Origin of the sequence: Puniceibacterium antarcticum (assembly GCF_002760615.1) — a bacterium.
In the GTDB taxonomy this organism is placed as follows: domain Bacteria; phylum Pseudomonadota; class Alphaproteobacteria; order Rhodobacterales; family Rhodobacteraceae; genus Puniceibacterium; species Puniceibacterium antarcticum.
The window spans coordinates 1-114,317 of the sequence record NZ_AWWI01000021.1 but is presented as its reverse complement, the minus strand read 5'-3'; the positions used below and the strand labels follow the sequence as shown (position 1 = coordinate 114,317).

Below are 114,317 nucleotides of genomic sequence, written 5' to 3'. Positions count from 1 at the left end.
CGGAAGCGGTCAATCAGGCCATCCGCATTATGAAATCCGAAGGGAAATCGGTGTTGATCATGGCCCACCGCCCGGCTGCGATCAAGGAATGCGACCTGCTCCTGGTGCTCGAAGGCGGCAGCAGCGTGGCATTCGGCCCAAAGGATGAGGTCCTGAAACAGAAAGTGCAGAACCATCAGAACATCACCGGCGCCGTCGGCCCGGGAGGGATGAGATGAGCGCCGCTACCGACAAGGATTTTCCGCTGCGCAGGCCGCTTCTAATCGGCGTGTTTGCACTGATCGTACTGATCGGCGGCTTTGGTGTCTGGGCGGGCACAACCAATATATCCGGGGCAATCATCGCCACTGGTCAGATCGAGGTTGATCAGAACCGGCAGGTGATCCAGCATCCGGACGGCGGTGTCGTTGCCGAAATCCTTGTCGATGAAGGGGATGCGGTCGAGATCGGCGCCCCGCTGATCCGGCTGGATGCCAACCAGATCCAATCTGAACTGACCATTGTCGAAGGACAGTATTTCGAACTGGTGGCCCGCCGCGCACGCCTGCATGCGGAACGCGACGGACGCGACGACGTCACCTTTGATGCCGATCTTCTGGCCCGCGCCGTCATCGACGCCGATGTTGCCGAGCTTGTCGAAGGCCAGCGGAACCTGTTTGCCGCACGGCGCAATTCGATCAACCGCGAGATCGAACAACTTTCAAAACGCCGGGACCAGATCGGCGATCAGATCGTCGGGATCGACGCACAGCAAGTCGCGCTGCTGCGTCAGCTTGAGCTGATCGAGAAAGAGCTGAGTGATCAGCAGTCCCTTCTTGACAAGGGGCTGGCCCAGGCCAGCCGCGTGCTGAGCCTGCAGCGCGAAGAGGCAAGCCTCTCTGGCAGTGTTGGTGACCTGAAGGCGCAGAAGGCGCAGGCCGAAGGGCGCAGCACGGAAATCGACATCCAGATCCTCCAGTTAGACACTCAGCGCCGCGAAGAGGCGATCACGACCCTGCGCGATTCGCAATCGAGCGAACGCGAACTGGCCGAGCGGCGCCACGCCCTGCGCGAAAGGCTGGGCCATATGGAGATCACCGCGCCGGTCGCTGGGGTCGTCTATGGCCTGCGCGTCTTTGCGCCTAGGTCCGTGATCCGTGCGGCAGATGCGCTGATGTATCTGGTACCACAGGACCGCCCCCTGATCATTACAGCCCAGGTGCTGCCGATCGACATCGACCAGCTGTTTCTCAACCAAGAGGTTGCGCTGAAATTTCCAGCTCTGAACCAGCGCCAGACACCGGAACTGTTCGGGAGTGTGTTCAAGATATCAGCGGATGCCTTTCAGAACGAAAACTCGAATGTGAGCTATTACCGCGCCGAAATTGTGCTGTCGGAGGGCGAGATCGACCGGTTGCCGAAGGGCAGTACACTGATCCCCGGCATGCCGGTCCAGGCGTATATCCGCACCACGGACCGCACGGCGCTGGCCTATCTGCTGAAACCCTTCATGGATTATTTCGCCAAGGCTTTTCGCGAAACCTGAATGCGGCGCAAAGCTGTCCGCAGGCTTTTGCAGGCGCGTTCGTCAAAACCGTCACAGAAACGACCCTTTGTTGGCCTTTTCAATTCCCGCGACCTCGCCTAGCCTGCGCGCGAAACAGACATCTGAAAGGCCGCACATGACCAATCCCATCGACGCCCGCCTGGCCGAACTTGGCCTGACACTCCCCTCCGCCCCGGCACCCGCCGCCAATTACGTGCCCTTCGTGCTGAGCGGCAAGATGCTCTACGTCTCGGGCCAGATCTCGAACGGACCAGGCGGGCTGATCATGGGCAAACTCGGTGATGGCATGGCGGTCGAAGACGGCGCGGCGGCCGCCAAGGCATGCGCGCTCAGCCTGCTGGCACAGGTCAAGGAGGCGCTGGACGGGGATCTGAGCCGCCTCAAGCGGGTAGTGAAACTGACCGGCTTCGTTAATTCCACCTCCTCTTTCACTGACCAGCCCAAGGTGATCAACGGCGCCTCGGACACCTTTGTCGAAATCCTCGGCGATGCCGGCCGTCACGCACGCTCTGCCGTGTCCGCAGCCAGCCTCCCGCTGGGCGTGGCTGTCGAAATCGAAGGCATTTTCGAAATCGAATGACTGCACTTCTAGATGCCTTCCTGTCACGGCCCATTGCGCACCGCGCCCTTCACGGGGCGGGTGCGCCCGAAAATTCACGCTCTGCCGTAAGGCGCGCTGTCACGGCGGGCTACGGGATCGAGATTGACCTGCAGCTGTCTGCAGATGGTACGGCCATGGTGTTTCACGACTACGATCTCGGGCGGCTGACAGCAGAGACCGGCCCGCTCCAGCGGCGCACAGCACAGGCGCTGTCGCAAATCCCGCTGAAAGGTGACCAAGAGGGCATTCCGACACTGCGCGACATCCTCGCCCTTGTCGCCGGGAAGGTGCCGCTGCTGATCGAGATCAAGGATCAGGATGGCGCGCTTGGCCCCATGGTCGGGGCACTGGAAAAGGTGGCCGCCCAGGATCTGGCCGCGTACTCGGGTCCCGTCGCCGTGATGTCCTTTAACCCGCACAGCGTGGCTAAAATGGCAGAGCTTGCACCGGATGTGCCGCGCGGCCTGATCACCTGTGATTATACCGATGACGACTGGCCGACCATTCCCGCCGCAATCCGCGCTGCGCTGCGCGACATCCCGGATTATGACCGTGTCGGCGCCAGTTTCATCAGTCACGAGGCCAAAGATCTGGCCAGCCCGCGTGTGGCGGTGCTGAAAAAACTGGGGGCTGTGATTCTGTGCTGGACCATACGGTCGATTGAGGCAGAAGCCGCAGCGCGCAAAGTCGCTGATAATGTGACCTTCGAGGGCTACACAGCTTGAACCCTCGACGCAAAGGCACAGATAGAGGGACAAGAAGGGGACGCCCATGATCGAGCAGAGCCCAAGCCAGACCATCGCCATCAACGTTCTGACATCGTTGCGCCAGATTGACGCCGCAGACTGGGATGCCTGCGCCTGCCCCGAAGCTGCGGATGGGGGACGGCCGAATGATCCGTTCACCACACATCGGTTTCTGCTGGCGCTCGAAGAATCGGGATCCGTCGGCCCCGGCACGGGCTGGGATCCGCGCTATCTGCTCGCCGAAATGGACGGCAAGACAATTGCAGCCGCGCCGCTTTACGCCAAGAGCCACAGTCAGGGCGAATACATCTTTGACCACAACTGGGCTGACGCCTTTCAGCGTGCGGGCGGGCAATATTACCCCAAGCTGCAGATCGCCGTGCCCTTTACGCCTGCCAGCGGTCGGCGGTTCCTGACCAAGCCGGGATACGAGGCCGTCGGCATGTCCGCCCTTGTCCAGGGAGCAGTTCAGTTCGCCGCTGAGAACGAACTGTCGTCGCTCCACGCGACATTTTGCACAGAGGCCGAAGCGATTGCGGGCGGCAAGATGGGCCTGATGTCGCGCACAACGCAGCAATTCCACTGGGTCAACGAAGGTTATGACACCTTTGCCGATTTCCTGACCTCGCTCAGTTCGCGCAAGCGCAAGACGATCCGAAAGGAACGTGAGCGGGCGCAGGCCTTTGGTGGCGACATTGAAATCCTGACCGGCGATCAGATCCAGCCCGAACATTGGGATGCCTTCTGGATCTTCTATCAGGACACCGGCGCGCGCAAATGGGGCAGTCCCTATCTGACCCGCGCCTTCTTTGACGTGGCCCAAGAAACCCTGCGCGATGATATCCTGCTGGTGATGGCGTCGCGCGATGGCGAATATGTTGCCGGCGCGCTGAACTTCATCGGGCGCGAGACGCTGTATGGTCGCTACTGGGGCTGTGTCGAAGATCACCCCTGCCTGCATTTCGAGGCGTGTTATTATCAGGCCATCGACTTTGCCATTGCCCACGGGCTTGCCCGGGTCGAGGCCGGGGCGCAAGGCGAACACAAGCTGGCGCGCGGATATCTGCCCGTGCCGACTCATTCGCTGCACTGGATTGGGAACTCCGGCTTTGCCAAGGCCGTTTCAGAGTACCTGAAGGCCGAGTCCGCCGCCGTCAGCGAAGATATCGAAATTCTGACGGCCTACGGGCCGTTCAGAAAGGACCAAAGAGAGGAACGCCAATGACCGAACTTCTGTCAGACACAGCCCGAGAGACTGTCCTGCAACCGCTGTTCGACAGCGGCTGGGCCATGGTCGAGGGACGCGATGCGATCCACAAGACCTATGAATTCAGCAATTTTGTCGAGGCCTTCAGCTGGATGACCAGTGCTGCGCTTTGGGCGGAAAAATGGGATCACCACCCGGAATGGTCCAACGTCTATAAGACTGTAGAGGTGACGCTGACCACCCATGATGTGGGCGGCGTCTCGTCCCTGGATGCCAAGATGGCCCGCAAGCTCGATACCTTGTGAGCCGCGACGAGGAGGCCTTTCAAGGCCTCCTCGCATATCAGATCAGAGCGCTGCCAGCAGCGATTCACCGCCAGAGATTTCGCAGGTACCGGGGCTTTCCTCGGGCATGAACTGCGTCACAACACCGTCTTCGACCAGCATCGCATAGCGCTTGGAGCGCTTGATCAGACCGGCGGGCGGCGCATCAAAGGCCATGTCGATGGCGTCGGTGAACTCGCTCGCCGCGTCGGACAGCATGGTGATTCCGGCTGCGGTGGCACCGGTCGCCTCGCCCCAGGCCTTCATCACGAAGGGATCGTTGACCGAGATGCAGATGATTTCATCCACACCCTTGGCAGCGAACTCGTCCTTGGTGCGGATAAAGCTTGGCACATGTGCCGAATGGCAGGTCGGGGTGAAGGCCCCCGGTACCGCAAAGATGACAATCTTGCGGCCTGCGAGCTTGGCGGCCAGATCAACCGCTTCGGGCCCGGAATCTCCCATCTGCACCAGCGTCGCGGCGGGCAGTTTATCCCCTGTCGAAATTGTCATGTCATGAATCCCCTGAATTGCGTTTCGTCACCCTGCGCATATAGGGTGCGCCCAGCAATGACCAATCAGCAAAACGCAGACCAAAAGGGGACACAGATGAGCAAAGTCGTGGTGATCGGCGCCGGGCAGGCCGGATCGGCATTGGTGGCCCGTCTGCGCAAGCAGGGCTTTGACGGTCAGATCACTTTGGTTGGCGACGAACCCGTGCCCCCCTATCAGCGCCCGCCTCTGTCCAAGGCCTATCTGCTGGGCGAGATGGAGCAGGAACGGCTCTACCTGCGCCCGGCCAGCTATTACAGCGATCAGAACATCGATCTGCGCACAGGTGCGCGGGCGGCCTGCATCGACACCGCAGCCAGGACCGTCACGCTGCCCGACGGAGCGGTCTTGAATTACGATCATCTGGCCCTGACCACCGGATCGACCCCGCGCCACTTGCCTGCGGCCATCGGCGGCAAGCTTGACGGCGTGTTCACTGTGCGCACCCTTGCGGATGTCGACAGCATGGCGCCGCGCTTTACCAAGGGTGCAAGGGTCCTGATCGTCGGGGGCGGATATATTGGGCTCGAGGCTTCGGCGGTCGCGCGCAAGCTGGGGCTTGACGTCACGCTGATCGAGATGGGGGACCGCATCTTGCAGCGCGTCGCCTCGGCCGAAACCTCAGAATACTTCCGTGCCCTGCACCGCAAGCATGGCGTCAACCTGCGCGAAGGCGTCGGCCTTAAACGGCTTTTGGGCGAGGGGCATGTGAGCGGCGCAGAGCTGACCAACGGAGATCAGCTTCAGGCCGATTTTGTGATCGTTGGGGTGGGTATCACGCCAGAGACCGACCTTGCCGAAAAGGCAGGCATCACGTTGGAAAACGGCATCAAGACCGATAATTTTGGACGTACCTCTGACCCGGCGATCTGGGCGGCGGGCGACTGTGCCTCTTTCCCGTGGAAGGGCACGCGCATCCGGCTGGAAAGCGTCGGTAATGCCATTGATCAGGCGGAATGTGTGGCAGACAACATCATGGGTGCGAACACCCCTTACAAAGCAAAACCGTGGTTCTGGTCAGATCAGTTCGATGTCAAGCTGCAAATCGCCGGACTGAATAGCGGCTATGACACCATCGTCACCCGAAGGGCCGCCGACGGCGCAAGCGGTTCTCATGCCGGCGGAGTGGTATCGTTTTGGTACTACCGTGGCGAAACACTTCTCGCGCTCGACGCGATGAACGATCCTCGCGCCTATATGGTGGGAAAGCGGCTGATTGAGGCGGGCAAATCCCCTGCGCCGTCGGCCATCACCGACTCGGACGCTGACCTAAAGGATCTTCTAAAGATATGAGAATCATCGCCGGAACGCTTCGTGGGCGCGCCCTTGCGGCTGTGGGAAAGGGGGATCCAAGTGCGCATCTGCGCCCGACCACCGATCGCGTCCGCGAAAGCCTGTTCAACATGCTGGCGGGCGGGCGGTTCGGAGATCCGTTCGAGGATGCCGTGGTGCTTGACCTCTTTGCCGGAACCGGGGCGCTGGGGTTCGAGGCACTGTCACGCGGAGCAGCCCGCGCAATCTTTGTCGACGACGGGCGCACGGCGAATACGCTGCTGCGAGAGAACATACGCCTTCTGGGGGTCGCCGAACACTGTCGCATTTTCAATCGCGACGCCAGCCGCCTGCCTCAATCAGACGACAGCCCGGCGACACTTGTCTTTCTTGACCCGCCCTATGGTAAGGACCTTGGGGCACGCGCACTGGATACCGCCGCTGCCGCAGGATGGATCGCCCCCGAAGCACTGATAGTCTGGGAGGAGAACGCCCCCCAAAACCCGCTGCCCGGGTTTAACCTGCTCGAAAACAAGCGGTATGGCGACACGCATGTCACCCTGATGACCGCCCCCCCCGATAGTCGAGGCAGATGATTTGGAAGCGGTACGACATTCATCTCGCTTTCAAAAGGGTGGTCTCAGCAGAAGCAGTTTCTGCAGGTCGCAAAGATATTGCGCAAAAAATGCAAAATATTTCGGCAAAAATCCGAATGGACTACAAAACTTCATGGTTCACTTGTCGTAGGTAAACCGTCGTGTTAATGATTCCTGAACGGCCTCGTATCCGCAGTACGATCCGTTGGACAATGCAAAAGATTTGGTGGATTAGCAAAAAAGATAATTTTGCAGTCTTTTTGACTGCCGTTGGTTTACTTATTTGATGCCCCGCGTTTTGCGTGGAGCGTGATAGAATGCTTTTATCCAGAGGCGTCCTTTTTGGTTTGGACGTTCTCATTTGGGGTGAGCCTGCATCTTTTTCTGAAAATGCCCTCACGTCTATGCACGTCAAACTGCCTCTGCGGACAAAGTTTCGGAGATGTTAGAAGATCATGAACGAACATTCACACAAAAGTCAGTCCAGCGTTAGAATATTCCACTGCAACTACTGCGACCATAATCTGCGGTTTGGCCGCAGAATTTGCGGCGATTGTTATCAGCCGACTCCTTTCTATAATCGATTTTGGTTTTCCGGTCTGGCTTTAATCGCCCTAGTGATCGCCGCCCTCATCGTAGTGGGCAGCACGCTCATGTAACGGCCTGATCTCTACACGGCTGTAAACACTGGCGCAGGGCTGGAATGGGTCCTAACCTTACATTTGAACGGGTGAATGATGTGAGGGCACATGCGACTATTCCAGCCAAACCGCCGTGATTTCATAAAAATTTCTGCAGCGCTTCCAGCCTTGCATTTACCAGCCCGCGCTGCGGCATCCTCGGATTTCGGACCTGTAGGTTTTTCCAACCCCAGCCACGTAAATTTCTCCTTGGGCCAGATCGGCCTGACCATTCTGTCCGACGGTTTTTTCCGCCGCCCGACCGAGACCATTGCCATCAACGCCGATCCAGACCTGCGGGTTAGGTTTATGTACGAACATTTCCTGCCGCAGGACGGCGGCTATTCCCATACCAACCACGTGGTGATCGACAGCGGCGACGCGCGCATCCTGATAGACGTCGGCTCTGGCGATCGTTTCCTTCCAACCACTGGGCGGCTGATGGCAAACATGGCAGAGGCTGGCATTGATCCTGCGTCGATCACGCATGTGATCATCACACATGCGCATCCAGATCACATCTGGGGCATTCGTGACGGCTTTGACGAAGCAATACTGCCGGATATTCCCTACTTCATCGGAGCGACCGAACGTGCCTTCTGGATGCAGGACGATCTGGTCACGCGGGTCCCGCCCGAACTGCAGCAATTTGTCCTGGGGGCGCAGAACTCGATTACGGTGTCAGGTGCCGACTGGACACTTCTAAACCCGGATCAAGAGGTCGCTCCCGGCATTCGCGTGATCCCGACGCCGGGCCATACACCCGGGCACATGTCTGTGGTGGTAGAAAGCGACGGCGAACAGCTGATCGTGCTGGGCGATGCGATGACAAACCCTTACCTTGATTTTGCCCATCCGGACTGGGTCAATGAAGCGGATATGGATGCTGCTCAGACCGTTACCACGCGCCGCCGCCTTCTGGACATGGCCGCCACAGACCGCATCGCGGTTCTGGGATATCACTTTCCGTTTCCGGGAATTGGCAATGTGATGAGGGACGGGCAAAGCTATCGCTTTATCCCGGCGCTCTGGCGTTTTGACTGACAGCTGAAACGGATGATCCGGGGCAGAGCGCCGGATCACCGTGCGCGCGGTTCAGTAGGTCGGGTGAAAGCTCCCGCCGGGTGAGTGGGTGAATATCTCGACCCCGTCTGAGGTCACGCCGACCGAATGTTCAAACTGCGCCGACAGGGATTTGTCGCGGGTCACGGCGGTCCAGTCATCGGCCAGAACCTTGGTTTCCGGACGACCCAGATTCACCATAGGCTCGATTGTAAACAGCATGCCTTCTTCCAGCACCGGCCCGGTCCCAGCGCGACCATAGTGCAGCACGTTCGGCGGGGCGTGGAACACCCGCCCCAGCCCGTGACCGCAGAAATCACGCACGACGGACATGCGGTTGACTTCGACAAAGGACTGGATTGCGTGGCCGATATCCCCGAAGGTGTTGCCCGGCTTTACGGCCTCAATGCCCTTCATCAGGCTGTCATAGGTGATCTGGATCAGCCGTTCGGCCTTGCGGGCCAGCTTGCCTGCCACGTACATCCGGCTTGTATCGCCGAACCAGCCATCCACTATCACCGTGACGTCGATGTTCAGAATGTCCCCATCCTTGAGCTTTTTCTCACTCGGGATGCCGTGGCAGACGACATGGTTTATGCTGATGCAGCTGGCGTGCTTGTAGCCCTTGTAGCCGATCGTGGCCGATATGGCACTGGCATCCTCGACCTGCTTCTGGATAAAGGCGTCGATATCGCCAGTGCTTACACCAACGTCGATCATAGGTGCCACGTCATCCAGAATGCGCGCAGCCAGTGCGCCGGCTTTGTGCATGCCGGCGAAATCGGATCGATCATAAATGCGTATACCGTCTCGGGTCAGACGCCCTCGCGTGTCTTCATTCACGGCCTGCGGCTCCGTCTCTTGTGTTTTATGCTACTTAGTCCAGCTTTCGGGGAAGTTCCAGTGCCCCCAATCCGTCGCGGCATTCACGACTTAGGCCGCGCTATAAAATGGCTTTGGACTTGGTCGGCAAAAGCCTCCCTAAAGGCCCGCTGTTTCATAGGGCAGTGCCCTGTCGACCGTAATGGATTCGGCAGAAATGGCGCAGGACAGGCAGAGTATTTCGACACCGGCAGCCTGCGCCGTGAGGAACGCCGCGGCATAGGTCGGGTCGATATCAGCAGCCACCGCAACGCGTGTACAATCGGTGCGCTGCACCAGATAGATAAGAACCGCGCGATGCCCCTGTGCCACCATCCTGGCCAGTTCGCCAAGGTGCTTGGTGCCGCGTGCTGTCACGCTGTCGGGGAATTCGGCCAGCCCCGGATGTCGGGACAGGGTCACCGATTTCACCTCGACATAGGTGTCGCGACGCCCGCCCCCCTGCAAAAGGAAATCAATCCGGCTGCCGGTGCCGTATTTCTGTTCGGGAAACACCCGATCATAACCCTGAAGCCCCGCGACCTTGCCCGTCTCAAGTGCAGCGCGCAACACGCGGTTGGCAGCCCCGGTATCAACGCTGATCAGCACGCCGTTGACCTCGACCAGCCGCAGACCATATTTCAGCTTTTTCTTCGGATCGTCATTGGGTTCCAGCCAGACGCGCAAACCCGGCGCGGCCATGCCCATCATGGAGCCTGGATTGGGGCAATGGGCTGTCACATCCTGGCCGTCGGGCAGACGCACATCGGCCAGAAAGCGTTTGTAGCGGCGGATCAGCACTGCCGGAATGAGAGGGGTTTGAAACCGCATGGGCCGGGCCTATACCTGAGCCAACGACAAAGGCAAGGAGTCCGAGATGCCCAACCCCACCGCCGCTATGCTGGTGATCGGAGACGAGATCCTCTCGGGCCGCACCCGCGATGCAAACATGCATTTCCTTTCCGGAGAGCTGACCAAGACAGGCATAGATCTGCAAGAGGTCCGAATCGTGTCGGACAAAACCTCTGCAATTGTCGATGCGGTGAACGCCCTGCGCGCGGATTATGACACGGTGATCACCTCGGGCGGGATCGGCCCGACCCATGACGATATCACCGCCGATGCCATCGCAGCGGCCTTTGGCGTGTCTATCGACGTGCGCGACGATGCACGCGCCCTGCTTCAGGCGCATTATGACCGGCAGGGATCCGAGCTGAACACCGCTCGCCTGCGCATGGCTCGCATCCCTGATGGGGCCACGCTGATCGACAATCCGGTTTCGGTAGCGCCGGGCTTCACCCTTGGCAATGTGCATGTGATGGCTGGAGTGCCATCAGTGTTTCAGGCGATGGTCGCCAGCGTCCTGCCCGCCCTGACCGGCGGCGCGCCGCTGCTGTCGCAAACCCTGCGCATCCAGCGCGGCGAAGGTGATATTGCAGGACCGCTTGGGGAACTGGCGCAGGAATTCGATGATTTGCAGATAGGCTCCTATCCCTATCAAAAGGACGGCGTGTACGGCGCAAACATCGTCATCCGCGGGAGCGACAGCGCCCGCCTGAATGCTGCCATGACCAAACTCTCTGGGCTGTTCCCCGCATGATGCCGACGCTGCAGGATCTTTATGCAGTGACCGAGGCCACCTGGCCGCCCGCTGGCCGCACCGAACAGGGCAGCGTGATCCTGCGCGACGGCGCAGGGGGCGGCAAACGGGTTTCGGCCGCAACTGTGGCAGAAGGCTGGACCGACGCGGACCTTGCCGCAGCAGAAGAGGCCATGACCCTGCGGGGCAAGACGCCGCTGTTCATGATTCACCCAGGCGAAGATGCTCTGGACACCGCTCTTGCCGCGCGGGGGTATAAGGTCATCGATCCGGTCAATATCTGGCTTTGCCCACTCTCGCAGCTGACAGAGACACCCATCCCGCGCGTGACCGCCTTTGCCATCTGGGAACCGCTGGCGATCATGCGCGAGATCTGGGCGCGGGGCGGCATTGGTCCCGAACGCATTGCAGTGATGGAGCGCGCGCAAGGCCTAAAGACCGGGCTTTTTGGGCGGACCGATGACAAATCTGCCGGCACGGGATATTGCGCGCTGCACACTGGAATCGCGATGGTTCACGCGCTTGAGATCCTGAAAGAACACCGCAGCAAGGGTCTGGGAAAGTGGATGATGCGCTGCGCTGCATTCTGGGCGCAAGAACAGGGCGGCACACATATGGCCGTCCTCTGCACGCAGGCGAATACTGGCGCGAACGGCCTCTACGCTTCCCTTGGGATGGGGGTTGTGGGACAGTATCATTACCGTATCAAAGCGGAGGATATGCAAAAGTGACTTTGAAACAACCGACAGCACTCGACCTGCCGATGATCGACCCGCTGCCCGAAGCGACCCAGAAGTACTTCAAGGTCTGCATGGAAAAGCTTGGGATGATCCCCAACGTGCTGCAGGCCTATGCGTCGGATATCGACAAACTGAATGCCTTCATCGCAATGTACAACGATCTCATGCTGTCCGAATCGGTCCTCAGCAAGCTTGAGCGCGAGATGATTGCTGTTGTCGTGTCTTCCGTGAATAAGTGTTTCTACTGCCTGACCGCTCATGGGGCCGCCGTGCGCCAGCTGTCAGGAAATCCGAAACTGGGCGAAATGCTGGTGATGAACTGGCGGGCCGCACAGCTGGAACCCAGTCAGCTCGCCATGCTGACCTTTGCCGAAAAGATGACCCGCGCCAGCGCCGAAATCACCGAGGCAGACCGGCAGGCTCTGCGCGACGTTGGATTCAACGACCGGGGAATCTGGGACATTGCCAATGTGGCGGCGTTCTTCAACATGACCAACCGCGTGGCTTCTGCCACGGATATGCGGCCGAATGACGAATACCACGCACAGGCGCGCTAAAGCCATTCGTTCGGCGGCTGTGATGCTGCTGTGCCTCATCACAGGGCCGGCGCTGGCGATTGACCTGTCGCTGCCGCTGGGGGCTCGCATGGTCGCCGAAACCACAACCGATGCCGGCAGCTACCGCCTTCCTCTTGGCCCTTGGACGGCAGAAGGTCTGCCGAGCCTGCGCATCGAAGGCCCAATCACACGGCAGGCATGGCGTGTCGATGGACAGGGCGCGACGACACAGCAAGTCATGGCTGGACTGCGCGATCAGATCACCGAAGCAGGATACAAGATCGCGCTCGACTGCGGCGCACAGGGCTGTGGCAGTTTCGATTTCCGCTTCAATACCGAGGTGCTGCCTGGCCCAGAGATGTATGTCGATCTGACCGATTTTCGCTTTCTGTCGGCCCGCGCGCCGGATGGGGACGCTGTCAGCCTGCTGGTCAGCCGAAGTTCTGCCGCCGGTTTCATCCAGATCATCCGCGCAGGAACGGCTGCAGCTCCGCTGGAACGCGCCCCCACGGCGCTGCCAGTGCCGGATGGCCCCTCAGATGCGCTGTCCAAGCAACTAGAATCCGTCGGTCATGTCGTATTGCGCGATCTGCAGTTTTCCAGCGGTGTGTCAGATCTGAGCGATGGTGACATTGCCTCACTCGACACGCTTGCGGCCTATCTGCAGGCAAAACCCGCAGCGCGGATCATCTTTGTCGGGCATACGGACGCCACAGGATCGCTTGAAACCAACATTGCCCTGTCGCGCCAGCGTGCCTTGGCTGCAGTGAGTTATCTGCGCAAACGCTACGACATCGCGGCCAGTCGCCTTTCCGCAGAGGGGGTTGGCTATCTTTCCCCGATCTCCACGAATCTTACCCAGGAAGGGCGGCTGGAAAACCGGCGGATCGAGGCTGTGTTGCTTCCCGACGCCTGAAAGTCGTCGCGCTCAACCGCGCAGATCCGCGAGATAGATCCTGACGGACTCTTGCACGTGGCGGAACCTGTCGCCGCCCAGATGCTTGCCGCCGTACCAGCGCGTCACGATCAAAAGGTGATCCTGCAGCTGTTCACGTTCCAGCATCCGCAGGATCACCATGCCGGCGCCGCTTTCGCCATCATCATTCTTGATTGGCACCCCATCGGCGATCAGCCCCCAGGAATGATGTGTCGCCTTGGCAAATTTCTTGCGGTGCATCAGTTCCTTGATCAGCGCCTTTGCCTCATCCTCGGATCCGCAGGGCGCGCCCGAAACGGCGTATTTAGACCCCCGGTCGCTGATGATATTTTCGATCACACGCATCGTGGGAGTTTAGGCCTGCAGCCCGCCCAAGGCAATCCAACGATACCAGAAGGCAGCACGGGGCCTATCCGTCGACAGGGACTTTCCCTGAAAAGGTCTGGACAAGAAAATCTACAAAGGCGCGCACCTTGGGTTGGGTGAAACGCCCCTGCGGAGAAACGGCATAGATGGCTTGCGTATTAGCGGGCAGATCGGGAATCGCATCCTCTACCAACCCCTGTTCCATGGCTTCAGCATAAAGAAAGGACGGCAGATAGGCGATCCCAAGGCCCGCAATGCAGGCGTTCAACAGAGAATGCCCGTCGTTTACCGAAAGCCATCCCGACGTGCGCACCTGCCGCCGTTCCCCCGATGGCGCCGTCACGTTCCAGACGGCATCGCTGGCCTGACCGGAATAGTGCAGCAGCTTGTGCGTATTCAGATCATCGATCTTTTGCGGGCGTCCGAATTTCTGAAAGTAAGCCGGCGATGCGATCATCCGCTTTGTCGTTTCAGTCAGCTTGCGGGACCGAAGCGACGTGTCATGCGTCTCTCCGATCCGCACGGCCAGATCGAACCCCTCAGAGATCAGTTCGACATAGCGATTGCTCAGCTCCATATTCACGCTGACATCAGGAAATTGCATCAGGAAGTCGTTCAGCACAGGGCCCAGATGGTTCACCCCGAAATCAGTTGCCACCGATATCCGCAACAGACCCGATGGCCCCGACTGCATTGCGGTGACAAGCGCATCCGCCTCTCCGGCATCATTCAGCACCCTGCGTGCCCGGTCATAATAGGCCAAGCCAATCTCGGTGGGGCTCACACGACGTGTCGTTCGGTTGATCAACCGCGCCCCCAGACGGGCCTCAAGCGAAGACACATGTTTGGACACGGCAGATTTAGAGATACCCATCCTTTTGGCCGCATCCGTGAAGCCGCCCTGGTCGATGACCATGGCAAAGGCCTCCATCTCTGTCAGGCGATCCATACCCACCTCCCTTGCTACTCTTTGACCTTGAGGCTTATTGCCGGAAATTCAGGCGCAAAAACGGCGCAGCGTGGACAATACAGGGATCACTCGTGGTTTTTGCAGGGACGCGAAACAGCCGTCACAGGCCCCAAGCGCTGCGGGGGGCTGGTCGGCGGCGATGGGACGAAGCCGCTGCAAGCTGTGTCGTTCTCTTGGCAGCATCCCTGCGTGCACTAGGTTTAGAGTGTCGGTCGCAAAGCTGCGGAACCGGCCAAGAGTTCGAAAGGACGATACCATGATAAAAGCAACAGCACTTGCGCTGGCATTTGGCGCCACTCTGGCAGCCCCCCTCTGGGCCGCAGATCAGACTGCGTCGGCCCCCGATGCCCAAGTATATTTCATCAGCCCGGCGGAAGGTGATACCGTCAGCTCTCCACTCAAGGTGGTGTTCGGGCTTTCCGGCATGGGCATTGCCCCCGCGGGCACCGAAAAGGAAATGACCGGCCACCATCATCTGTTCATCGACGTCCCGCCCTTTGGCGAAGGGGACGCCGCTCGCGACGCGGCCATTCCGTCGGATGACAACCACAAGCACTTTGGCGGTGGCCAGACCGAAACCATGCTAGATCTCGCCCCCGGCGAACACACGCTGCAACTGGTCCTTGGCGACTGGAGCCATGTGCCCTTTGATCCGCCCGTCACCTCGGATGTGATCACCATCACTGTCGAATGACATGACAAGGGCCGCATCCCTGAAAGGATGCGGCCCTTTTACCTATCGAACCCCTATACAGGTCTGGAACGAACGACCTGCGACTTATGCCGCCTTGCGGTCGTGTCTGCCTTCTTCAATTTCTTCGATGATCTTCGCAACAAAGGCTTTCAGATCGTTCGGATTGCGGCTTGTGACAATGCCCTTATCCGCCACAACTTCGACGTCGCGCCAGTTGGCACCGGCGTTGATCACATCTGTCTTGACTGAATGGTAAGAGGTCATGTCGCGGCCTTTCACGATACCCGCTTCGACCAGCACCCAAGGCGCGTGGCAGACAGCGGCGATGACCTTTCCGTGGTCATGGAACTGGCGCACAAGTGTGATCACATCCTCTTCGACCCGCAACAGGTCCGGATTGATCTGCCCGCCCGGCAGGACAAGAGCGTCATACTGCGAAATGTCGACATCCTTGAGCGCGAGGTCGACCTCGACCTCTCCGTCCCAGTCAGGGCCGCTCCAAGCGCGGATCTTTTTCCCGTCGAGCGAGGCGACATGGACGATTGCCCCCGCCGTGCGCAGGTCGTCCCGGGGGACTTCCAGTTCGGATTTCTCAAAGCCATGTGTGGCGAGAACAAGGATTTTTGCGTCTTTTATGAGTGGCATGGTCTGCTCCTTTCACTTCGGTTGCAGCGCGGGACTTTGCCCGCTGCCTTCATCCAACAAACGCCCGCCCAGCCTGACTGTTCCATAATTCTTGAGTAAAGACTGCGCAGAGAGGGCCTAAAGCCCGGCGGCCAGGCGCATGCCCTGATCGATGGCCCGCTTGGCGTCCAGCTCCGCAGCGACATCGGCGCCGCCGATTACATGAAAGATTAGCCCTCTTGCCTGCAGGGCCTCCGCAAGGCTGCGCTCGGGCAGCTGCCCAGCGCAAAGCACAACGGTGTCGCAGGCAATCAGCTCTGGCCGTTCACGCGCCTCTCCAAAAGAAATGTGCAGCCCGTCGGCGTCAATCGCTTCGTAATTCACCCCGGCGATCATCTTCACACCCTTCATGCTCAGCGCCGCACGGTGGATCCAGCCTGTGGTTTTACCAAGGCGTTTGCCGGGGCGTTCCGCCTTGCGCTGCAAAAGGGTGACCTCGCGCGCGGGGGCTGTCGGTAGCGGGCCTTCGGTGGCAAGGCCGGAGCGGGTGATCGCGGGGTCCACAACCCCCCATTCCCGCATCCAGTCGGGCAGGTTTTCCGTCGGGCTCTCACCGTCCTGCACCAGATACTCGGCCACATCAAAGCCGATACCGCCTGCGCCAACGATGGCCACCCGCTTACCGACGGGGGCCTTTCCGCGCAGCACGTCGATATAATTCAGCACATGCGGCGCATCCTGACCGGGAATGCCCGGATCACGCGGAACAACGCCGGTTGCGATGATCACCTCGTCAAAGCCCACCAGATCAGCGGCTTTCACATCGCAGCTCAACCTCAACACGATCCCGCCTTCTGCCACCATCGTCTGATACCAGTCGACCAGCCCGCGGAACTCCTCTTTTCCCGGCACCTGCTTGGCCATATTCAGCTGACCGCCGATCTGATCCGCCCGGTCAAACAGGGTCACCTGATGCCCGCGCTCTGCCGCCGTCAGCGCCGCCGAAAGTCCGGCAGGCCCCGCGCCAACAACCGCGATGGATTTGACCTGCTCAGCGCGCGCGATCACCAGCTCTGTCTCATGACAGGCGCGCGGATTTACCAGACAGGACGAAGTCTTGCCGCTGAACGTATGGTCGAGACAGGCCTGATTACAGGCAATGCAGGGCGCAATCTGCGCCGAACGCCCGCTGGCCGCCTTGCTGACGAACTCCGGATCGGCAAGAAAGGGCCGCGCCATGCTGATCATATCGGCGCAGCCATCGGCCAGCACCTGTTCGGCCACCTCGGCCGTGTTGATACGGTTCGAGGTGATGATAGGAATCCCCACCTTTCCCATCAGTTTCCGCGTGACCCAGGCAAAAGCCGCCCGTGGTACGCTGGTGGCAATGGTCGGCACACGTGCCTCATGCCATCCGATGCCGGTGTTCAGAATGGTGGCCCCCGCCGCCTCCACCGCCTGGGCCAATTGCACGACCTCGGCGTGGTTTGATCCGTTGGGGACAAGGTCGATCATCGACAAACGATAGATCAGGATAAAATCCGTGCCCACCGCCTCTCGGACACGGGCCACCACCTCAACCGGCAGGCGCATCCGGTTTTCATAGGACCCACCCCAGCAATCGGAGCGCTTGTTGGTATGGGTCACCAGGAACTGATTGAGGAAATAGCCCTCAGATCCCATCACCTCGACCCCGTCATAGCCCGCCTCACGGGCACGGGCAGCTGAGGTTACGATATCGCTGATCTGCTTTTCGATTCCCGCTTCGTCCAATTCTTTTGGGGGAAAAGGCGAAATCGGGGATTTAACCGCCGAGGCGCTGACACATTCAGGACTGTAGGCATATCGCCCCGCATGCAGGATCTGCATCGCGATCTTACCGCCGCCATCATGCACCCGGTCCGTGACAATGCGATGATTGGCAATATCCTCAGCCGTGAACAGGCCCGCCGCACCGGGAAATACGCCGCCCTCGCGGTTGGGTGCCATGCCGCCAGTGACCATAAGGGCAACGTCAGCCCTTGCACGCGTGGCGTAAAATTCTGCCACGCGGTTCCAATCCTTCGCCTCTTCCAGATTGGTGTGCATCGAGCCCATCAGCACGCGGTTTTTCAGCCTGGTAAAGCCAAGATCCAGCGGTGCCAGAAGATGTGGATACTGTGTCATGCGAAAGCCTCCCCTTTGGCGGCACCTCACAGCATCGCGTCACGTCTGTCACCGACAAACGTGGCGTCACAGGTCGCGCGAGTGCAGACCCCAAGCCTTGCTCGGGCCGGACTTTGCGTATTTTAAGATATACGAAGCAAAGAAGGACGCCGCTTCTTCTCTTTTCAAATACGCAAAAGAACGCCCGCCGCAATATGCGCGGCGGGTCCGAATACTATAACAGATATTAGGCTTCCAACCTCAGTTGCTGGCGAATTGCAGGCCCGTGTTCTCGGCTGTGACATGCAGCGCATCACCGCTGCGTTCAAAGCTGTAGAGCACGTCCCGCGCGCCCGGCATGCCAAAGGCCACCGAATCGCCGTCCTGCATCAGCATCCGGATGCGGGCCGGAGCATAGGCGCCGACGCGGGACACATAGGTGCCGATGACATCATAGCCGTTTTCCGCTTCGACGAAGTAGACGTTCATGTCCAGACCGCCTTCGTGCAGGGTCGCAGAGGACATCGGCGCTGTCAGGGTCATCTCGTCGGCCAGAACCGGGGCTGCTGTCAGGGCCAGTGCCGCAAGGGTAAATGCAAATTTCATGGTGCGTCTCGCTTTCAGGGTATCGTTCAATGTCTGTGAAGGGCGAAGCCCGTCTTTTCTGCAGTGCAGCATATATGATTTCTGCACTGCAGCGCTATGGCCCACAGGACATAGCCGCCATGAACTGAGCGCGGGTAGCTGGACCCACCCGGTCCGGTATTCGATTGCACACGAGTGATTTCGTTAACGAACACTTAGACCGCGCTTGAACCTGCCCTATCGGCGCAGATAAAGCTCCAGTCCCAACAGATAGGGCAGATAAAACGCAAAGTTCTGCACCAGATCGAAGGCGCCTGAAAAGTTCGCGTTCGACGCAGCCCCATCTGTGGCGAGGTACCACAAACCATAATGAAACCGATAGAGCCAGGATCCGATCGCCAGCCAGAAGGTACGTAAGGCCCATCTGCGGTGCCTGTCCATCTGCCCCGCCCGGGCGAATCGCAGCGTCTGCACGCAAGACACAATCAGGCAAAGACCGTAAATACCAAAGCCCAGGTCCATCGGCCAGCCGCCCACGCTGCCGCGCTGCAGGATATACAACAACCCCGCAGCGCCGGTCATCAACCCCAGTCCCGTGATGATGCGGCCCGCCCAGCGGTGCCACCACGGCAACAGCCTCCGGACCCAGGGGATCAACTGGACCGGCACCAGAAGCGTGACCACCGCCCCGCAAAGCATATGCCCAAAAATGGCTGGGTTGCTCAGCCCGCCACCATCCCGAAACAGATAGCTGTCGCGCAGTTCGCCTAAACCCAGTCCTTCCGCGCCAAAGACAAAGGCGTAACGGACAAAGGGCAACATCAGCAACACAAGGCCCGATATCAGCAAGACAAATCCAACCGGACGCCAGTATCGCGCGACTTTGAACACAGCTCAGCCGCCACAGAGAAAAACGCCCTGCCGATCTGGCAGGGCGTCCGGCATCAGTTCATTCCGCTGCATCACGCTTGGGCAGGACCCAGTCGGGGCGTGGGAAATGACAGGTGTAGCCGTTGGGAAACTTCTCCAGATAATCCTGGTGCGATTCTTCCGCGAGCCAGAAATCGCCCACCGGTTCTACCTCGGTCACGACCTTGCCGGGCCACAGCCCAGAAGCCTCGACATCTGCAATCGTGTCCAGCGCGACGGCTTTCTGATCCTCATCCACATAGTAGATCGCGGACCGATAACTCAGACCGATGTCATTGCCCTGACGGTTCAGCGTGGTCGGATCATGGATCTGAAAGAACACCTCAAGGATGCTGCGATAGGAAATGCGTTCAGGATCAAAGGTGATCTCGATTCCCTCGGCATGGGTGCCGTGATTGCGATAGGTCGCATTGGGGATATCTCCGCCAGTATAGCCCACACGCGTGCCAAGCACGCCGTGCAGGCGCCGGATCAGATCCTGCATGCCCCAGAAACACCCGCCTGCCAGAACCGCGCGTTCGCTCATGCCACATCCTCCACCTGATTGATATAGTCGCCGTAGCCTTCGGCCTCCATGTCGGCGCGCGCGATGAACCGCAGGGAGGCGCCGTTGATGCAGTAGCGCAGCCCGCCGCGATCCTTGGGTCCATCGGGAAAGACGTGCCCCAAATGGCTGTCACCATGGGTCGAACGCACCTCGGTGCGGAGCATGCCATGGGTCATGTCGCGCAATTCGTTCACATAGGCAGGCTCGATCGGCTTGGTAAAGCTTGGCCAGCCGCACCCGGATTCGAACTTGTCTGAGCTGGCAAACAGCGGCTCACCGCTGACGATATCCACGTAGATGCCGGTTTCCTTGTTATCAAGGTAGGCACCCGTGCCGGGGCGTTCGGTGCCGCTCTGCTGGGTCACGCGGTACTGTTCGGGCGTGAGTGTCGCGATGACGTCCGGGTCTTTGGTGTATCGGGTCATGAAATCCCCCTTTTTGTGTGACAATTTATTAGATGGGGTTTGAGCGCGCAAAAGCAAAGGTCTGTTCCCGGCGCTTCAGAACACTAAGAAGGACTGAAAGACAGATCATCCCGCAATCCGTGGTCTGCACGACGTTTCTGCGGTGATCATCGCCTCGATGAACACACCTCACGTGCCTCGATCTCGACCCTCTTAACTTCTCAACGCAAGAAAACTGCGACATCGACCGCCCCTGCCCCCCCCTTGCCCCAACCCGTACCTCTGCGCTCAGCGCGGTTTCCAGACAGGCCATCGCCTCTTGCGTCGCGGCAAAATCCTGCGGGCCATCCGCTCACCCAAGCCAACCGGCCACCGCCGCGCTATCCCAAACCGACGCGAGCCAAGGATCAAACTGCCAGCCAATCCCTCGGCCACCTGAACCTCAGAATCCCCGCCCAGACCATGGGCACGCATCGCAACAGCTTCGACCATCGTGCGAAACCGGCCGACCTGTGCGCCCGCTGGATCGATCAGCGGCACCCCGTCACGCAACAGCGCGATATCGGTGGTGTTCCCACCGATATCGGCAACCAGCGCATCCCGCACCCCGGTCAGCCACCGCGCCCCCACAAGGCTCGCCGCCGTGCCACTCAGGATCGTCTCGATGGGCCGTTGCTGCGCCTGCGCCGCAGACATCAGCGCGCCATCCCCGCGCACCACCATCATCGGTGCGCGCACGCCAAAGGCGCACAATGTCTCCTCGGCCCGCGCGATCAACCGATGCGTCAACCCGATCAGCCGCGCATTCAGCGCCCGCTTCGGGTCGCCCAGCCGCGCCGAAAGCTCGTGGGAGCACGTGACAGGCCGCCCCGTCACTTCTGCCACAAGATCCCGCGCGGCCTACCTCATGTTCGAGATTGCGCGCGGCCAATTGCGCTGCAACAGCAACGGCTGAAACCTCCTGCGCGCGGGCCCAGACCTGAAGCACAGCTAGGTCCAGATAGGCCACAGCGCCCCCGGCATGGATGTGCCCGCCCCCAAGAACCAGCACCGGATCACCGCCAAGCGCCTCGAACAAACCGTGCGTCTCAAGATCGCGATCGCCAATCCCGAGATAGACCAGCCCAACACGCCTGCCCTGCCCCTCTACCAGCGCGTTGGTGGCAAGGGTGGTAGACAGAGATGCCATCGAAATCTCGCCCGCCTGCACCCCTGCCTGCGACAGCACTGCAGATACTGCCGCCCCGATCCCTACAGCCAGATCACTGTCGGTTGTCAGCGCCTTGGCCTTAGCGATGACCAAAGATTCATCCCGAATTAGCACGGCATCCGTATAGGTTCCGCCAATATCCACGCCCAGAACGACGCTCATCCCAACCGTTCCACCGCCCAGCGCGCGGCGTCTGCCACAACAGGATCTTCATCCTTGCACAGCCCCTGCGCCACGGGCCGCAACCGTGCCTCACCCGAGTTGCCGATGGCATAAAGCACATTGCGCGTGAACCGCCCCCGCCCAATCCTCTTTATTGGCGAACCTGAGAAATGCGCACGGAACCCCGCGTCATCGAACTGCGCCAGATCCGCGAGCCGGGGCGCCACGAGTTCGGCGCGTGCGTGATACTTCACCTCCTGCGCCGCGACGGCAAACTTGTTCCAAGGGCAGACGGCAAGACAATCGTCGCAGCCATAGATCCGGTTGCCCATCAAGGCGCGCAGATCCTCATCCACCGGCCCGTGATGTTCAATCGTCAGATAGGAAATACACCGACGCGCATCCAGCTGATAGGGTGCGGGAAAGGCACTGGTCGGGCAGATGTCCAGACAGGCCCGACAGGATCCGCAATGATCGACCTCAGCCTGATCCGCAGGCAGATCGAGCGTGCTGAACACCGAGCCCAGAAAGAACCACGACCCCAGATCGCGTGACACCAGATTGGTGTGCTTGCCCTGCCAGCCCAGCCCCGCCGCTTGCCCCAGCGGCTTTTCCGGTACAGGTGCGGTGTCGACAAAGACCTTCACTGCACCACCGCCTTCGGCGATGAGCCAGCGCGCCAGCCGTTTCAGCCGTTTTTTGACGACATCGTGGTAATCGCGATTCTGCGCATAGACCGACACGGCACCCTGTTCGGGATGACCCAGCACTTCCAGCGGATCATGCCCGGGCGTATAACTCTCGCCCAGCATGATCACCGAACGCGCCTCGGGCCAGAGCACCTGTGGCGCACCGCGCCAATGACTGCGCTCTGCGAGCCAGGACATCTGCCCGTGATAACCCCGTTCCAGAAAGGCGGCCAGCCGCCCCGGCACCTGCGGCACGTCCCAGGGGCGGCACACACGGCACAGATCGAAACCGGCAGCCAGAGCCTCTTGCACAAGTCGGTCTTTTAGGAGGAGCATGTTTCATCTGCCCGAAAATATCCTCGGGGGGAGTCCCGCAGGGACGGGGGGCAGATAGCCCCCCTGCAACGATCCGGTTCAGAAATCCAGATCGGCATAATGCGCCGGCGGCGGAAACCCCCCGATCTGATCGGCAAGGATGGACCGAAATGCCGGGCGTGACTTGATCTTGGCATACCAGTCCTTCACCGTCGCTGACCGGTTCCAGTCAACATCAGAGATATAATCCAGCGCTGACAAATGCGCCGCCGCCGCGAAATCGGCCAAGGTCATCGAATCCCCCGCGAGCCAGCGGCGATGATCCAGCAGCCAGGCCATGTAATCCAAGTGGTACTTGATCGCCTTGGCACCCGATTTCACGTTGGAACTGTCGGGATAACCCTTCCCCATGACCTTCTTGTTGACCCGCTCATAAAGCAGCTTCGACGTCACCTCATGATGGAACTTATCATCGAACCAGCCCACCAGCCGCCGCACTTCATAGCGGTTTTCGGCACTGCGTGGCATCAGCGGCGGTTCGGGATGGATCTCTTCCAGATATTCGCAGATGGCGGCGGATTCAGCCATTATCTTGCCGTCTATCCTCAGCACCGGCACCTTGGCAGCTGGGTTGCGGCGCAGGAAATCAGCATCCTTTTCCCAGTAGCGCTCTTCGATAAGCTCGCATTCGATCTTTTTCTCAGCAAGGCTCAGCCGTACTTTGCGGCAGAACGGGGAAAGCGGCACGTGATAGAGTTTTGCCATGATGGGATGCGCATCCGATATTTGTGGATATCCCTCCTACTTGGCGCGAAAACGGGCTTAGTTCAACTGCTGATCGCCACCCCAAGATTGCATGCTCTCTTTACGCGGGCGGTATTTTGCGTATTTGGAAAGAGACGAACGAAGGGAGGAAACCCTTTTTGACGGACCAAAACAACAGCGCCCACAGTCAATAGCCGCAGTTTCAGCCCCTCTCGAAACAGGCGGCGCGCCCGTCACGGGCAATGGTTGCGGCACCGTCCCGGATACTGTCTGCACGGCGGCGCACATAATTGGACGGTTTGGACGCCGAGCGGTCCTTGGGGTCTGGAAGGATAGCTGCCAGACGCGCCGACTGTGTGCTGCTCAGCGCCTCCGGCGCTATCCCAAAGTAATGCTGTGAAGCAGCGCCGATCCCGAACACCCCTTCGTCGAATTCCGCGACATTCAGATAGACCTCAAGGATCCGCCTCTTGCTCCAGAGCGCCTCCATCACCGGGGTGATCAGTGCCTCCAGTGCCTTGCGGATATAGTTTCGCCCGTGCCAGAGAAAGGTGTTCTTGACCACCTGCTGGCTGATGGTCGAGGCGCCCCGGTTGCCGCCCTCTTCGATGGCAGTGCGGATCGCGGCCATGTCGAACCCCCAGTGATTGCAGAAATTCGCATCCTCCGCCGCCACAACAGAGCGAAGCATCACCGGCGCAATATTGTCGGCACTCACCCAGCTGTATTCCACCCCTGCCCCAAGGCGTCGCCCTTCGCTGAGCATATAGATCGTCGTCGGCGGGTTCACGACCTTGTAAAGGAGCACCACCAGCAGGATCACGGATGCAAGCACAAAGGCCAGCCGCCAGAGCCAGCGCAGCAGCAGCGGCCGAGGCCGCAACTGTAGCCGCGACAACCAAGCAGGCCTGGTTGCCCCTTGCGAGGTCTTTTTAGAAGCGGTCTTGCGTCTTGTCGCCATGGCGCCATCCTTACGCAGAGCGGGCCTGCAGGAAAAGCCTTTGCAAGCACCAGCCTGTCAAACCGTGGCCCCTTGGACCCGCAAAAGAATAAGGGCCACGCAATGGCGCAGCCCTTATTCACATTTTTCAGTCTCTGAATATCAGGCAGTCACCGCAGCGGTGCCTTCCGTAAGCGGATAGGCGATCTTGTCCAGCATCTCTTTCGGGCAAACCTGAAGAAACTTTGGCAGTTCTTCAGACCAGTGTTGCAGGATGTCCAGCGCCTTGCGACTGTCGGTTTCCCGCGCATGGCGTTCTACCAGCGCGAAAAGTTCGTCTTGCCATGGTTTCACCGTGACCGGGCAGGTCACGATGCTTTCCATATTCATCAGCTCGGTCGCGATGCCGTCGGGATCATAGAGATAGGCCATCCCCCCGGTCATGCCCGCGCCAAAGTTGGCCCCGACACTACCGAGAATGACCGCGATCCCACCGGTCATGTATTCGCAACCGTTCGATCCGCAGCCTTCGACCACAACCGACGCGCCCGAGTTGCGCACCGCGAACCGTTCGCCCGCGCGCCCGGCGGCAAAAAGGAAGCCTTCGGTCGCACCGTAAAGCACCGTGTTGCCGATGATCGTATTTTCGGAGGCAACAAGCGGCGAATGCATCGGCGGTCGCACCACGATCGTGCCCCCCGACAGCCCCTTGCCGACATAGTCGTTAGCATCGCCGGAAACCTCAAGCTTCAGTCCCGGCGCCGCAAATGCCCCAAGCGACTGCCCGGCAGAACCGGTCAGCTTCACCGTCAGGTGATCGGGCTGCAGACTGTTGCGCATACCGAACTTGCGCACGATATGCGACGAGGTCCGCGTGCCGACGGTGCGATGCGTGTTCTGCACCGCATAGGACAGCTGCATCTTCTCGCCGTCCTCAAGGAAGCGCGCGGCGTCGCGCACGATTTCGGCGTCCAGCGTATCGGGCACAGCGTTGCGCGGACGATCCCGGTTGTAGACGATGTCGTCCGAGCCATCGACACGGATCAGCAGAGGGTTGAGGTCGAGGTCATCGAGATGATCCGACCCACGACTGACCTGCCGCAGCAAATCGGCTCGTCCGATAACATCATCCAGCGACCGTGCGCCGATGGAGGCGAGAATTTCGCGCACCTCTGTGGCATAGAAGGTGATCAGGTTCACCACCTTGTCCGCGGTGCCGGTGAACTTCTTGCGAAGGTCCTCGTCCTGCGTGCAGACGCCCACCGGGCAGGTGTTGGACTGGCACTGACGCACCATGATGCAACCCATCGCGATCAAAGCAGCGGTGCCGATGCCGTATTCCTCGGCCCCGAGCATGGCCGCCATGACGATGTCACGACCCGTGCGCAGACCTCCGTCGGTGCGCAGGGTCACCCGCTCGCGCAGGTTGTTCATCGACAGCACCTGGTGCGCCTCGGTCAGGCCCATCTCCCACGGCAGGCCGGCGTATTTGATGGAGGTCGCCGGAGACGCCCCCGTGCCGCCGTTGTGGCCCGAGATCAGGATCACGTCGGCCTTAGCCTTCGCGACACCGGCGGCAATCGTACCGACGCCGCTGGATGCCACCAGCTTCACCGTCACCTTGCAGCGCGGGTTGATCTGCTTGAGGTCATAGATCAGCTGGGCCAGATCTTCGATCGAGTAGATGTCGTGGTGCGGTGGCGGTGAAATCAGCATCACGCCGGGTGTCGAGTGCCGCAAACGAGCGATGAGCTTCGTCACCTTCATGCCGGGCAGCTGGCCGCCCTCGCCCGGCTTCGCGCCCTGCGCGACCTTGATTTCAAGCTCTTCACACTGGTTCAGATACTCGGCAGTGACGCCAAAGCGCCCCGACGCCACCTGCTTGATCTTGGCAGACGGGTTGTCGCCGTTGGATTCGGGCACGAAATGCGCCGGATCTTCGCCGCCCTCACCAGAGTCAGACTTGGCCCCGATGCGGTTCATAGCGATGTTCAGCGTCTTGTGTGCCTCTGGCCCAAGCGCTCCAAGGGACATGCCCGGAGTCACGAACCGCTTGCGGATCGAGGTGATGGATTCCACCTGCTCAAGCGGGATCGCCGGGCCGATGGGTTTCATCGCCAGAAGGTCGCGCAGATGGATCGGCGGGTTGGCCTGCATTGCCTTGGAATAGGTCTTCCACAGCTCATAGCTCGCCTTGTTGCAGGCTGCCTGCAGCAGATGCATGTTCTGCGCGCCCCAAGCATGCGTTTCACCCGATTTGCGCGACTTGTAGAAGCCGCCGATGGGCAGAACGTCCTGACCGCCAAGAAAGCCAAGCCGGTGGATCTGTTCAGCCTTGGTCTGGATGCCGCTGACACCGATACCACTGATCCGGCTGACCATACCCGGGAAGAATTCAGCGCACATGGCGCGGGACAGGCCGACCGCCTCAAAGTTCAGGCCGCCGCGATAGGAGGATACAACCGAGATTCCCATTTTCGACATGATCTTGAGCAGACCCTGATCAATCGCCTCGCGGTATTTGCGCACGGCTTGAGTCAAGGTCGTGTCCAGCAGACCGCGGTCAATACGGTCGGACAGGCTGTCTTCGGCAAGGTAGGGGTTCACCACCGTGGCGCCGGCCCCGATCAGCACCGCAAAGTAATGCGGATCAATACATTCGGCAGACCGGACGTTGATCGAACAGAAGGTGCGCAGACCCTTGCGTGTCAGATGGCTGTGCACCGCGCTGGTCGCCAGGATCATCGGCATGCCGACCTTGTCCTCGCTGGCAAGATGATCGGTCAGCGTCAGGTGTCCGGCGCCAGAACGCACGGCATCCTCGGCCTCAGCGCGAATCCGGTCCAGCCCCTTGCGCAGCGCGTCCTTGCTGGCCCCAACCGGGAAGGTGCAGTCGATTTCGACGCTTGGAGCGTTGAAATGACGCTTCAGATCGTCGAACTGCGCATTGCCCACAAAGGGGCTGTCCAAAACGAGGATCTCGGTCTGGGCGCTGGATTCATCCAACACGTTCTTTAGATTTCCGAACCGTGTCTTGAGGCTCATCACCCGGAATTCGCGCAAGGAATCGATCGGCGGGTTGGTCACCTGGCTGAAGTTCTGCCGGAAGAAATGGCTCAGCGGGCGGTATTTTTTCGACAGGACCGCGCTGGGGGTGTCATCGCCCATGCTGACGACGGTTTCCTTGCCGTCCTCGGCCATGGGAGCGAGGATCTGCTCAAGTTCTTCGATGGTGAAACCGGCCGCGATCTGGCGGCGGCGCAGTTCCGCACCAGAGAACATGGCCTTTTCACTGACCTTGCCCAACTCTTCGTCCAGCTCGTTGATCTTGCCGACCCATTCACCAAAGGGCTGGCTGGCGGCCAGTTTGTTCTTGATCTCGACATCCCGGTAGAGCTTGCCGTCTTTCATGTCGACGGCGATCATCTGACCCGGCCCCAGCGCGCCTTTTTCGCGCACGGATCCTTCGTCGATCGGCACCATCCCGGCTTCGGATCCAGCGATCAGCAACCCGTCCCCAGTCACCACATAGCGCATCGGCCGCAGGCCATTGCGGTCCAGACCGCCACAGACCCAGCGGCCATCGGTCATGGCAAGGGCGGCGGGGCCGTCCCAGGGTTCCATCACCGAGTTGCAGTAGGAATACATGTCACGCCATGCTTCAGGCAATTCCAGCGCCTGCTTGGACCAGGATTCCGGCACCAGCATGGTCTTTGCCATGGGCGCGTTGCGGCCTGCGCGCACCAGCACCTCGAACACCGCATCCAAGGCAGCCGAGTCGGAGGCACCGTTTGCGATGATCGGCTTGATGTCTTCCGCCATGTCCCCAAATGTGGCGCTCGCCATGCGGATTTCATGGCTCTTCATCCAGTTGGTGTTGCCCTTGAGCGTGTTGATCTCGCCATTGTGCGCAAGCATGCGGAAGGGTTGTGCCAACCACCACTGCGGGAAAGTGTTGGTGGAATAGCGCTGGTGATAGATCGCGAAGGCCGATTCAAACCGCTCATCCATCAGGTCGGGATAGAATTCGGCCACATCCTGCGCCAGCATCATCCCCTTGTAGATGATCGAACGGCAGGAAAGCGACGCTATATAAAGCTGGCCGACACCCTGCGCGGCCGCTGCCTTTTCGATGCGGCGGCGGATCACGTAAAGTTCGCGTTCGAACGTCTCTTCGTCCACACCCTTGGCATTGGAAATCAGGATCTGCTCGATCTCGGGGCGGGTCGCGTTTGCCTTTTCACCCAGGCAATCGACATTCACCGGAACGTGACGCCAGCCATAGATGTAATGGCCCATGCGCAGCACTTCGGTTTCGACGATTGTGCGACAGGTTTCCTGCGCGCCGAAATCGGTACGGGGCAGAAACACCTGACCCACCGCCATGAGTTCATCCTTACGCGGCGTGTGGCCGGTGCGGTCGATCTGGTCGTAAAAGAACGCAACCGGGATCTGCACATGGATGCCCGCACCATCGCCGGTCTTGCCATCCGCATCGACAGCGCCCCGGTGCCAGATCGCCTTGAGCGCGGAAATGCCGGCATCCACAACCCGGCGGCTGGCTTTGCCATCAATCGACACCACAAGACCCACGCCGCAGGAGGAATGTTCCTCGTCTGCCGAATACAGGCCATTTTCGGCCATCCACTTACGTTTGGTTTCTTCGGCCTTCACCCAGTTTGCATCATACTTGGTCATGTCTGCGCTCCTTCCAGAAATGCCGCGAAGCCCGCTTCGATCTCGGCCTTGGTTTTTCTCTCGTGATCCCCGGCAAAGGCATAGCCGCCCGGTTTCACATCAATATAGATCTCGGTCTTGAGGGTCAGACCCCCGGCATCCTCGACCAGACCGGCCGAAATGCTGTAATAATCATGCTCCGGCAGCGTCAGGTGATACCACAGCGTCGTGCCGCAGGTGTCACACCAGGCGCGCTCGGCCCAGTCGGAGGAGCCATAGGATTTAACCGGCCCTTCATATCTGACCGACCCCGGTTTCGCGTCGATCTCAAGCAGTGCGGACCCGGTCCAGCGGCGACACATCTCACAATGGCAGGCACCCAGCTTGTCAGCAGCGGGTTCAAAATGCACCGTTACGGCGCCGCACAGGCAGTTTCCGTTCATGGTCATTCCTCCGTGATTCCCAAACGTGAAAGGGTTTCTGCATCGCTCAGTCTTTCGTGGTCACCCGCAAGTGCAAAGGCGTCCGGCTTGCGATCAATGAATATTTCATGCGCAATCACCAGCCCGTTTGCATCGTCGAACAGACCGATGGGAATTTCATATCCGCCAAAATGCTGCCCCTTCTCGGTCACCTTGTACCACAGTGACGATCCGCAGGTCCCACACCAAGCCCGTTCTGCCCAACCAGACGATTGGAAACGCTGGATCGCGTGTATACCGCTAAAGGTGATATCTACTTCGGGGATCGTGATGGCAAAGAGGGCGGAGCCGGCCCAGCGCTGACACATCGTGCAGTGGCAAATGCCGTAAGAGGTGCCCGGCATCACCGCCGAGAACCGCACCTCTCCACACAAGCATTGACCTGTCCGCACTGTCAAAGTCCGCCCCCTGCATCAACCGTAAAGCCCCGTCATCCCTGAAGGTGGCAACTGGCCTGTTTCTCCCGGTGAACCCGGGGCGCCTCAGACGCCCCCTTTCATTGCCTCTTACTCCGCCGCGATCACGGCAGCACCGTTCATCTGCTCCAGGATCGCATTGGCACAATCGCGCCCGTCGCGGATCGCCCATACTACCAGCGAGGCACCGCGCACGATATCACCCACCGCATAGACGCCAGGCATGTCCGTGGCACCGGTGGTGAACTCTGCCTTGACCGTACCCCAGCGGGTCACACCCAATTCGGGCTGATCCCACAGAGTGGGCAGATCCTCGGGTTCGAACCCCAACGCCTTGATGACGATATCGGCCTCTTCGAAGTAATCCGACCCTTCGATCACCTCTGGGCTTTGACGCCCCGTGGCGTCCGGCATACCAAGACGCATGCGTTCAGCGATGACACCGGTTACTCTGTCACCCTTGAATCCCTTGGGCGCAGTCAGCCATTCAAAGATGACGCCTTCTTCCTCGGCATTCTGCACTTCGCGCTGGCTGCCCGGCATATTGGACCGGTCACGACGGTAAAGGCACTTGACCGAGGTCGCGCCCTGACGGATTGCCGTACGGACACAATCCATGGCCGTGTCGCCGCCGCCAATCACGACAATTTTCTTGCCGCTGGCGTTCAGCTCTCCACTGTCGAACTCCGGCACGGCGTCGCCAAAGCTCTTGCGATTGCTTGCGGTAAGAAAGTCGATGGCGCGCACGATTCCCTTGGCGCCAGACCCCGGCCCCTGCAGATCGCGTGTCTTGTAGACTCCAGTTGCGATTATGACCGCATCATGTGTGTCGCGGATTTCCTGAAACGATATATCAACGCCCACAGTGCAGTTCAGTCTGAACGTCACACCGCCGGCGGCAAGCTGTTCATTTCGGCGCATGACGATGGGCTTTTCCAGCTTGAAGCCCGGAATACCATAAGTCAGCAGTCCGCCGGCGCGATCATAGCGGTCGTAAACAGTGACCTGAATGCCCTGACGGCGCAGCACATCCGCAGCTGCAAGACCCCCGGGGCCCGCACCAATGATGCCAACGCTTTCAGGACGCTCGACATGCGGCTTGATCGCCTCGACCCAGCCTTCCTCCCAGGCTCTGTCGGTGATGTATTTTTCGACCGCCCCGATCGTGACCGTGCCGTGGCCGGATTGTTCGATCACGCAATTGCCTTCGCACAGGCGATCCTGCGGGCAGATGCGACCACATATCTCTGGGAAGGTGTTCGTGGCTTGGCTGACCTCATACGCTTCTTTCAACCGCCCTTCGGCGGTCAGGCGCAGCCAATCCGGAATGTTATTGTGCAGTGGGCAATGCGATTGACAATAAGGCACGCCGCACTGAGAGCAGCGCGAAGACTGCTCTTGCGCCTTTGCCTTTGCGTATTCCGAATAAATCTCTTGAAAGTCCTCTTTGCGCGCGCTTGCATCGCGCTTGTCGGGCATGGCCCGCTCAACCTTCACGAATTTCAACATCGGCTGCTTCGCCATGAAACGCTCCCATTCCGCCTGGATTTCTTGTTTACTCAACGGCAAAACGAAAGAAAAGGCAGAGTAGCTGACCTATATGCTGATTAATTTTCATCGCTCAAGCTCTTTGCCTGTACTCAAACGGATTTTTAGGTAACAAAGCGGACTTACTTTCCAGCTTTCCTCCTGATCCTATAGGCTTATACGAAGACGTATCTTCATACATGAGGGCAACCATGCCACTGACCCATCTCATCATTCTCGCTCTGATTCAGGGCATTACCGAATTTTTGCCTATCTCCTCCTCTGGCCACCTGATTCTTTTGCCCAAACTTGCCGGCATTCCAGACCAGGGCCAGGTGATCGACGTCGCTGTGCATATGGGCACCCTGCTGGCCGTGATCATCTTTTTCTGGGCAGACGTTCGAATCGCTGCGGTCGGTACAATGCGCCTGTTGCGCGGCAAGGTTGACACTCCTGGTGCTTTCCTCGCTCTTTGCCTGGCCATCGCAACCGTTCCGGTCGTGCTGGTCGGCCTGGTGCTTCAGCTCACAGGACTTGAGGACATGATGCGGTCTGTCGCAGTCATCGGCTGGACCATGCTGATCTTCGGCATCGTACTCTATTGGGCAGACCAAAAAGGCGAAGAGGTCAAAACCGACAAGGACTGGACCCTGCGTGATGCGTTCAAGATGGGTCTTTGGCAGGCCATTGCATTGATCCCCGGAACGTCGCGGTCTGGTATCACCATCACCGCTGCGCGCCAGATGGGATATGCGCGCACAGATGCTGCCAAACTGTCGATGCTTATGTCGATCCCGACCATCGCGGCCTCGGGTCTCTTGCTAGGCGTCAAGGTCGTGCACGATGCCGACATGGCAGCACTGCGCGACGGCAGCATCGCCGCCGCGCTGACTTTTGTATCGGCTATGCTTGCATTGACCCTGATGATGCGCCTGCTGCGCTCCGTCAGCTTTACACCCTACGTGATCTACCGGGTCATTCTGGGGATTGCGCTTCTGGTCTACGCCTACAGCTGATCAGAAAGAACCTTGGGAAAAGGGATCCGGGCGGAAATTGCCCGGATCAAAATCAGACGCGCGAAACACTTTAGATCCGATGATAAGGACTGCCAGCGAGGATAGAGGCTGCCCGGTATAATTGCTCTGCCAGCATCACGCGGACCAGCATGTGGGGCCAAACCATTTTCCCGAAAGACAGCGTCGCATTTGCCTGATCACGCAGAGTTGGATCAATGCCGTCCGCCCCGCCAATCACAAATGCCAGATCACAGGTGCCCGCATCCCGCCATCCGGACAGCCTGTCGGAGAACTCGGGCGAAGAAATGATCGGCCCGCGCTCATCCAGCGCACAGATCAGCGCCCCGGACGGAACCGACTTTTGCAGCAGCACGGCTTCTGTCGCCATGCCGCCGCCCTTGCGATCCTCGACCTCATGCACTGTAACCGGACCAAGGCTGAGCGCCCGCCCGCCGCGGTCAAACCGCTGCAGGTAGTCGTCTATCATTTCGCGTTCGGGGCCAGTCCGCAGACGGCCCACCACGCACAGATGTACCCGCATTTACTGGGTTGTGGCCTTTGCAGAAGCGCCCGCAGGCAGCCACATCTTTTCCAGCTGGTAGAATTCGCGCACTTCCGGGCGAAAGACATGCACGATCACGTCGCCTGTGTCGATCAGGACCCAGTCGCCGGTTTCCTTGCCTTCGATTTTGGACAGCACACCAAACTGCTGCTTGAGATCGTCCACAACATTTTCCGCCAGCGCGCCGACTTGACGGGACGAACGCCCCGAGCAGATGACCATATAGTCGCCAATGGCGGTCTTACCGCGCAGATCAATCTGCACGACATCTTCGCCCTTGTTGTCATCGAGGCTTGCAAGGATAGCCGCGAGGATCTTTTCGCTGGTCACATCCAGATGGGTTACGCCCGACATGGGCATTCCCGGGTGAGCGGCACGGGCCGCTTCAGTGTTGAATGACAGGACATTGTCCTCCTGGTTTTGCTGCGCCGACCACATCCCCGACGCTGAGGTAGTTTCAATATAGCACTGCGGATGTAAAATCTCAATGTCCGGTGACACTGCAGAGCGTAAGAGGGTGCCCATAGGCTGATTCGAGCCAAAGCGCCAGTGCCGTCATGCCGACAGTTCAGATCCTGTCGGCGCCAGCTGGCAGCATTGCAGGTCAGACGCCATAAGGCACCCAGACCGTCTTTACCTCGGTTGAAGCCTCAAGAAACGCCCGCCCCTCTCCTTCGGCGCCCAACCAGTCGCGCGCGAGGCCATTGTTCACCCAGCTCCGCTTGAGCACTCCCGCCGCGCCGGCTTCGATAACACCCGACACATCTGCCGAAGAAAAGCTCCAGACAGCCTCCATATCCATATGGGTGGCCAGTGTCGCTGCAAGTTCGACGTGGCTTCCGGTCAGGATATTGACCACCCCACCCGGCACATCGGATGTGTCGAGCACCTGATAGAAATCAGCCGCGATCAGCGGAAACGCCTCTGACGCGATCAGCACAACCCGGTTGCCCATCGCAATCGCCGGCGCCATCAGCGACACCAGCCCCAACAAAGGCCTGTCGTCTGGACACAGCGCGCCGATCACACCGCAGGGTTCGCGCAGGGCCATGGCGACGCCGCGCATTGGCACCTGCGTCACGCGCCCCTCGAACTTGTCGGCCCAGGCGGCATAGGTGAACAGGCGGTTCACCGACAACTCGACCTCTTTTGCCCCGTCGCGACCGCCGGTCAGCTGATCGATCCTTTTGGCGAATTCGTCAGAACGCGCCGACAGGTTTTCTGCCACATAATACAGGACCTGTGCCCGCAGATGGGCCGTTGTACCAGCCCAGGCTTTGGCGCCGTGCGCCGCCTCGACCGCGTTGCGGATATCCTTGCGACTGGCCAGCGGCGCCTGACCGATCAGCTCGCCCGCCGCGTCATAGACAGTGCGCGCATAGCCCCCGTCAGGCCGCGTCTGTTTGCCACCGATGTACAACTTTGCTGTCCGGTCAACCGCTTGCGGTTCAACCTCGGCGCCTCTGAAGGCCTTGATCTGTGTCAGCGGCTTTTGCGCCCCAATTTCGCGGGTGTAGGCCAGAAGCCCGTCCCACCCGCCTTCGCGCCCGAAGCCGCTCTCGCGCACGCCGCCAAAGGGCGCCGAGGCGTCGAACAAGTTGGCACCGTTGATCCAGACCACACCTGCGGCCAGTTTTGGTGCGATATCCAGCGCGACATTGATATTCTCGCTCCAGACGCTCGCCGCCAGACCGTAGCGCGTGTTGTTGGCAATCTCGACCGCCTCGGACGGTGTGCGGAAGGTGGTCGCCACCAGTACCGGGCCAAAGATCTCTTCCTGCATCAAGGGGGACACCGGGCTGAGACCGGTGATCAGCGTCGGCGGATAGAAGCATCCTTCGGGACAGGGCGTCGCCGGTTGATAAACCTCACCATCGCTGGAATCGACAAGTGCCCGGATCCGCGCCAGTTGCACCGGGTCGACAATGGCACCCAGATCGATGCACTTGTCGAGCGGGTCACCGATCCGCAGCCCGTCCATGCGGGCGCGCAGTTTCGCGTAAAACCGCGCGGCAATACCTTCCTGCACCAGCAGGCGCGATCCGGCACAGCAGACCTGCCCCTGATTGAACCAGATCGCATCCACCAGCCCCTCGACCGCCGAATCCAGATCCGCATCCTCGAACACGATGTAGGGGCTTTTGCCGCCCAGCTCCAACGTCAGCGCTTTGCCTGAACCGGCGGTCGCGACGCGGATCTTGCGCCCCACCTCGGTCGAGCCGGTAAAGGCGATCTTGTCGACATCTGCGCCCACGATCATCTCACCCACCGTGCCGTCGCCGGTCACAATGTTCACAACGCCCTTGGGCAGACCCGCCTGTTGGCAGATATCCGCAAACAGCAGCGCCGTGAGCGAAGTATATTCGGCCGGTTTCAGGACCACGGTGTTGCCCATGGCAAGGGCCGGTGCGACCTTCCAGGCCAGCATCAGCAGCGGAAAGTTCCACGGGATGATCTGCCCGCAGACGCCCAGAGGCACGCGCCCGGGCAGCTCGGACTCCATCAGCTGCGCCATCCCGGCGTGATAGTAGAAATGCCGCTGCGCAAGGGGCACATCAATGTCCCGGCTCTCGCGGATCGGCTTGCCATTGTCGAGCGTTTCGAGCACCGCGAACAGCCGCGCATGTTTCTGCAACAGCCTTGCAAGGGTATAGAGGTATCGCGCCCGTGCGGGACCGCCAAGATCCGCCCAATCCCCTTGGGCACGCCGTGCCGACGCAACGGCCGCATCCAAATCTGCTTGGGTTGCCTGCGTGATAAGGGCCAGCACCGCGCCCGTCGCGGGATTGCGGCTTTCGAATCCACGGCCCGGCTGGGTCATGGCGCCGTCGATGAAATGCCCGAACCGGCCGTCCCGCTCGGCCAGCCAGGCCTGTGCCTCCGCCGCACTTTCGGGCGCGGGACCATACTCCATCGTTTCGAATATCTCGCTCACGCCCATCTTTTCTTCTCTTTCCAAATACGCACATTGCGACGCTGCAACGGGTGCTTCAGCTTATCGCATGCCGCCAGCCCGCCGAATAGGCGCCGCTCACATGGTGTTCGAGCTGTCGTTCGATATCACCCAGCAGGGATGATGCGCCAAAGCGGAACAGATCGGGGCGCAGCCAGCGCCCCCCCAACTCGTCCTTGATCAACGCGAGGTAAGTCACCGCATCCTTTGCCTTGGAAATCCCGCCGGCGGGTTTGTAGCCGACCCGGACGCCCGTTGCGTCGTGATAATCCCGGATCGCCCGCAGCATCACCAGCGTCACTGGCAGGGTGGCGTTAACCGGTTCCTTGCCGGTCGAGGTCTTGATGAAATCCGCCCCCGCCATCATGCAGATCAGCGAGGCCCGGGCCACATTCTGCAGGGTCCCAAGCTCGCCCGTTGCCAGGATCGCCTTCACATGCGCGTTGCCACAGGCCGCCCTAAAGGCCTGCATTTCCTCATACAAAGCCTGCCAGTTCCCGGTCAGAACATGGCGGCGTGAGATCACGATGTCGATCTCGGCTGCGCCCGCTGCGACACTCTCGCCAATTTCTGCGAGGCGTAGATGGAAGGGTGACAGACCGGCAGGAAACCCCGTAGACACCGCAGCCACCGGAATCCCCGACCCCGCCAGCGCCGTCACCGCAGGGGCAATCATGTCGTGATAGACACAAACCGCGCCGACGGTCAGCCCCGGCAGGCCCAGCGTTTTGAGCAGATCCGCCCGCACCGGCTGACGTGCTTTGGCGCAGAGGCGCTGTACCCGGCCCGGCGTGTCATCCCCGGCCAGCGTGGTGAGGTCGATGCAGGAGATCGCTCGCGCAAGCCAGGCCGCCTGATGATCCTTCTTGAGCGATCGACGCCCGGGCAAAGAGGCCGCACGCCGTTCGATTGCGGATCGGTTCGCCGTTGCCCGCATCACCCAATCCAGATCCAGCGGGATCCCGGGATTGCGCTGTTCGACCGTCTGCGGCAGGTTTTTGGCATCAGGCTGAGCTTCGCCCTGCCCGGTTTGCCTGTGTTGCGGCCCGTGTTCCGGCATGGTTTCCTCCGTCGTCGCGCCGTTTACACAATTGTGGCGGCGGTTTCGCCCGACTTCAAGCGCAACGCAACGCCATCCCATGCGCATTTTAGCGGCACGGCTGTGACTCATCCCTGGTTTATTGAGAATCATTCGCAAAAATGTTGACTATTTGCGAATGACTCTCATATTCAAGCCAAGCAACAGGATGATTTGACCATGCCCCTTGATCGCCGCTCTCTTCTTCTTGGCATTGCCGGAACGGCCCTGATGCCCGCAATGGGGCTTGCCCAAGGCAAGCTGTCCATCACCGCCACAACCGGCATGATCGCCGATGCCGCGCGCCGAATCGGGGGGGACGCGGTAGAAGTGAGCGCACTGATGGGGGCCGGCGTTGACCCACACAGTTACCGGCAAACCCGTACAGATATTGTTGCCCTAACGCGCGCTGATCTGGTGTTGTGGAATGGCCTGTATCTTGAGGCGCAGATGCAGGAGTTTCTGCTGCGCCTTGGCGACCGCACTCAGGTCGTCGCCATCGGCGAGGCGGTTGGAAAGGACCAGCTGCTTCACCACGCGGAGTACGAAGGCCGCCCGGACCCGCATATCTGGATGGTTCCCGATATCTGGCGCGCCGCCGTGCTGGCCGCGCGGGACGCGATGATCGCAGCGCGCCCCGACCTTTCCGCGACGTTCGAGGCAAATGCCACGGCCCATGTCAGCGAAATCGACGCCCTGTCCACCTATGCCACCGAAGCCCTGTCCAAGGTGCCCGAGGGCAAGCGTGTGCTTGTCACGGCCCATGATGCGTTCAGCTATTTCGGACGACAGTACGGGTTCGAGGTTCTTGGCATCCAGGGAATCTCGACCGACTCCGAGGCCGGATTGCAGCGCATCGGCACGTTGGTGGATACACTGGTGCGCCGCCGGATCGGGTCGGTCTTTGTCGAAACCTCTGTTTCGGACCGCAACATCCGCGCCCTGATCGAGGGTGCCGCCGCACAGGGGCACACCGTTCAGATCGGCGGAGAGCTGTATTCCGACGCCATGGGCGAGCCGGGCACCTATGAGGGCACATATCTTGGCATGATCGACCACAACGTGACCGTGATCGCCCGCGCCCTGGGCGCCGAGATCCCCGCAACGGGCATGGCCGGCCAACTGCGGGGTGCAACATGACCCTTGCCCTGCCCCGGAGCGATCCGGATCAAAGCCCTCTGTGCATTCGCGGCCTCACCGTGTCCTATGGTGAACAGCCGGTGGTGTTTTCTGTGGATATGACCGTGCAGGACGGCGCGATGACCGCGATCATCGGCCCCAATGGAGCGGGCAAATCCACCCTGCTGAAGGCCGCGCTGAACATCGTGCGACCGCTGTCAGGCCGGATCACCGTCTATGGTCAGCCGCTTGCAGAACAGGCCCAGCGCATCGCCTATGTGCCCCAGCGCGCCAGTGTCGACTGGGATTTCCCGACCGAGGTTCTGGATGTTGTCCTGATGGGGCTTTACCGCGACCTTGGCCTGCTGGGCCGTGTCCGAGGGCACCATATCCGGCATGCCAAGGACTGTCTGGACCGCGTGGGGATGGAGGATTTTGCCGCGCGGCAGATCGGCCAGCTGTCCGGCGGGCAGCAGCAACGCGTCTTTCTGGCCCGTGCTCTGGCCCAGCGCGCAGACCTTTATTTGCTGGACGAACCCTTTGCCGGGGTCGATGCCGCGACGGAACGCGCCATCATTGATGTGCTGAAAAGCCTGCGGGCCGAGGGCAAGACTGTGGTTGCCGTGCACCACGACCTGTCCACAGTGCGCGCCTATTTCGACAATGTTTTCCTGATCAACCGCCGCAAGATGGGCGAGGGGCCCATCAGCACAGCCTTTACCCCCGAAACCGTGCAGGCAACCTATGGCGGGCGCCTTGCCGACGGGCAGATCACGCAACTGACGCAGGACGCCTGATGCTGATTGACGCGCTGTTCCTGCAGATCGGCTATAATGCCACGCTGGTCACGCTGGGATCAGCCACACTTGGCCTTGCCGCCGGGGCGACGGGCACGTTTCTTTTCCTGCGCAAACGCGCGCTTGTGGCCGATGCGGTCAGTCATGCCACCCTGCCCGGGCTCGCGCTGGCCTTTATGCTGATGGTGGCCATGGGAGGGGATGGGCGCAACCTTGCCGGGCTCATGGCTGGTTCGGCGCTGTCGGCCTGGGCCGGACTTTTGTGCCTGTCCTGGCTGACACGGCACACGCGGCTGGCCGAGGATGCGGCCATCGGGGCGGTGCTGTCGGTGTTCTTTGGCTTTGGCATCGTGCTGCTGACGGTGGTGCAGACCCTGTCCGCCGGGCGTCAGGCGGGGCTGGAGAGCTTTCTGCTGGGGTCCACCGCCGGAATGCTGTTCAGCGACGCGCTGCTGATTGCCGCCGGGGGGCTATGCGTGCTGGCCTGTGCGCTTGCCCTGCGCCGCCCGCTGCTGCTGGTGGCGTTTGATCCTGGATATGCGCAAACGCAGGGAATAAACGTGCAGCGCATGGACCTTGCCATCATGACACTGGTCATGGCGATCACGGTAGTGGGGCTGAAGGTCGTCGGGCTGATCCTGATCGTAGCCCTGCTGATCATACCCGCTGCCACCGCGCGATTTTGGTCCAACCGGGCGGATCGCGTGGTGTTGCTGGCCGGGCTGTTCGGGGGGCTGTCGGGCTATATCGGCGCGGCGGTGTCGGCCACGGCGCCGGGGCTTCCGACGGGGCCGATCATCGTGCTGGTGGGCTTTGGATTTTTCGTGGGCTCACTGCTGCTGTCGCCGGGGCGTGGTGTTCTGTCGTCTGCCCTGCGTCACCGCGCCTATCAGCGGCAGGTGCATCTGCGGCAGGGTCTGCTGGCCCTTGCCCGGCAACAGCCAGTGTACGAGGCGATGACCCGGCGCCTGCTGCGCCGCGCCGGGCTGGTCCGTGCCGATGGTGTGCCCACACCCGAGGGGCACAGCCGTGCCGCAGCTGCCCTGCGGGACGAGACCCGCTGGCAGGCGCTGCGGTCGAGCATGCATCTGTCCGAGCTTTCGACCCGCGACGACGGGCTGACCCTGATCCTGGATGTGCTGACCCAGGACCAGATCGCGGAACTGGACCGGCGCATCAACGCAAGCCCGAGGGTGGTCTGATGGGGGCTGAATTTGTCATGCTGTCGCTCGCGCCGCTGCTGATCGGCATCTTTGCCGCCGTGGCCTGCGCCCTGCCCGGCAATTTCCTGCTGCTGCGTCGTCAGTCGCTGATCGGGGATGCGATCAGCCATGTGGTGCTGCCGGGGATCATCGTCGCCTTTCTGCTGACCGGGCGCATTGCGGCCTGGCCGATGATGCTGGGGGCTGCCGGGGCGGCGCTGGTCGCCGTCGTGCTGATCGAGACGATCCGACGTCTGGGCCGGGTCGACAGTGGCGCCGCGATGGGGGTGATCTTTACGGCGATGTTCGCCGCAGGGGTGCTGCTGCTGGAACAATCCGACACGGCGTCGGTCCATCTGGATGTCGAACATGCGCTGTACGGCAATCTGGAAAGCCTGATCTGGCTGGACGGCATGGGCTGGGCGTCGCTGCTGGATCCGGTTGCGCTGCGGGGTCTGCCGCCCGAACTGCCGCGCATGGCGCTGACGCTGGGAGTGGTGGCGCTGTGCACCTGGATCTTCTGGCGGCCGCTGAAGATGGCCACCTTTGACGAAGGGTTTGCGCGGACAATGGGGATTCCGGTACAACTGCTCAGCCTTGGTCTTGTCATCACCGCCGCCATTGCCGCTGTCGCCGCCTTTGATGCGGTGGGGTCGATCATCGTGATCGCGATGTTCATCTGCCCGCCCGCCACGGCGCGGATGATGACCAACCGACTGGCTGCGCAGATCTGGTGGAGCGTGGCGTTTGCCGTGCTGTCGGCGATCCTGGGCTATGTGCTGGCTGGCTATGGGCCGCTTTGGTTTGGCGGCAGCAATGCGGTGTCTGCCGCCGGAATGATCGCCACCGTGTCAGGCCTGATGCTTTCCGCGGCCGCACTGATCGGGCCGCATCGAAAGGGCTGAGGCCAAATTTCCTTGTGAAACGGGCGCGCCGACGGACAAAAGAAACCCCGCACAGCGCTGAGGCTGGCGGGGTGGCACTGGTTACAAGAAGACAGGATCAGGCCAGTTCGGGCGTGATGGTCAGACCCTTGGTGATCGCGTTGGAATAGGGGCAGACGTGGTGGCCGCCGTCGATCAGATCCTGTGCCACCTCGGGGTCGAGGCCGGGCAGATCAACCTTGATCTGGATGTCGAGGCCAAAGCCGGAATCGTCGCGCGGGCCGATGCCGACGGTGACATGCACCTTGGCGTCATCGGGCACGGTCACCTTTTTCTGGCCCGCATAAAAGCGCATCGCCCCCATGAAACAGGCCGCATAACCCGCCGCGAACAGCTTTTCCGGGTTGGCGCCCGTGCCATCGGCGCCGCCCATTTCCTTGGGCACCGTCAGGTCAAACGACAGCGTGCCATCGTCGGTCTGGGTGTGGCCGTTGCGGCCACCGCCGCTTGAGGTTGCGCTGGTCGAATACAGGATCTTGGTCGGCATGGGGTTCCACCTTTTGTATCGTGTACGTTTAAATCGTGTGCGATACTTATAGCGCTCATATGATCACGTCAAGGCTTGCGATTAAATCGCGCACGATATAATTTCACCGAATGAACAAAGCTGATCAGTCCCCCACCGGTCTGGAGCACATGCTGTGCTATGACCTATATGCCGCGAACCATGCGTTCGGACGGATCTACAAGCCCTTGCTTGCGCCGCTGGGTCTGACCTATCCGCAATATCTGGCGATGCTGACCCTTTGGGCGGCGGCACCACTGAGCGTCGGGGAAATCGGGCGGCGGCTGGGGCTGGATTCAAACACGCTGACGCCGATGCTGAAGCGGCTTGAGGGCATGGGGCTGGTGCAACGCCGCCGCGATGGCGCGGATGAACGCCGGGTTTCGGTGGACCTGACCGAGGCCGGGCGCGCGCAAGAGGCGCAGGCCGCCCATGTGCCCGGCTGCGCCGCTGCGGCGACGGGGCTGAGCATGGCAGAGCTGCTGGCGCTGCAACTGCAGCTGCGCAAACTACGCGGCGCACTGAAACCCGACTGAGCGCGGCGGTGATCTGCCGATCAGAGGGTTCACCGTGGCGGCAGCGGTTTTTCGGCCTGACTGAGATGTAAATCAACATTTCACCTCCCACATCCCGTATGATCCGACAGAGGCGGTCGCACAGGCCCTGCGTGAAACTCACATCACAAGGGATACTGTGAGCCGACTGTCAGAGAGATGAACCGAGCGCACGCTGCGCCGTTCCGGGCCATGTGAAGGAGACCAGCAGATGATCGCCTTTCTGGAACTGCTGATCGGCGGTTTTGGTGTGCTCACGCTGGTCTATATCGCCCTGTCGCTTTATTCCCGCTCTGTCAGACGCGGCAAGCTGATGGCGGAATGGGATGCGGTTGGCAGCGGCGACAGAGATGTCTTTGTTCAGCAGGGGCTGGAGGAATATGACGGATCGCTGCGGCGCAAGCTGATCCTGGGGGTCTATGTGGTGCCAATCTTACTGATGGGGATGATCATCTACCTCGTCAATTTCTACTGAGAGGAGACCGCAATGGTCTACGTCAAATGGGTCTTTATCCTGCTGTTCTGGGGCTTTGTGGGGTCTGTTCTGCATTACACGCTGCCGCAGCATGACATTGTGCGCGTCTCCGACACCTATGGAAAGCGTGTCGACCCCGGTGCAAACAGCTGGTTCTGGGCGCAGGCGGATGCGGGCACTGATGTGACGATGGGCAGCCGCGATGTGTTCTTTATCCAGACTCGGCGCGCCGGGGATGACGTGATGGTCTACCGCAACGAGGATACCGGCTGGGGCTGGCCACCCTATTTCAAATTCGACACCGCAAACCTGCAGGCCGAGGCGTCTGATCTGCGTTCGACCGCCGCAGATCCGCAATGGGCCATGCTGACCCATTACGGCTGGCGCAACGAGTTCTTTTCGATCTACCCGAATGCAATCGCGATCCGGGCCGTGGACGGACCGGACGTCACCATTATTCCCTGGGTCAACATCATCATCCTGACGCTTCTGGCGGCGTTCTTCTGGGCAATCTGGTCACGCTGGCGCCGGTTCAAACGCAACCGCATCAACCCTGTGCTGGCGGATATGAGCGAAGGGCTGGAGGCTGCGGGCGATTCCCTTGCCGAGAAACGCGGCCGGTTCGGGCGCTGGCTGAATGGTCGCTAATCCTGACCGGTGCATGGCCGACGCTGAAATAACGATTGATTTCAGCGTTGGGCCTAGCGTTTTCCATAGTACAGGCCGACCACATGCTCTGCCTCGGCAAAGAACAACCAGCGGGCGGTGAGCACGCCCGTGACATGGCTGAGCAGGGCGAGAAGTGCCGTGATGTGGTGAAACGGGGCCAGCAGCAGCAGGATCGGCAGCACCATCATCAGGATCAGCGCGATCCCCCGCAATTTGCGCGCATGGCGGCGTGCGACGACATAGACCATTTCACGCAGCAGATAGTTGGTGCCGGTGTGCGGCGGCTCGAACGCGCGCACGCGGCCCCCATCCCCCAGCCCCGTGGCGGTACCCAGGGTTGTGCCCGAGGCCTGCAGCGCCTTGTCACCGATCCGCCACCAGACGACCTGCAGCGCGCCGACAATCAGGATTAGCGCCAAAGACAGGGTCACCCGCCCGGAGAGAAGCGCGCCGCCGGCAAGCGACAGGCTGAGAAACAGCAAAGGAGTCAAACGGTTGTGCCAGCGCGGGACGGTTTTCAGCTGCGTGTAGATCATCGAGGTGGTGAAGACGGTGCCCAATGAGAGTGCCGCGCCGAGCCAGCCCAGCGGCGGGATTTTGACATCCGCAAAGACGAGCCCTGCCGCGTAGAGGCCCATTGTGACAAGGGCCGCGACGGCACAGCACGCCTCACGCGAGAGCCAGCTGCTGCGCCATTGCGAGAAGGCCTTGAGCGCGCGTTCGGGGCGGCCAAGGTGTTGGGCCGAGGCGGCAAGCCCGCCAAGCGCCAGTGCAAACCCTATGAAAAAGAACACAAAAGCCACCCAACCCCGGGGCGGTGTCGGATCCATGCCGAGCCAGAACAAGAGGCCGAAGCCGAGGCCCGAGAAGGTTGTGAAGGCGATGATCGAGGGGGCGGGATTCATGTCAGATCTTGTCCAGAGCCTTATCCAGCCAGCCGAGGAAACCGCGCGGTTCGTCAGCCACCGGAGTCAGGAACGGGGCAAGAACGGAGCTATCCGCCCAGTCATCCTTGGGCCGAGGCGGCAGGTATTTATTGACCGGCAGCGTGCCCTGTTCGGGCATGAGATCCATGCCGCCGCGGTCCCTAACCAGTTGAGAAACGTGGCTTTCCGGGTCAGAGAAATCCCCGAAATGGCGCGCGTTCGAGGGGCAGGTGCGCACGCAGGCGGGGGTGCGATCTTCTTCGGGCAGGTTTTCGTTGTAGATGCGGTCGACGCAGAGGGTGCATTTCTTCATCACGCCTGCGGCGGCGTCCAGTTCGCGTGCGCCGTAGGGGCAGGCCCAGGCGCAGAGACCACAGCCGATGCAGTCCTTTTCGTTGACCAGAACGATGCCATCCTCGACACGCTTGTAGCTGGCCCCCGTGGGACAGACCGTGACGCAGGGGGCATTTTCGCAATGCAAACAAGACTTTGGAAAGTGGACAAGCTGGGCCGGACCTGTGTCTGGCTGGACCTCGTAGGAATGCACACGATTGAGGAATGTGCCGGATGGGTCTGCGCCATAAGGGTCCTGATCCGACAGGGGCGCGCCGTCATTTTCTGTGTTCCAACCCTTGCAGGAAATGACGCAGGCATGACAGCCGACACAGGTATCGAGGTCGATCACGAGGCCGAGCTTGCGGGTGGTGGATTTGGGCAGATCGGTCATTTCGGGCTGTCTGGAAAGCGTATGGAAAGGGTATGGTTTTCGTATGGCAGCGGTGTGGACCCGGGCGGCGGGCCCCAAAAGTCTTGGAAAGACTTTTGGCAAAACTTTTTAGAAAAGTTTTGGGTGCTCATAGGCCGACCTTCCAGCGCAGGGATTTGGGTGCTGCCGGGACCGGCGAGGCCTGCGGGGAGGTGACCGGCTGGGATTCGTCCGGCGCCACGGATTTCTCGATCTTCACGCGCAGGTCGAACCAGGCGGCCTGACCGGTGATCGGGTCCGAATTGGCCCATCGCAACCCGTCGCCCTTGGGGGGCAACAGCTCGTGAATCAGGTGGTTCAGAAGAAAGCCCTTGGTAGCCTCGGGCGCGTCCTTGTCCAGCGCCCAGGCGCCCTTGCGTTTGCCGATCGCGTTCCAGGTCCAGACTGTGTTTTCGTTCAGCGCCGCCATATGGGCGCAGGGCACGGTGATTTCGCCGTGGCTGGAGGTGACGCGGACCCAATCGCCGTCTTTCAGTCTGTGCCGGACCATCAGCTTCGTTGGCAGATAGAGCGGATTGTGGCCGTGAATCTGACGCAGCCAGGCGTTTTGCGATCCCCAGGAATGGTACATCGCCATGGGGCGCTGCGTCAGCGCGTGGACCGGGAATTCCACGGGATCCTCGTGACCATCCGACAACGGCGGATACCAGATCGGCAGGGGATCGAAGGTCAGCTGGATGCGCCCGCGCAGGTGGTCGGGCGGCTGGCGGTCGCCGTGCCCCAGTGCCGCGAGTTGGAATTTGCGCAGCGGTTCGACGTAGAGCTGAAAGAGGTAGGGTTCCGGTTTGTCGTAGAAGCCCATGGACACCGCCCAGTCCTGATAGGCAGTGTTCCAGGGTTTGAAATAACTGGCCTCTTCGGGGACGTGCATGGTGAAAAAGCCGCCGTTTGCGATATAGCTGTCGATCTGCGCGGCGTTCGGCTCTCCCCGGCCATTTTTCAGGCCGGTATCGCCCATGCGAAAGCCGACCAGCGGGCCGATGCCGGGTTTGCGCATGTGGTTGATGATGTAGTCAGCGTAATCTGCATAGGTCGCTGTGCCATCCGCATTGGTGAAGCCCGGCAGGGCCAGACGGTGACCCAGATCGCAGAGCACCGACTGAAAGCCGCGCACATCGCGGTCGGGCTCTACCACCGGCCAGCGGATGGCATCTGCGGCGGCGTCCGGTTCCGATATGGGCCGGTCGAGCAGCGAGATGCAGTCGTGCCGTTCAAGGTAGGTCGTGTCAGGCAGGATCAGATCAGCATAGGCCACCATTTCCGAACTGTAGGCGTCGGAATAGAGGATGTGGGGGATCTTGTAGGTTCCATCCTCTTGCGTGTCGGTCAGCATCTCCATCACGCCGCGCGTGTTCATCGACGAATTCCACGCCATGTTTGCCATGTAGAGGAACAGCGTGTCGATCCGGTAGGGATCGCCGGCATGGGCGTTCGAGATGACCATGTGCATCAGCCCATGGGAGGACATCGGGTTTTCCCACGTGAACGCCTTGTCGATGCGAGCCGGGGTGCCGTCTTCCTTCAGCGCCAGATCCTCGGGGCCTTGCACGAACCCCAGATGCGGGCCGTCAAGCGGGGCATTGGCGGTGGTCTTGCAATGGGGCTTTGGATGCGCCGTGGCCGGTTTGGGATAGGGTGGTTTGAAGCGGAAACCGCCGGGGGTTTCGACCGATCCGAGCAGGATCTGCAGCACATGCAGGGCGCGGGCGGTCTGGAACCCGTTGGAATGGGCGGAAACCCCGCGCATGGCGTGAAAGCTGACAGGGCGGCCGATCATCTGAGCGTGGTGTTCGCCGCGGAAATCGGTCCAGGGGCGGTCGAGGATTACCGGTTCGCCAAAGGCGGTCTGCGCCAGTTCAGCGGCGATGCGGCGGATGCGGGCGGCGGGGATGCCGCAGCGGGTCTCGACAGCGTCGGGGCTGTAGGACGGGTCGAGGTAACGTTCCGCGATCAGGTGCATGACCGGGCGGTGGGTCACGCCGGCATGGCGGTGCCGGCCGGCAAGGTCGGGGCGGATGCCGGGTTGATCAAAGGCGGCAGGCTTGCCGGTGTTGCGGTCAATGACCAGCGGCGTGCCGTCTTCATCCCGCAGGAACAGGCCAAAATCGGGGGATTTCGCGTCAGAGTTCAGCAAGACCGGCGCGTTGGTGTAGCGCGACAGGTAATCGAGGTCGATCTGCCCGGCCTTGAGCAGTTCATGCACCAGCGCGAGGATGAACAGCCCGTCGGTGCCCGGCGTGATGCCGACCCATTCATCGGCGATGGCGTTATAACCGGTGCGGATGGGGTTGACGCCGATCACCTTGGCGCCGCGTTCCTTGAGCCGGCCCAGCCCCATCTTGATCGGGTTGCTGTCGTGATCCTCGGCCACGCCGAAGAGCATGAAAAGTTTGGTATGGTCCCAGTCGGCCGCGCCGAATTCCCAGAAGGCGCCGCCCATGGTGTAGATGCCGGCGGTGGCCATGTTGACCGAGCAGAACCCGCCGTGCGCCGCGTAGTTGGGGGTGCCGAACTGCTGCGCCCAGAAGCTGGTAAAGCTTTGCGACTGGTCGCGCCCGGTGAAAAAGGCGAGCTTTTCCGGCGCGGTTTCGCGGATGGGTTTGAGCCAGCTGACAGCTGTTTTCAGCGCCTCGTCCCAGGAGATTTCCTCGAACTCACCCGAGCCGCGCGGGCCGGTGCGGCGCAGGGGCGCGCGCAGGCGGGAGGGCGCGTTGTGCTGCAGGATGCCGGCAGAGCCCTTGGCACAGAGCACGCCCTTGTTGATGGGATGATCGCGGTTGCCTTCGATATAGGCGACCTTGCCAGCCTTCAGGTGGACGTCAATGCCGCAGCGGCAGGCGCACATGTAACAGGTGGTCTTGCGGACCTGGTCCGAAACCTTTGGTGATGTGTCGATCTGTGGCTGTGTCCGGGCCATGCGGCGCCTTCGTGATACCTGTGCCGTGACGCTAGGGGATCACGGCGAAAGGGGCCAGAATTTTCTGCGAAAACAGGATGTCCCGGCAAAGCCGCGCCCAGGCGACCGGCCAGAGGTCAGGACCTTGTCGGCAACTCTGGATCGTCAATGGCTTCGTCCAGCGGGTTGAGGGTGGACCAGGTCTGATCATTGGGCGGTGACGGCGGCGGCACGTCCTGACCGCGGTGGATCGCCACCTTGGCAATGAAATTGGCCGAAATGGGGGCTGTTACGAAAAGGAAGGCCATGATCAGCACTTCTTTCAGCGAGCCGCTGCCAAAGGCGAAGGAATGGATCATCGAGGCCATGAGAAGCGCGCCGATGCCCAGTGTTGCCGCCTTGGTCGGGGCGTGCATGCGTTTCATTGCGGTGTCGAGTTTCATCAGGCCGACAGAGCCGATAAGGGTGAAGACCGCGCCGATGACCAGCGCGACGGCAATGACGATTTCGATCAGATCGGTGAGTGTCATTCGATGATGTCCCCCCGCAGGATGAAGCGCGCATAGGCGACGGTGGAGACAAAGCCGAGCATGGCAAAGATCAGCGCGGCCTCGAAATAGATCTCTGTCCCCTGGGCGATGCCCAGCAGCACGATCAGGCCGATGGCATCGACAACCATCGTGTCGAGCGCAAGGATGCGGTCGGTGACATCCGGGCCGATCACCAGCCGGACCATGGCCAGAAGCTGTGCCAGCGACACGGCGCAAAAGGCGAAGACAAGGGCGAGATCATAGAGCCTGTCAGGGGCGATCATTCGAAAATCTCCTTGAGCCGACGTTCGTAACGGTTCTTGATGTCATCCCGCACGGCGTCTGCGTCATCAGCGTTCAGCGCGTGAATCAGCAGGCAGTGACCTTCGTCGGACATGTCTGCCGTCACGGTGCCGGGGGTCAGGGTGATGGTGCCTGCAAGGATGGCAATCGCCTCGGGCGTGCGCAGCTCGAGCGGGATGGTCACCCAGATCGAGCGCATGTCGCGATTTTTCTTGGTCAACACGATCCAAGCCACCTCGATATTCGCGATGAGGATGTCCCAGAGCACAAGCAGCACATAGAGCGTGATCTTGACCGGGTGCACGCGTCTGGGGGCGTCGGGCCAGTAGGCCGCCGTCACCTGCGGGATCAACAGGCCCAAAATGGTGCCAAAGACGACCGTGCCCAGGGAAATGCCGCCCGCCAGCAGGCACCAGACCACGATCAGCACAAAGGTCAGGAAGGGATGCGGGAGTATGGAGCGTCTCGCCCGTTGCATGGTCAGTTTCCTCCCTCTGATGTGGCGGTGCCTTCGGCAGCACCGTCCTCTTCGGCGTGATACGCGTCCCTGGACATATCCTTGCCCGGCGCGTCAAGAACGGCGCGGATGTAAGGCTCTGGCGCAAAGAGCTGCGCTGTGGTGGCGCCCATGTAGCGTGTCACCGGGCCGGCAAACACGGTATGCGCCACCAGAAGCGCCAGAAGTGCCCCGATCGAGACAAGCTCTAGCACCGGGATATGCCCCTTGGGATCACGTGTTTCCAGCGCCCCCTGTTCATCATCAGGCAGGGAGTCATCCGCGATCTGGTCAGCGAGCTGGTGCGATTTCCAGAACAGCACGCTGCCCGCGCGGGAAAAGCCGACAACGGCCAGCAGGCTGGAACCAAGGATCACCGCCCATGTCACCCACATCAGCGGCGTGTCGAAAGAGGCGTTCAGGATCAGCAGCTTGCCCACGAAACCCGACAGCGGCGGCAGGCCGGTCATGGCGATGGCCCCGACAAAGAACAGCGCGGCAATCATCGCACCACCCGGAATGGGAAGGGCGGCGCGCAGGTCCAGCCCTGCCTCGCCCCGGCCCGAGCGGATCAGATCGGCGATCAGGAACAGCGCCGCTGCCGCCAGTGTGGAGTGGATCACGTAATAAAGCGCCGCCGAAATGCCCGCCGGGGTGAACAGCGCGACCGAGGTCATCAGCATCCCCATGGAGCCGATCACCGAAAAGGCGACCAAGCGGTCGAGCTTTTTCGCGCCCAGCACGCCGGTCATGCCAATCAGCAGACCAATCAGCGCCACGGGCAGCAACCACATGCCAAAGAGGCCCGAAGTGGTTTCCAGATCCGGCGGAAAGATCATCGTGTAGACCCGGATGATCGCATAGGCGCCGACTTTGGTCATGATGCCGAACAGGGCGGCGACGGGGGCCGGTGCCTCTGCATAGCTGGAGGGGAGCCAGAAGTGCAGCGGGGCGATGGCGGCCTTGACCGCGAAAACCATCAGCAACAGCACCGCCGCGACGCGGATACCGGTGGAATTGCCGGGATCGATCTGGGCCACACGGCCGGCAAGATCGGCCATGTTGAGCGTGCCGGTTTCCGCATAGATCGCGCCGAGCGCAAACAGGAACAGGGTCGAGCCAAGCAGGTTATAGAGCACGTATTGCGTGCCGGCCCGCAGTCGGCGGGTGCCGCCCGAATGGATCATCAGCCCGTAAGAGGCGATCAGCAGCACCTCGAAGAACACGAAAAGGTTGAAGAGGTCGCCGGTGAGGAAGGCACCCATGATGCCCATCAGCTGAAACTGGAACAGGGCGTGGAAATGCTGGCCGCGTTTGTCCCAGCCCGATCCGATGGCATAAAGCAACACGAAGAGGGCGAGCACGGCGGTCAGCAGCACCATCATCGTCGACAGCCGGTCCGCCACCAGCACGATGCCAAAGGGCGCCGACCAGTTGCCCAGCTGGTAGATGTCGATGCTGCCATCCGAGGCGCGCCAGGCGAGCCCCGCGGCAATGGCGAGCAGGGACGCGACACCGGCCACCGAGAAGGTCCGCGCAAGGGTCAGATGAAAGCGTACAACAAGCAGGATGAAGGCCGCGAGCATCGCCGGCAGGATGATGGGCGCAATGATCCAGTGGGTCATGTATCGGCCCCCTCTTCTTTCGGGTCGTTCACATGGTCATCATCCGCGCCAAGATAGGCCCCCAGCGCGATCACGACGACCACAGCCGTCATGCCAAAGGAAATCACGATCGCGGTCAGCACGAGGGCCTGCGGCAGCGGGTCGGTGTAGCGTGTGACGCCGTCCATCAGGATCGGTGGCGCGCCGACAGTCAGCCGGCCCGAGGCGAACAGGAACAGGTTGACCGCATAGGTCAGCAGCGAAGTGCCGAGGATCACCGGAAAGGTGCGCAGACGGAAGACAAGGTAAAGTCCGGCAGCCGTCAGCAGGCCAACGGAAGAGGCAAACAGCAGTTCCATGGTCAGGCCCCCTTTCCATCATTGGCCGGCACGGCTCGGCCGGACGTGTTTTCCGGTGCATCCCGGCTTGGATCGATATCCATCGCAAACTCCGACTCTTCGACATGCGCGCGGCGCGCCAGCCGTGAAAAGCTTTCCAGCGACAGCATGACGGCGCCCAACACCGCGAGGAACACGCCAAGGTCGAACAGCGCTGCTGTTGCCAGTTCGAACTCCTCCATCGGGGGGATGCGGAAATAGCCAAAGGCCGAGGTCAGGAATTCATTGCCCGAAAGCCAGGAGCCGATGCCCGTCAGCCCGGCGATCAGCACGCCGGTACCGATGATGCCGTGATACGGATAGCGCTGCCGCTCGGTCGCCCAGTTGTAGCCGCTGGCCATGTATTGCATCACCACCGCAATGGCGACAACCAGCCCGGCGATGAAGCCGCCCCCGGGCAGGTTGTGCCCGCGCAGGAAGATGTAGACGCCGACCATCAGAACCACGGGCATCATCACCCGGGTCAGCACCACCATCATCAGCGGATGGCGGTCCCCGGCCAGCGGTTTGTCCGGCAGACGGTTCAGCAGACGCGCCCGCACCGGCCCGCCCAGAAGCGTCTCGGTCAGGGCGAAGATGACCATGGCGGCGATGCCCAGCACGATGATCTCACCAAAGGTGTCAAAGCCCCGGAAGTCGACCAGAATGACGTTGACGACATTGGTGCCGCCGCCGCCCTTGTAGGAATTGGCGAGGTGAAATTCCGAAATCGACGGCGCCACAAAGTCGCGCATCAGCAGGTGGTAGGTAAAGGCCATCGCCGCCGCGCCGCCAGCAATGGCGATCAGGCCATCGCGCAGCTTCTTGCCGAGTTCGCTTTCGCTGGGGGTGGTGTCGGGCAGGAAGTTCAGCGCCAGCAGCAGCAGAATGATGGTCACCACCTCGACCGAGATCTGGGTCATGGCAAGGTCCGGCGCGCTGAAATAGGCGAATCCGACCGACACGACCAGCCCGATGATCCCCATCAGGATCAGCGCCAGCAAACGGTTGCGGTGCTTGAGCACGAGGAACGCGGTCGCCACCACCAGCGCGAGCCAGCCCGCAGCCGCAATCGCATGTACCGGCATCGGATCGCGGGTTGGGGCAAAGCTGTTGCCGGTCAGCCAAGCGTGACCACCCGCGACGATGATCGCAAGCGTCATAATGCCGGCATATTGCGTGAAGGCGCCGTTGTGCAGCACCTGCGTGGTTTCGCGCGCCAGTCGGACGAAACCGGCAACGATCTCGTCAAAGATCACCTTTGCCTCGGGGCGAGGAGTCGCCTCCCACAGTTTCGAGAGAGGAGAGAAGAGCGCGAGCAGGATCAGACCGCCGGTGACAGCGATGATCGACATGATCAGCGCCGGGGTCACGCCATGCCACAGGGCAAAATGCACGTCCGGCACGGCATAGACCCCGCCCAGAACCGCGGCCGTTACGTATTTCACCGCCGGTTCAGCCAGGAACGGCATCACGCCGATCAGCACCACCAGAACTGTCAGGATCGCCGGGGGCAGCCACATGCCTGCGGGCGGATCATGCGGATGGCTGGGGTAATCATGCCTCTCTTCGCCCAGAAAGGTGTGGCCGATGTAGCGAAAGGAATAAGCCGCCGAGAACAGCGCGCCGAATGTCGCCAGTGCCGGCACCAGCCAGTCGGGCCCGTAGAGCATGGTATGCGAGACCTCTTCGAGCCACATTTCCTTGGACAGGAAGCCGTTGAAGAACGGAATGCCGGCCATGGACAGAGCCGCGATCGTCGCGATGACAAAGGTCACCGGCATCAGATGGCGCAGGCCGCCAAGGCGGCGGATGTCGCGTGTGTGCGCCTCGTGATCGACGATCCCGGCGGACATGAACAGCGCGCATTTGAACGTGGCGTGGTTGAGGATGTGAAACACCGCCGCCATCGCCCCAAACGCCGTACCCGTGCCCAGCAGCATGGTGATCAGGCCAAGGTGACTGACAGTGGAAAAGGCCAGCAGCGCCTTGAGGTCATGTTTGAACAGACCGATCACCGCCCCCAGCACCATGGTGATGAGGCCGGCGGTCGTGACGATGTAGAACCATTCGGGCGTGCCCGACAGCACCGGCCAGAGCCGCGCCATGAGGAAAATCCCCGCCTTCACCATCGTCGCCGAATGCAGATAAGCCGAAACCGGCGTCGGGGCGGCCATGGCATGTGGCAGCCAGAAGTGGAACGGGAACTGCGCCGATTTGGTGAAACACCCAAGCAAGATCAGGATCAGCGCAGGCACATAAAGCGGATCGGCCTGGATCAGGTCGCGCTGAGTCAGAATGACGCTGAGATCATAGGAGCCGGCAATCTGGCCAAGGATCAGCATGCCGCCGATCATCGCAAGGCCCCCCATGCCGGTCACGGTCAGCGCCATTCTGGCGCCTTGCCGCCCTTCGGGCAGGTGTTTCCAGTACCCGATCAACAGGAAGGACGACAGCGAAGTCAGCTCCCAGAACACCAGCAGGACAAGAATGTTGTCGGACAGGACAATCCCCACCATCGCGCCCTGAAACAGCAGCAGATAGGTGAAGAAGGATCCCATGTTGTCTTCGCGTGACAGATAGCTGCGGGCATAGGCGATGATCAGCAGACCGATGCCCAGGATCAGACAGGCGAAAAAGGCGCCCAGCCCGTCCATCATCAGGTTCATGTTCATGCCAAGGGCCGGCAACCAGTCGATGCGGGCCTCGATCACCTCGCCGCGCAGCAAGGCGGGCAGGTTCGACAAGAGGCCCACAAGCGCGGTCAGCGTGACGGCAAAGGTGGTGCCGGCACAGACCTTACGCCCCGCACCGATCAGAAGCCCGGGCAACAAGGCGCCCAGAAATGGCAAGGCAACAACCAGGAAGAGCGACAAATGGGACCTCCAGTTCCGTCAGACAAGCAGCGCCCTATCTGTGCGGGTTTTCTGAACCAGCCTCAAGCCCAACCGGCCGCATTGCGACAGGTTGACCACCCATGAGGCTGATCGCAAAGGCTTGTCCGGGGTAAAATGCGTGTGGGAGAGGCGGTTTTGCGCCGGTGCGCCGCAAGGCGATGACCGCCGGCCTGCGTTGACCCTGTCCTGCAAGGTCACGTCGGGCGCGCTATTGGCACGGTATGAAAGATTGCAAGTGGACCCGCGATCCGCAAAGGCCGTGCGCGGAAGGAAGAAGTAAACTGGTGCCGCTGAAGGGATTCGAACCCCCGACCCCATCATTACGAATGATGTGCTCTACCAGCTGAGCTACAGCGGCCCTGATGCGCGGGCTATTAGCACCGGTGATGCCCCGGGGAAAGGATTATTTTGCCTCTTCCCGGGTGGGCATCTCGTCCGAATGGGGGTCAAGAACCTCGGCATCGACGGGATCTGTCACGGCGGGCAGATTTTCATCCCGGGATCCGACGACGAGGGGCAACATTTCTGCGCTGGCGGTCATGGTGTAGTCTGCGGACTGGGGCGGGGATTTCCACGACAGCGTGTCAAAGGCGGCGCAATTGGTGCAGACCGGTGTCCATTCCGAATGGATGTTGTTGCAGTTGTCACAGACCCATTGCGGCCCGCGCGGCGCGGTCAGTGCCTTGGCCAGCCAGCCGCGCACAACGGCATCCGGCGCCCCTTCGCCCCGTTCGACGGCGGCCATGATGGCCAGAACGCGGGTGTCCGGTTCCTTTTCCACCAGATCGCCGACGGCGCGGCGGGCGGCGGGAAAATCCTCGGCTGCGAGGTTGAGTTCGGCCAGAAGAAGGCGGGTTTCGCGGTGATCTGGCTGGATCGCCGTCAGATTCTTGAACCGCTTGAGGCGTTCTGCAGGGGTTTCATTGGGCACGATTTCGGCAAAAGCGGCGGCCAGATCCGGGTGCGGGCGCACCGACCATGCCTTTTTCAGCAGGCGCACGGCGTTCTTGGGGCGATCTTCGGCGATGAAACCGCGGGCGGCCATGCAGGCGGCGGGGATCAGGTCGGGTGAGGATTTGTTGGCGGCAATCGCCGCCTCGCGCGCTTCGATCGACTTGCCGCTGTCGAGCACATCCTTTGCCTCTGACAGGGCCAGAACCGCATCGCGGCGCTTGTAGACGTCGCGCGGCATGGTGCCATATTTCAGCTTTGCATTCAGAGTCTTGCGGGCGCCGACCCAATCCGCCTTCTGCGCCTGAAGCTTGAGCAGAACATCCTGCACCTCTTCATGCTTGGGTTTGAGGGCGAAGGCGCGTTCGGCCAGCTGCAGCGCGGTGTCGGTGTCACCCTGCGCCAGTTTTTGTTTCATGATGCCGCGCACCCCGACAAAACGGGTCGCGTCGCGCTGGACCAGCCGTTTGTAGACCTGTTCGGCCTTGGCGCGGTCGCCATTCATTTCAGCGGCCTGCGCAGTGATCAGATCGGTGAGTTCGGGTTTGTTGAGATAGCGGTCCGCCTTGGTCGCCTTGGCCATGGCAACGCGGCCTTCGCCCGAGGCGAGCGCCATGAGACCTTCGCTGAGCGCCTGATAACCCTTGCGTTCACGGTTGCGGTCAAAATGACGCGACAGCGCGGTTTCATCGCCATTGAGGAAATGCAGAACCGCGATCAGCAGCGAGACCAGCTTGAACAGCACCCAGACCAGCACCACCAGCGCCAGCGCCGCCAGCACCGATTGCAACGGCCCGAGGGTGTATTCCATCCCGGCCACGGTGATCTGCACACCACCCGAGCTTTCCATCAGATACCCGGCGCCAAGAGTCAGTGCCGCGACAATCGCGACGAAGATCACAATCTTTATGAGAGACCAAAGCATTGTCCGACCCTTATTCCTGATTCAATTCCTGCGTCAGCGTGACCGCCGCGCCTTGTGCCCCAACGCGCGACTCTGCCTTTGCGATCCAATCGCCCATGGCCGCCTGAGCCGTTTCGCTCAGTGTCGTGACCTCGGCCAGTGATCCGGCGACGTCGCCGGACTTCAGCGCTGCTTCGGCACGCGACAGGACAGCATCGGCATCGGCACCCTCACGCGGGGTGACCGAACGCGCGCCGACCTGATCGCGGAAGAAGCTGAGCAGGTGATTGGCGGTGCCCTCTTGCGGCGCGGCCTCAGAGCGGGCGGCGGCAAGTGCGGCGCGGGCCGCATCAGGGTAGTCCGCCAGCAGTTCGCCCAGCGTGGCCACACCGTCCACCGCAACGCCGCTCAGCGCGGGGGGCAAGGTGACAGAGCTGTTGCCTTGGAGCGCGGCAATCTGGTCTTCGAAAGGTTCGCCGTTTTCCAGCGCCGTGGTCAGTTTGGCGAGGGCTGCGCGAGACGTGGCGAGTTTGGCCTGAACTTCGGAATTCTGCTCGGCGGCAACAGCCTCGGCTGCGAAATTCTGGATCTCGGTGCGCTGGGAGTCGATGTCCGCGCGCAGGTCATCCATCTCTTTCTGATAGGCGGCGACGGCTTCGGGCGAGAGCGCCGCTTCCATCGGGCGCTTTTCAAGTTCGACCACGCGACCTTCCATCCGGCCGATCTGATCGGACAGGCCTGACATCTCACTTTGCATATCACTGAGCTGAGAGCCGAGCTTGGCCACGGCGCTGGTCAGTTCCGAGACGTCAAATGCGCCAACGACTGTTTCCGTATTGCCCAGACGCGCGGTCAGATCGTCAAGCTGGGCGCGCTGCTGTTCAAGGCTTGCGGTGGTCTGGGCGCGGAACGGATCATCAGAGCCGGGGCCAAAGGGCCAGCTGTTACTGTCGTATTGCGCATAACCATAACCGATGCCTGCGGCCAGAACGCCACCGATCAGCATCGGGAAGAATCCCGCCTTGCGCACGACGGTGGTTTCACGGATTACCTGCGGCGCGGCGGTTTCGCTGGATGTTTGTGCGGACTTTTCAAAGACCGGCGCCGGTTCGGGATCCGTTTCCGGCTCGACCTCGGTCTCTGGAGGGTGGGCCATACCTTCGTTGGTGGCGACGTCCGTTTCAGAGAGTTCCGGCTGTGGCGTGTCTTCGGGGCTTGCCTCAACCAATGTGGCCTCGGTCGAGGTTTCATCCGCTCCGGGTGTCATCGCCGGGTCATCAGACAGTGCGTCCCCTTCGGTCTTTTCATCCGGGGTCGCTGCGGTGTCCCCCGCGCCGGGGAGGGGCGAATCAGCCCCTGGATCCTTGCGCAGGATGCCATCATCGGGTTCGGCACCGACCGGTTCAGGGCCAGTGTACTGCGTTTCCTCTGTGGAAACATCAGTGGTTTGCGTCTTTTGCTCGTCCGGCCCGGAGATCTGATCCGAGGTGTCCTTGGAGTTTTTTCCGTCTGCCACGTGGTTCCACCCTTTCGAATCTTAAAGCACTTAAGATGTTGTCAATTCCAAGGACCTTACTGTGCGTGATCCCAGCCCTCAAGCTTCGTTGCCGAAGCAAGCAATTGCAATACCGCCTTTTGCATCGCCTCGCCTGACGGCTGTGAAGTCACAATGTTCGCAATCGCGCGTAAATCAACAACTTCCTGCAGGATGGCCTGACTCATCGCGACAATCAACAGCGGTGCGGTGCCGCAATGCAGGCCCGCAAAGCGTTCGGCGCTGCGTGGAGAGAACAGCGGCACAACCACTGGCGCCGTTCCGTTCAGCGCCGCGCGGGCGCGATCGGTCAGCTCCAGCAGGGGCTGGTCATAGATCACCGCCTCTTGCGTCCTTGTCCCAAGATCGCTCAGCGTTTGTGCGATATTGCCCCTGGCATGAGTGCCGCGCAGATGCAGCAGCGGGCCTGTCGGCGGCTGGCGCAGGATCAGTTGGACCAGCGCGGCGGCGTCACCGTCCGCCGAAAGCGGATCAAACCCCGCCTGCCGCGCCGCTGCGGCCGTCGCGGCGCCGACAACGTAACATGTGTCCACCACCGCACCGCCCAGCGCGCCATAAGCCGCAACGCCATTGGCCGAGGTGAAAATGACCCCTCCGTCGCTGGGCATATCGGGGAGGGTGCCGCAGGCATCCACACCAATCAGCGGGCTGATCACCGGATCAAACGCCACCTCGCGCGCGCCCTGCAGCGCCAGAACAAAGCCTTCGGACGCGGCGCGGGGGCGCGTCATCAGCAGGATCGGGCGCGTTCCGGTCATGATCTGTCCCCCGCAAACAGGCTGGTCGGGATTGTGAGCCGCATGAGACGGTGGTACCTGCAGGGGCCGCCTGACGCAATGGAAACGGCCCTGATCGCACGGCGTTTCAACGTCACCGCGCTGCACAGAGTGCAGTCACAACCGTTCAAGGAGGAATTGCCATGCTTGTTGCCCTGATCGCCCGGGACAAACCCGGTGCCCTGTCCATCCGTCAGGAAAATCGGCCCGCCCACGTGGCCTATCTGAAATCATCCGATGTGGTGCAACAGGCCGGCCCGCTGCTGGACAGCGCCGGAGAAATGGCCGGATCCCTGGTCATTCTGGACGTGCCAGACATGGCCGCCGCCGAAGATTGGGTCAAAGGCGACCCCTATGGCCACGCGGGACTGTTTGAAAGCGTCGAGCTGGTGGTCTGGAACCGGGTCATCGGCGGATGAGATACTGGCTGTTCAAGTCGGAGCCTGACAGCTGGTCCTGGGACGATACCGTCGCCAAGGGGCAGACGGGCGAGGAATGGGATGGCGTGCGCAACTATCAGGCCCGCAATTTCATGCGCGAGATGGCCCTGGGGGATCTGGGGTTTTTCTATCATTCACAGTCGGACAAGGCGGTTGTGGGCATTGTCGAGGTCTGCGCCACGGCCCATCCCGAAAGCAAGGCGCCGGATGACCGCTGGGACTGCGTCGATATCCGCGCGGTGCGGCCCTTTGCCAAACCGGTCACCTTGCAGATGTGCAAGGATAATCCCCGCCTGAGCAAAATGGCATTGGTCAAGTCAGCACGCCTATCCGTTCAGCCGGTAAGTGCCGAGGAATGGTGCATCGTCTGCGAGCTGGGCGAAACGGAACGTTAAGAGCCTTGCGCATATGAAAAGGGGGGTTCCGACCTAGCCGAAACCCCCCGACACCCCTCGCGCTCCCACAGCACTGGTCGTGTTCTGAAAAGGTTCGGACCGTTCTGGCCTCGTCTGACCATACTACCGGAACGTGTGAGGCAGGGCAAACGCCAAGTGATTACAATCTTTTAGAGTTTTTTGGGCTTTTAGAGTTTTTCGGGCGATCCGGTTTTTCAGTCCTCCGGACATTCCCGGAGACCAGTATCCCGACGGTCCAAAATGGAAATGGCGCGCCGGTTGGCGCGCCATCCCAAGTGATCAATGAGCCTTATTACGAGGCGTTCAGATCACCGATCACAAGATCCCCATCGAGGCCTTCAACGCCGTCTTCAGTGAACTCGGGAAGGGTCTTGATGTCTTCCTTGGTCATCGAAGACAGGGAAAAATCACCATCTGCGTTCAACGAGAACTGGTCGGCAGGGATTGCCACCGTGTATTCGCCAAGGCCGAGGAAGCCACCGACGCCGACAACAAAGGCCAGACCGTCCGTCTGCTGGACCACATAGTCAACCTCGCCGACCGACTCGTCGTCGATGCCGACCACGTCGGTACCGACCACCTCATCCACGGTCATTTCTGCGATCGAGGTCGGGGTGGTTTCGGTGTCCATCATGCCGTCCGTCGTGCCATCCGTGGCCGTGTCGGATTCAGGCGCCATGGTTGCACCGGCGTCCGGCGCAGTCGTACCGTCCGTACCCATTTGGGTGTCTGACTCCATGGTGGTGGAGTTGTCCATCTCAACTGCGGGCGCCTCGTCCGAGGTGCTGGCCGTGGGGGGCGTGGTGTCTGCAGTCTGTGCGATGGCACCCCCAGCGACGAGAGCTGCGATTGCCGAACCAAGCATCATATTCTTAAGTGTCATTTTGCATCTCCTACTGTGCAGTGACGTATGCCAGAACAATGCTCGAAAGGGCTTGGGGGTTTCCGCTCATCATAATTTTTTCATTGGAACCAGTCGGTTGGCATTTGCGTTCACGCGCATCCTCTTGACTCTGTTACGCTTTGAGATGGCAAATTACTGGATTTCGAACAAATTTTTTTTCGCGCAGGCGGTTTTTTTTGCGCCGTTTACCCGCGCGGGCAAAGACTCCCGCTGGGATCGGCAGAACCCCGCCGGTTCCCGCCGTGTTTTCGGGTTCTTTGAGGGCGGCAAAACAAAAAACGCCGCCCGGATCGGGGCGGCGTTCTGGTAGTTCCGAAAATCCGGACGGATCAGTAGCGGTAATGTTCCGGCTTGAACGGACCTTCGGGGGTCACGCCAATATAGGCGGCCTGTTCGGCGTTCAGCTTGGTCAGTTTCACACCGATACGGTCCAGATGCAGGCGCGCGACTTTTTCATCCAGATGCTTGGGCAGGATGTACACACTGTTGGTGTAGTTTTCGCCCTTGGTCCAGAGTTCGATCTGGGCGAGCACCTGATTGGTGAAGGAAGCCGACATCACGAAGGACGGGTGGCCTGTGGCATTGCCAAGGTTCAGCAGACGCCCTTCAGACAGCAGGATCAGACGGTGCCCGTTGGGCATCTCGATCATGTCGACCTGTTCCTTGATGTTGGTCCACTTGTGGTTCTTCAGGCTGGCCACCTGGATTTCATTGTCGAAATGGCCGATGTTGCCGACGATGGCCATGTCCTTCATCTCGCGCATATGCTCGATCCGGATCACGTCCTTGTTGCCGGTCGTGGTGATGAAGATGTCGGCGGTTGTCAGCACATCCTCAAGCAGCACCACCTCGAACCCGTCCATCGCGGCCTGCAGGGCACAGATCGGATCAACCTCTGTCACCTTGACCCGCGCACCGGCGCCGCGCAGCGATGCAGCAGAACCCTTGCCCACGTCGCCATAGCCGCAGACGACAGCAACCTTGCCGGCCATCATGGTGTCGGTGGCGCGGCGGATGCCGTCGACCAGCGATTCCTTGCAGCCGTATTTGTTGTCAAATTTCGACTTGGTGACGGAATCGTTCACGTTGATCGCGGGGAAAGGCAGCAAGCCCTTTTTGTGCAGATCATAAAGGCGGTGCACGCCGGTGGTCGTCTCTTCCGAGACGCCCTTGATCGCATCACGGGTCTTGGTGAACCAGCCCGGGCTTTCTTTCATGCGTTTCTTGATCTGGGCAAAGATCGCTTCTTCCTCTTCCGAGGTGGGCACTTCGATCAGATCCGTCTCGCCGGCCTCGACCCGCGCGCCGAGCAGGACATAAAGCGTGGCATCGCCGCCATCGTCCAGAATGAGGTTCGCGCCTTCGGGGAACTGGAAGGACCGGTCGAGGTAATCCCAGTGTTCGACCAGCGTCTGACCCTTGATCGCGAAGACCGGTGTGCCGCCTGCGGCAATGGCCGCCGCCGCATGATCCTGGGTCGAAAAGATGTTGCAGGACGCCCAGCGTACATCTGCGCCCAGCGCCACAAGTGTTTCGATCAGGCAGGCGGTCTGGATCGTCATGTGCAGGGATCCGACGATGCGCGCACCTTTCAGCGGCTGCGCCTCGCCGAATTCGGTGCGCAGTGCCATCAGGCCCGGCATTTCGGTTTCGGCGATATCCAGTTCCTTGCGGCCATACGCGGCAAGCGCGATGTCCTTTACGATGTAGTCATTCGCCATTTCGGCACTCCAATTCATATCTCTCAGGTTGAGGCGGGGACTATCATCCCTCCATTTACGTCGCAACGTAGATCAGAATCGGCTTAACAAAAGGTCCCCCGTGCAGAAGTCTCGCAAGAGGGGCACAAACGTTGCAAGCGGCAGCACTCTGTGCAACGTCAAAGATCACCCCTCCCCCGGATGAGACACCCATCATGCCCAAACAGCCCCGTGCCTGGCAGCGTATGCTTTCCGGTCGCCGCCTTGATCTGCTGGACCCAACTCCGGTGGATATCGAGATCGAGGATATCGCCCATGGGCTGGCCTTTGTCGCCCGCTGGAACGGGCAGACCCGGGGGGATCATGCCTATTCCGTCGCCGAACATTCGCTTCTGGTCGAGGCGCTGTTTTCCCGTCTGTGGCCCGATGCGCCGGTGAAATGGCGGCTGGCCGCTTTGCTGCATGACGCCCCGGAATATGTGATCGGCGACATGATCTCGCCCGTGAAGTCCGCTGTAGGCCCGGATTACACAGCGCTGGATGAACGACTGACAGGGGCGATCCACATCCGCTTTGGCCTGCCGGCGACCATTCCGGTCAAGATCAAGCGCCAGATCAAGCGCGCCGACAAGGTCAGCGCCTGGATGGAGGCCACGCAGATCGCCGGGTTTTCCGTGGAAGAGGCAGACCGCTTTTTCGGCCATCCGGACCCGGATCTGATCGCGGGGCTTGATATCACGCTGCGCCCGGCGCCAGAGGTGCGGCGGGAGTTCACCGCGCGTCATGCGGCACTTATGGGGGACCTCTGATGATCAGAACTCGACCGGCCAGCCGTCTGGACACCCGCGATATGGCCGAAATCCTGAACGGGATCATTGCGCAGGGCGGGACGACCGCCGTTTCCGACCCCGTCAGCGCCAATGATCTGGCCGACTGGATGGACCTGGCCCCGGACAAGTCGGCCTGGCATGTGGCCGAAGATGAGGGCGGCCAGATTCTGGGGTTTCAATATGTCGAACCGCACCCCGGCCTGCCCGCTGACTGTTGCGACATCGCGACCTATGTCCGGCTCGGAGAGACGCGCATCGGCATCGGGTCTGCCCTGTTCCGTGCCACCAGCGCGGCGGCAGGCGCGCTGGGATACGGGGCCATCGTCGCGGTGATCCGCAGCGACAATGCCGGGGGCCTTGCCTATTACCAAAGCCGGGGCTTTGAGGACTGGAAGCTTTGGGATGATGCCCCGATCTGCCCGCGTGTGATGAAGCGTTACGCGCTTTGACCCCAGAGTCCGTCGGCACCTAAAGCGTCCCGCCTCACATTTGAACCGCTTGTTCGCGGCCTGTCAGCTGCGCCTCTAACGCGAAAAGCGATGAGTGTCTTTCAGGTGAAAGGCGGGACGGTCTAGTCCATGTCGGAAAGGGCGGGAAGCGTGCGAAGATAGGCGACCACCGCCGTCAGATCGTCGGACGACATGCGGGCGAAGTAGCCGTAGGGCATGGGCGGCAGCATATGAGAGCCATCGGGGCGCATGCCCTTGGTCACCATCACCTTGATCTCTTCATCGCTGTAAGACGCAAGACCATCTGCGCTGCTGGTCAGGTTTGAGGCCACCGAGGTGCCCCAGGGGCCGTGAAATTCGAACCCACCCCGTCCGGCATCCGTGTCGATCATCGGCCCCCTGGGCCCCATCGGCGTGTGACATTCCATGCAGTGGGTTACAGCACTTGCCAGATAGGCGCCGTATTCCGCCGTTGGCCCGGCTTGCGGAGCGGTCACGTGGCTGACAGGCGGGCCATAGGCCGGGGGCAGATTGATGTGATAGCGCGACGCGCCCGGATCGTTTTCGACCGGAGGCACCGTGCGCAGATACATCACGATAGACATCAGATCGTCATCGCCCAGCCCGCGATACATGGCAAAGGGCATGGGTGGCCCGATCAGGCTGCCATCGGGGCGGATGCCTTCGCGGATGGCGCGGGCAAGTTCTGCATCACTCCAGCTGAGGATCCGGCTGGCGGGAGTGATGTTGGCGGCGATGGCGGTGAAAGCGGGGTTTGCATCAACCAAACGACCAGAGAGGTCCTTGGACACATCGAACCCTTCTGCCCCAAAAGGCGTGTGGCAGGAGCCGCAGCCTGCTGGCCCCTGAACGAGATAGGCGCCGCGTTCGACGCTGGGGGCAGAAAGTGCCGCACCCGCACACAGGCAGGCGGCAAGAGTGCCGCAGATCAGGAACCTCATAAAAAATCTCCGGATAAAAATTGACCTAACGTCAACATATCAGCGAAGAGCGAGTCGTACGAAGAAAATTTTTAACCTTGCCCGGAACAGGCCGCTGTCAGATGCCCGTCAAAAGGTCATCTGACAGGACGGAATACCCCAAGGCCATCTGAGCGGCGATCCCGGGCGGGATGCGCAGCCGCAGCCCCCGATCTAACGCGGGCTGCGTTTTGCGAGAATCCGCTGCAAGGTGCGGCGGTGCATGTTCAGCCGCCGCGCGGTTTCCGACACGTTTCGGTCACACAGCTCATAGACCCGCTGGATATGTTCCCAGCGCACGCGATCGGCGGACATCGGGTTTTCCGGCGGCGGCGGCAGGTCGTCCGTCTTGGCGAGCAGCGCATTGGTGATGTCGGTGGCATCGGCGGGCTTTGAGAGGTAATCCGTGGCCCCGATCTTGACGGCGGCCACGGCGGTCGCAATCGCGCCATAGCCGGTCAGCACGACGACACGGCAATCGGGACGCTTTTCGCGCAGCACCTCGACAATATCGAGCCCATTACCATCCTCAAGCCTGAGGTCGACCACCGCATAGGCCGGCGGGCGCGCCGTGGCGATGGCCGATCCGGCGGCGACCGATCCGGCCATCTCGACTTCGAAGCCACGCTTTTCCATCGCCTTGGCCAGACGCCGCAGAAAGGGATCGTCGTCATCCACCAGGAGCAGAGTCCGATCTTCCCCCAATTCGTCTACCGCGCGTTCTGCTGCCACTTGCCGTCCTCCAGACATGACCCGTCTGGCGTGTGACTTAGCCTGTGACACCCGGTGGGTCAAATATTCCTGAAAAGTCAAAGTTTTTCGACGAAACAGCCGACCCGGTCCGCCACCTGATCCGCGCTGAGATCGTTGCGGAAGTAGTCGACAAATCCGCGTTCGGGCAGGACGAGATAGGTGAAAGTCGAATGGTCCACCAGGTAGTAGTCATCGCCGGTGTCCTGCGCCTTGTAATAGGTGCGATAGGCCTGGCTTGCCGCCTTGATCTGTTCCGGGCTGCCGCTCAGGCCGATCATCCGTTCGTGCATATTGGCCGCATAGGCGCCCATCACTTCGGGTGTGTCGCGTTCAGGGTCGATGGTGATGAAGACCGGCGTCACCTCTTCTCCGCGCTCTTCGAGGATATCCACCGCTTCGGCATTGCGGGCATTGTCGATGGGGCAGACGTCCGGGCAGAAGGTGTAGCCGAAATAGACCAGCGACGGCTTTGTGATCACATCCTTGCTGGTCACGCTTTGGCCCGCGCTGTTCACGAGGGTGAAATCGCCGCCGATGGTGTCCGATCCACCGGCAATCTGACCCGCACGGCAGTCGGCAAAAACATCGTCACCGCCCCGGGGCAGGGTGACATACAGTGTTCCCGCAACCAGCGCGATGACGGCGGTTCCTGCGGCTAGGGCGGCGATACGGCTCATCTTCTGTTTCCTCGTCTGTTCTGTGTCGTTGCCTAACAGGCCCGCGACACCTAAGAATTATGTTCATCCGCGCAAGGGAGCCCCTATGTCACTCAGCGAAATCGGCCTGATGGGAGAACACAACCGCAGCAACTGGATCCGTTTGCGGACCATCATCATGCTGCGCTGGTTCGCCATCGTGGGCCAGCTTGCCGCGCTGACGGTGGCACAGTGGTTGTTCGGCCTCCAGCTGGAATTGGGGCTGTGTTACCTTGCCGTGGGCGTGTCCGTTATAGGCAATATGGTCGCAATCCTGGTGTTTCCGGAAAACAAGCGGCTTTCGGAATCTGAAAACCTGCTGATGCTGATGTTCGACCTGCTGCAGCTGTGTTTCCTGCTCTATCTCACCGGGGGGATGAACAATCCGTTTTCCCTGCTGGTGCTGGGGCCGGTGACCGTGTCCGCGACCATGCTGACGCTGCGGTCCACCGTTCTGCTGGGCGGGACGGCCTTTGTGCTGATCACAGCACTTGTGGGCTGGCATCTGCCGATGCGCACCCAGTTGGGCGATGTCCTGCGCCTGCCGGATATCTTTGTCTTTGGCCAATGGGCGGCGATCAGCATCGCGCTGATCTTTATCTCGATCTATGCCCGGCGCATCACGACCGAGATGCATTCGATGTCCGACGCGCTGGCCGCCACCCAGATGGCGCTTTCGCGGGCTCAAAAGCTGAACGATCTGGGGGGTGTGATCGCGGCCACCGCGCATGAGTTGGGCACACCGCTGGCCACGATCAAGCTGACCTCTTCGGAGCTGATCGAAGAGCTGGAGGATCGCCCCGATCTGCAGGGCGATGCGCGGCTGATCCGCGAACAGGCCAACCGCTGCGCCGATATCCTGCGTTCGATGGGGCGGGTCGGCAAGGATGATCTGCACATGCGGCAGGCGCCACTGGTCGAGGTGATCCGGGAGGCGGCAGAACCGCATCAGGGGCGCGGCAAGGACATCCATATCGAGGAAACCCCGGCGACAGGCGGGCTTTATGCCCAGCCCCAGATCCTGCGGCGGCCCGAGGTGATCCACGGCCTGCGCAATCTGGTGCAGAATGCGGTGGATTTCGCCCGGGCCAACATTTGGATCGAGGCGCTCTGGACCGAGACCAGCGTTTCCATCCGCATCATCGACGACGGTCAGGGCTTTCCCCCACATCTGATCGGGCGGATCGGCGATCCGTTTGTCCGCCAGCGGCGCAGCGCGGTCGACCGAAAATCACGTCCGGAATACGAAGGCATGGGTCTAGGACTGTTCATCGCCAAGACCCTGCTGGAACGCACCGGCGCCGAGCTGAGCTTTGCCAACGGATCGGATCCGTTCCTGCCGTCGTCCGAGAGAGGGGAACGGCGCGGTGCTGTGGTCGAGGTTGTCTGGCCCCGCCACAAGATCGTGTCGGAGGCCGGCCAGCGCGGCGTCGCGATGGGTCAGAACAGACCGCTCGAGGCGTGAGCCAAGGCCACTGTTCAATGTGACTATAGCAACAATTCTGGGCCAATAGCGCATCGGCTGAGCATCAGAATTGCGGCGGCCCGGGCTTCGCGGCGCCATGCCTCGTAGTTAACATCTTGTTAACTGAATGTGTCGCATAGCTGACACCGGTGAAGACACGGGACAGGTGGATACGCTTTTGGAGCTCTTTCTTGCACTCGGTATCGGATGCATCTCTGGTCTTGCGGGGCTTGTCGGGTGTTCGATCCTGCAAAAGCGCAGCCCGGGTGGCAGAGACGCGGGAACCTTCGGCGATGCGGAGGATCGCATCGTGTTCCTGATGAGCGCGGGGCGAATCTACACGGCCAGCGAACAAGCCCGCCAGCTTTTGGCCGGCCTCAGCTTTGAAGAGGCGGGCTGGGGGCAGATCTGCAGCCTGTTCGCCACCGTCTTTCCCGATCTGCCGCCAGAAGAACCCGATCAGCCGCTGGTCCTGAAGGCTGCCGGAATGCCGGAAACCACCCTTATCCTGCAGCCGATCGCCGGAACACTGCGGATCGAGGTTGTCGGCCGCACACCCTCTGCTACGGACATGTTGCTTTACCTGCAGCAAGGCGAGGAACTTGAAACCCTGCGCATAGCCATGGCGTCGATCCCCAGTCTGTTCTGGGAAAGCGATCAAGAGGGGGGGCTCATCTGGGCTAATGCGGCCTATCACGCACTTTGCGAGCACACCGGCGTGGTCACATCCGAAGCGCCGCTGTTCGACATTTCCATGTCCCAAAACGCGGAACCGGCGCAGGTCCGGATCCGGCTCAAGAACAGCCCACGCGATTCGCCGCGCTGGTTCGAGATCTCCTCGCGCCAGTCGAACGGCAGATGGCTGCACCACGCCATCAACGTCGACGCGGTGGTCAATGCAGAGACGGCACAGCGCAGCTTTGTCCAAACGCTGACCAAGACCTTTGCCCACCTGCCCATCGGGTTGGCCGTCTTTGACCGCAACCGGCAGCTTGCCCTGTTCAATCCAGCGCTGATCGACCTGACCACCCTGCCGGCAGAATTCCTGAGCGGGCGACCGAACCTGATGTCGTTCTTCGACCAGATGCGCGACAACCGCATGATGCCCGAACCCAAGAACTATTCAGGGTGGCGTGAACAGTTGGGCGAACTTGTCGCCGCCGCCAGCGATGACCGCTATTGCGAAACCTGGTCGCTGCCCTCGGGGCTGACCTACAAGATCACCGGTCGGCCCCACCCCGACGGCGCCATTGCCTTTCTGATTGAGGATATCAGTTCAGAGATTTCGCTGACCCGGCGATTCCGTGCCGAAATGGAGCTGAGCCAATCAGTTCTGGATACGCTGAATCAGGCGGTCGCCGTGTTTTCGCATCTTGGCGTGCTGACCTTTTGCAATGCTGCGTACCGCGAGCTGTGGAAGACCGACCCTGACAGCGCCCTTGCCGAAATGACTGTGCTGGATGCGACCCGGCTTTGGCAGGTTTCCTGCGAGCCGAGCCCGATCTGGCCCGACCTGCGCGATTTCGTTCTGGCACGGCTGGATCGTACCGCATGGTCTGTCGAGTTGACCCTGCACAACGGACCTAGGCTGAAATGCACGGTGGAGCCCATTTCCGGGGGCGCCACGGTTGTGCGCTTTTCCATGGTCGAGACGCGCGTGGTCTGGGACGCCCCGCGCCTGCGCCTGTCCAAAGAGGCCTGATCCGGGTTGCAGCGACCGACAGGGCAGGTAAAGCTGCCCGTATGATCTGTATCCCTTTCCCAATCTTTCCGTCGCCTTGGGGCGCGTCCAGCCCTGTGCCACTGATCACGCGGCAGACGCAGCCGAACCGCGCGCAGGTTTGCGCATGACTGACGCCTTTCTGGCCGGGGCCGGCTGGTCCGATGCCACGCTCACGCCGCTGGCCGGGGACGCCTCGGCGCGGCGCTACAGTCGTGTGGCGCGCGCGGGCGGCGGAGCGATCCTGATGCAGGACCCCGATGGCGACACCGCGCTTTTTGCGCGTCTTGCCCGGCATCTGAGCGGCCTTGGCCTGAGCGCGCCGCAGATCCTTGCCGAAGATCACGCGCGCGGTTTATTGCTGATCGAGGATCTGGGGGACGGGCTGTTTGCGCGTCTGACCGCGGCTGACCCGACGCAGGAAAGGCAGCTGTATCTGGCTGCGACCGACGCGCTGCTGGCGCTGCACCGCCATGCACCGCCCGCGCTGGACGTGGCCACGCCGCAAAGGCTGGCGCAAATGAGCGACCTTGGTTTTGACTGTTACCTCGTCCGCGCGACGGGCAGTGCCGCGCCACAAGCCCGCGACCGGTGCATCGCCGCCTTCGAAGAGGCGTTGGCCACCGATGCCCCTGACACCGATGTGATGATCCTGCGCGATTTTCATGCGGAAAACCTGCTGTGGTTGCCGGATCGCACCGGCCCTGCCCGTGTCGGGCTGCTGGATTTTCAGGATGCGCTGCAGGGACACTGCGCCTATGATCTTGCCTCTCTGCTGACAGACGCGCGCCGGGATGTGTCACCCGACACCGCCGCCGCGGCGATCCATCACTACATCCGCCAGAGAGGGTTGCCGGATGGGCCTTTCCGCGCCGCCCTTGCCGTACTGGGCGCCCAGCGCAATCTGCGCATCCTCGGGGTGTTCGCCCGCCTTGCTGGGGCGGGAAAACCGCAGTATCTGACCCTGATGCCGCGCGTCTGGGCCCATCTGCAGGCCGATCTGACCCATCCGGCACTGGCATCCGTTGCCGCGATCCTGAATGCGGTGCTGCCGCCCCCTACCCCGGAGATCCTTGCCAGATTGAGAGCCTCATGCCCGACGCAATAATGCTGTTCGCCGCCGGCTTTGGCACCCGAATGGGGGCGCTGACGCAGAACAGGCCAAAACCGCTGATCCCTGTCGCGGGGCGTGCGCTGATTGATCATGCGCTGGATATTGCCACGGAGCACGGACCGCTGCGCCGGGTGGTGAACACGCATTATCTGCCGGATCAGATGGCGACGCATCTTGCAGACAAGGACGTTGTCATTTCGCACGAAAGTCCCGAAATTCTGGACACCGGGGGCGGGTTGCGGGCTGCCTTGCCGCTGCTTGGGGGTGGCCCGGTATTTACCCTGAACACCGATGCAATCTGGTCGGGGCCAAATCCGCTGACCCTGCTGAGCACAGCGTGGAACGCTGAGCGGATGGATGCGCTGCTGCTGTGTGTGCCGCTGCCCCGCGCGTTGGGGCGCAAGGGGGCGGGCGATTTCAGTCTCGAGCAGGGGCGGCTGCACCGGGGCGGCGATATGGTCTATACCGGCGCGCAGATCCTGCGCACCGACGGGCTGGCCGATATTGCTGAATCTGCTTTTTCGCTCAACCAGTTATGGAACCGGATGGACGCCAAGGAGCGGCTGTTCGGCATAACCTATCCCGGCACGTGGTGCGACATCGGCCATCCCGAGGGACTCGCGCTGGCCGAAGGTCTGCTGGCCGATGTTTGAACCTTCTGCCACGCCGCGGCTGTTCGGCCTCGCCCCGGGCATCGATTTCCCAGAGGCGCTGGTTGTAGGCTTGCGCGACCGTCTGGCTGGCCAGCCGCCCGAGGCGATGGCCCGGGTCGAGCTGATCGTGAACACCCACCGCATGCGCCGCCGCCTGCGCGAGATCTTTGATGCCGGGCCTGCCGGATTTCTGCCACGCATCAGCCTGCTGACCGATCTGACCGATCCCGGGCTGATCCTGCCCAAAGCCGTCCCGCCGCTGCGCCGACGGCTTGAACTGGTGCAGCTGGTGTCGACCCTTCTGGACCGCCAGCCCGACCTTGCCCCGCGTGCCGCGCTGTATGATCTGGCGGACAGCCTTGCCCAGCTGATGGACGAGATGCAGATCGAAGACGTCCCGCCCGAAAAAATCGAGGCGCTGGATGTCACGGATCAGTCGGGACACTGGGAACGCGCGCTGACCTTTGTGCGCATCGTGCAGCGGTATTTTGACCTGTCCGAAGATATGCCGGATTCCGGCGCGCTGCAGCGCATGGCAGTGCAGCAGACGCTGAGCCTGTGGGAAAACAGCCCGCCGAGCCATCCAGTGATCATTGCCGGATCCACCGGATCGCGGCGCACCACCGCGCAGCTGATCCACGCCGCCGCCCGTCTGCCACAGGGCGCCGTGGTGCTGCCCGGCTATGATTTCGACATGCCCGCCGCGGTCTGGGACCAGCTGAGCGACAGCCTGACCGGCGAGGATCATCCCCAGTTCCGCTTTGCCGCGATGCTGTCTGCACTTGACCTTAGCCCGGACGAAGTCCTGCCATGGGCCGACACCCCCCCGCCGAGCAAGGGGCGCAACAGGCTGATCTCGCTCGCTCTGCGCCCCGCCCCGGTGACCAGCCAGTGGCTGACCGAGGGTCCGGAACTCCCGCTGCTGGACATAGCCACCGCAGAGCTGACCTTGGTCGAGGCGCAATCGTCGAGAGAAGAGGCGCTGGCCATTGCGCTGCGCCTGCGGCAGGCGGCAGAGGACGGGCAGACGGCGGCGCTGATCACGCCGGACCGGATGCTGTCGCGTCAGGTGACGGCGGCGCTGGATCGCTGGGACATCCTGCCGGACGACAGTGCGGGCATTCCGCCGCAGCTGACCCCACCGGGCCGGTTCCTGCGCCATGTTTCTGCTCTGTTTCAGCAGGATCTGACCGCCGAGGCCTTGCTGACATTGCTGAAACATCCGCTGAGCCATACCGGTGCGGGACGAAGCGACCACCTGCGGCGCACCCGTGATCTTGAGCTCTATATCCGTCGCAAGGGCATCCCCTATCCCACCCCCGAGGTGCTGAACGGCTGGGGGGAAGTCACCGAAAACTCCGGTTGGGTCAAATGGATTTTGGCGACCTTTGTTCAGCCGCCACAGATCGGAAATCTGTCGCTGTCCGAGTGGCTGGAGCGCCACATCCTGCGCGCCGAGGCGATTGCCGCAGGCTCCGAAAGCGAGGATCACGCAGAGCTTTGGGCCGAAAATGCCGGGCGTGCCGTGCAGGCCATTGTCGCGGATCTGCAGGGCGAGGCCGGTCATGGCGGCGAGATGGATGCCCGCGATTACGGCGATCTGTTCGGCGCGATCCTGTCGCGGGGCGAGGTGCGCAATCCCGACACGCCGCATCCCCATATCCGCATCTGGGGCACGATCGAGGCGCGGGTGATGGGCGCCGATCTGCTGATCCTGGGTGGATTGAACGAGGGCAGCTGGCCCGAAGTGCCCAGCCCAGATCCCTGGCTGAACCGCAAGATGCGCCACGATGCGGGTCTGTTATTGCCGGAACGGCGCATCGGGCTGTCATCACATGACTTTCAACAGGCCGTTGCCGCGCCCGAGGTCTGGCTGACCCGGTCAATGAAATCCGATGATGCCGAAACCGTGCCGTCGCGCTGGGTCAACCGATTGATGAACCTGATGCGCGGATTGCCGGAACGCAACGGGCCCGAGGCCCTTATGGCGATGCAGAAGCGCGGCGATCACTGGCTGGCGCTGGCCCGGGTGATGGAAGCGCCGGAGCGTGCGGACCCGGCCCACCGCCCCTCGCCCGTGCCGCCCGTTGCGACCCGCCCGACGCAGCTGTCGGTGACAGAGATCAAGCGGCTGATCCGCGATCCCTATGCAATCTATGCCAAACATGTGCTGAAGCTTTTCCCGCTGAACCCGCTGCAGCGGGCGCCCGATGCGCTGATGCGCGGGATCGTGGTGCATGAGGTGATGGAGCAGTTCCTGCACGATGTGATCAAAGATCCGGCGCAGCTGACCCGCGACCACCTGATGGCGCTGACCCGGCAGATCATCGCCCGCGACATCCCCTTTCCGACCATGCGCCACCTTTGGCAATCCCGCGTAGCGCGCATTGCCGAGTGGTTTGTCGCGTCCGAAACAGAACGTCAGGCGTGCGCCATGCCGCATCCGTCGCGCATTGAAATCAAGGGCCGTGCGCCGCTCGCGGGCATGAACTTTGCGCTGGTGGGGAAGGCGGACCGGATTGATCTGGATGCCAACGGCAACGCCTATATCTATGACTACAAGACAGGTAATGCGCCGGGAAAATCCGAACAGCGGTTCTTTGACAAGCAGCTTCTGCTTGAGGCCGCGATGGTGGAAAATCAGGCCTTTGAGGGGCTGAGTGCCCGCCACACAATCCGCGCGAGCTATATCGCGCTTGGCACCACACCGGGCGAGGTTGACGCGCCGCTGGACGAAACCCCGGCGGCACAGGTCTGGGCAGAGTTCGAGGCACTGATCAGGCAGTATTTCGAGCCTGAGACGGGCTATACCGCCAGGCGCGCCATGCTGAAAGAGGGGGATGTTTCGGATTACGACCAGCTTGCCCGGTTCGGCGAATGGGATGTTTCGGCCAAAGCCGTCAAGGAGGTGCTGGAATGATCCGCGACGAGGCAAGCGCACGGCAAGTTCTGGCCGCCAGCCCCGATCTGTCCACCTGGCTTTCCGCCAACGCCGGATCGGGCAAGACCCGGGTCCTGACCGACCGTGTGGCGCGGCTGTTGCTGAGCGACGTTCTGCCGGAACATATCCTGTGCCTGACCTATACCAAGGCCGCCGCGACCGAGATGCAGAACCGTCTGTTCCGCCGCTTGGGCAACTGGGCGATGCTGCCGGATGACGCTTTGCGCGACGAATTGCGCCAGCTTGGGGTCGAATCCGGTGTACCCGGTCCGTTCCTGCAAAAGGCGCGCACACTGTTTGCGCGCGCCATCGAGACGCCCGGCGGGCTGCGTATCCAGACGATCCATTCGTTCTGTGCATCCCTGTTGCGGCGGTTTCCGCTGGAAGCGCAGGTGTCACCGCAGTTCAAGGAGATGGAGGATCGTTCGGCAGATCTGCTGCGCACCGATATTCTGGATCGATTTTCGGATGGGCCAGAGGCGCCTCTGGTTGGTGCGCTCGCACAGTTTCTGACAAGTGACGAACCCGAGGCGCTGTTGCGCGACATCGTGCGTCGGCCAGACGCCTTTCTGCCGCCGCGTGAGGATGCCGCAATCCGCGCGCTTTATGGTCTGGGGCCGGATGCGGATGTCGGCAGCCTTCTGGCAGACGTGTTTCTGGGGGACGAGATGGCGCTGTTTGCGGCGCTGATCCCGCCCCTGAAGGGCAGCGGTGCCAATGATCAGAAGCTGGCGGCCAAGCTCTCCACAATCACGGCACCCGACTTTGCCGCGTTAGAGACGCTTGAGGGGGCATTCCTGACCGGAGCTACCGCCAAGGAGCCGTTCACTGCCAAGATCGGTTCCCTGCCCACAAAGGGGCTGGCCAAATCCATTTCCCATCTGATGCCCGCCCTCGAAGACCTGATGCGCAGGGTCGAAAGCGCAAGGGCGACAAGGCTGGGGCTACTTGCGGCAGAACGGGACATTGCCCTGCACCATTTTGCGCAGGCGTTTTTGCCGGCCTATACGGCGGAGAAGCAGCGGCGCGGCTGGCTAGATTTCGACGATCTGATCGACAAGGCGCGCAATCTGCTCTCTGATCCGCGGGTGGCGCAATGGGTGCTGTACCGTCTGGACGGCGGCATTGATCATATCCTGGTGGACGAGGCGCAGGACACCTCGCCGGCACAGTGGCAGGTGATCGAAAGGCTGGCGCAGGAATTCACCTCTGGCGATGGCGCGCGGGCGGATGTGAACCGCACGATCTTTGTCGTTGGGGACAAGAAACAGTCGATCTATTCCTTTCAGGGCGCTGATCCGCGTGAATTCGACCGGATGCGCGACGATTTCGCCGCCCGGCTGGACAGCACCACGTCCCCACTGAACAGTCTGCAGCTGGATTACAGTTTCCGATCCGCCGAGCCGATCCTCCGGCTGGTCGACAACACCTTTGTCGGTGCAGAAGCGTCGGGGTTTTCCGCAGCACAAAGCCATCTGGCGTTCAAGGATCAGATGCCGGGGCGGGTCGATCTGTGGCCGCATGTGCCAAAGACCGAAGAGGACAAGGACGGCGAGTGGTTCAGCCCGGTCGATCAGGTCGGTCAGCGACATCACACCGTGATTCTGGCGCAACGCATTGCCCGGTTCATGCGCGAGACCATCGACGCAGGCACACCGCTCCCCATCGAGATCGGGCATTCCGGTACGTATGAGGCGCGCCCTGTCCATGCCGGCGATTTCCTGATCCTCGTGCGGGGAAGGTCGCGGCTGTTCACCGAGATCATCCGCGCCTGCAAACAGGAAAACCTGCCGATTGCGGGGGCAGACCGGCTCAAGGTCATGGCAGAGCTGGCCGTGCGCGACCTTGGCGCGCTGCTCTCTTTCCTTGCCACGCCAGAAGACGATCTGTCGCTGGCGGTTGCCCTGCGCTCGCCCCTGTTCGGCTTAAGCGAACAGCAGCTTTTCAGTCTGGCACAGGGGCGCAAGGGCTATCTCTGGGCGGCGCTGCGGGATCGTTCACAGGATTTTGCGCAGGTGATGGAGGTTTTGGGCGATCTGATGGCGCAGACCGATTTCCTGCGCCCCTTCGATCTGATCGAACGCATCCTGACCCGGCACCGGGGCCGCAAGTTGCTGCTGGGCCGACTGGGGGACGAGGCAGAGGATGGCATCAACGCCCTGCTCCAACAAGCGCTGGCGTTCGAACAGAACGCCATCCCGTCATTGACCGGCTTCCTGACCTGGATGCAGACCGACGATCTGACCATCAAGCGCGCCGCCGACAGCGCCGGGGGCAGGGTGCGTGTGATGACGGTGCATGGCGCCAAGGGGCTTGAGGCGCCCATCGTGATCCTGCCCGACTGCGCCCAGCCACAGACCGCCCTGCGCGACGCGCTGCTGAGCGCAGAGGACACGGTGCTGTGGAAACAATCCACAGCGTTGATGCCGCCAGCCCAGATCACCGCGCAGGAGACCGCGAAAGAGGCGCAGGCCTGGGAGCGGGACAGGTTGCTTTACGTGGCGCTGACGCGGGCGGAAAAGTGGCTGATCGTGGCGGCAGCCGGCGAATTGGGAAAAAACAGTGAGTCTTGGTATGATCGTGTGCGTCAGGGCATGGATCGGTCGGGCGCGGTGCCGCACAGCTATGATTTCGGCGATCTGGGGGCTGGCGAGGGCGTTCAGATCGGGGTGACGGACTTGTCCGATCTGGTGCTGACGACACCCGAGGTGCAGCAGCAACAGATCCCTGATCTGCCCGAACATTTCTTGCACAAAGCCCCCATGCCAGAGCCAGTACCCGAGGTCCGCACGCCTTCGGATCTGGGCGGTGCCAAGGCGCTGGCAGGCGTGGATGGCGATGAAACAGAGACGGCAAAGGCGCGCGGCGATCGGATGCACAAGCTGCTGGAACGCCTTGCCCCCCTGCCCGAAGCCGAGCGTGCCGAGATGGTCGCCCGATGGGTTGATACGGATGCGGGGCCGGACGCCCCAGCCCTTGCAGAAGAGGCGGTGAGCCTGCTGAACACCCCGGCGCTGTCCCCGTTCTTTGCCCCTGGCACACTGGCCGAAGTGCCGCTGAGTGCAGCCCTCCCGTGCTTGGGCCGGTTACACGGAATCATAGACCGCCTGATTGTCGCACCCGACAAGGTGACGGCGGTGGATTTCAAGACGAACCGGACCGTACCGGACGATCCCGCATCCTGTCCCTTGGGGCTGCTGCGGCAGATGGGGGCCTATGGCGCCATGCTGGGCGCTTTGTATCCGGGCCGGCAGATCGAAGTCGGGCTGCTCTGGACCCGGACCGCACACTACATGCCGTTGCCACACGCGCTTGTAACACAAGTTCTCGAAGACGCGGGCACACCTTGACGTGCCCCGGACGGGTCCATACCTTCTGCATCCAAGGACACACGTCACACCCCCCTATGGTTAGGAGACACTCACATGGCCACTGTTGCCGTAACCGACGCCACCTTTGATGAATTGGTAAAAGGCTCAGACGTTCCTGTCGTGGTCGATTTCTGGGCTGAATGGTGCGGCCCGTGCAAACAGATCGGCCCGGCGCTGGAAGATCTGGCCACCGAGTATGGCGACAAGATCATGATCGCCAAAGTCGATGTCGATTCCAATCCGAACACCGCCGCTGCGATGGGCGTACGCGGGATCCCCGCGCTGTTCATCTTCAAAGACGGTCAGGTGATTTCGAACCGGGCTGGCGCGGCCCCCAAGGCCGCGCTGAAAAGCTGGATCGACGAGTCCATCTGATCCACTCAGATCCCGGCTCACCTCGAAAACGGCTCCGCTTTGCGGGGCCGTTTTTTGTTGGAGCCCCTCTTCTGACGGCGCCGCAAAGAGATCCGGCTGACAGAAGGAGGCGACACTTCGCGCAACTCAGGGTGTTTAAAGTGACGCCAAAAGCGTAAAGAAGTTTATATTTTACATATAGTTCTGAATCCCCACCTCGAGACCTCTCCCAGAGCAGCGCGACACATCCGCTTGCACCGGGAAAGCCACACCCCCATATGCGACAGGACACGAAAGGACGTAGAATGGCAGAGAATGATTTCCCCGGATGGCACGGCACCACCATCATCGGTGTGCGCAAAGGCGGACGCGTAGTGGTGGCCGGAGACGGCCAGGTGAGCCTTGGCCAGACAGTGATCAAAGGCACCGCGCGCAAGGTGCGTCGGCTGTCCCCGGGCGGCTATGACGTGGTCTGCGGCTTTGCCGGATCTACGGCAGATGCCTTTACCCTGCTGGAGCGGCTTGAAGCAAAACTCGAAGCGACCCCGGGCCAGCTGCAGCGCGCCAGCGTCGAACTGGCCAAAGACTGGCGCACCGACAAATACCTGCAAAAACTTGAGGCGATGCTGATCGTCACCGACGGCACCGACCTTCTGGTGATCACCGGCGCAGGCGATGTGCTGGAGCCCGAACATGACGTGACCGCCATCGGATCGGGCGGCAACTACGCCCTGGCCGCCGCCCGCGCCCTGATGGACAGCGACATGGACGCCGAAGCGATCGCGCGCCGCGCTATGTCCATCGCCTCGGATATCTGCGTCTACACCAATGGCAACCTGACAGTGGAAAGCATCAGCGGTTGAAAAGTTTCACCGAAACTTTTGTCGAAATTTCTTTAAAAGAAATTTGAACCGAACCGCCTGTCGCGAAAGGACTCCCTCATGACAGACCTAACCCCGCGCGAAATCGTCTCGGAACTCGACCGGTTCATCATCGGTCAGTCCGACGCAAAGCGTGCCGTCGCCGTCGCCCTGCGCAGCCGCTGGCGGCGCAAACATCTCTCGGATGATCTGCGCGACGAAGTCTATCCGAAGAACATCCTGATGATCGGACCCACCGGCGTCGGCAAAACCGAAATTTCCCGCCGCCTGGCCAAGCTTGCCCGTGCGCCGTTCATCAAGGTCGAGGCAACAAAGTTCACCGAAGTTGGCTATGTCGGCCGTGACGTGGAACAGATCATCCGCGATCTGGTCGATGCCTCGATCGCCCTGACCCGCGAGAGCATGCGCGAGGGCGTCAAGGCCGCTGCCCATCAGGCGGCAGAGGATCGCGTGATCGCGGCGATCGCCGGTGAGGATGCCCGCAGCGGCACGCGCGACATGTTCCGCAAGAAGCTCAAGGCCGGCGAGCTGGACGACACGATGATCGATCTGGACGTTGCCGAAAACTCGAACCCGTTTCCACAGGTGGACATCCCCGGCCAGCCCGGCGGAAACATGATGAATCTGGGCGATATCTTTGGCAAGGCTTTTGGCCAGCGCACTACTCGCAAGCGCCTGAGCGTCGCGCAAAGCTATGAGATGCTGATTTCGGAAGAGGCGGACAAGCTGCTGGACGACGAGGCGGTCAAGACCGCCGCGCTGGAAGCGGTCGAGCAGAACGGCATCGTCTTTCTGGACGAGATTGACAAGGTCTGCGCCCGCTCTGATGCCCGTGGCGCCGATGTCAGCCGCGAAGGCGTTCAGCGCGACCTGTTGCCCCTGATTGAAGGCACCACCGTGTCGACCAAGCATGGGCCGGTGAAAACCGATCATATCCTGTTCATTGCCTCCGGCGCCTTTCACATCGCCAAGCCATCGGACCTCTTGCCCGAACTGCAGGGTCGGCTGCCGATCCGCGTCAATCTGCGCCCACTGACCGAGGGTGACTTTGTCCGCATCCTGACGGAAACGGACAATGCCCTGACGCGCCAGTATACCGCCCTCATGGCGACCGAAGAGGTGAGCGTGTCCTTTACAGAGGATGGCATTGCCGCACTGGCCCGGATCGCGGCAGAGGTGAATACCGCTGTCGAGAACATCGGGGCCCGTCGGCTCTACACCGTCATGGAGCGGGTGTTCGAAGAACTGTCCTTCAACGCGCCCGACAAGGCCGGCGAACAGGTCACCGTCGATGCAGCCTTTGTCGAGAAACACCTCGGCGATCTCAGCCGCTCCACCGATCTCAGCCGGTACGTACTCTGAACCGGATCAAGGCGAGGGGTGCTGCCCCTCGCGCTTCCCGGCGTATTTGAAATGAGAAGACGGGCGGGGCCCTTCCCATCCTCTTGTCTTAAAAATGCGCACAGCGACGCTGGCCGCAAAGCCCGTGCGCGGATAGAATTGCGCAAACAGCAGCCTGAGGCCCCCGATGAAACGGTCCCGTATCAATGAAATCCTGCGCGAGGGCGATGCCTTCATCCGCTCGCACGGGGTCATCCTGCCGCCCTTTGCCTATTGGGCGCCCGACGCCCTGCGCGCGGCGGATCACAGCCAGATCAAGGCGCGGCGCATGGGCTGGGATATCACCGACTATGGCGCCGAAAAGTTCGACGAGATGGGGCTTTTCCTTTTCACCACCCGCAACGGACGACTGAGTGATCTGAGCCAAGGGCGCGGCATGCTCTATGCCGAAAAGATCATGATTTCGCGCGATCAGCAGCTCAGTCCGATGCACCGCCATGACCTAAAGGCCGAGGACATCATCAACCGTGGCGGCGGAAGACTGGTGATGGAGTTGTTCGCGTCAAACCCCGATGGCGGCATCGACCGCGACGCAGACGTGACGGTCATGGTGGATGGTATCGCGCGCAGCGTGCAGGCCGGCGGGTTGCTGAAGCTGGATCCGGGTGAATCGGTGACGCTTATGCCCGGGGACTGGCATGCGTTCTGGGGCGAAGGTGGCGATGTGCTGATTGTCGAGGTTTCGACGGTGAATGACGATCTGCTCGACAATATCTTCGAGATGGCGATTGGCCGTTTCTCGAATATCGAGGAAGACGAAGACCCCGTGCATCTGCTGGTCAACGATTACGACCGGCTGCTGTGACGCTGCAAGGCGCTGTTGCTGAAACAAAAAGCCCCACCAGATGGCGGGGCTTTTGCGTTTAGGAAGAGGGGCTTCAGGCCATATGCCAGCGTTCGGCCACGCGGGCATTGTCCATCTGCCACAGGTTGCCCACCGTGTCCGGCGTCGCGATCTTATTGTTGATCGCATCAACATAGTTGGCGAACATCGGGACCAGAACACCGCCCTCGTCGCGCAGGATCATCTGCATTTCGTGGTACATGTCGCGCCGTTTGGCACTGTCAAGTTCGGCCCGTGCGGTCAGCAGCAGGTCCTGGAACCGCGCGCTGTCGTCGCTGCCCCATTGGCTGTCGTTCCACGGCACCCCTTCCTTGTAGGCCGAGGAGAACATCCAGTCCTCTGTCGCGCGACCTGACCAGTAAGAGGCGCAGAACGGCTTTTTAAGCCAGACGTTCGACCAGTAGCCGTCCGCCGGTTCTTGCACGAGGTTGATGTTGATGCCAGCGCCTTTGGACGAGGCCTGGAACAGCTGCGCTGCATCCACTGCCCCTTCGAACGCCGCGTTGGACGCCGAGAGATCAATGTTGATCGAATCGAGACCGGCCTCTTTCAAGTGGAACTTCGCCTTGTCAGGATCAAAGGCCAGCTGCTCCATATCGCCGGCAAAATACTGGTTTGCGGGGCCGATGGGGGTGTCATTGCCGACCCGGCCATGACCCTGGAGGATCTTGTCCACCATCTCTTGCCGGTTGATGCCGTATTTCAGCGCCTTGCGGACGTTCACATCGTTGAACGGTGCCACATTCGTCAGCATCGGAAAGGTGTAGTGCTGGTTACCCGTCACTTCCTGAATGCGGATCATCGGATTGGCCTTGAGCAGGGCTTCGGTCTTGAAATCGATGCGGTTGATCGCATCGACCTGACCGGTCATCAGTGCGTTCATCCGGGCGGTGTTGTCGTTGATCGCGATATATTCGATCTCGTCAAACCAGCCGCTGGCCCCGTCCTTGTAATGACTGTCCACCCGGGTGGCGACCATGCGCACGCCCGGCTCGAAGCTCTGGACCTTGTAAAGGCCGGTGCCGATCCCGATGGCGATGGCCTCTTCGATCTGGCCTGCCGGATACATCAGCAGGTGATAATCGGACATGAGGTAGGGGAAGTCGGCATTGCCGTCCCTGAGCGTGAACTGCACCTGCAGATCTGTGATCTTCTTCATCTCGGTGATCGACGCAACAATCGGCTGTGCTGCCGATTTCGACCCTTCGGCCACGTGCAGCTGCAGCGATTCGATGACGTCATCGGCGCCAAAAGCCTTGCCATTGTGGAAGGTCACGCCCTGACGCAGATTGAAGGTCCAGGTCTTGGCATCTGGTGTCGCTTCCCAATCGGTGGCCAGCTCGCCCACAAGCGAGCCGTCAGCGGCAACCTCGGTCAGGGAATCAAAAACAGCGCCCTGTGAGCTGCAGATCATAAAGATATCCGATTGCGTGCGACCATCCCAGCTGTCGGAAGTGTTGGCGCCGTTGAGGCCGACCTTGAGACGTCCGCCGCGCTTGGCCTGGGCAAAAACAGGCAGGCCTGTCGCCGCGAGCACGCCCGCCGCTGCGCCGGATTTCAGCAATCCGCGTCTGCTAATTCCAATCATTGATCGTCTCCCTGAGTAGTATCGTGGCACCCGGTGTTCTGGGCGTCACCTTATTTCATTTTTTTCACGGCTGCATCGCCGATATTTTCGACGCCACGTTCGGCCAGCAGGTTGGACAGCCAGTCCGGATCCATCTCGGGAACCGAGCTGAGCAGCAGATCGGTATAGGGATGATGCGGCGGGCTGAACATTTCGGTCTTGGACCCCTGTTCGACCACCTTGCCATCCTTCATCACGACCACCTCGTCCGCGATGGATCGCACCGTGGCCAGATCGTGCGTGATGAACATGTAACTCAGATGAAGCTCGTCCTGAAGCCGCGCCAGAAGCTTGAGAATCCCCTCGGCCACAAGCTGATCGAGGGCTGATGTCACTTCATCGCAGATGATGAATCTGGGTTCTGCCGCAAGCGCGCGGGCGATGCCGATGCGCTGTTTCTGTCCGCCGGAAAGTTCAGATGGCAGACGGTCGAAATACTGATCGGCTGGCAATTCGATCTCATCCAGTAGTTCCTCGACCCGGCGGCGTTTGTCGCGCCCCTTGAGGCCCATATAGAATTCGACCGGTCGACCGATGATTTCGCCAATGGTCTTCTGCGGATTCAACGCCGTGTCCGCCATCTGATAGATCATCTGCGCCTGACGCAACTGATCCTTGGTGCGCTTGCGGTAATCCAGCGGCAGGGCAATGCCGTCGAATTCGATCACACCTTCGCGCGGGGGCAGAAGCCCGGTGATGCAGCGCGCTACAGTGGATTTGCCCGATCCGGATTCACCGACCACGGCAACTGTCCGCCCCTCGTGAATGTCAAAGCTGACTTCGTGCAGCACGTCGACCTTTGCATAGCCTGCAGAGATGGCTTGCACCGATACCACCGGGGTCGCCGAAGTGTGTACTGCCGGTTTCGCGGGCCGCTTGAAATGGCGCACGGCCCAGAGGCTTCGGGTGTATTCCTCCTTGGGGTGGCTCAGCATGGCGCGGGTGTCGTTGGTTTCAACCTCATCGCCCTTCAGCAGCACCTTGATACGGTCCGCCATCTGCGCGACGACCGCCAGATCATGCGTGATGTAGATCGCCGACGTGCCGAACTGGTCGACAATGTCCCGGATACTGGCCAGCACCTCGATCTGGGTGGTCACATCCAGCGCGGTTGTGGGTTCGTCAAAGATGATCAGATCAGGTCGGCAGGACATTGCCATCGCTGTCATAGCGCGCTGGAGCTGACCGCCGGACACCTGATGCGGATAGCGAAAACCGATCTGCTCGGGGTCAGGCAGGCGCAGCTTTGCATAAAGTTCGATCGCGTCCTGTTCGCTTTGCGCCCGGGACATGACGCTGTGCTGCACGGGGCCTTCGGTGTGCTGATCGATGATCCTGTGCGCCGGGTTGAACGAGGCCGCAGCCGATTGCGCCACATAGGCAATCCGCTTGCCCAGCAAGGAGCGTTTTTTGGCGGCACTGGCCTTGAGCAGGTCGATCCCGTCAAAATACACAGACCCCTTTGAAATACGCACGCCATCGCGGCAGAATCCCATGGCCGCCAGACCCATGGTCGATTTGCCGGCCCCGGATTCGCCGATCAGGCCCAGTACCTCGCCCTTGTCCAGATGCAGGTCGATGCCGTTGATGATCGGAGTCCACGTCTCGTCCGAGCGACCCTCTATCCAGACATTTTTCATGGTCAGCAGACGGCTCATTCCTTCAATCCCGACGATCTTTGCAGCATCCAGTCCACGACAAAGTTCACAGCGACGGTCAGCAAGGCAATCGCCCCTGCGGCGAGCAGCGGTGCAGAGGCGACGCGGGGGGCAAAGGCGGCGAAATTAATGAACTGTGCCAGATCCCGCACCATCGTGCCCCAGTCCGCCAGAGGCGGCTGGATGCCCACCCCAAGAAAGGAAAGCGAGGCGATTGTCAGGAAGACAAAGCAGAAGCGCAGGCCGAATTCAGCCAACAGAGGGGAGAGGGCATTTGGCAGGATCTCTTGGAAGATCAGATAGAACAGCCCCTCTCCGCGCAGCTTGGCCGCTTCGATATAATCCATCACCACGATGTTCGCGCCGACCGCCCGTGCCAGACGGAACACCCGGGTCGAATCGATCACCGCGATGATGATCACCATGTAGGCTGTCAGCATTCCGCCCTGCGAGCCGGCCCAGGCGCTGGCGATGGTCATCAGCAGCAAGGCAAAGATCAGCGAGGGGATCGCCATCAGCACGTCGATCGCGCGGCTGAGCACCTGATCAAGCCAGCCGCCCAGAGTCGCCGCAAGAAAGCCGAGCGTGCCGCCCAGAACAAAGGCAAGACAGGTCGTCACAAAGGCGATCCCCACGGTGTTCTGCGCGCCATAGATCAGACGGCTGAGGATATCGCGGCCGATCTGGTCGGTGCCCAGTGGAAAGGCGGGATTACCGCCCATAGCGGGGTCACCCCCGGGGGCAATGTTGGCGGCCGCGCCCTGAATGATCTGTTCCTGCCCGTAGGGGGCCAAGAGCCCGGCAAAAATTGCCAGAACGGCGTAGATCAGGATCGTCATCAGGCCAAAACTTGCGGTCAGCGGCATCTGCCGAAACAGTTTTTTCGTGGCTTGCGTCCCAACGATGCGCCCCAGCAGACGGAACAGCCAGGCCGCTATGGAAAACAGAATGAAACCATCTATTGCCATGCGGAAGAAGAAGTATTTGTTGACCTCGGGTGCGGGCAACGTCCGGGACAGGTAATAGGACCAGACCACCCAGACCAGAACCACAAGACCCAGAGCATAGCCAAAGGCGACCCCCATCGACATGTCGCGAAAGAACGGCTTGCCCTCGGTGATTTTCTCACCTGCAAACCGGAAGACCCAGCCCGCCACAAAACAGGCCACGAAGACGATCAGGAAAATTACCCAAATATTCATTTCGGGTGCCTCAGGCGGGGGTTCGAGAGAATCGACATGATGTCCGCCGTCAGGTTGAGAAGGATATAGGCTGCGGCAAAGATCAGACAGCAGGCCTGAACAACAGGGATATCCCGAATCTTGACCGAATCGACGAAGAGCTGCCCTATGCCCGGATAGACGAACACCACCTCGACCACGACAACGCCGGTGATCAGATAGGCGAGGTTCAGCGCGATCACGTTAATGATCGGCGCCAGAGCGTTTGGCAGGGCGTGGCGCACGATGACCCGCATCGGGCTGGTGCCCTTGAGCCGTGCCATTTCGATATAGGGGCTGGCCAGCAGATTGATAATCGCCGCTCGCGTCATGCGCATCATATGCGCCGTCACCACAAGCGTCAGGGTCAGCGCTGGCAGTAGCGTTTTCTCCAGCCGCTCGCCAAAGCCCATCCCCTGATAGATGTTCGACAGGCTTGGCAGCCAGGGATTCAGGACGGCCAGGAACAGAATCAGGATATAGGCCAGAAAGAATTCCGGGCTGCTGATCGAGGATAGGGTGAAAATGTTGGTGAACTTGTCAAAGACCGAACTGCGGTAGAGCGCGGCAAGAATGCCCAGCAGAACCGAAAACGGCACGGCGATCAGCGCTGTAACCCCGGCAAGAAACATGGTGTTCCAGAAGCGTGGCGCGATCTGCGCGGCAACCGACGCCTTGTTGCCGCCGCTGTCTGATCCGACGAAGCTGGCAAAGTTCGCCTGAGCGAAGGAATTGCCCAGATCCCCCTGAATTGCGCCGGCCAGCCAGTGGAAATACCGCAGGACGGGTGGCTGATCGAGCCCGAGATCACGCCGGATCGAGGCAACGGCCTCTGGCGTGGCACCCTGACCCAATATGGCCTGGGCAAAGTCGCCCGGCAGCATGTTCACAGCGGTGAAGATCAGGATTGAAACAACGAAGAGCGTCACAACCCCAAGGCCCAGCCGCTGCACTATGATTTTCAGAACGATGGACAAGGATGCGCCAGTTCAGCTTTTTATGGGAGTGGCAATGTTAACGAATGGAGCGCAGTCGTGTAAACACATCTTTCACATTTCAACCTTACCGCGAAATGTTTGACCACAATCAGCTTTTTATCTGCGCGATCTGATCCATCACCCGCACAAGCTCTGCACTGATCCCGGGTTCGGACAGGGCGTGACCGGCATTGCGGATCATCCGCAGGTCGGCATTCGGCCAGAGCTTTGCCAGATTCCAGGCCCGCGCCGGAGGGCAGATCATGTCATAGCGCCCCTGCACGATGACCCCGGGGATCTGCGCGATCCGCTCGATGTTGTTCAGGATCCAGCCGTCACTGTCCAGAAATCCGCTATGGGTGAAATAGTGATTCTCAAGCCGTGCAAAGGCCCGGGCATACTCTCCCGGCGCCTCGCCGCCCTGACCGCTGGAATAGACGCTGGCCAGCGCATTTTCCCAGCCTGACCAGGCGCGGGCGTATTTTGTTTCCGTCTGCAAGTCGCCGGAAAACAGCCGCTTGTGATAGGCGCCGATCATGTCGTGACGCTCATCCTCGGGGATGAGATCGGCAAACCGCGCCCAGGGTTCTGGCCAAAACAGCCCCGCGCCGCCGCCATAGAACCAGTCGAGCTCGGCTTGCGTCATCAAAAAGACCCCCCGCAACACCAGCTGGCGCACGTGGTCCGGGTGGCTGAGCGCGTAGATCAGCGCAAGAGTCGCCCCCCAGCTTCCGCCAAAGACGATGAATTTCTCCACACCCAGCGCTGCGCGAATCTTTTCAATATCGCCGACCAGATGCCAGGTGGTGTTGTCCGTGACGCTGGCGTGCGGGCGTGAGCGGCCACAGCCGCGCTGATCGAATAGCACGATGCGATAGAGCGCAGGATCAAAATACCGCCGCATCGACGGGCTGCACCCGCCGCCGGGACCGCCATGCAGCACGATCACGGGAATACCATCCGGCTTGCCGCATTGTTCCATATAGACGGTATGCCCCTCACCCACATCCATCATGCGCTGGTCAAACGGATCAATCGGGGGATAGAGGTACTGCACTGCGCGTTTTTGGCCCAAGTCTTTATCCATGAGAGATATATATTGGACCCAACGCCCAAAAGGCCACCGGAAAAGGATGGGAAAATTCAGAGATGAGCACGAACACCGTAGATCCGTCAGAAATTGCCAAATTTACCGCCATGGCTGCCGAATGGTGGGACCCGAACGGAAAATTCAAACCGCTGCACATGCTGAACCCCTGTCGGCTGGATTATATCACCCGCCAGATCGCCGCAGAATATGACCGCGACCTGTCCGCGGCCCTGCCTTTTGCGGGTCTGCACATCCTCGACATCGGCTGCGGTGGTGGCCTGCTGTGCGAACCCATGGCCCGTCTTGGTGCCACCGTGGTTGGCGTCGATGCGGCAGAACGCAACATTCCGGTCGCACAGGCCCATGCCGCCCAGTCCGGCCTGACAATCGACTACCTCTTCACCACCGCCGAAGATCTGGCCTCAACGGGCGCGCGCTTTGACGTGGTATTGAATATGGAGGTGGTCGAACATGTGGCCGATCCACTGGGATACCTCACCGCCTGTCAGGAGCTGCTGAAACCCGGCGGGCTGCACATCTGCTCCACTCTCAACCGGAACGCCAAGAGCTTTGCCATGGCCATCGTCGGGGCCGAACACGTCATGCGCTGGCTGCCCAAAGGCACACATAAGTGGTCGAAGTTCATCACGCCGGACGAGCTTTTTGATCTGCTGACGCGTGCCGGGCTCGAACCCGTTGATCGCAAGGGGTTCCAGTTCAGCCCCATCACCTGGAGCTGGAAGATCTCGCCCCGGGATCTGAGCGTGAACTACGTCACAGCCGCGCTCAAGCCGACCTGATCCGAGGCTCTGCATTGACGCCGCCACTGCGCGTGTTTGAAAAGAGAAAAGGCCCGAAACAGCGCCCGGGTTTCATCTGCCAAAAAATATCCCGGGGGAGTCTCCCGTCAGGGGGACGGGGGCAGCGCCCCCGGCGACGGTCCAGATGTTAAGTCGTTTTCCAGCTTTGTGCGCAATTCCCGCAGCACCGGCAGGGCGGCGCGGACCTTTGCCTCACCCAGTTCTGACACCATTTCATTGATCAGCGGTGTGATGGCATCCAGCGCCGCGTCCCGCGCCTGCGTTCCTGCCGGGCTGATCGACACCATCTTGCGCCTGGCATCATCCCAGTCAGGGCGGATATGCACATAGCCGGAATTTTCCAGCTTGGACAATGTGTTGGTCATGGCGCCACGGGTCACGTGAAAACTGCGGGCCAGTTGCGCGGGGCTGCGTTCCGCCCCGCTGCGCGCCAGATGGTTTAGAACGGAAAAGTGCGAAATCTCCATCTTGTTCGGCAGCACCCGCGTGAGCCTGTTGCGCACCAACTGATCCGCCGTCAGAAGCTCGCTGAACAGCGATATGGCCAAGGCATTGTTTTCACTCATGCAGCAGCCAAAGAGATTCGGGCGCGCCCAAAGGCCGCAATGGCGCGCCCGGCTGTCTGCAGATGCAGCGACGTCATCAGGCGTTCAGAAGTGGATCGAGCTTGCCGGCACGATCCAGCTCATAAAGTTCGTCACAGCCGCCCACATGGGTGTCCCCAACAAAGATCTGGGGGACTGTGCGTGCGCCGCCTGCCCTCTGGATCATCTCAGGCTTGCGATCGGGGTTGGCCAAGACATCCACCTCGGAAAAGGTGACACCCTTCTGGGTGAGCAGGCGTTTGGCTGCGTGGCAAAAGCCGCAAAGCGGCGACGTGTAGATTTCTACAGTTTGCATTGGGTATCCTTTCTTCCCTTTGTCGGGGATTTAGGCATCCTTTGCAACGCGTGCCAGCACCGTGACGCAAACCTCTCTTGCCCCGGCGGCAAGGCAGACCTCACTCGCGGCGGCCAAAGTCGCCCCCGAGGTCATCACGTCATCCACCAGAAGCACGCGCCGGCCCGCCAGCTGCTGTGCCCGTTTGGGATGCACGGACAGGGCATCCGCTAGGGTGGCAAAGCGCTCTTCGCGGGACTTCCCGTCAAGCGAGGGGGTGTAGGTCGTGCGGATTAGCGCATCGGGGCAGCAGGACAGACTGGTTTGTCGCGCCATCGCCAGACCCAGAAGGGCGGACTGGTTGAACCGACGTTGCAGCAGACGGTAAAAATGCAGTGGAATCGGCACGATTAGCGTGTCCGGTTTCAGGATCGGCTGTGCTGCCCGCACCATCCAGAGCGCGGCAGACGGCACAATATCCTGCCTGTCGCCATGTTTGAGCGCCAGAACCAGTTTGCGACCCGCATCGCGATAAACCAGCGCCGCACGCCCGTGCGACCAAGGCCGCGCAGTTGTCAGGCAGTCGTCGCAATGCTCTATCCCGTCAGAACTTCCCGGCAGCGGCACGCCACACAGATCGCAAGCCAGCCCGGCGATAAACGGCGTGTCCCGCCAGCAGGTGCCACACAGGCCAAAATCGCTTTCGACCAAACCGCCACAGACAAGGCAGCGTGGCGGATAAATCATCTGAACCGCTGTTTGCAACCGCTCGCGCAGCATCCTATTTACCTGCCATGAATAATCAAAAGCCCCTGACTGATCGCACTGCCTTAAAGCGGCACCGTGAACGCGCCCTGAGAGATCCGGCGCTGTTCCTCCACACCGCTGTTCAGGAGGATGTTCAGGATCGGCTCGCAATGATTAACAAAACATTTACCGCTCCCGCGATTGTGACTGCATTCCCGCACGTTTGGCGCGAGTCGTGGCCTGATGCCCGATATGTGGGCGATGACGACGTGCTCGACCTCAGAGAGGGGGCGCACGATCTCGTCATTCACTGCCTCGGCCTGCACTGGGCAAATGATCCTGTCGGGCAGCTGATTCAATGTCGCAGGGCGCTGCGTCCGGACGGGCTGAGCCTGACGCTGGCCTTTGGCGGGCAGACGCTGAACGAATTACGCAGCGTGCTAGGTCAGGCCGAGATCGACATCACCGGCGGTCTGTCCCCGCGCGTGGCGCCAATGGGTGAGATACGCGATCTGGGGGCCTTACTGCAACGCGCCGGACTGGCCCTGCCAGTGGCCGATTCGATGCCCCTGACGGTCAGTTACGGCTCGGCCTTGACGCTGATGCGTGACCTGCGCGCCATGGGCGAAACCAATGCCCTGACCGACCGTCTGCGCAAACCGACGCGGCGGGCGGTCCTGCTGCGGGCCGCAGAGCTCTACGCCGATACCTATGGTGACGCGGATGGACGTATCCCCGCGACGTTTGAGATCATTGCGCTGACGGGATGGGCGCCCGATGCTGGACAGCAACAACCCCTGCGACCGGGATCAGCTGCGGCGAGGCTGGCCGACGCGCTCGGAACGCGGGAAAAGCGGTTGAGCGATTGACCTTCGGGGCAGAGGTTATACTTACGCAAGATAAACAAGAAGATCAGGAAAAGAGCATGCTGGACACCACCAACTCCGCAGTCAGGCCCGCACATGCGCCGATGGATCACCCCAAGGTGACCTCAGGCAAGGTCGGCATACTGGTGGCGAATCTCGGCACGCCCGACAATTACGACTATTGGTCAATGCGCCGCTACCTGAACGAATTCCTGTCGGACCGCCGGGTCATCGACTATTCGCCGTGGCTCTGGCAACCGCTGCTGCAGCTGGTGATCCTGACCAAACGACCCTTCAGTTCGGGCAAGAACTACAAGTCGATCTGGAACGAAGAGGCGGGGGAAAGCCCGCTGATGACCATCACCAAGAATCAGACGGCGGCGCTGGCAGAGAGCATGAAGGCGCGGTACGGCGATCAGGTCATGGTCGACTACTGCATGCGCTACGGCAATCCGTCGACCAAATCAAAGGTCCGCGCCATGGTCGAGGCCGGATGCCACAAGATCCTGTTCTTTCCGCTTTATCCCCATTACGCCGGCGCTACCTCGGCCACCGCAAACGACGCATTCTTTCGCGCGCTGATGGAGGAGCAATGGCAGCCCACGGCGCGCACCGTAGATCCGTATTTTGAACATCCGCTTTATATCGAGGCGCTGGCCCAGTCGATCGAGACGGCCTATGCCAAGCTCGACAAGAAACCGGATATCCTGTGCTGTTCTTATCACGGCGTGCCCAAGCGGTACCTGATGGAGGGTGATCCCTACCATTGCCAGTGCCAGAAAACGACGCGCCTGCTGCGCGAACGGCTGGGCTGGGACGAGACGCAGATCAAGACAACCTTCCAGTCCAAATTTGGCCCCGAGGAATGGTTGCAGCCCTATACCGTCGAAGAGGTGGCGCGGCTGGCAGAAGACGGCAAAAAGAACATTGCCGTCTGCGCGCCTGCCTTTTCAGCAGACTGTATCGAGACGCTGGAAGAGATCAACGAAGAGATCAAGGAAAGCTTTGAGCATGCAGGCGGTGAGCATTTCACCTATATTCCCTGTCTCAATGATGATCCGGCGCACATCCACGCACTGTCCAAGGTGATCGAAGAAAACCTTGGCGGTTGGCTGGACTGATTCCGCCCTAAGTGATCAGAGCCTCTAAGATTGTGACCAAGGAGGGCCAATGACCTTTCCCGCCGTTGCTTTGCCTTGAAGCACGGATGCGCGTGCCGCGATCTGAGCAAAATCTTTTCCGATCTGGACAGGGAAAGGGCACTGCGGTGCGTCTGTTTTATTGGTCTGGAACGGGTTGCCGTCAGCCTATGATAACAATCATCGCTTTCAGGTCCGGTGAGATGCAAATGGGTATTGCGTCGGCATCTTTTATACCTGACTTAGGTCAGGTATAAATTCCAAGGTGCTGCATGACAACAGATTACATCTCTCGTATCCGACGCTTCCATAGAGCGGTCACCTCGGAAGTCGGCTTGCTGGACAGTTCATTTCTCGGGCGCGGGCGCCCGTTGGGTCCTGCCCGCGTGCTGAATGCGATCGGGGGCGGGCGCACGGAGGTCAGTGAAATCCGCAGCTACCTCAGCCTTGATTCCGGACTGCTGAGCCGGCTGCTTCGGGGGCTTGAGGGCGAAGGGCTGATCGAGGTGGAAGATGGGGAAACGGACGGCCGTCGGCGCAGCATCCGTCTTACCTTGGCCGGAGCGCAGGAATATGCCGCCTACGAAGCTCTGTCCGATGCGCAGGCCGCAGAAATACTGGGCAAACATGCGATGCCGGAAAAACTCCTCGCCGCAATGGATCTCATCGCTACGGCTTTGGGGAAAGAGCGTATCCATCTTGAAGAGGCAGATCCCCGCAGCACGGCCGCGCAGGCCTGCATGTCGGCCTATTACACGGAACTTTCTTCCCGTTTTGAACGAGGTTTTGATGTGGCCCTTTCCTGTGACCCCGATGCGAGCGATATGGAGCGCCCGCGCGGCACGTTCCTGATCGCGCTCTCGGACGGGTTGCCGGTGGGCTGTGTTGGCCTGAAAGGGACGACCAAGGGCTACGGCGAGGTCAAACGGCTATGGGTGTCGCAGGAGGCACGGGGCCTGGGCCTGTCGCGGCGGCTGATGACAGAGCTGGAGCGGATCGCCCAGGATGTCGGCATAGAGTTATTGCGCCTGGATTCGAACAGCGCCCTGGGCGAAGCAGTGGCGCTTTACCGCAAAACCGGCTGGACAGAGATCGAACGCTTTAACGACGATCCATATCCGGACCTGTTCTTCGAAAAGCGCCTGGCGCGCTCTTGGAGCGGCTAAAACGAGAACAGGCCTCACAGTTTGAGTGGCCTGTTTGCCGTCTGCCATCCGGCAAATTTACAATCGGTTGCAGATAGCCTGGCAGCGCCGCCGTACCTTTTCGGCAGCTCATGACAGGAGGTCACCTGATATGAGGCACACCCGACGATTGCCCCGGCAAAAGCATCGCTGTAGAGATGCTTTGACACTGAATTGCCATCAGCATTGTAAGGCTGGCTCTATCCTCTGCCTTGCCTGCGCTAGAAACGGAATTTCTTTTATAATTTAAAAGCTTACCTAGATAATGTCCGAGGGTTGAACTTTGGTGCCGCTTATCTTGTCAGGAACGTAGATGATGGATGCCGACTTTGCGACGGCCAGTCTCCACGAGACGGCGTACCGTCGTGTACCGCGCGTGAAAGAGAAGTATCGTGCGACAGGATACCTCGAAGGCTTCGATGCGACCACGCTCTGGTTCGATGCGGTTTGGCGCGACGGAGTGGTCACACTCGTTTGCCCAAGACTCAACAACCTTGCGAGTCTTTTCAAGCAGGGGGTGTTCAGCCTTGATGGAAAAGAGGTATTGCCCCGTATTGCCCACTATTACCGTCATTGCATGGTGACGCTGAAATCTCCCCTACCAGCGAAACACGTTGCATTGCGAATTGGCGACAGTGTGATCGAAACGACCGTGCATAGTGCAGAACCCGAGCGTTTCTGCGGCCGCAATGTGATCGTGACGATGTCGAAGAATAACGAGCTGGCCTGGATCGAGGATTTTGCCAAGTTCCACGCAGACACCCAAGGCGCGGAAGCGATCATTTTCATCGATAACGGTTCAGACCTCTACGGGATGTCGGAAGTTCAGACCGTTCTTGAACGAGCGGGCCTCGATGCTCTGGTTCTGCGCTCTGAACTTCCTTATGGGCCACACGGCAAAAAACCCTATGCAAATACAGAGCTCTTTCTTCAGACATGTGCCCTGAACGCTGTACGGATGCGATATCTTTCGTCAGCACGGGCCGTTCTGTCCTGTGATATCGATGAATTGATCATATCACGCGGGCCGGACACTGTTTTCCAGTCGGCTGCAGAAAGTTGGTTCGGCTACAAGCGTTTCGAAGGCGTTTGGAGGTATGCGAGGCCCAGCGACGAGGATGTTGTTCGTCATAGCGATCATACCCTGTCAAACCCGGCAAAGAAAGCCTGTCCTCCCAAATGGTGTCTGCGCCCGGACGGGCCGCTGAAAGACCTTCAGTGGCGCTCCCACGAACTGGAAGGTTTCCACCTGAACTGGGTGTTCCGCACCAAAACGTTTTACTACCTTCATTGCTTTGACATCACAACGGGATGGAAGCGTGGCGCGAATGTCCATGACTACTCCAAGCTCGAGGTCGCCAGTAAAGCGTCAGACCTCGTGGGCATTGCCGAAAATCAGCCACAGGTGCGGAGTGGACGTTCCAAGCCGCTCATCGGGGGGTATCCTCAATATGCGTATCGTGGCATGCGCGACGCGGTGTTGCGGCGATTTGTTCGAACACCCTGGCCATGGCAAATTGTCGGAACAGCCATAGCCCTGCTTTGCTGCATCCTCTTTTTCGGTGATCTTGACGGCAACTGGTCCGAGACCGATTTTGCGATGCTTATTCGCACGATGGACAACAGCAAGCAGATGCATGTTATGCTGAACCGTGTCGACACCTGGTTCTAGCGAAGATCGCAACAGCACCTCTTGCCTATTTCGGCGGCGACGACACGATATGGAATTGGCGGTGTCTGATCGTGAACGATTTGCAGGGGAAATGCCGAGGAGTTCAGTGGCCTTGCTCTGGCTATCCTCCATAAAAAGTCATGCCGCACCTGAGAGGCCTTCGCTTTATCCCCGCGAGAATCATTACCTTGCGCATGTCGGGCGTGCTGCCGCCTTTCCCTGAAATGGCGCAAGCGTAGAAATATTTCCCGCCCAATTTGCGAGTCACTGTAGGCCGAAGCTGCGTCCAGGTCCATGATCTGAACACCTCTGACGTCACGCGAACGGGCTTGAAGCAGCCAAAGAAAAAGGCGGCGCTTTCGCACCGCCTTTCGTTTTTTTCCAACTTTGCCGTATGGCTTAGTTGTTGGCTGCGACTGCTGCTGCAACCAGGGCGAGCAGGATCAGCGGAACCAGGATGCCCGAAGAAGACGACGCTTGCTGGGTCTCTTCAACGACCACAACAGGCTCCATCACAACGTCATCTTTTGCATACGAGCCGGCCATTGCGGAAGTGGCAGCACCGGTCATTGCGGCGGCGAGAGCGAGTTTCTTCATAGTATCCTCCAGATATTCGCCTGTCGTTACCACACACGGGCAATGTACCGACAGGCAGCCAAGACTTACCTCGTGACTCGTTCTATGCAGCAAAATTATCAGAATGCAAACTCATCTTAAGAGTGCCCCTAACCCCGCCCGCAGAATGTCGTCAAATTAGCAACACCTGTGTACCGACTGCGGCCAGTTGATAAAGCTCTTCAACATGTTGGTTGTAGAGACCGATGCATCCGTTGGACGAACGGCGCCCGATTTTGCGTGTGTCCTGGGTTCCGTGAATACGGTAATACTGCCAGCTGAGGTGCATGGAACGGGTGCCCAGCGGGTTGTCAGGACCGGGGGGAACATAGTCGGGCCACTCGGGATTGCGGATCTTCATCGACGGGGTTGGACGCCAGTCGGGCGAGGGATCCTTGAGGGTAATGCTGGTGCGGCCACGACGCGTCAGATCCTCGGTCAGAGGAACCGAGGTGGGGTAAAGCTTGTAGGTCTGCCCGTCTTGTGACCAGTAGTGCAACGCACGGCTGGTGGTATCGACGAGAATTGCACCATTGTTCAGGTTGCTGAAGTAGGGATGCCAGTCCAAGGCGCGAAAGCTCGAAATATTGCGGCGTGCCGCGCTGGAAATCTCGCGCTCAATCTCGACCGTGCCGGGACCGTTGACATCCTGGGCAAGCGCGGGTGTGCCGAGCATCGCAGCTGTGCCGGCCAGAAAGGCTCGGCGATTGAAAGTCGGTTTTACCGATTTCGACATGTCATCGACTCCATAGTTGCAGGAAATATTAAGACGATAATATGACTTGAATGCCGCAGTCGCAAATCAAACCCACGTTAGAAGGCCGGCTCACGCTGATGTGGGTTTGATTGGCAACGCCCGTCGCGATAAGGCAGGGAAGAATTAACTTCAGGTGGCTCGCTCATGACGCGGATTTCATTTCTACTGATACCTCTCGTGCTGGCCCTTGGCGCCTGTGCATCGGCCCCTGTGGCCCCAACCATCGGACCAGACGGCAAACCGCTGCCACAGGTCTATCGCATCAACAACGCGGACGAGGCCCGGATCGATTTCCGAATGCTGGATGCAGTGAATTCCCTGCGCGAAGCATCGGGGGTCCCTGCCCTGCAGATGAACGCCGCGCTGAACGCTGCCGCAGCCACCCATTCGCGCGACATGTCGGTGCAGAATCGTCCTTGGCATTTCGGCTCTGACGGATCGTCGCCCATCGACCGGGTGCAGCGTGTTGGCTACACCGGCATCATGCTGGGCGAAAACATCTCGGAAACTTACGAGACCGAGTTGGAGACGCTGGCCGCCTGGATGGAAAACAAGGCGACACGTGACGTGATTCTTGACTCCAATGGCCGCGATCTAGGATTTGCATGGTTTCAGGAACCCAATGGCAAGATCTGGTGGACGCTGCTTGTGGGCGGCACGTCGTTGTCATCAATCGCTATCGCGCCCGGATCCTGAGGCCCTGACGCACGGGCTGAGTGGATTTTATTTAACGTCAAACGGCGGCACCAGCAGGTGCCGCCGTTTTTACATCAGACGTTCGAAACAGTTCATATGTGCCCTGCATGCGCGGCCCCGAGGCCACTTATGCGTGGTTTCACGGATTGATCGTGATCGGGGTGCCGTCCCGCACCATGGCATAAATTTCCTCGATTTCTTCATCCGTGACGGCAATACAGCCCCAGGTCCAGTCGCGCAAACCGTTCTGGTACTGTTTAGGTCGGCCGTGGATAAAGATATCGCCGCCCGGGCTCTTGCCCAATTCTTCGGCCAGAGCCCGGTCAAAAACGTTTGGATAGGATACGCCGATCGACAGGTGAAAGCGTGAATTCGGATTACGCCGGTCGATGATATAGGTGCCCTCGGGAGTCTTGCCGTCGCCCTCGACCCGTTTGTGCCCGGTGGGCGCAAAGCCCAGACCAATGTCATAGGCCCGCAGCACCCTTTGATCATGCAGCAGGTAGAGCTTGCGAGACCCTTTCTGCACCACGACATGGGTCACCGCGGGACCATTGTAGGTCTCGAATTTGCTGCTGCCACAGCTGGCCAGCGTCAGCGCCAGCAGCGCCAGCAGCGCCAGAATCAGAAACCTGGAAAATCTCATGTTGTTTTTGCCCGCTCGATTTTTTTACCCATCTTAGCGTGAATCCGGGCCTCAAAACAGGGGCATGATGAGAGATCACGCGTGGTTTACCGATCAGCGCAGCGACAGGCTCGCGACAATTTCAACATGGGTGGACCAGCGGAACTGATCAACGACCTGCACCCAGTCAAGACTGTAGCCCGCCGCGACCAAGGTCGCGCAGTCGCGCGCGAATGTCACCGGATTGCAGGACACATATGCCACCTTTGGCACCCGCGCGCGCGCGATCTGTTCGATCTGCGCCTGTGCACCGGCGCGCGGTGGATCGATGACAGCGACATCAAAGGTCTTCAGATCTTCAGGCAGGAGCGGATTGCGGAACAGATCGCGCCGCTCCACACTCACAGGCTTGAGGCCTTGCGCATTGCGCTTGCCCTCGTCCAGTGCCCGCAGCATGTCACCTTCGCTTTCCACTGCGTGGACCGCAGCGGTTTCTGCCAGACGCAGGGCAAAGGTCCCGCAGCCGGCAAACAGGTCGACAACGCGGTGCGCGCCTTTTGCGATCTCTTGCACTCCGGCCCAAAGCGCGGCTTCGCCTTCGGGGGTGGCCTGCAGGAAGGTGCCCGGCGGGGTCACCACCTTGGCCTTGCCGATTCGCAGCGCGGGCGGGCGGCTGAGCAATGCGACCTCTCCGTCCCAGCTGATTCGGGGCAGGTCATGCTGCCGTGACAAATCGCCAAGGTCGGATTGCAGCTGTGCGTCCAGAGGCTTGCCGCCCTTTACCGCGATGTCCAGCCCGTCATCAGTGCGCGTTATCATCACCGACAGTTCACCCTTGCGGCTGCCGGACAGCACGGCCAGTTGTTCGACCACGGGCAGGGCGGCTGAAATGTCGGGATGCACGAGCAGGCAATTCGGCACAGCAACCACAACATCCGACGCACGCATGTGAAAGCCGGCAAGCGCGCCCTTCTTGGTGCGCCGCGCGGAAAAACTGGCGCGGCGGCGGGTGCCCGAAGGCGATGTGACGGTCGCGCGCAGATCTGTTTCCAGCCCATGTGCGTGCAGCGCCTGCCGCACCACGCCCTGTTTCCAGTCGGCGACAAAGCTGTCGCTGGCATGTTGTAGCTGGCATCCACCGCAAGACTTTGCATGCGCACAGGGAGGCTTGATTCGGTCAGTAGAGGGCGTGACGATCTTGGGCGCGGCCATGACGCCGCCGATAATTTCGCCCGTGACCTCTTCACCCGGAAGGGTGCCGGGCACGTAAACAGGCCCGGATGCGATCCCGTCCCCCTGATAGCCCAGCCGTTCAATGTGCAATGTGTTCATGCCCGCCTCTTGCCCGGTTTCAAGCGCTGCGTCGAGAGGGTGTGATGCCGCCGACCTATATCGGCGCAAAGTTATCCCCGATGCAAAGTGGCCTGCGCGATCGCATTCACAAAATGGCGCACCCCCTTGGATGATGTTAGGTGGAACACCTCTGTCCCCGGTCCGGCCTTCGGGATCAGGGCAAGGTTCTGCGCACGGTTCGTGTGGCGCGTGTCCCAGATCCATTTCCAGAACTCCAGATTGAACCGTTCCGGGCACCCTTCGGGCAGGTCGGGCCGTGTCTGTCCGTAATGGCGCAGGGTCCGGCGAAACACCCGCCAGGCCCGCAACCATAAAGGCAGATCCAGAATGATCAGCGTGTCGGCCCGCAACAAGCGATGATCATAGGTACGCGACAGCCCGCCCTCAAAGATCCAGGCTTCACCTGCTTCAACTTCCGTGGCCATGGCGACCTTTTGAGCTTTCGGACGCTCCACCCAGCCACTTTGCCAGTGGATCATGTCAATGTGGATCACCGGCAGTCCGGTGCGTTCGCCCAGCCTGCGGGCCAACGTGGACTTGCCAGAGCCCGGCTGACCCACGATCATCACCCGCCTCACTCTGCTGCCTCCTGCGCCCCCAGAAAACCGCCGGACTGCCGGTCCCAGAACCGGGAATAAAGACCCTTGCGTGCCAGCAGATCCGAGTGACGTCCCATTTCGACAATGCGGCCCTGATCCAGCACGATGATCCGGTCCATCTGGGCGATGGTGGACAGGCGATGCGCAATGGCTATGACCGTTTTGCCCTGCATGACCTGTTCCAGCGCTTCCTGAATTTCGGCCTCGACCTCAGAATCCAGCGCACTCGTCGCCTCGTCTAGAATCAGCACCGGTGCGTCCTTGAGGATCGCGCGGGCAAGCGCGATGCGCTGACGCTGACCGCCGGACAGCTTCACGCCGCGTTCACCCAGCCGCGCAGCATAGCCGGACCGTCCCCGGTAATCCTGCAGCGTCAGTATGAAATCATGGGCAGAGGCGCGCCGTGCGGCGTCAAACACCTCTTCATCGCTGGCGTCGGGGAGACCATACCGAATGTTGTCCAAGGCCGAGCGATTGAACATCGAGGTTTCCTGCCGCACCACGGAAATTTGCTGGCGCAGCGCCTCTTGGGTCAGATCACGGATGTCGATACCATCGAGCAGAATGCGGCCCTGTTCCACATCGTAGAGCCGCAGAAGCAGTGACACGATTGTCGACTTACCTGCCCCAGAGGCGCCCACCAGACCAATTTTTTCGCCGGCGCGGATGGTCAGGTCCAGATTCTGCAGCGCCGTCATCTCTCCGCCATAGGCAAATCGGATGCCTTCAAACGTGATCGCACCTGGGCCGCTGGCCGTTTCGGCGGCGCCGGGCCTGTCAGTGATCTCGTGCGCCGGGGCGAGGGTGTCGATACCATCCTGAATTTCGCCGAGGTTGGTGTAGATCGAGATGGCAACGCGACCGATACGGTTGGTCAGCTGACTGAGCCGGGTGGACACCATCGCGGTCATGGCAATATCGCCAGCTGTCGCGGTGCCAAGGGTCCAGAGGTAAAGCGCACCGAGAATTGAGAACAGCGGCAACATCCCGCCCAAGGTCATCAGCACCATCCGAAAGATCGACGACAGCTCACCAAACTCCAGCGCCTTGGCGCGAAACGATTCGAGTTCACGCAGGGTGGCACGATCCTCGTAAGCATTGTGAGCAAAGAGTTTTACCGCAGCGACGTTGGACAGGGTGTCGACGATCTGCCCGGTCACCTGCGTGCGGGCGCCAGCCCGCGCTGCCGAGCGGACCTTCACCCGAGGGATGAAATAGCGCAGGGCAAAAATATATAGCGCGCCCCAGACCACGAAGATCAGCAACAGACGCGAATCGATACTGGCCATGAGCAGAAGCGAACCGCCAAAGACAGCTAGCGAGTAGACGCCCACATCGGCAACTTCGGTCACGACATCCGTCAATGCGCGCGAGGTTTGCAGGGCCTTCTGGCTGATGCGGCCGGCAAAATCGTTCTCGAAATACCGCATGGAATGGCCAAGCGTGTGCCGGTTCAGGCGGCTGAGCACGAGCGGGAAAAGATGCGGGCCTATGAGGATGCTGGTGACGCCGGCGTCGGCGGCGAATAGGATCGGTCGCACGATCAGAAAAAAGATCACGCCAAACAGGATCACGGGCCAGAAGGTCAGCCAAAACCCTGGATTGGCGGCGGAGGTGCCGTCGATAATCCAGCCCGTGAAAGAAGCTGCGACAATTTCGGAAAGGCCGGCCGTGAAGGTCACTGCCAATGTCAGCGCGATCGCCGGTCCCGAACCGCTGAGCGCCCATTTGACAAAGGGCCAGAGCGCCTGCGGCGGGGCGCCGTCGGCCGGCGCGAAGGGATCGATCAGCCCCAGAAACCAGCGGTATGCACGCTTCATTCCGCCGCCTCCTTGCCGTCATCATAGCCGATGAATCCGCCGGACTGACGGTTCCAGTACCGGGCATAAAGACCGTCCTGGGCCAGCAGATCATCATGGCTACCAATCTCGACCAGCCGACCCTGATCCATCACCACTATCCGGTCCATGCTCGACAGCGTCGACAACCGGTGGGCGATGGCAAGCACAGTCTTGCCCTCCATAACCCGTTCAAGCGCTGCCTGAATCGCGGCTTCGACCTCGGAATCCAGCGCGCTTGTCGCCTCGTCCAGGATCAGGATCGGTGCGTCCTTGAGGATGGCGCGAGCCAGGGCGATGCGCTGGCGCTGTCCGCCAGAGAGCTTCACGCCGCGCTCGCCAAGGTGGGCGTCATAGCCGGTGCGCCCCTTGTGATCCGACAGCCTGAGGATGAAGTCGTGGGCCTCTGCCTTTTCGGCGGCGCGCTGCACGTCCTCTTGGGTCGCATCGGGGCGGCCATAGCGGATATTGTCCCGAGCCGAGCGGTTGAACATCGCGGTTTCCTGCGTGACCATGCCGATGTTGCGGCGCAGGCTTTCCTGCGTCACGTCGCGGATGTCTGTCCCGTCGATCAGGATGCGCCCCTTTTCGGCATCGTAAAGCCGCAGAAGCAACGCCACGAGCGTGGATTTTCCCGCGCCCGAGGCGCCGACGATACCCAGTTTTTCACCCGCCGCGATGCTAAGGTTGAGATGAGCAACCCCGCCGGTTTTGCGGCCATAGGCGAAACCCAGATCATCCAGCGTGATCGCCCCCTGCACGGTCGGCAGTTCAACCGCAGTTTCGGAATCAAGAAGGGTGTGTGCGGGGGTCAGCGTGCGCATGCCATCCTCGACCTCGCCCATATTGGCATAAAGACCCATGAGCGTGAAACTGACCCAGCCGGTCATCTGCGCCAGTCGCAGCGCAACCGCCCCGGTGGCAGCAATGTCGCCCGCAGTGATCAGGCCCAGCGACCAGTACCAGAGCGCGCCACCGACCAACAGCACAGGCAACACTCCGGCGATCGTCATCAGCCAAAAGCGAAACGTGACGGACAAACGCCCGAAATCGAGCGAGGTGTCCCGGAAAGTATCCATCGCGCCAAGGGCGGCGCGGTCTTCGTGATCGGCATGTGCGAAAAGCTTGACGGTCTTGATGTTGGTCACTGTGTCCACGACCTGCCCCGTCACCATCGCCCGCGCCGCGGCACGGGTTTCCGACAGGCTGCGGATGCGCGGCATGAAATAGCGGATCATCAGAAGATAGCCGACAATCCAGACCACCAACCCCAGCGCGATGCGCAGATCGACTGTGCCCAGCATCAGAACCGCGCCCAGAACCGAGGCAAGCGCAAACAGAACGGTCTGCACCATCTCGACCACGGAATCGGTCAGCGCACGAGCGGTCTGCATTTCCTTCTGCGCGATGCGCCCGGCAAAATCATCATCGAAAAAAGTTACGGACTGACCCAGCGTGTAGCGATGCAACCGCGACAGGACGAGGTTGAACACGTTAGGCGCCACGACGATGGATTGCAGGTAAGAGTTCGCACCGAAAATCAGCGGGCGCAGGATCAGAAAGAACAGCAGCGAAAAGATCAGCACTCCGGTCTGATCGGAAAACACCTGATCCGCCGAAGACCCCAGCGCGGCGTCGACCACTTTACCAAGGATCAGCGCAGCCATCACCTCGACCACGCCGGCAAGGATAGAGACAACCGAGGCGATGCTCAGCGCCGTGCCACAGCCCGCAAGGCTCCAGCGCACAAAGGGCAACAGGCGGCGGGGGGGCGAGCCTGCTGCCTCGGCAAAGGAATCGATCCAGTTGGACGGTTTCATGGCGTGCCTTCGGTATCTGTGTCCAGGAACCCGCCTGACTGACGGGACCAGAACCCTGCATATAGGCCACCTCGAGCCAAAAGCGCGTCATGGCTGCCCTGCTCTACGATGCACCCCTCGTCCATCACCAGAATACGGTCCATGTGCGCGATGGTGGACAGACGATGAGCAATAGCGATCACGGTCTTGCCCTCCATCATGCCGTAAAGCGTGTCCTGAATCGCGGCTTCGACTTCGGAGTCAAGCGCGCTTGTCGCCTCGTCCAACAGCAGGATGGGCGCATTCTTGAGGATGACGCGGGCCAGTGTGATGCGCTGGCGCTGACCCCCGGACAGTTTCACGCCGCGTTCACCCACAAGCGCGTCATAGCCGGTATTGCCATGGCTGTCATGCAGGCTAAGGATAAACTCATGCGCCTGCGCGCGCTTGGCGGCCTCGACGATCTCGGAATCTAGTGCGTCGGTCCGGCCATAGCGGATATTGTCGCGCACCGACCGGTGCAACAATGCAGAATCCTGCTGTACCATGCCGATCTGCTGGCGCAGACTGTCCTGCGTGACATGCGCGATGTCCTGTCCGTCGATCAGAATGCGGCCCCGCTCCGCATCATAAAACCGCAAGAGCAGCTTGACGAAGGTCGATTTCCCGCCCCCCGAGCGCCCCACCAGACCAATCTTTTCACCCGGCTGGATGACCAGAGAGATGTCATCAAGACCACCGGCATCCCGTCCATAGTGATGCGACAGGCGGTCAATATCGATCTCACCATTGGTGAGGATCAGCGGCGCTGCGTTCGGTCCATCGGTCAGCGCAATGGGTTGGGCAATGGTTTCCATGCCCTCTTTCACGACACCGAGTTCCCGGAAAAAGCTGGTGAGAGCCCACATGATCCAGCCGGTCATCGCATTGAGCCGCAACGCCAGAGCGGTGGCGGCGGCAACAGCCCCGGTGCTGGCCGCGCCCTGCATCCAGAGCGCAAGGGCAAGGCCGGTCACGCCGACGATCAGCAGACCATTCAAGGCCACCAGCGTGACATCCATGATCGTGTAGATCCGCATTTCCGCCTGAAACGTACTTCGGGTCTTGTCTATCGCTTCCTTGGCATACAGGATTTCCTGGTCGTGATGGGCGAACATCTTGACTGAATGGATGTTTGTATAGCTGTCCACCACCCGCCCGGTAACAAGGCTGCGCGCATCCGAAGCCGCCTGGGACGCGGGGCCGACGCGGCGGATGGTCCAGACCATCAGCACCGCATAAAGCCCAAGCCACAGGATCAGCGGGATCATCAGCCAGAGATCAGCATGCCCAAGAAGGACAAGGGCGCCCACCACATAGGCCAGCGAAAAAGTGATGGCATCAAAGATCTGAAACACTGCCTCGCCCGCTGCTGGCGGGGTCTGCATGATGCGGTTGGCGATACGGCCAGCAAAGTCATTCTCGAACCAGCCGACCGACTGGCGCAGGACATGGCGGTGCGACCGCCAGCGGAACAGCGTACCAAGGTTGGGCATGATCGTGTTGTTGAGGATCAGCACATCCAGAGCCTGCAGCGCCGGGCGTATCAGCAGGATGAACAGGGCAAGCAGGATCAGCGCGGCACCGTGACTGTCCCAGAACTGCGCCGGATCGCCAGAGAGGATATCTACCACCCAGCCCATGACCCAGATCAGCCAGAGTTCGACCGCTGCGACAACAACCGACATGACACCCGCAAAGACAAAGACACGGCGAAAGGGTCGCGCGTAATCCAGCATGAAGGGCAGCAGCTGCGTCGGCGGCGTGTTGGTTTCGGGATAGGCGGTATAAGGGTCCACCAGATTTTCAAAAAAGCGGAACACAGGCAATTTCCTTGTAGGAATCGGTCAGGTGTCAGGATGGGCGGACCATCCCCGATTGAGGATTAAATGACCATGGCAGACGGGTCAGATTTATCTGCGCCTGTTGCGGCTGAGTTCAATTCGTCGGCATGCACCTTACGCCGTCAGGGCTGATCAAGAAGATCCTGACAGCTCAGCACAAAACCCGACGCGATCCAGAGCCGCTCCATCTGGGTAAGTCGCGCCCCAAGCTCTGGGCCGGAATAGGCCGGCATGAGGTCCTGCGCCCTGACCGGAAAGCGTTGTTTTGCAGCGTATTTCGCAGATGCAAGCGTGCTCGGTTCAAACGGCTGTTCCAGAAGGGCCGCACGCAACAGCAGAATGTCACGCGCGGCATCAAAGCCATAGCGGTAGCCAAGCTCGGCCGGGGACATGCTGTTACCGACGCCTTCGGACAGCAACGCCAGCTGTTTCTGAGCAGCGCGCGAGAGGCGCAGGCTGGCACCGTCGACACGGCCCAGCACGGCAAGACGGCGCAGGGAATCTGGCGCGGTTCCGCTTTGTTCCTCGGCATGGATCAGAAGGGGAAGCGCTGTGGCAGACGAACCGGGCAAAAGCCGCGTCAGCACACCGGTCTGCGCCATTGTCGCAAGGGCAGCCCCGGGATCAGGCGCACCAAGCAACTTGGTCAGTTCCGCACCGATTCGTTCGCGGGACAGGTTTTCCAGACCCTCGAGATTGCCTGAAATGGCGGCCAGCGCCTCTGGGTCAAAACCGAGGGTGGGATCGCCATACCAGGCGGTGAAGCGGAAAAACCGCAGTATGCGCAGGTAATCCTCTCGGATGCGGCGAGCGGGGTCTTCGATAAAGCAAATGCGGCGGGCCATCAGATCGGGCAGGCCGTTCAGCGGATCGAGTATATTGCCCGCCGCATCCGCATAGAGCGCGTTCATGGTGAAATCGCGGCGGCGGGCGTCCTCGACCAGATCAGTGGAAAAGCGCACGACGGCGTGGCGGCCATCGGTGTCCACATCGGCGCGGAACGTCGTGACCTCGAATCCCGCACCACCCGAGACAACGGTGATCGTGCCATGATCAATGCCGGTGGGGATCGGTTTCAGGCCGACAGCTTTGGTCAGGCGCATCACCTCTTTAGGATGCGTGTCCGTTGCAATGTCCACATCCGCCACAGGTTCGCCAAGCAGCGCATTGCGCACGCAGCCGCCCACCACATAGGCCTGATGCCCCGCGCCGGTCAGCGCGCCAAGCACCGCCTGCGGCGCCGTTGCAGTCAGCCAGTCAGCGGTGATTCGATTCACGTCGTCATGCGATCGGCAAGTCCACGCAGGATTCGCGCCGTCGCCCCCCAGATGTAATAAGGACCATAAGGCACCGTGAAATAATGCCGCCTCTGCCCGCGCCAGCGTCGAAACTGGATGCTGAATTTGGCCGGATCGGTGACATGAGAAAAGGGCACGCGAAACACCTCTTCAACCTCCCCCGGCTCAGCTACAGGGGTGAAGGGGCCACTGATCAGCCCGACGACCGGCGTCATGAGAAAGCTTGTCACCGTCTCATGCGTCGGCAAAGTGCCCAGCAGTGTTACTTGATCGGAATTCAGGCCAATCTCTTCACGCGCCTCACGCAGCGCTGCGGCGACGACGTCGGCGTCGCCCTCATCCTGCTTGCCGCCCGGAAAGGCGATCTGACCAGGATGATGCCGCAAAGCGGATGAACGTTTGGTCAGGATGAGTTCAAGGCCCTGCGGCCCCGCAATAAGTGGCACAAGCACCCCGGCGGCGCGCAGTTTGCGCCCTTCGGGCAGCACGGCGCCGGGATTGAGTTCAAAGTCCGACGACGCGCCGCTCTGGCGGGCCAAGGCCTGCCGCAGCGCGTCGAGTGGATCAGCCATCAGAAGCGCTTTCTGCCTCGAATCCCACGGTTTTGGGATCAAGGTCGTAATGCGCGCCGCAGAACTGACAGTCAGCGGTCACACGGCCATCGTCCGTTGTCATCTTCTCGATGTCTCGGGCCGAATAGATCGAGAGGCTCTGGCGAACCTTCGCCTCGGAACAGCTACAGCCGAATCGCACCGGAAGCGCATCAAAGACACGCGGCTGTTCTTCGTGAAACAGACGCACCAGCAGGTCGGTTGGCGGCAGATTCGGACCGATCAGCTCCATCTCCTCAACCGTGTTGAGCAGAATGTTGGCACGGCTCCAGTTCTCTTCCTCGTCCCCTTCAACAAGATCGCTGGCCTGCAACAGGCCCCCGGCACCCGAGCCACCCTCGCCAGGAAGTTCCTTGGCGAAAGGCGAAGCCTTGGGCATATGCTGCAGCATCACGCCGCCGGCACGCCAGTGTTCGGGCTTGCCCGGTTCCGTCACGCGGCCAAAGCTGAGCTCAAAGCGCGTGGGCAACTGTTCGGACTGAGCAAAATACGCCTCTGCACAATTGGCGAGCGTCTTGCCATGCAGCGGGGTGATGCCCTGATAAGGCGTCGTGCCCTCTCCCTGATCCAGCAGAACGGCAAAATAGCCCTCGCCCAACTGTTCCATTGGCGTGGCGTCGGTTAGACGATCAGCGTCAAAGCTGGCATAGGCCCGGATGCGTGCCGGGGTGCCGTCCTCTTGCGGGCCATAGAAATCGGTGGCGATCATGCGGACGGGGCCGTTGGTCTGAACCTGAAGCGACAGCTTCCAGCGCAACTTGATCGTCTCGCCGATCAGCGCGGTCAGGACAGACATTTCCGCCACAAGTGCCTCGACCACCGGGGGGTAGTCGTGTTGTTTCAGGATCCCGTCCAACACGCCGTCAAGTCGCGCGACCCGGCCACGAATGTCCGAGCGGTCAAGCTGAAAGGGCAGGACAGTGTCGTCCCAGGCGAGTTTCATTCCGGTAGTCATGGGGTTTCCTTATCTGCCGCGAGTTGGCATATCGCTTCGATATAGGCACAACAAGGCCGAGTCCAAGGGGATTGCCCATGACAAGACGATTCGGAGAGGCGCCGGAATCTGGTCGCCACTATACGCTGCGCCCTGGCGTCTATGCGATCCTGCCCCGCGACGGCGCGCTGCTGCTGACCTATCAGGCTGAACCCATGCCGGAATTTCAGCTGCCCGGCGGCGGCATCGACCCCGAGGAATCCCCGCTGCAAGCGCTGCATCGCGAAGTGTTCGAGGAAACCGGCTGGCGCATCAATGCGGCGCGGCGGCTGGGCACATTTCGGCGGTTCACCTTCATGCCAGAATACGACCTCTGGGCGGAAAAGCTGTGCACGATCTATCTCGCGTTTCCCGTCCGCCGTCTGGGTCCGCCAAGCGAGGCGGGCCATCAGGCCGTCTGGATGGCGCCTGACCTTGCCATAAGCGAATTGGACAACCCCGGTGAGCGGCATTTTCTGCGACGCTACCTCTGAAGAACATCAAATTCGAACAGGGCCGCGGAAACATCGTCCTGCAGACCAACGTCCGTTGCCATCTGCGCGTTGAGCCGCCAGAAGAGATCATCCAGGAACTCTGGACCGTTACTCGAACCTCCGCAGGACTGTACCAAGCCAAGCAGACCCTCTTCACCCAGCATGGAACCGTCTTTCAGACGCGCCTCTGTGAAGCCGTCGGAATACAGCAGCAGGCGATCACCTGACATCATGATCAGATCCTGCCCTTCGTAGGTGGCCTGTTCGATAAGCCCGACAGGCAGACCACCAGTGCCCAGAAACCGCGCTTCGCCATCCGCACGCAGCAAAAGCGGCGGCGGATGGCCAGCTTGGACCATGCGCAACTGACCAGATTTCAGGTTTGCTGTGAAATACAACAGCGTCATGTATTCCGAGATGCCGGGATCATGCGCGAGCCGTTCGTTGAGTAGATGCGCCACCTCTTCGGGCGCCCGAAGCGCGTAAACACCTGCGGTGCGCTGAAGTGCAAGATTTTGATCTGGATAGCTGCTGCTGAGATAGCCCGCGACCCGCGCGGTGATAAGCGCTGAGGTGATGCCGTGGCCGGAAACGTCGATACTGTAGGCACCAATATGGTCAGAGTCGGGGCTGAACATGCCCACCAGATCCCCGCCCACATGCCCGCAAGGCTTAAGCAGCAGACTCATCCGCGACGTACCGAACTGGCCCATGCGTCGCGGCACCAGTGCCTCTTGGATGCGGCGGGCCTGACGCAGGTCGGCATCAATGGCGTCATAAACGGCCTGCAGCTTTGCGAGCGTCTCTGAGATCATGCGGTTTTTTTCGCTCAGCTCCCGCTCCATCGACAGGACACGGGTGCCGGCTTTTATGCGCGCACGCAGCTCTTCCGCGTTCACCGGTTTGGTCAGAAAATCGTCGGCACCGGCATCCAGGCCAAGCGCCACAGCACCCTTTTCGGATTTAGAGGTGAGCAGGATGAAATAACCATAGCCATCACGGGGCAGGTCGCGGAACCGGCGGCAGAATTCCAGCCCGTCGATGCCGGGCATCATCCAATCCGACAGCACAATATCGGGCGACAGGCGTGCGCATATGTCGAGGGCCTCCTCTCCGTTGGCCGCATGCAGGACCTCGAACCCCCAACGCTCCAGCATGATCGTCAGGATCTTGAGCTGAACGCGGCTGTCGTCGACAACAAGCACGCGTTGCAGGGCCACCGGCAGCGGCCCCTGCGCAGCCAAAGAATTTGGCGAAGCATTCAAATGAGGCCCTCTCCGACAGATTGTCGCCTTTTCCTGATGCCGTTACTAGGGCGGGGGATTTAACAGCCGGTGAAGCGTAAAAGTCGACTTACCTCTTTGCGGCGGCTAATCCCCTGTTCACCATTTGCCTTCAGACTTGGAGAGATCTGGAGGAAGTGGCATGATCGACTGGACCCGAATCCGGGAATTGCGCGACGAGATCGGTCAGGATGATTTTCAGGAGATTGTCGATCTGTTCCTGTTCGAGGTCGAGGATACTATAGCTGAACTGGACGCGGTCAGCGGAAATGCCTGCCTGCTGGAGCAGAAATTGCACTTTCTTAAGGGCAGCGCGCTGAACCTTGGCTTTGAGGCCTTGTCACGGCATTGCCGCGCCGGGGAGCGCGCCGCAGCAAAAGGCAATCCAGAAGATGTTGATTTCGCTCAATTGAAAGATATTTTCATGAGGTCCCGCGCGGCGTTTTTTCGGGAGGTCAAGACCCAGCTCGCGGCGTGAACATTCCACCCCGCCTGTAGCCAGAACGTGGCAGGTGGCACGCCCAAGCTATGCCTCAGTCACAAAGGCGGTCTTTTCGTTCAGATCGATCAGATCAGAAACTGTGCCAGCACCTCATCATCCGTGATGTCCTGATAGGTGAAACCAGCGGCGTCGAGCTTGGCAAAGAAGCTGGCGAAATTGGCCGCATCCGTCGTTTCGATGCCGATCAGAACCGAGCCAAAATTACGCGCGGATTTCTTGAGATATTCAAACCGAGCAATGTCATCCTCGGGGCCTAGAACATTTAGGAAATCCTTGAGTGCGCCTGGGCGCTGAGGCAGGCGCAGTATGAAATACTTCTTGACGCCCGAGAACCGCTGAGCGCGTTCTTTGACCTCTGGAAGGCGTTCAAAATCAAAATTCCCGCCTGAGGTGACACAGACTACGGTTCGACCACGGATGGCCTGTCCCAGATCCTTGAGCGCATCCACAGCCAGCGCGCCGGCCGGTTCCAGAACGATACCTTCGACATTCAACATCTCAAGCATTGTCGTGCAAAGACGATCCTCGGGGATGGTCAGGGCATTGGCGAGGCCGACGCCCTTGAGCCGGGCAAAGGTCCGTTCGCCGATCTGGCCCACGGCGGCGCCATCGGCGAAGGTGTTGACATGATCCAGTTTCACCGGACGGCCGGCTTGCAGCGCCGCACGCAGGCAGGCGCCGCCAAGTGGTTCGACGAAACTGTATTGGATGTCGCTACCAAAGTAGCTGAGCGTGCCGGCAGACAATCCGCCACCACCGACCGGTATCACGATGTGATCCGGGGCACGGCCCAGCTGTTCCTCGATCTCGACTGCGACCGAAGCCTGGCCTTCGATCACATCCTCATCATCGAAAGGAGAGAGGAAATGCGCGCCTTGCTCGATGCAATAGACTTGCGCTGCGCGTAGCGTGTCATCGAAGTAATCGCCTGTCAGACGGATCTCGATCGCATCACCGCCAAAGATGCGGGTTTTCTGGATCTTTTGCTGCGGTGTGGTGACAGGCATGAAAATCACGCCCTTTTTGCCAAAGTGGCGACACATGAAGGCAACGCCCTGTGCGTGATTGCCCGCCGAGGCCGCAACAAAGCGTTCAGCGCTCTGCTTGCGCATGGCGTTGAACGCACCGCGCAACTTGTAGCTGCGCACAGGTGACAGATCTTCGCGCTTCAGCCAGATATCTGCGCCAAAGCGGTCTGACAGATGGGCGTTGCGCAGCAGCGGTGTTGCCGGAAACACAGCGCGCATGGCGGCGGTGGCGACTTGCGCCTTATCCTGAAAATCACTCATCCCCGTTCTGTGACCCAGCGCGGCGGATTTCGCAAGGCATCAGTCGATTGGACGTTTTTCAATGAAATGGCCGAACAGTGTCGTCAGTACCGAAATCCCGATGATCGTGGCGAACCAGTTGACCACAAGCCCGTAGATCAGACTGATCAAGGAATTGGGATTGCCGCTGAGCATGGTGGGCAGCTGCAGGAGAAAGCTTGCCCCGACCACCAGAACAGAAAGGACAAGAATGGTGCCACTTTCGCCCTTGGTCGCACGCCAAGCGTCGGAAAAACTGATTTTTGTGCCCAAGGCGGCACCCGGAAGCATCACTCCGAGGCGAAAGAACAGATAGGCGCCAAGTCCGATTAGCACAAAGGGCAGCAGAAACAATAATCCCGGCAAGCCCGTTGCGATCAATCCGAAGGGGATTGAAGCCAGAGTGACACCGACCACAACGACGATGCCCAAAAGTATCGACCGCCCAAGATACCCCAGCATGTTGGGGCCATGCCAACGCGGCAACCACCCGTTTGGATATTCCTCAGCCAGAACAAAGCGGTGCCAAGCGACAGCGATCCAGAGGCTGGCAATAATCGCTAGGATGGCAAAAATCAGGTTCTGCGTGACATAACTGCCGGAAAGGGTCGGCATATCGATGCCATCGACCTCTGTCATCACCGGCGGGTTCATATAGGTAGCTACCTGGCTCGCCGCGAGCACAAGATACAGGACAAGCGATATGCGCAGCGCATGATCGATATTAGTGAAGACAAGCCGCACCGAATGCGTGAAAATCTGCCAACCCTTCATGTCGTTCTCCCTTCGTCTGATGCGGAGTCAGGGCTAACATGCACCAACTGTGTGGGATAGGGGCAATACTTGCTGTTGTCTGCAAAAGCGGATACTCCGCGCGCCAGACCTTGCAGAGGAAACGCCCATGCCCGCGCCAAAAACCGCGCCTAAAAAAGTCGTTCTGGCCTATTCCGGTGGCCTTGATACCTCGATCATTCTGAAATGGCTCCAGACGGAATATGGTTGCGAAGTCGTGACCTTCACCGCTGATCTGGGCCAGGGCGAAGAGCTGGACCCGGCACGCAAGAAGGCCGAGCTTCTGGGCATCAAGCCCGAGAACATTTACATTGAGGATGTTCGCGAGGAATTTGTGCGCGACTTCGTCTTTCCGATGTTCCGCGCCAATGCGGTTTACGAGGGGCTTTATTTGCTTGGCACATCCATCGCGCGGCCGCTCATTTCAAAGCGCTTGGTGGAGATTGCAGCCATGACGGGCGCTGATGCGGTGGCACATGGCGCAACCGGCAAGGGCAACGATCAGGTGCGGTTCGAACTGTCGGCTTATGCGCTCAACCCAGAAATCAAGGTGATCGCGCCTTGGCGGGAATGGGACCTGACAAGCCGGACCAAGTTGCTGGCCTTTGCCGAGGAAAACCAGATTCCGATCGCCAAGGACAAACGCGGCGAGGCGCCGTTCTCTGTCGATGCGAACCTGCTCCACACCTCATCCGAGGGAAAGGTTCTGGAAAATCCGGGCGAAGAAGCGCCCGATTACGTCTACCAGCGCACCGTCGCCCCCGAAGATGCACCTGATACACCAGAAATGGTGGAGATCACCTTTGAAAAGGGTGATGCCGTAGCGATCAACGGCGAGGCGATGTCGCCTGCAACAATCCTGACCAAGCTGAACGAGCTGGGCGGCAAGCATGGCTGTGGGCGGCTCGATTTCGTCGAAAACCGGTTTGTGGGCATGAAGTCGCGCGGGATCTACGAAACACCGGGTGGCACCTTGTTGCTCGAAGCACACCGTGGGATTGAGCAGATCACGCTGGATTCCGGTGCCGGGCACCTCAAGGATTCGATCATGCCGCGCTATGCAGAGCTGATCTACAACGGCTTCTGGTTCAGCCCGGAACGCGAAATGCTACAGGCCCTGATCGACAAATCGCAGGAGCACGTGACAGGAACAGTGCGGATCAAGCTCTACAAAGGCTCTGTCAGCACAGTGGCACGCTGGTCCGATCATTCGCTGTATTCAGAGGCGCATGTGACCTTTGAAGACGACGCCGGTGCTTATGATCAAAAAGACGCGCAGGGTTTCATTCAGCTGAACGCATTGCGGCTCAAATTGCTGGCGGCGCGCAACCGGCGGGTGAAGTCCAAGTAAGTCCCCTTTACAACACCACGGATAACGCCTCCCAAAAAACCTCGCCAGAAAGGGAAGCGTTATCCGATCCGATAAATTCCAACTCTCAAAACGAATAGAGCTGCCCAACCCTAAGGTCGAGCAGCTCTATTGGCGCCGTCCGCTCCGCAGCCTGACGACGCCTGACGACAATCTAAGATGATGGTGGCCATCAGTAGATTGCAGTCAACCTTGATTGGGCCGGTATCATACGGCTCCAAAAATGTTTCGCCCCTTCTAACATTCCTCAGCACATGCGCGCACTGTTAGAAACGAAGGGATCTGTGAATAGTTTCAGAACAAACAAAAAATAATCTTCGTTTCTGTCGCGCCGTTGCCTAACCAGTCTGTTCACAAACGCTGCAGCTCATTACATTTTGGTATACGGAGAACAATATTGTCTCAAAGAGAGTCTCTACGAAACGATCTTGTGAAAACCGTCTTATATTTTTTCTGACATTGTTGCGACAACCCGATCACAATCAAAATTTTCTACTTCCATGCGTAATATTTTAACTTTATATTGAGGCTTTCACAACCTTTCTCGGTTTCTGCTAGCGCATAAATTGGGCGAAAACATGCTCACAACACCTCCTCGCGTGTTCTGTTCAGCAGTGCATTACCGCGTCGAGAATCGTAAGCGGGAAGGCATGGCCGTTCATGGGTTTTAGTTTCACGGCCTGAGGGCATCGATTTCAGCACTGGGCCATTGGTTGGCGATGCGCTCCAATGTCCGCGTCAGCCAGGCTGCAGGATCGACTTCGTTGATCTTGCAGGTCTGCAGGAGCGTTGCGATGGTGGCCCATGTCCGCCCTGCGCCATCGGAAGCAGCGTCATGATGCCGGGCGACTGTGTTTTGACGCGGTTGTCACCTATCGGTCTCACCCGCTTTGCGGCCAAACAGTTGAAATTACAGGATCGGTTGAGCACGACTTTTGTCGTCATCTTTTGATCCGCCAAGATCATGGTGGGGCATTTTATCTTCCGGCCTGGATGATCACACCTGAGGCCGGATCAATCAAGCCTGTCGATACTCCACGCTTACCTCTTGAACGGTTGCGTGATCTTCGCGCGCTGCTGGATCTGCCTTTACACTCCCGTGAGGACGAATTGGTCAGCACAGGAGATGTCGATGCCACAACCCCATCA

Annotated in this window: 109 protein-coding genes, 1 tRNA gene and 2 pseudogenes (1 of these 112 running past the window's edge); 47 read left to right on the top strand and 65 right to left on the bottom strand. The window is 60.6% G+C overall.

What is annotated here, in order from left to right:
- The 6 genes from P775_RS02440 to P775_RS02415 all read left to right on the top strand — a co-directional run.
- Positions 1-218, top strand: the 3' portion of a protein-coding gene (locus P775_RS02440; RefSeq protein ID WP_099909468.1) for a type I secretion system permease/ATPase. 1,516 nt of this gene lie to the left of the window's left edge; 218 of the gene's 1,734 nt are visible here — the last part of the coding sequence; its start codon lies off the left edge, out of view; it ends in the stop codon at positions 216-218.
- On the top strand, positions 215-1,525 hold the full coding sequence (locus P775_RS02435) for an HlyD family type I secretion periplasmic adaptor subunit (protein ID WP_099909467.1): 1,311 nt from the start codon (positions 215-217) through the stop codon (positions 1,523-1,525). The genes P775_RS02440 and P775_RS02435 overlap by 4 nt, the downstream gene beginning before the upstream one ends.
- A gap of 136 nt (positions 1,526-1,661) precedes the next feature.
- Positions 1,662-2,126, top strand: coding sequence for a RidA family protein (locus P775_RS02430; RefSeq protein ID WP_099909466.1), 465 nt, complete (start codon positions 1,662-1,664; stop codon positions 2,124-2,126).
- Positions 2,123-2,872: a glycerophosphodiester phosphodiesterase family protein gene (locus P775_RS02425; RefSeq protein WP_099909465.1), complete on the top strand. Its 750-nt coding sequence runs from the start codon at positions 2,123-2,125 to the stop codon at positions 2,870-2,872. The genes P775_RS02430 and P775_RS02425 overlap by 4 nt, the downstream gene beginning before the upstream one ends.
- 46 nt (positions 2,873-2,918) lie before the next feature.
- A complete protein-coding gene (locus P775_RS02420) occupies positions 2,919-4,118 on the top strand; it encodes a GNAT family N-acetyltransferase (protein WP_099909464.1) in 1,200 nt (399 codons plus the stop codon).
- On the top strand, positions 4,115-4,405 hold the full coding sequence (locus tag P775_RS02415; protein ID WP_099909463.1) for a 4a-hydroxytetrahydrobiopterin dehydratase: 291 nt from the start codon (positions 4,115-4,117) through the stop codon (positions 4,403-4,405). The genes P775_RS02420 and P775_RS02415 overlap by 4 nt, the downstream gene beginning before the upstream one ends.
- 42 nt (positions 4,406-4,447) lie before the next feature.
- On the opposite strand, the gene P775_RS02410 is transcribed toward P775_RS02415, so the two are convergent.
- Complete coding sequence (locus P775_RS02410; protein ID WP_099909462.1) at positions 4,448-4,936, bottom strand: peroxiredoxin; 489 nt, start codon at positions 4,934-4,936, stop codon at positions 4,448-4,450.
- A 96-nt stretch (positions 4,937-5,032) separates the two neighbouring features.
- Here P775_RS02410 and P775_RS02405 point away from each other — a divergent pair, with 96 nt between their 5' ends.
- The 3 genes from P775_RS02405 (at position 5,033) to P775_RS02395 (ending at position 8,567) form a co-directional block, all read left to right on the top strand.
- Positions 5,033-6,268 carry an NAD(P)/FAD-dependent oxidoreductase gene (locus P775_RS02405; protein ID WP_099909461.1) on the top strand — a complete coding sequence of 412 codons (1,236 nt, stop codon included), beginning with the start codon at positions 5,033-5,035 and terminating at the stop codon, positions 6,266-6,268.
- On the top strand, positions 6,265-6,843 hold the full coding sequence (gene rsmD / locus P775_RS02400) for a 16S rRNA (guanine(966)-N(2))-methyltransferase RsmD (protein WP_099909460.1): 579 nt from the start codon (positions 6,265-6,267) through the stop codon (positions 6,841-6,843). Before P775_RS02405 ends, rsmD begins: the two co-directional genes overlap by 4 nt.
- An 809-nt stretch (positions 6,844-7,652) precedes the next feature.
- Positions 7,653-8,567 carry an MBL fold metallo-hydrolase gene (locus tag P775_RS02395; RefSeq protein ID WP_342749627.1) on the top strand — a complete coding sequence of 305 codons (915 nt, stop codon included), beginning with the start codon at positions 7,653-7,655 and terminating at the stop codon, positions 8,565-8,567.
- Positions 8,568-8,618: 51 nt separating this feature from the next.
- Here the strand turns inward: P775_RS02395 and map are convergent, their stop codons facing one another.
- Positions 8,619-9,428 carry a type I methionyl aminopeptidase gene (gene map, locus P775_RS02390; protein ID WP_099909458.1) on the bottom strand — a complete coding sequence of 270 codons (810 nt, stop codon included), beginning with the start codon at positions 9,426-9,428 and terminating at the stop codon, positions 8,619-8,621.
- 138 nt (positions 9,429-9,566) lie between these two features.
- Positions 9,567-10,277: a DNA/RNA nuclease SfsA gene (gene sfsA, locus P775_RS02385; protein ID WP_099909457.1), complete on the bottom strand. Its 711-nt coding sequence runs from the start codon at positions 10,275-10,277 to the stop codon at positions 9,567-9,569.
- Positions 10,278-10,323: 46 nt separating this feature from the next.
- Between sfsA and P775_RS02380 the strand changes: the two genes are divergently transcribed.
- The 4 genes from P775_RS02380 to P775_RS02365 are packed head-to-tail and all read left to right on the top strand — an operon-like array spanning position 10,324 to position 13,259.
- Positions 10,324-11,046, top strand: a complete 723-nt coding sequence (locus P775_RS02380) for a competence/damage-inducible protein A (RefSeq protein WP_099909456.1) — start codon at positions 10,324-10,326, stop codon at positions 11,044-11,046.
- On the top strand, positions 11,043-11,777 hold the full coding sequence (locus P775_RS02375; RefSeq protein WP_099909455.1) for a GNAT family N-acetyltransferase: 735 nt from the start codon (positions 11,043-11,045) through the stop codon (positions 11,775-11,777). Before P775_RS02380 ends, P775_RS02375 begins: the two co-directional genes overlap by 4 nt.
- Positions 11,778-11,809: 32 nt before the next feature.
- Positions 11,810-12,343, top strand: a complete 534-nt coding sequence (locus P775_RS02370; RefSeq protein ID WP_099909495.1) for a peroxidase-related enzyme — start codon at positions 11,810-11,812, stop codon at positions 12,341-12,343.
- Positions 12,315-13,259: an OmpA family protein gene (locus P775_RS02365; protein WP_245875533.1), complete on the top strand. Its 945-nt coding sequence runs from the start codon at positions 12,315-12,317 to the stop codon at positions 13,257-13,259. The genes P775_RS02370 and P775_RS02365 overlap by 29 nt, the downstream gene beginning before the upstream one ends.
- A gap of 12 nt (positions 13,260-13,271) precedes the next feature.
- Here the strand turns inward: P775_RS02365 and P775_RS02360 are convergent, their stop codons facing one another.
- Positions 13,272-13,625 carry a YigZ family protein gene (locus P775_RS02360; protein ID WP_099909453.1) on the bottom strand — a complete coding sequence of 118 codons (354 nt, stop codon included), beginning with the start codon at positions 13,623-13,625 and terminating at the stop codon, positions 13,272-13,274.
- Positions 13,626-13,689: 64 nt separating this feature from the next.
- On the bottom strand, positions 13,690-14,595 hold the full coding sequence (locus P775_RS02355) for a LysR family transcriptional regulator (RefSeq protein ID WP_099909452.1): 906 nt from the start codon (positions 14,593-14,595) through the stop codon (positions 13,690-13,692).
- Positions 14,596-14,872: 277 nt separating this feature from the next.
- On the opposite strand from P775_RS02355, the gene P775_RS02350 reads away from it, so the two are divergent.
- Positions 14,873-15,310 (top strand): DUF4399 domain-containing protein, encoded by a 438-nt coding sequence (locus tag P775_RS02350; RefSeq protein WP_099909451.1) that lies wholly within the window; start codon positions 14,873-14,875, stop codon positions 15,308-15,310.
- An 84-nt stretch (positions 15,311-15,394) separates the two neighbouring features.
- On the opposite strand, the gene P775_RS02345 is transcribed toward P775_RS02350, so the two are convergent.
- The 14 genes and pseudogenes from P775_RS02345 to P775_RS02280 all read right to left on the bottom strand — a co-directional run bounded on the left by P775_RS02345 (position 15,395) and on the right by P775_RS02280 (position 31,725).
- Positions 15,395-15,955, bottom strand: coding sequence for a type 1 glutamine amidotransferase domain-containing protein (locus P775_RS02345; RefSeq protein ID WP_099909450.1), 561 nt, complete (start codon positions 15,953-15,955; stop codon positions 15,395-15,397).
- 117 nt (positions 15,956-16,072) lie between these two features.
- The gene (locus tag P775_RS02340; RefSeq protein WP_099909449.1) at positions 16,073-18,100 is read right to left on the bottom strand and encodes an NADPH-dependent 2,4-dienoyl-CoA reductase; all 2,028 of its coding nucleotides are present in this window, start codon (positions 18,098-18,100) and stop codon (positions 16,073-16,075) included.
- Positions 18,101-18,340: 240 nt separating this feature from the next.
- Positions 18,341-18,685: a hypothetical protein gene (locus tag P775_RS02335; RefSeq protein ID WP_099909494.1), complete on the bottom strand. Its 345-nt coding sequence runs from the start codon at positions 18,683-18,685 to the stop codon at positions 18,341-18,343.
- A gap of 216 nt (positions 18,686-18,901) precedes the next feature.
- Positions 18,902-19,513, bottom strand: coding sequence for a DUF2306 domain-containing protein (locus P775_RS02330; protein WP_245875532.1), 612 nt, complete (start codon positions 19,511-19,513; stop codon positions 18,902-18,904).
- A gap of 100 nt (positions 19,514-19,613) precedes the next feature.
- Positions 19,614-20,120, bottom strand: coding sequence for a peptide-methionine (S)-S-oxide reductase MsrA (gene msrA / locus P775_RS02325; protein WP_099909448.1), 507 nt, complete (start codon positions 20,118-20,120; stop codon positions 19,614-19,616).
- The gene (msrB, locus tag P775_RS02320; protein ID WP_099909447.1) at positions 20,117-20,566 is read right to left on the bottom strand and encodes a peptide-methionine (R)-S-oxide reductase MsrB; all 450 of its coding nucleotides are present in this window, start codon (positions 20,564-20,566) and stop codon (positions 20,117-20,119) included. The genes msrA and msrB overlap by 4 nt, the downstream gene beginning before the upstream one ends.
- Positions 20,567-20,935: 369 nt before the next feature.
- Positions 20,936-21,917: pseudogene (locus P775_RS02315) on the bottom strand (hydantoinase/oxoprolinase N-terminal domain-containing protein); the annotation flags it as partial.
- Complete coding sequence (gene queG, locus P775_RS02310; RefSeq protein WP_099909446.1) at positions 21,914-22,942, bottom strand: tRNA epoxyqueuosine(34) reductase QueG; 1,029 nt, start codon at positions 22,940-22,942, stop codon at positions 21,914-21,916. The gene queG and the pseudogene P775_RS02315, both read right to left, overlap by 4 nt.
- A gap of 78 nt (positions 22,943-23,020) precedes the next feature.
- Entirely contained in the window at positions 23,021-23,686 is a 666-nt protein-coding gene (gene fzlA, locus P775_RS02305) for an FtsZ-binding protein FzlA (RefSeq protein ID WP_099909445.1), read from the bottom strand.
- Between the two features lie 202 nt (positions 23,687-23,888).
- Positions 23,889-24,647, bottom strand: a complete 759-nt coding sequence (gene mtgA, locus P775_RS02300; protein WP_099909444.1) for a monofunctional biosynthetic peptidoglycan transglycosylase — start codon at positions 24,645-24,647, stop codon at positions 23,889-23,891.
- A 141-nt stretch (positions 24,648-24,788) separates the two neighbouring features.
- Positions 24,789-29,324, bottom strand: a complete 4,536-nt coding sequence (gene gltB, locus P775_RS02295) for a glutamate synthase large subunit (RefSeq protein ID WP_099909443.1) — start codon at positions 29,322-29,324, stop codon at positions 24,789-24,791.
- Complete coding sequence (locus P775_RS02290; protein WP_342749626.1) at positions 29,321-29,746, bottom strand: GFA family protein; 426 nt, start codon at positions 29,744-29,746, stop codon at positions 29,321-29,323. Before P775_RS02290 ends, gltB begins: the two co-directional genes overlap by 4 nt.
- A 2-nt stretch (positions 29,747-29,748) precedes the next feature.
- Positions 29,749-30,177 carry a GFA family protein gene (locus tag P775_RS02285; RefSeq protein ID WP_483880066.1) on the bottom strand — a complete coding sequence of 143 codons (429 nt, stop codon included), beginning with the start codon at positions 30,175-30,177 and terminating at the stop codon, positions 29,749-29,751.
- A 114-nt stretch (positions 30,178-30,291) separates the two neighbouring features.
- Positions 30,292-31,725 carry an NAD(P)-dependent oxidoreductase gene (locus P775_RS02280; RefSeq protein ID WP_099909441.1) on the bottom strand — a complete coding sequence of 478 codons (1,434 nt, stop codon included), beginning with the start codon at positions 31,723-31,725 and terminating at the stop codon, positions 30,292-30,294.
- Positions 31,726-31,940: 215 nt separating this feature from the next.
- Here P775_RS02280 and P775_RS02275 point away from each other — a divergent pair, with 215 nt between their 5' ends.
- The gene (locus tag P775_RS02275; RefSeq protein ID WP_099909440.1) at positions 31,941-32,744 is read left to right on the top strand and encodes an undecaprenyl-diphosphate phosphatase; all 804 of its coding nucleotides are present in this window, start codon (positions 31,941-31,943) and stop codon (positions 32,742-32,744) included.
- Between the two features lie 70 nt (positions 32,745-32,814).
- Here P775_RS02275 and rlmH read toward each other — a convergent pair whose 3' ends face one another.
- The 4 genes from rlmH to deoC form a co-directional block, all read right to left on the bottom strand.
- Entirely contained in the window at positions 32,815-33,285 is a 471-nt protein-coding gene (gene rlmH / locus P775_RS02270) for a 23S rRNA (pseudouridine(1915)-N(3))-methyltransferase RlmH (RefSeq protein ID WP_099909439.1), read from the bottom strand.
- On the bottom strand, positions 33,286-33,660 hold the full coding sequence (gene rsfS, locus P775_RS02265; protein WP_245875531.1) for a ribosome silencing factor: 375 nt from the start codon (positions 33,658-33,660) through the stop codon (positions 33,286-33,288).
- Positions 33,661-33,910: 250 nt separating this feature from the next.
- On the bottom strand, positions 33,911-36,247 hold the full coding sequence (locus tag P775_RS02260; protein WP_099909437.1) for an aldehyde dehydrogenase family protein: 2,337 nt from the start codon (positions 36,245-36,247) through the stop codon (positions 33,911-33,913).
- 49 nt (positions 36,248-36,296) lie between these two features.
- Positions 36,297-37,319, bottom strand: a complete 1,023-nt coding sequence (gene deoC, locus P775_RS02255; RefSeq protein WP_099909436.1) for a deoxyribose-phosphate aldolase — start codon at positions 37,317-37,319, stop codon at positions 36,297-36,299.
- Between the two features lie 198 nt (positions 37,320-37,517).
- On the opposite strand from deoC, the gene P775_RS02250 reads away from it, so the two are divergent.
- Genes P775_RS02250 through P775_RS02235 form a run of 4 tightly spaced genes read left to right on the top strand, consistent with a single transcriptional unit; the run spans position 37,518 to position 41,360 of the window.
- The gene (locus P775_RS02250; protein WP_099909435.1) at positions 37,518-38,477 is read left to right on the top strand and encodes a metal ABC transporter solute-binding protein, Zn/Mn family; all 960 of its coding nucleotides are present in this window, start codon (positions 37,518-37,520) and stop codon (positions 38,475-38,477) included.
- The gene (locus tag P775_RS02245; protein ID WP_099909434.1) at positions 38,474-39,253 is read left to right on the top strand and encodes a metal ABC transporter ATP-binding protein; all 780 of its coding nucleotides are present in this window, start codon (positions 38,474-38,476) and stop codon (positions 39,251-39,253) included. The genes P775_RS02250 and P775_RS02245 overlap by 4 nt, the downstream gene beginning before the upstream one ends.
- Positions 39,253-40,455, top strand: a complete 1,203-nt coding sequence (locus P775_RS02240; RefSeq protein ID WP_099909433.1) for a metal ABC transporter permease — start codon at positions 39,253-39,255, stop codon at positions 40,453-40,455. The genes P775_RS02245 and P775_RS02240 overlap by 1 nt, the downstream gene beginning before the upstream one ends.
- Positions 40,455-41,360 (top strand): metal ABC transporter permease, encoded by a 906-nt coding sequence (locus tag P775_RS02235; RefSeq protein WP_180287288.1) that lies wholly within the window; start codon positions 40,455-40,457, stop codon positions 41,358-41,360. Before P775_RS02240 ends, P775_RS02235 begins: the two co-directional genes overlap by 1 nt.
- Positions 41,361-41,457: 97 nt before the next feature.
- Here P775_RS02235 and P775_RS02230 read toward each other — a convergent pair whose 3' ends face one another.
- The gene (locus P775_RS02230; RefSeq protein ID WP_099909432.1) at positions 41,458-41,886 is read right to left on the bottom strand and encodes an organic hydroperoxide resistance protein; all 429 of its coding nucleotides are present in this window, start codon (positions 41,884-41,886) and stop codon (positions 41,458-41,460) included.
- Positions 41,887-41,996: 110 nt separating this feature from the next.
- Here P775_RS02230 and P775_RS02225 point away from each other — a divergent pair, with 110 nt between their 5' ends.
- The 3 genes from P775_RS02225 (at position 41,997) to P775_RS02215 (ending at position 43,581) form a co-directional block, all read left to right on the top strand.
- Positions 41,997-42,440 (top strand): MarR family winged helix-turn-helix transcriptional regulator, encoded by a 444-nt coding sequence (locus P775_RS02225; RefSeq protein WP_099909431.1) that lies wholly within the window; start codon positions 41,997-41,999, stop codon positions 42,438-42,440.
- Positions 42,441-42,669: 229 nt separating this feature from the next.
- Positions 42,670-42,933 (top strand): hypothetical protein, encoded by a 264-nt coding sequence (locus P775_RS02220; protein WP_099909430.1) that lies wholly within the window; start codon positions 42,670-42,672, stop codon positions 42,931-42,933.
- 12 nt (positions 42,934-42,945) lie between these two features.
- Positions 42,946-43,581: a DUF1523 family protein gene (locus tag P775_RS02215; protein ID WP_099909429.1), complete on the top strand. Its 636-nt coding sequence runs from the start codon at positions 42,946-42,948 to the stop codon at positions 43,579-43,581.
- Positions 43,582-43,634: 53 nt separating this feature from the next.
- Here the strand turns inward: P775_RS02215 and P775_RS02210 are convergent, their stop codons facing one another.
- From P775_RS02210 to P775_RS02150, 13 genes are all read right to left on the bottom strand, one after another.
- Positions 43,635-44,507 carry a dimethyl sulfoxide reductase anchor subunit family protein gene (locus P775_RS02210; protein WP_099909428.1) on the bottom strand — a complete coding sequence of 291 codons (873 nt, stop codon included), beginning with the start codon at positions 44,505-44,507 and terminating at the stop codon, positions 43,635-43,637.
- A 1-nt stretch (position 44,508) separates the two neighbouring features.
- A complete protein-coding gene (locus P775_RS02205; protein ID WP_099909427.1) occupies positions 44,509-45,255 on the bottom strand; it encodes a 4Fe-4S dicluster domain-containing protein in 747 nt (248 codons plus the stop codon).
- Positions 45,256-45,382: 127 nt separating this feature from the next.
- Complete coding sequence (locus P775_RS02200; RefSeq protein WP_099909426.1) at positions 45,383-48,211, bottom strand: molybdopterin oxidoreductase family protein; 2,829 nt, start codon at positions 48,209-48,211, stop codon at positions 45,383-45,385.
- Positions 48,212-48,327: 116 nt separating this feature from the next.
- The gene (locus P775_RS02195; protein WP_099909425.1) at positions 48,328-48,720 is read right to left on the bottom strand and encodes a Na+/H+ antiporter subunit G; all 393 of its coding nucleotides are present in this window, start codon (positions 48,718-48,720) and stop codon (positions 48,328-48,330) included.
- Positions 48,717-49,004 (bottom strand): K+/H+ antiporter subunit F, encoded by a 288-nt coding sequence (locus tag P775_RS02190; protein WP_099909424.1) that lies wholly within the window; start codon positions 49,002-49,004, stop codon positions 48,717-48,719. Before P775_RS02190 ends, P775_RS02195 begins: the two co-directional genes overlap by 4 nt.
- On the bottom strand, positions 49,001-49,501 hold the full coding sequence (locus P775_RS02185) for a Na+/H+ antiporter subunit E (protein WP_099909423.1): 501 nt from the start codon (positions 49,499-49,501) through the stop codon (positions 49,001-49,003). Before P775_RS02185 ends, P775_RS02190 begins: the two co-directional genes overlap by 4 nt.
- Before the next feature lie 2 nt (positions 49,502-49,503).
- Positions 49,504-51,144 (bottom strand): monovalent cation/H+ antiporter subunit D, encoded by a 1,641-nt coding sequence (locus P775_RS02180; RefSeq protein ID WP_099909422.1) that lies wholly within the window; start codon positions 51,142-51,144, stop codon positions 49,504-49,506.
- A complete protein-coding gene (locus P775_RS02175) occupies positions 51,141-51,482 on the bottom strand; it encodes a Na+/H+ antiporter subunit C (RefSeq protein WP_099909421.1) in 342 nt (113 codons plus the stop codon). Before P775_RS02175 ends, P775_RS02180 begins: the two co-directional genes overlap by 4 nt.
- Positions 51,483-51,484: 2 nt before the next feature.
- Positions 51,485-54,376 (bottom strand): monovalent cation/H+ antiporter subunit A, encoded by a 2,892-nt coding sequence (locus tag P775_RS02170; RefSeq protein WP_099909420.1) that lies wholly within the window; start codon positions 54,374-54,376, stop codon positions 51,485-51,487.
- Positions 54,377-54,679: 303 nt separating this feature from the next.
- Positions 54,680-54,755: transfer RNA gene (locus P775_RS02165), tRNA-Thr, on the bottom strand.
- 45 nt (positions 54,756-54,800) lie between these two features.
- Positions 54,801-56,273, bottom strand: coding sequence for a heme biosynthesis protein HemY (locus tag P775_RS02160; protein WP_099909419.1), 1,473 nt, complete (start codon positions 56,271-56,273; stop codon positions 54,801-54,803).
- A gap of 10 nt (positions 56,274-56,283) precedes the next feature.
- Entirely contained in the window at positions 56,284-57,768 is a 1,485-nt protein-coding gene (locus tag P775_RS02155; protein WP_099909418.1) for a hypothetical protein, read from the bottom strand.
- A gap of 56 nt (positions 57,769-57,824) precedes the next feature.
- Entirely contained in the window at positions 57,825-58,565 is a 741-nt protein-coding gene (locus P775_RS02150) for a uroporphyrinogen-III synthase (RefSeq protein ID WP_099909417.1), read from the bottom strand.
- A gap of 161 nt (positions 58,566-58,726) precedes the next feature.
- On the opposite strand from P775_RS02150, the gene P775_RS02145 reads away from it, so the two are divergent.
- A complete protein-coding gene (locus P775_RS02145; RefSeq protein ID WP_099909416.1) occupies positions 58,727-59,002 on the top strand; it encodes a YciI family protein in 276 nt (91 codons plus the stop codon).
- Entirely contained in the window at positions 58,999-59,418 is a 420-nt protein-coding gene (locus P775_RS02140) for an EVE domain-containing protein (RefSeq protein ID WP_099909415.1), read from the top strand. Before P775_RS02145 ends, P775_RS02140 begins: the two co-directional genes overlap by 4 nt.
- 313 nt (positions 59,419-59,731) lie before the next feature.
- On the opposite strand, the gene P775_RS02135 is transcribed toward P775_RS02140, so the two are convergent.
- Complete coding sequence (locus tag P775_RS02135; protein ID WP_099909414.1) at positions 59,732-60,322, bottom strand: PRC-barrel domain-containing protein; 591 nt, start codon at positions 60,320-60,322, stop codon at positions 59,732-59,734.
- A gap of 97 nt (positions 60,323-60,419) precedes the next feature.
- On the opposite strand from P775_RS02135, the gene P775_RS02130 reads away from it, so the two are divergent.
- Positions 60,420-60,653 (top strand): hypothetical protein, encoded by a 234-nt coding sequence (locus P775_RS02130; protein WP_143520776.1) that lies wholly within the window; start codon positions 60,420-60,422, stop codon positions 60,651-60,653.
- Between the two features lie 19 nt (positions 60,654-60,672).
- Here P775_RS02130 and ahcY read toward each other — a convergent pair whose 3' ends face one another.
- Positions 60,673-62,064: an adenosylhomocysteinase gene (ahcY, locus tag P775_RS02125; protein WP_099909490.1), complete on the bottom strand. Its 1,392-nt coding sequence runs from the start codon at positions 62,062-62,064 to the stop codon at positions 60,673-60,675.
- Positions 62,065-62,258: 194 nt separating this feature from the next.
- Between ahcY and P775_RS02120 the strand changes: the two genes are divergently transcribed.
- Positions 62,259-62,852: an HD domain-containing protein gene (locus P775_RS02120; RefSeq protein WP_099909412.1), complete on the top strand. Its 594-nt coding sequence runs from the start codon at positions 62,259-62,261 to the stop codon at positions 62,850-62,852.
- Positions 62,852-63,322 (top strand): GNAT family N-acetyltransferase, encoded by a 471-nt coding sequence (locus P775_RS02115; protein ID WP_143520775.1) that lies wholly within the window; start codon positions 62,852-62,854, stop codon positions 63,320-63,322. The genes P775_RS02120 and P775_RS02115 overlap by 1 nt, the downstream gene beginning before the upstream one ends.
- Before the next feature lie 122 nt (positions 63,323-63,444).
- On the opposite strand, the gene P775_RS02110 is transcribed toward P775_RS02115, so the two are convergent.
- The 3 genes from P775_RS02110 to P775_RS02100 all read right to left on the bottom strand — a co-directional run bounded on the left by P775_RS02110 (position 63,445) and on the right by P775_RS02100 (position 65,732).
- Positions 63,445-64,284, bottom strand: a complete 840-nt coding sequence (locus tag P775_RS02110; protein WP_099909410.1) for a c-type cytochrome — start codon at positions 64,282-64,284, stop codon at positions 63,445-63,447.
- A gap of 192 nt (positions 64,285-64,476) precedes the next feature.
- Complete coding sequence (locus P775_RS02105; RefSeq protein WP_425439874.1) at positions 64,477-65,034, bottom strand: ActR/PrrA/RegA family redox response regulator transcription factor; 558 nt, start codon at positions 65,032-65,034, stop codon at positions 64,477-64,479.
- Between the two features lie 77 nt (positions 65,035-65,111).
- On the bottom strand, positions 65,112-65,732 hold the full coding sequence (locus P775_RS02100) for an SCO family protein (RefSeq protein ID WP_099909408.1): 621 nt from the start codon (positions 65,730-65,732) through the stop codon (positions 65,112-65,114).
- An 85-nt stretch (positions 65,733-65,817) separates the two neighbouring features.
- On the opposite strand from P775_RS02100, the gene regB reads away from it, so the two are divergent.
- The 10 genes from regB to P775_RS02050 all read left to right on the top strand — a co-directional run bounded on the left by regB (position 65,818) and on the right by P775_RS02050 (position 80,455).
- Positions 65,818-67,215, top strand: a complete 1,398-nt coding sequence (gene regB, locus P775_RS02095; protein WP_099909407.1) for a sensor histidine kinase RegB — start codon at positions 65,818-65,820, stop codon at positions 67,213-67,215.
- 166 nt (positions 67,216-67,381) lie between these two features.
- A complete protein-coding gene (locus P775_RS02090; protein ID WP_245875530.1) occupies positions 67,382-68,917 on the top strand; it encodes a PAS-domain containing protein in 1,536 nt (511 codons plus the stop codon).
- Between the two features lie 145 nt (positions 68,918-69,062).
- Complete coding sequence (locus P775_RS02085) at positions 69,063-70,043, top strand: aminoglycoside phosphotransferase family protein (RefSeq protein WP_099909406.1); 981 nt, start codon at positions 69,063-69,065, stop codon at positions 70,041-70,043.
- On the top strand, positions 70,028-70,702 hold the full coding sequence (locus tag P775_RS02080) for a nucleotidyltransferase family protein (RefSeq protein ID WP_099909405.1): 675 nt from the start codon (positions 70,028-70,030) through the stop codon (positions 70,700-70,702). Before P775_RS02085 ends, P775_RS02080 begins: the two co-directional genes overlap by 16 nt.
- Positions 70,695-73,622, top strand: coding sequence for a double-strand break repair protein AddB (gene addB, locus P775_RS02075; RefSeq protein WP_099909404.1), 2,928 nt, complete (start codon positions 70,695-70,697; stop codon positions 73,620-73,622). The genes P775_RS02080 and addB overlap by 8 nt, the downstream gene beginning before the upstream one ends.
- On the top strand, positions 73,619-76,993 hold the full coding sequence (gene addA, locus P775_RS02070) for a double-strand break repair helicase AddA (protein WP_099909403.1): 3,375 nt from the start codon (positions 73,619-73,621) through the stop codon (positions 76,991-76,993). The genes addB and addA overlap by 4 nt, the downstream gene beginning before the upstream one ends.
- A gap of 75 nt (positions 76,994-77,068) precedes the next feature.
- On the top strand, positions 77,069-77,389 hold the full coding sequence (gene trxA, locus P775_RS02065) for a thioredoxin (protein WP_099909402.1): 321 nt from the start codon (positions 77,069-77,071) through the stop codon (positions 77,387-77,389).
- Positions 77,390-77,673: 284 nt separating this feature from the next.
- Positions 77,674-78,231 carry an ATP-dependent protease subunit HslV gene (hslV, locus tag P775_RS02060; protein ID WP_099909401.1) on the top strand — a complete coding sequence of 186 codons (558 nt, stop codon included), beginning with the start codon at positions 77,674-77,676 and terminating at the stop codon, positions 78,229-78,231.
- A gap of 78 nt (positions 78,232-78,309) precedes the next feature.
- Positions 78,310-79,611 (top strand): ATP-dependent protease ATPase subunit HslU, encoded by a 1,302-nt coding sequence (gene hslU / locus P775_RS02055; protein WP_099909400.1) that lies wholly within the window; start codon positions 78,310-78,312, stop codon positions 79,609-79,611.
- 166 nt (positions 79,612-79,777) lie between these two features.
- Positions 79,778-80,455 carry a D-lyxose/D-mannose family sugar isomerase gene (locus P775_RS02050; protein WP_099909399.1) on the top strand — a complete coding sequence of 226 codons (678 nt, stop codon included), beginning with the start codon at positions 79,778-79,780 and terminating at the stop codon, positions 80,453-80,455.
- A gap of 73 nt (positions 80,456-80,528) precedes the next feature.
- Here P775_RS02050 and P775_RS02045 read toward each other — a convergent pair whose 3' ends face one another.
- From P775_RS02045 to pip, 5 genes are all read right to left on the bottom strand, one after another.
- The gene (locus P775_RS02045; RefSeq protein ID WP_099909398.1) at positions 80,529-82,082 is read right to left on the bottom strand and encodes an ABC transporter substrate-binding protein; all 1,554 of its coding nucleotides are present in this window, start codon (positions 82,080-82,082) and stop codon (positions 80,529-80,531) included.
- A gap of 50 nt (positions 82,083-82,132) precedes the next feature.
- The gene (locus P775_RS02040; protein WP_099909397.1) at positions 82,133-83,779 is read right to left on the bottom strand and encodes an ABC transporter ATP-binding protein; all 1,647 of its coding nucleotides are present in this window, start codon (positions 83,777-83,779) and stop codon (positions 82,133-82,135) included.
- On the bottom strand, positions 83,776-84,981 hold the full coding sequence (locus P775_RS02035; RefSeq protein WP_099909396.1) for an ABC transporter permease: 1,206 nt from the start codon (positions 84,979-84,981) through the stop codon (positions 83,776-83,778). The genes P775_RS02040 and P775_RS02035 overlap by 4 nt, the downstream gene beginning before the upstream one ends.
- A complete protein-coding gene (locus tag P775_RS02030; RefSeq protein ID WP_099909395.1) occupies positions 84,978-85,976 on the bottom strand; it encodes an ABC transporter permease in 999 nt (332 codons plus the stop codon). The genes P775_RS02035 and P775_RS02030 overlap by 4 nt, the downstream gene beginning before the upstream one ends.
- 109 nt (positions 85,977-86,085) lie before the next feature.
- Positions 86,086-87,063 carry a prolyl aminopeptidase gene (gene pip / locus P775_RS02025; protein ID WP_099909394.1) on the bottom strand — a complete coding sequence of 326 codons (978 nt, stop codon included), beginning with the start codon at positions 87,061-87,063 and terminating at the stop codon, positions 86,086-86,088.
- Positions 87,064-87,125: 62 nt separating this feature from the next.
- Between pip and ubiG the strand changes: the two genes are divergently transcribed.
- A complete protein-coding gene (gene ubiG / locus P775_RS02020) occupies positions 87,126-87,866 on the top strand; it encodes a bifunctional 2-polyprenyl-6-hydroxyphenol methylase/3-demethylubiquinol 3-O-methyltransferase UbiG (RefSeq protein ID WP_099909393.1) in 741 nt (246 codons plus the stop codon).
- 107 nt (positions 87,867-87,973) lie between these two features.
- Here ubiG and P775_RS02015 read toward each other — a convergent pair whose 3' ends face one another.
- From P775_RS02015 to P775_RS02005, 3 genes are all read right to left on the bottom strand, one after another.
- The gene (locus P775_RS02015; RefSeq protein ID WP_099909392.1) at positions 87,974-88,453 is read right to left on the bottom strand and encodes a MarR family winged helix-turn-helix transcriptional regulator; all 480 of its coding nucleotides are present in this window, start codon (positions 88,451-88,453) and stop codon (positions 87,974-87,976) included.
- A gap of 76 nt (positions 88,454-88,529) precedes the next feature.
- The gene (grxC, locus tag P775_RS02010; RefSeq protein ID WP_099909391.1) at positions 88,530-88,787 is read right to left on the bottom strand and encodes a glutaredoxin 3; all 258 of its coding nucleotides are present in this window, start codon (positions 88,785-88,787) and stop codon (positions 88,530-88,532) included.
- A gap of 30 nt (positions 88,788-88,817) precedes the next feature.
- Positions 88,818-89,513 carry a ComF family protein gene (locus P775_RS02005; RefSeq protein WP_099909488.1) on the bottom strand — a complete coding sequence of 232 codons (696 nt, stop codon included), beginning with the start codon at positions 89,511-89,513 and terminating at the stop codon, positions 88,818-88,820.
- A 47-nt stretch (positions 89,514-89,560) separates the two neighbouring features.
- On the opposite strand from P775_RS02005, the gene P775_RS02000 reads away from it, so the two are divergent.
- The 4 genes from P775_RS02000 to P775_RS01985 all read left to right on the top strand — a co-directional run bounded on the left by P775_RS02000 (position 89,561) and on the right by P775_RS01985 (position 94,374).
- Positions 89,561-90,382, top strand: coding sequence for a methyltransferase domain-containing protein (locus P775_RS02000; RefSeq protein ID WP_099909390.1), 822 nt, complete (start codon positions 89,561-89,563; stop codon positions 90,380-90,382).
- A 56-nt stretch (positions 90,383-90,438) separates the two neighbouring features.
- On the top strand, positions 90,439-91,500 hold the full coding sequence (gene hemH, locus P775_RS01995; RefSeq protein WP_099909389.1) for a ferrochelatase: 1,062 nt from the start codon (positions 90,439-90,441) through the stop codon (positions 91,498-91,500).
- A gap of 290 nt (positions 91,501-91,790) precedes the next feature.
- On the top strand, positions 91,791-92,684 hold the full coding sequence (locus tag P775_RS01990) for a helix-turn-helix domain-containing GNAT family N-acetyltransferase (protein ID WP_099909388.1): 894 nt from the start codon (positions 91,791-91,793) through the stop codon (positions 92,682-92,684).
- Between the two features lie 331 nt (positions 92,685-93,015).
- Positions 93,016-94,374, top strand: a complete 1,359-nt coding sequence (locus P775_RS01985; RefSeq protein ID WP_099909387.1) for a hypothetical protein — start codon at positions 93,016-93,018, stop codon at positions 94,372-94,374.
- Positions 94,375-94,773: 399 nt separating this feature from the next.
- On the opposite strand, the gene P775_RS01980 is transcribed toward P775_RS01985, so the two are convergent.
- Both P775_RS01980 and P775_RS01975 read right to left on the bottom strand, forming a co-directional pair.
- Positions 94,774-94,971 carry a ferrochelatase gene (locus tag P775_RS01980; RefSeq protein WP_099909386.1) on the bottom strand — a complete coding sequence of 66 codons (198 nt, stop codon included), beginning with the start codon at positions 94,969-94,971 and terminating at the stop codon, positions 94,774-94,776.
- Between the two features lie 151 nt (positions 94,972-95,122).
- The gene (locus P775_RS01975; protein ID WP_099909385.1) at positions 95,123-95,725 is read right to left on the bottom strand and encodes a L,D-transpeptidase; all 603 of its coding nucleotides are present in this window, start codon (positions 95,723-95,725) and stop codon (positions 95,123-95,125) included.
- A 165-nt stretch (positions 95,726-95,890) separates the two neighbouring features.
- Between P775_RS01975 and dalA the strand changes: the two genes are divergently transcribed.
- Complete coding sequence (gene dalA, locus P775_RS01970) at positions 95,891-96,442, top strand: divisome-associated lipoprotein DalA (RefSeq protein ID WP_099909384.1); 552 nt, start codon at positions 95,891-95,893, stop codon at positions 96,440-96,442.
- 139 nt (positions 96,443-96,581) lie between these two features.
- On the opposite strand, the gene P775_RS01965 is transcribed toward dalA, so the two are convergent.
- The 9 genes from P775_RS01965 to hslO form a co-directional block, all read right to left on the bottom strand.
- The gene (locus P775_RS01965) at positions 96,582-97,088 is read right to left on the bottom strand and encodes a L,D-transpeptidase family protein (RefSeq protein ID WP_099909383.1); all 507 of its coding nucleotides are present in this window, start codon (positions 97,086-97,088) and stop codon (positions 96,582-96,584) included.
- Between the two features lie 93 nt (positions 97,089-97,181).
- Positions 97,182-98,399: a class I SAM-dependent RNA methyltransferase gene (locus tag P775_RS01960; RefSeq protein WP_099909382.1), complete on the bottom strand. Its 1,218-nt coding sequence runs from the start codon at positions 98,397-98,399 to the stop codon at positions 97,182-97,184.
- 71 nt (positions 98,400-98,470) lie between these two features.
- The gene (locus P775_RS01955) at positions 98,471-98,998 is read right to left on the bottom strand and encodes a P-loop NTPase family protein (protein ID WP_099909381.1); all 528 of its coding nucleotides are present in this window, start codon (positions 98,996-98,998) and stop codon (positions 98,471-98,473) included.
- Positions 98,995-100,839 carry an ABC transporter ATP-binding protein gene (locus tag P775_RS01950; protein ID WP_099909380.1) on the bottom strand — a complete coding sequence of 615 codons (1,845 nt, stop codon included), beginning with the start codon at positions 100,837-100,839 and terminating at the stop codon, positions 98,995-98,997. The genes P775_RS01955 and P775_RS01950 overlap by 4 nt, the downstream gene beginning before the upstream one ends.
- Positions 100,836-102,677, bottom strand: coding sequence for an ABC transporter ATP-binding protein (locus tag P775_RS01945; RefSeq protein WP_099909379.1), 1,842 nt, complete (start codon positions 102,675-102,677; stop codon positions 100,836-100,838). Before P775_RS01945 ends, P775_RS01950 begins: the two co-directional genes overlap by 4 nt.
- Positions 102,674-104,518: an ABC transporter ATP-binding protein gene (locus P775_RS01940; protein ID WP_099909378.1), complete on the bottom strand. Its 1,845-nt coding sequence runs from the start codon at positions 104,516-104,518 to the stop codon at positions 102,674-102,676. The genes P775_RS01945 and P775_RS01940 overlap by 4 nt, the downstream gene beginning before the upstream one ends.
- Positions 104,519-104,661: 143 nt before the next feature.
- Positions 104,662-105,816: a CCA tRNA nucleotidyltransferase gene (locus P775_RS01935; protein ID WP_099909377.1), complete on the bottom strand. Its 1,155-nt coding sequence runs from the start codon at positions 105,814-105,816 to the stop codon at positions 104,662-104,664.
- A complete protein-coding gene (locus P775_RS01930; RefSeq protein ID WP_099909376.1) occupies positions 105,813-106,409 on the bottom strand; it encodes a CoA pyrophosphatase in 597 nt (198 codons plus the stop codon). Before P775_RS01930 ends, P775_RS01935 begins: the two co-directional genes overlap by 4 nt.
- Positions 106,402-107,403, bottom strand: a complete 1,002-nt coding sequence (gene hslO / locus P775_RS01925; RefSeq protein WP_099909375.1) for an Hsp33 family molecular chaperone HslO — start codon at positions 107,401-107,403, stop codon at positions 106,402-106,404. The genes P775_RS01930 and hslO overlap by 8 nt, the downstream gene beginning before the upstream one ends.
- 77 nt (positions 107,404-107,480) lie before the next feature.
- On the opposite strand from hslO, the gene P775_RS01920 reads away from it, so the two are divergent.
- The gene (locus P775_RS01920; RefSeq protein ID WP_099909374.1) at positions 107,481-107,915 is read left to right on the top strand and encodes an NUDIX hydrolase; all 435 of its coding nucleotides are present in this window, start codon (positions 107,481-107,483) and stop codon (positions 107,913-107,915) included.
- On the opposite strand, the gene P775_RS01915 is transcribed toward P775_RS01920, so the two are convergent.
- Positions 107,906-109,141 carry a PP2C family protein-serine/threonine phosphatase gene (locus P775_RS01915; RefSeq protein ID WP_099909487.1) on the bottom strand — a complete coding sequence of 412 codons (1,236 nt, stop codon included), beginning with the start codon at positions 109,139-109,141 and terminating at the stop codon, positions 107,906-107,908. The genes P775_RS01920 and P775_RS01915 overlap by 10 nt on opposite strands.
- Before the next feature lie 199 nt (positions 109,142-109,340).
- Here P775_RS01915 and P775_RS01910 point away from each other — a divergent pair, with 199 nt between their 5' ends.
- A complete protein-coding gene (locus tag P775_RS01910; RefSeq protein WP_099909373.1) occupies positions 109,341-109,676 on the top strand; it encodes an Hpt domain-containing protein in 336 nt (111 codons plus the stop codon).
- Positions 109,677-109,765: 89 nt separating this feature from the next.
- On the opposite strand, the gene ilvA is transcribed toward P775_RS01910, so the two are convergent.
- Together ilvA and P775_RS01900 are read right to left on the bottom strand one after the other, a co-directional pair.
- On the bottom strand, positions 109,766-110,989 hold the full coding sequence (gene ilvA / locus P775_RS01905) for a threonine ammonia-lyase IlvA (protein ID WP_099909372.1): 1,224 nt from the start codon (positions 110,987-110,989) through the stop codon (positions 109,766-109,768).
- Between the two features lie 39 nt (positions 110,990-111,028).
- Positions 111,029-111,781, bottom strand: coding sequence for a hypothetical protein (locus P775_RS01900; protein WP_099909371.1), 753 nt, complete (start codon positions 111,779-111,781; stop codon positions 111,029-111,031).
- 127 nt (positions 111,782-111,908) lie between these two features.
- Between P775_RS01900 and P775_RS01895 the strand changes: the two genes are divergently transcribed.
- On the top strand, positions 111,909-113,150 hold the full coding sequence (locus tag P775_RS01895) for an argininosuccinate synthase (RefSeq protein ID WP_099909370.1): 1,242 nt from the start codon (positions 111,909-111,911) through the stop codon (positions 113,148-113,150).
- Positions 113,151-113,841: 691 nt separating this feature from the next.
- On the opposite strand, the pseudogene P775_RS01890 reads toward P775_RS01895, so the two are convergent.
- A pseudogene (locus P775_RS01890) lies at positions 113,842-114,000 on the bottom strand (transposase domain-containing protein); the annotation flags it as partial.
- Here P775_RS01890 and P775_RS01885 point away from each other — a divergent pair.
- On the top strand, positions 113,973-114,317 hold a 345-nt coding region (locus tag P775_RS01885; protein ID WP_218967606.1), incomplete at its 3' end, for a hypothetical protein. The pseudogene P775_RS01890 and the gene P775_RS01885 sit on opposite strands and share 28 nt — an antisense overlap.

Coding starts and splice junctions, on each gene's coding strand:
- P775_RS02435 (WP_099909467.1), top strand. CDS start 215: ATGAGCGCCGCTACCGACAAGGATTTTCCGCTGCGCAGGCCGCTTCTA.
- P775_RS02430 (WP_099909466.1), top strand. CDS start 1,662: ATGACCAATCCCATCGACGCCCGCCTGGCCGAACTTGGCCTGACACTC.
- P775_RS02425 (WP_099909465.1), top strand. CDS start 2,123: ATGACTGCACTTCTAGATGCCTTCCTGTCACGGCCCATTGCGCACCGC.
- P775_RS02420 (WP_099909464.1), top strand. CDS start 2,919: ATGATCGAGCAGAGCCCAAGCCAGACCATCGCCATCAACGTTCTGACA.
- P775_RS02415 (WP_099909463.1), top strand. CDS start 4,115: ATGACCGAACTTCTGTCAGACACAGCCCGAGAGACTGTCCTGCAACCG.
- P775_RS02410 (WP_099909462.1), bottom strand. CDS start 4,936: ATGACAATTTCGACAGGGGATAAACTGCCCGCCGCGACGCTGGTGCAG.
- P775_RS02405 (WP_099909461.1), top strand. CDS start 5,033: ATGAGCAAAGTCGTGGTGATCGGCGCCGGGCAGGCCGGATCGGCATTG.
- rsmD (WP_099909460.1), top strand. CDS start 6,265: ATGAGAATCATCGCCGGAACGCTTCGTGGGCGCGCCCTTGCGGCTGTG.
- sfsA (WP_099909457.1), bottom strand. CDS start 10,277: ATGCGGTTTCAAACCCCTCTCATTCCGGCAGTGCTGATCCGCCGCTAC.
- P775_RS02380 (WP_099909456.1), top strand. CDS start 10,324: ATGCCCAACCCCACCGCCGCTATGCTGGTGATCGGAGACGAGATCCTC.
- P775_RS02375 (WP_099909455.1), top strand. CDS start 11,043: ATGATGCCGACGCTGCAGGATCTTTATGCAGTGACCGAGGCCACCTGG.
- P775_RS02370 (WP_099909495.1), top strand. CDS start 11,810: ATGATCGACCCGCTGCCCGAAGCGACCCAGAAGTACTTCAAGGTCTGC.
- P775_RS02365 (WP_245875533.1), top strand. CDS start 12,315: ATGACGAATACCACGCACAGGCGCGCTAAAGCCATTCGTTCGGCGGCT.
- P775_RS02360 (WP_099909453.1), bottom strand. CDS start 13,625: ATGCGTGTGATCGAAAATATCATCAGCGACCGGGGGTCTAAATACGCC.
- P775_RS02355 (WP_099909452.1), bottom strand. CDS start 14,595: ATGGATCGCCTGACAGAGATGGAGGCCTTTGCCATGGTCATCGACCAG.
- P775_RS02350 (WP_099909451.1), top strand. CDS start 14,873: ATGATAAAAGCAACAGCACTTGCGCTGGCATTTGGCGCCACTCTGGCA.
- P775_RS02345 (WP_099909450.1), bottom strand. CDS start 15,955: ATGCCACTCATAAAAGACGCAAAAATCCTTGTTCTCGCCACACATGGC.
- P775_RS02340 (WP_099909449.1), bottom strand. CDS start 18,100: ATGACACAGTATCCACATCTTCTGGCACCGCTGGATCTTGGCTTTACC.
- P775_RS02335 (WP_099909494.1), bottom strand. CDS start 18,685: ATGAAATTTGCATTTACCCTTGCGGCACTGGCCCTGACAGCAGCCCCG.
- msrA (WP_099909448.1), bottom strand. CDS start 20,120: ATGAGCGAACGCGCGGTTCTGGCAGGCGGGTGTTTCTGGGGCATGCAG.
- msrB (WP_099909447.1), bottom strand. CDS start 20,566: ATGACCCGATACACCAAAGACCCGGACGTCATCGCGACACTCACGCCC.
- queG (WP_099909446.1), bottom strand. CDS start 22,942: ATGCTCCTCCTAAAAGACCGACTTGTGCAAGAGGCTCTGGCTGCCGGT.
- fzlA (WP_099909445.1), bottom strand. CDS start 23,686: ATGGCAAAACTCTATCACGTGCCGCTTTCCCCGTTCTGCCGCAAAGTA.
- mtgA (WP_099909444.1), bottom strand. CDS start 24,647: ATGGCGACAAGACGCAAGACCGCTTCTAAAAAGACCTCGCAAGGGGCA.
- gltB (WP_099909443.1), bottom strand. CDS start 29,324: ATGACCAAGTATGATGCAAACTGGGTGAAGGCCGAAGAAACCAAACGT.
- P775_RS02290 (WP_342749626.1), bottom strand. CDS start 29,746: ATGAACGGAAACTGCCTGTGCGGCGCCGTAACGGTGCATTTTGAACCC.
- P775_RS02280 (WP_099909441.1), bottom strand. CDS start 31,725: ATGGCGAAGCAGCCGATGTTGAAATTCGTGAAGGTTGAGCGGGCCATG.
- P775_RS02275 (WP_099909440.1), top strand. CDS start 31,941: ATGCCACTGACCCATCTCATCATTCTCGCTCTGATTCAGGGCATTACC.
- rlmH (WP_099909439.1), bottom strand. CDS start 33,285: ATGCGGGTACATCTGTGCGTGGTGGGCCGTCTGCGGACTGGCCCCGAA.
- rsfS (WP_245875531.1), bottom strand. CDS start 33,660: ATGTCGGGCGTAACCCATCTGGATGTGACCAGCGAAAAGATCCTCGCG.
- P775_RS02260 (WP_099909437.1), bottom strand. CDS start 36,247: ATGGGCGTGAGCGAGATATTCGAAACGATGGAGTATGGTCCCGCGCCC.
- deoC (WP_099909436.1), bottom strand. CDS start 37,319: ATGCCGGAACACGGGCCGCAACACAGGCAAACCGGGCAGGGCGAAGCT.
- P775_RS02250 (WP_099909435.1), top strand. CDS start 37,518: ATGCCCCTTGATCGCCGCTCTCTTCTTCTTGGCATTGCCGGAACGGCC.
- P775_RS02245 (WP_099909434.1), top strand. CDS start 38,474: ATGACCCTTGCCCTGCCCCGGAGCGATCCGGATCAAAGCCCTCTGTGC.
- P775_RS02240 (WP_099909433.1), top strand. CDS start 39,253: ATGCTGATTGACGCGCTGTTCCTGCAGATCGGCTATAATGCCACGCTG.
- P775_RS02235 (WP_180287288.1), top strand. CDS start 40,455: ATGGGGGCTGAATTTGTCATGCTGTCGCTCGCGCCGCTGCTGATCGGC.
- P775_RS02230 (WP_099909432.1), bottom strand. CDS start 41,886: ATGCCGACCAAGATCCTGTATTCGACCAGCGCAACCTCAAGCGGCGGT.
- P775_RS02225 (WP_099909431.1), top strand. CDS start 41,997: ATGAACAAAGCTGATCAGTCCCCCACCGGTCTGGAGCACATGCTGTGC.
- P775_RS02220 (WP_099909430.1), top strand. CDS start 42,670: ATGATCGCCTTTCTGGAACTGCTGATCGGCGGTTTTGGTGTGCTCACG.
- P775_RS02215 (WP_099909429.1), top strand. CDS start 42,946: ATGGTCTACGTCAAATGGGTCTTTATCCTGCTGTTCTGGGGCTTTGTG.
- P775_RS02210 (WP_099909428.1), bottom strand. CDS start 44,507: ATGAATCCCGCCCCCTCGATCATCGCCTTCACAACCTTCTCGGGCCTC.
- P775_RS02205 (WP_099909427.1), bottom strand. CDS start 45,255: ATGACCGATCTGCCCAAATCCACCACCCGCAAGCTCGGCCTCGTGATC.
- P775_RS02200 (WP_099909426.1), bottom strand. CDS start 48,211: ATGGCCCGGACACAGCCACAGATCGACACATCACCAAAGGTTTCGGAC.
- P775_RS02195 (WP_099909425.1), bottom strand. CDS start 48,720: ATGACACTCACCGATCTGATCGAAATCGTCATTGCCGTCGCGCTGGTC.
- P775_RS02190 (WP_099909424.1), bottom strand. CDS start 49,004: ATGATCGCCCCTGACAGGCTCTATGATCTCGCCCTTGTCTTCGCCTTT.
- P775_RS02185 (WP_099909423.1), bottom strand. CDS start 49,501: ATGCAACGGGCGAGACGCTCCATACTCCCGCATCCCTTCCTGACCTTT.
- P775_RS02180 (WP_099909422.1), bottom strand. CDS start 51,144: ATGACCCACTGGATCATTGCGCCCATCATCCTGCCGGCGATGCTCGCG.
- P775_RS02175 (WP_099909421.1), bottom strand. CDS start 51,482: ATGGAACTGCTGTTTGCCTCTTCCGTTGGCCTGCTGACGGCTGCCGGA.
- P775_RS02160 (WP_099909419.1), bottom strand. CDS start 56,273: ATGCTTTGGTCTCTCATAAAGATTGTGATCTTCGTCGCGATTGTCGCG.
- P775_RS02150 (WP_099909417.1), bottom strand. CDS start 58,565: ATGACCGGAACGCGCCCGATCCTGCTGATGACGCGCCCCCGCGCCGCG.
- P775_RS02145 (WP_099909416.1), top strand. CDS start 58,727: ATGCTTGTTGCCCTGATCGCCCGGGACAAACCCGGTGCCCTGTCCATC.
- P775_RS02140 (WP_099909415.1), top strand. CDS start 58,999: ATGAGATACTGGCTGTTCAAGTCGGAGCCTGACAGCTGGTCCTGGGAC.
- P775_RS02135 (WP_099909414.1), bottom strand. CDS start 60,322: ATGACACTTAAGAATATGATGCTTGGTTCGGCAATCGCAGCTCTCGTC.
- ahcY (WP_099909490.1), bottom strand. CDS start 62,064: ATGGCGAATGACTACATCGTAAAGGACATCGCGCTTGCCGCGTATGGC.
- P775_RS02120 (WP_099909412.1), top strand. CDS start 62,259: ATGCCCAAACAGCCCCGTGCCTGGCAGCGTATGCTTTCCGGTCGCCGC.
- P775_RS02115 (WP_143520775.1), top strand. CDS start 62,852: ATGATCAGAACTCGACCGGCCAGCCGTCTGGACACCCGCGATATGGCC.
- P775_RS02110 (WP_099909410.1), bottom strand. CDS start 64,284: ATGAGGTTCCTGATCTGCGGCACTCTTGCCGCCTGCCTGTGTGCGGGT.
- P775_RS02100 (WP_099909408.1), bottom strand. CDS start 65,732: ATGAGCCGTATCGCCGCCCTAGCCGCAGGAACCGCCGTCATCGCGCTG.
- regB (WP_099909407.1), top strand. CDS start 65,818: ATGTCACTCAGCGAAATCGGCCTGATGGGAGAACACAACCGCAGCAAC.
- P775_RS02085 (WP_099909406.1), top strand. CDS start 69,063: ATGACTGACGCCTTTCTGGCCGGGGCCGGCTGGTCCGATGCCACGCTC.
- P775_RS02080 (WP_099909405.1), top strand. CDS start 70,028: ATGCCCGACGCAATAATGCTGTTCGCCGCCGGCTTTGGCACCCGAATG.
- addB (WP_099909404.1), top strand. CDS start 70,695: ATGTTTGAACCTTCTGCCACGCCGCGGCTGTTCGGCCTCGCCCCGGGC.
- addA (WP_099909403.1), top strand. CDS start 73,619: ATGATCCGCGACGAGGCAAGCGCACGGCAAGTTCTGGCCGCCAGCCCC.
- trxA (WP_099909402.1), top strand. CDS start 77,069: ATGGCCACTGTTGCCGTAACCGACGCCACCTTTGATGAATTGGTAAAA.
- hslV (WP_099909401.1), top strand. CDS start 77,674: ATGGCAGAGAATGATTTCCCCGGATGGCACGGCACCACCATCATCGGT.
- hslU (WP_099909400.1), top strand. CDS start 78,310: ATGACAGACCTAACCCCGCGCGAAATCGTCTCGGAACTCGACCGGTTC.
- P775_RS02050 (WP_099909399.1), top strand. CDS start 79,778: ATGAAACGGTCCCGTATCAATGAAATCCTGCGCGAGGGCGATGCCTTC.
- P775_RS02045 (WP_099909398.1), bottom strand. CDS start 82,082: ATGATTGGAATTAGCAGACGCGGATTGCTGAAATCCGGCGCAGCGGCG.
- P775_RS02040 (WP_099909397.1), bottom strand. CDS start 83,779: ATGAGCCGTCTGCTGACCATGAAAAATGTCTGGATAGAGGGTCGCTCG.
- P775_RS02035 (WP_099909396.1), bottom strand. CDS start 84,981: ATGAATATTTGGGTAATTTTCCTGATCGTCTTCGTGGCCTGTTTTGTG.
- pip (WP_099909394.1), bottom strand. CDS start 87,063: ATGGATAAAGACTTGGGCCAAAAACGCGCAGTGCAGTACCTCTATCCC.
- ubiG (WP_099909393.1), top strand. CDS start 87,126: ATGAGCACGAACACCGTAGATCCGTCAGAAATTGCCAAATTTACCGCC.
- P775_RS02015 (WP_099909392.1), bottom strand. CDS start 88,453: ATGAGTGAAAACAATGCCTTGGCCATATCGCTGTTCAGCGAGCTTCTG.
- grxC (WP_099909391.1), bottom strand. CDS start 88,787: ATGCAAACTGTAGAAATCTACACGTCGCCGCTTTGCGGCTTTTGCCAC.
- P775_RS02005 (WP_099909488.1), bottom strand. CDS start 89,513: ATGATTTATCCGCCACGCTGCCTTGTCTGTGGCGGTTTGGTCGAAAGC.
- P775_RS02000 (WP_099909390.1), top strand. CDS start 89,561: ATGAATAATCAAAAGCCCCTGACTGATCGCACTGCCTTAAAGCGGCAC.
- hemH (WP_099909389.1), top strand. CDS start 90,439: ATGCTGGACACCACCAACTCCGCAGTCAGGCCCGCACATGCGCCGATG.
- P775_RS01990 (WP_099909388.1), top strand. CDS start 91,791: ATGACAACAGATTACATCTCTCGTATCCGACGCTTCCATAGAGCGGTC.
- P775_RS01985 (WP_099909387.1), top strand. CDS start 93,016: ATGATGGATGCCGACTTTGCGACGGCCAGTCTCCACGAGACGGCGTAC.
- P775_RS01980 (WP_099909386.1), bottom strand. CDS start 94,971: ATGAAGAAACTCGCTCTCGCCGCCGCAATGACCGGTGCTGCCACTTCC.
- P775_RS01975 (WP_099909385.1), bottom strand. CDS start 95,725: ATGTCGAAATCGGTAAAACCGACTTTCAATCGCCGAGCCTTTCTGGCC.
- dalA (WP_099909384.1), top strand. CDS start 95,891: ATGACGCGGATTTCATTTCTACTGATACCTCTCGTGCTGGCCCTTGGC.
- P775_RS01965 (WP_099909383.1), bottom strand. CDS start 97,088: ATGAGATTTTCCAGGTTTCTGATTCTGGCGCTGCTGGCGCTGCTGGCG.
- P775_RS01960 (WP_099909382.1), bottom strand. CDS start 98,399: ATGAACACATTGCACATTGAACGGCTGGGCTATCAGGGGGACGGGATC.
- P775_RS01950 (WP_099909380.1), bottom strand. CDS start 100,839: ATGAAGCGTGCATACCGCTGGTTTCTGGGGCTGATCGATCCCTTCGCG.
- P775_RS01945 (WP_099909379.1), bottom strand. CDS start 102,677: ATGAAACCGTCCAACTGGATCGATTCCTTTGCCGAGGCAGCAGGCTCG.
- P775_RS01930 (WP_099909376.1), bottom strand. CDS start 106,409: ATGGCTGATCCACTCGACGCGCTGCGGCAGGCCTTGGCCCGCCAGAGC.
- hslO (WP_099909375.1), bottom strand. CDS start 107,403: ATGACTACCGGAATGAAACTCGCCTGGGACGACACTGTCCTGCCCTTT.
- P775_RS01920 (WP_099909374.1), top strand. CDS start 107,481: ATGACAAGACGATTCGGAGAGGCGCCGGAATCTGGTCGCCACTATACG.
- P775_RS01910 (WP_099909373.1), top strand. CDS start 109,341: ATGATCGACTGGACCCGAATCCGGGAATTGCGCGACGAGATCGGTCAG.
- ilvA (WP_099909372.1), bottom strand. CDS start 110,989: ATGAGTGATTTTCAGGATAAGGCGCAAGTCGCCACCGCCGCCATGCGC.
- P775_RS01900 (WP_099909371.1), bottom strand. CDS start 111,781: ATGAAGGGTTGGCAGATTTTCACGCATTCGGTGCGGCTTGTCTTCACT.
- P775_RS01895 (WP_099909370.1), top strand. CDS start 111,909: ATGCCCGCGCCAAAAACCGCGCCTAAAAAAGTCGTTCTGGCCTATTCC.